At 69.9% G+C, this 115,343-nt stretch carries 93 protein-coding genes (2 of these 93 only partly in view); 54 read left to right on the top strand and 39 right to left on the bottom strand.

Annotated elements, in window-relative coordinates; translation table 11 throughout:
- From PPSIR1_RS04990 to PPSIR1_RS04970, 5 genes are all read right to left on the bottom strand, one after another.
- Positions 1–127: the start of an Lhr family ATP-dependent helicase gene (locus PPSIR1_RS04990; RefSeq protein ID WP_006969902.1), read on the bottom strand. The gene continues 4,586 nt to the left of window position 1, outside the view; the window shows 127 of its 4,713 coding nt (coding positions 1–127); the start codon lies at positions 125–127; its stop codon lies off the left edge, out of view.
- 10 nt (positions 128–137) lie between these two features.
- Positions 138–2,339, bottom strand: coding sequence for a hypothetical protein (locus tag PPSIR1_RS49115; RefSeq protein ID WP_006969901.1), 2,202 nt, complete (start codon positions 2,337–2,339; stop codon positions 138–140).
- Positions 2,340–2,388: 49 nt separating this feature from the next.
- On the bottom strand, positions 2,389–3,315 hold the full coding sequence (locus PPSIR1_RS04980; protein ID WP_006969900.1) for a hypothetical protein: 927 nt from the start codon (positions 3,313–3,315) through the stop codon (positions 2,389–2,391).
- Between the two features lie 130 nt (positions 3,316–3,445).
- Positions 3,446–4,579, bottom strand: a complete 1,134-nt coding sequence (locus tag PPSIR1_RS04975) for a DUF6923 family protein (RefSeq protein WP_232296434.1) — start codon at positions 4,577–4,579, stop codon at positions 3,446–3,448.
- 246 nt (positions 4,580–4,825) lie between these two features.
- On the bottom strand, positions 4,826–6,571 hold the full coding sequence (locus PPSIR1_RS04970; RefSeq protein ID WP_157595205.1) for an IgGFc-binding protein: 1,746 nt from the start codon (positions 6,569–6,571) through the stop codon (positions 4,826–4,828).
- 73 nt (positions 6,572–6,644) lie between these two features.
- Here PPSIR1_RS04970 and PPSIR1_RS04965 point away from each other — a divergent pair, with 73 nt between their 5' ends.
- A complete protein-coding gene (locus PPSIR1_RS04965) occupies positions 6,645–8,333 on the top strand; it encodes a hypothetical protein (RefSeq protein ID WP_006969897.1) in 1,689 nt (562 codons plus the stop codon).
- 95 nt (positions 8,334–8,428) lie between these two features.
- On the top strand, positions 8,429–10,180 hold the full coding sequence (locus PPSIR1_RS04960; RefSeq protein ID WP_006969896.1) for a DUF2330 domain-containing protein: 1,752 nt from the start codon (positions 8,429–8,431) through the stop codon (positions 10,178–10,180).
- Between the two features lie 78 nt (positions 10,181–10,258).
- Here the strand turns inward: PPSIR1_RS04960 and PPSIR1_RS04955 are convergent, their stop codons facing one another.
- Positions 10,259–11,071 carry a mechanosensitive ion channel family protein gene (locus PPSIR1_RS04955; RefSeq protein ID WP_006969895.1) on the bottom strand — a complete coding sequence of 271 codons (813 nt, stop codon included), beginning with the start codon at positions 11,069–11,071 and terminating at the stop codon, positions 10,259–10,261.
- A gap of 164 nt (positions 11,072–11,235) precedes the next feature.
- Between PPSIR1_RS04955 and PPSIR1_RS04950 the strand changes: the two genes are divergently transcribed.
- The 4 genes from PPSIR1_RS04950 (at position 11,236) to PPSIR1_RS04935 (ending at position 17,315) form a co-directional block, all read left to right on the top strand.
- Complete coding sequence (locus PPSIR1_RS04950; RefSeq protein ID WP_006969894.1) at positions 11,236–12,678, top strand: flavin-containing monooxygenase; 1,443 nt, start codon at positions 11,236–11,238, stop codon at positions 12,676–12,678.
- Between the two features lie 46 nt (positions 12,679–12,724).
- Positions 12,725–15,229, top strand: coding sequence for a penicillin acylase family protein (locus tag PPSIR1_RS04945; RefSeq protein ID WP_045115378.1), 2,505 nt, complete (start codon positions 12,725–12,727; stop codon positions 15,227–15,229).
- A 96-nt stretch (positions 15,230–15,325) separates the two neighbouring features.
- Entirely contained in the window at positions 15,326–16,606 is a 1,281-nt protein-coding gene (locus PPSIR1_RS04940) for a LysM peptidoglycan-binding domain-containing protein (protein WP_157595204.1), read from the top strand.
- Between the two features lie 31 nt (positions 16,607–16,637).
- The gene (locus PPSIR1_RS04935) at positions 16,638–17,315 is read left to right on the top strand and encodes an MYXO-CTERM sorting domain-containing protein (RefSeq protein WP_006969891.1); all 678 of its coding nucleotides are present in this window, start codon (positions 16,638–16,640) and stop codon (positions 17,313–17,315) included.
- A 9-nt stretch (positions 17,316–17,324) separates the two neighbouring features.
- Here PPSIR1_RS04935 and PPSIR1_RS04930 read toward each other — a convergent pair whose 3' ends face one another.
- Positions 17,325–18,506 (bottom strand): sulfotransferase family protein, encoded by a 1,182-nt coding sequence (locus PPSIR1_RS04930; protein ID WP_006969890.1) that lies wholly within the window; start codon positions 18,504–18,506, stop codon positions 17,325–17,327.
- 73 nt (positions 18,507–18,579) lie between these two features.
- Between PPSIR1_RS04930 and PPSIR1_RS04925 the strand changes: the two genes are divergently transcribed.
- The 14 genes from PPSIR1_RS04925 to gspN all read left to right on the top strand — a co-directional run bounded on the left by PPSIR1_RS04925 (position 18,580) and on the right by gspN (position 35,993).
- Positions 18,580–19,188 carry a hypothetical protein gene (locus PPSIR1_RS04925; RefSeq protein WP_006969889.1) on the top strand — a complete coding sequence of 203 codons (609 nt, stop codon included), beginning with the start codon at positions 18,580–18,582 and terminating at the stop codon, positions 19,186–19,188.
- A gap of 182 nt (positions 19,189–19,370) precedes the next feature.
- Entirely contained in the window at positions 19,371–20,798 is a 1,428-nt protein-coding gene (locus PPSIR1_RS04920; RefSeq protein WP_006969888.1) for a sigma-54-dependent transcriptional regulator, read from the top strand.
- Positions 20,799–20,820: 22 nt separating this feature from the next.
- Entirely contained in the window at positions 20,821–21,864 is a 1,044-nt protein-coding gene (gene gspC / locus PPSIR1_RS04915) for a type II secretion system protein GspC (RefSeq protein ID WP_006969887.1), read from the top strand.
- On the top strand, positions 21,861–24,194 hold the full coding sequence (gene gspD / locus PPSIR1_RS04910) for a type II secretion system secretin GspD (RefSeq protein WP_006969886.1): 2,334 nt from the start codon (positions 21,861–21,863) through the stop codon (positions 24,192–24,194). Before gspC ends, gspD begins: the two co-directional genes overlap by 4 nt.
- A 13-nt stretch (positions 24,195–24,207) precedes the next feature.
- Positions 24,208–26,157 (top strand): type II secretion system ATPase GspE, encoded by a 1,950-nt coding sequence (gene gspE, locus PPSIR1_RS04905; protein WP_006969885.1) that lies wholly within the window; start codon positions 24,208–24,210, stop codon positions 26,155–26,157.
- A gap of 7 nt (positions 26,158–26,164) precedes the next feature.
- Positions 26,165–27,433: a type II secretion system inner membrane protein GspF gene (gspF, locus tag PPSIR1_RS04900; protein WP_006969884.1), complete on the top strand. Its 1,269-nt coding sequence runs from the start codon at positions 26,165–26,167 to the stop codon at positions 27,431–27,433.
- Positions 27,434–27,609: 176 nt separating this feature from the next.
- Positions 27,610–28,035, top strand: a complete 426-nt coding sequence (locus PPSIR1_RS04895) for a type II secretion system protein GspG (RefSeq protein WP_006969883.1) — start codon at positions 27,610–27,612, stop codon at positions 28,033–28,035.
- 40 nt (positions 28,036–28,075) lie between these two features.
- Positions 28,076–28,951: a pilus assembly FimT family protein gene (locus PPSIR1_RS04890; RefSeq protein WP_006969882.1), complete on the top strand. Its 876-nt coding sequence runs from the start codon at positions 28,076–28,078 to the stop codon at positions 28,949–28,951.
- A complete protein-coding gene (locus PPSIR1_RS04885) occupies positions 28,951–29,841 on the top strand; it encodes a prepilin-type N-terminal cleavage/methylation domain-containing protein (protein ID WP_086001016.1) in 891 nt (296 codons plus the stop codon). Before PPSIR1_RS04890 ends, PPSIR1_RS04885 begins: the two co-directional genes overlap by 1 nt.
- A complete protein-coding gene (locus PPSIR1_RS04880; RefSeq protein WP_086001015.1) occupies positions 29,838–30,536 on the top strand; it encodes a type II secretion system protein GspJ in 699 nt (232 codons plus the stop codon). Before PPSIR1_RS04885 ends, PPSIR1_RS04880 begins: the two co-directional genes overlap by 4 nt.
- Before the next feature lie 2 nt (positions 30,537–30,538).
- Positions 30,539–31,966, top strand: a complete 1,428-nt coding sequence (locus PPSIR1_RS04875) for a type II secretion system minor pseudopilin (protein ID WP_045115377.1) — start codon at positions 30,539–30,541, stop codon at positions 31,964–31,966.
- A gap of 12 nt (positions 31,967–31,978) precedes the next feature.
- Positions 31,979–33,883: a pilus assembly protein PilM gene (pilM, locus tag PPSIR1_RS04870; RefSeq protein WP_006969878.1), complete on the top strand. Its 1,905-nt coding sequence runs from the start codon at positions 31,979–31,981 to the stop codon at positions 33,881–33,883.
- Complete coding sequence (locus tag PPSIR1_RS04865; RefSeq protein WP_006969877.1) at positions 33,870–34,475, top strand: hypothetical protein; 606 nt, start codon at positions 33,870–33,872, stop codon at positions 34,473–34,475. The genes pilM and PPSIR1_RS04865 overlap by 14 nt, the downstream gene beginning before the upstream one ends.
- 3 nt (positions 34,476–34,478) lie before the next feature.
- A complete protein-coding gene (gene gspN, locus PPSIR1_RS04860; RefSeq protein WP_006969876.1) occupies positions 34,479–35,993 on the top strand; it encodes a type II secretion system protein GspN in 1,515 nt (504 codons plus the stop codon).
- 78 nt (positions 35,994–36,071) lie between these two features.
- Here the strand turns inward: gspN and PPSIR1_RS04855 are convergent, their stop codons facing one another.
- Complete coding sequence (locus tag PPSIR1_RS04855; protein WP_045115376.1) at positions 36,072–37,769, bottom strand: amidohydrolase; 1,698 nt, start codon at positions 37,767–37,769, stop codon at positions 36,072–36,074.
- A gap of 32 nt (positions 37,770–37,801) precedes the next feature.
- Between PPSIR1_RS04855 and PPSIR1_RS04850 the strand changes: the two genes are divergently transcribed.
- Both PPSIR1_RS04850 and PPSIR1_RS04845 read left to right on the top strand, forming a co-directional pair.
- On the top strand, positions 37,802–38,533 hold the full coding sequence (locus tag PPSIR1_RS04850) for a 16S rRNA (uracil(1498)-N(3))-methyltransferase (RefSeq protein WP_006969874.1): 732 nt from the start codon (positions 37,802–37,804) through the stop codon (positions 38,531–38,533).
- Positions 38,534–38,566: 33 nt separating this feature from the next.
- Positions 38,567–39,304, top strand: a complete 738-nt coding sequence (locus PPSIR1_RS04845) for a type 1 glutamine amidotransferase (protein WP_006969873.1) — start codon at positions 38,567–38,569, stop codon at positions 39,302–39,304.
- Here PPSIR1_RS04845 and PPSIR1_RS04840 read toward each other — a convergent pair.
- Positions 39,288–40,199, bottom strand: a complete 912-nt coding sequence (locus PPSIR1_RS04840; RefSeq protein WP_086001011.1) for a DUF481 domain-containing protein — start codon at positions 40,197–40,199, stop codon at positions 39,288–39,290. The genes PPSIR1_RS04845 and PPSIR1_RS04840 overlap by 17 nt on opposite strands.
- Before the next feature lie 110 nt (positions 40,200–40,309).
- Here PPSIR1_RS04840 and PPSIR1_RS04835 point away from each other — a divergent pair, with 110 nt between their 5' ends.
- From PPSIR1_RS04835 to PPSIR1_RS49990, 4 genes are all read left to right on the top strand, one after another.
- A complete protein-coding gene (locus PPSIR1_RS04835) occupies positions 40,310–41,995 on the top strand; it encodes an IgGFc-binding protein (RefSeq protein ID WP_157595203.1) in 1,686 nt (561 codons plus the stop codon).
- 104 nt (positions 41,996–42,099) lie between these two features.
- Positions 42,100–43,413 (top strand): DEAD/DEAH box helicase, encoded by a 1,314-nt coding sequence (locus PPSIR1_RS04830; RefSeq protein ID WP_006969870.1) that lies wholly within the window; start codon positions 42,100–42,102, stop codon positions 43,411–43,413.
- Positions 43,414–43,446: 33 nt separating this feature from the next.
- Complete coding sequence (locus tag PPSIR1_RS04825) at positions 43,447–44,322, top strand: hypothetical protein (RefSeq protein WP_157595202.1); 876 nt, start codon at positions 43,447–43,449, stop codon at positions 44,320–44,322.
- A gap of 303 nt (positions 44,323–44,625) precedes the next feature.
- Positions 44,626–45,213, top strand: coding sequence for a hypothetical protein (locus tag PPSIR1_RS49990; RefSeq protein WP_045115375.1), 588 nt, complete (start codon positions 44,626–44,628; stop codon positions 45,211–45,213).
- 144 nt (positions 45,214–45,357) lie between these two features.
- Here PPSIR1_RS49990 and PPSIR1_RS04815 read toward each other — a convergent pair whose 3' ends face one another.
- The 3 genes from PPSIR1_RS04815 to PPSIR1_RS04805 are packed head-to-tail and all read right to left on the bottom strand — an operon-like array spanning position 45,358 to position 47,793.
- Positions 45,358–46,278: an ATP-grasp domain-containing protein gene (locus tag PPSIR1_RS04815; RefSeq protein WP_006969867.1), complete on the bottom strand. Its 921-nt coding sequence runs from the start codon at positions 46,276–46,278 to the stop codon at positions 45,358–45,360.
- On the bottom strand, positions 46,275–46,721 hold the full coding sequence (locus PPSIR1_RS04810) for a YchJ family protein (RefSeq protein ID WP_157595201.1): 447 nt from the start codon (positions 46,719–46,721) through the stop codon (positions 46,275–46,277). Before PPSIR1_RS04810 ends, PPSIR1_RS04815 begins: the two co-directional genes overlap by 4 nt.
- Complete coding sequence (locus tag PPSIR1_RS04805; RefSeq protein ID WP_157595200.1) at positions 46,711–47,793, bottom strand: hypothetical protein; 1,083 nt, start codon at positions 47,791–47,793, stop codon at positions 46,711–46,713. Before PPSIR1_RS04805 ends, PPSIR1_RS04810 begins: the two co-directional genes overlap by 11 nt.
- A 438-nt stretch (positions 47,794–48,231) precedes the next feature.
- On the opposite strand from PPSIR1_RS04805, the gene PPSIR1_RS04800 reads away from it, so the two are divergent.
- Positions 48,232–48,489: a hypothetical protein gene (locus PPSIR1_RS04800; protein ID WP_006969864.1), complete on the top strand. Its 258-nt coding sequence runs from the start codon at positions 48,232–48,234 to the stop codon at positions 48,487–48,489.
- A gap of 76 nt (positions 48,490–48,565) precedes the next feature.
- Here PPSIR1_RS04800 and PPSIR1_RS04795 read toward each other — a convergent pair whose 3' ends face one another.
- The 3 genes from PPSIR1_RS04795 to PPSIR1_RS04785 all read right to left on the bottom strand — a co-directional run bounded on the left by PPSIR1_RS04795 (position 48,566) and on the right by PPSIR1_RS04785 (position 52,838).
- On the bottom strand, positions 48,566–49,024 hold the full coding sequence (locus PPSIR1_RS04795) for a hypothetical protein (RefSeq protein ID WP_006969863.1): 459 nt from the start codon (positions 49,022–49,024) through the stop codon (positions 48,566–48,568).
- A 359-nt stretch (positions 49,025–49,383) separates the two neighbouring features.
- A complete protein-coding gene (locus tag PPSIR1_RS04790; protein WP_157595199.1) occupies positions 49,384–51,462 on the bottom strand; it encodes a hypothetical protein in 2,079 nt (692 codons plus the stop codon).
- 158 nt (positions 51,463–51,620) lie between these two features.
- On the bottom strand, positions 51,621–52,838 hold the full coding sequence (locus PPSIR1_RS04785) for an MFS transporter (protein WP_006969861.1): 1,218 nt from the start codon (positions 52,836–52,838) through the stop codon (positions 51,621–51,623).
- Positions 52,839–52,979: 141 nt separating this feature from the next.
- On the opposite strand from PPSIR1_RS04785, the gene PPSIR1_RS04780 reads away from it, so the two are divergent.
- The 5 genes from PPSIR1_RS04780 (at position 52,980) to PPSIR1_RS04760 (ending at position 58,683) form a co-directional block, all read left to right on the top strand.
- Positions 52,980–54,578: a hypothetical protein gene (locus PPSIR1_RS04780; protein WP_157595198.1), complete on the top strand. Its 1,599-nt coding sequence runs from the start codon at positions 52,980–52,982 to the stop codon at positions 54,576–54,578.
- Entirely contained in the window at positions 54,575–55,645 is a 1,071-nt protein-coding gene (locus PPSIR1_RS04775) for a hypothetical protein (protein WP_006969860.1), read from the top strand. The genes PPSIR1_RS04780 and PPSIR1_RS04775 overlap by 4 nt, the downstream gene beginning before the upstream one ends.
- 15 nt (positions 55,646–55,660) lie before the next feature.
- Positions 55,661–56,482, top strand: a complete 822-nt coding sequence (locus tag PPSIR1_RS04770; RefSeq protein ID WP_006969859.1) for a hypothetical protein — start codon at positions 55,661–55,663, stop codon at positions 56,480–56,482.
- A 291-nt stretch (positions 56,483–56,773) separates the two neighbouring features.
- Positions 56,774–57,514, top strand: a complete 741-nt coding sequence (locus PPSIR1_RS04765; protein WP_006969858.1) for a hypothetical protein — start codon at positions 56,774–56,776, stop codon at positions 57,512–57,514.
- A gap of 383 nt (positions 57,515–57,897) precedes the next feature.
- Positions 57,898–58,683 carry a hypothetical protein gene (locus tag PPSIR1_RS04760; protein WP_006969857.1) on the top strand — a complete coding sequence of 262 codons (786 nt, stop codon included), beginning with the start codon at positions 57,898–57,900 and terminating at the stop codon, positions 58,681–58,683.
- 253 nt (positions 58,684–58,936) lie between these two features.
- Here the strand turns inward: PPSIR1_RS04760 and PPSIR1_RS04755 are convergent, their stop codons facing one another.
- Together PPSIR1_RS04755 and PPSIR1_RS04750 are read right to left on the bottom strand one after the other, a co-directional pair.
- Positions 58,937–61,066: a tetratricopeptide repeat protein gene (locus PPSIR1_RS04755; RefSeq protein WP_006969856.1), complete on the bottom strand. Its 2,130-nt coding sequence runs from the start codon at positions 61,064–61,066 to the stop codon at positions 58,937–58,939.
- Positions 61,067–61,196: 130 nt separating this feature from the next.
- Positions 61,197–63,191, bottom strand: coding sequence for a radical SAM protein (locus tag PPSIR1_RS04750; protein WP_006969855.1), 1,995 nt, complete (start codon positions 63,189–63,191; stop codon positions 61,197–61,199).
- 312 nt (positions 63,192–63,503) lie between these two features.
- On the opposite strand from PPSIR1_RS04750, the gene PPSIR1_RS04745 reads away from it, so the two are divergent.
- From PPSIR1_RS04745 to PPSIR1_RS04725, 5 genes are read left to right on the top strand one after another with little or no spacing between them, the layout of a single operon-like run.
- Positions 63,504–66,008, top strand: coding sequence for a radical SAM protein (locus PPSIR1_RS04745; protein WP_157595197.1), 2,505 nt, complete (start codon positions 63,504–63,506; stop codon positions 66,006–66,008).
- A gap of 54 nt (positions 66,009–66,062) precedes the next feature.
- The gene (locus tag PPSIR1_RS04740) at positions 66,063–66,737 is read left to right on the top strand and encodes an RNA polymerase sigma factor (RefSeq protein ID WP_006969853.1); all 675 of its coding nucleotides are present in this window, start codon (positions 66,063–66,065) and stop codon (positions 66,735–66,737) included.
- Entirely contained in the window at positions 66,734–67,771 is a 1,038-nt protein-coding gene (locus PPSIR1_RS49110; RefSeq protein WP_006969852.1) for a hypothetical protein, read from the top strand. The genes PPSIR1_RS04740 and PPSIR1_RS49110 overlap by 4 nt, the downstream gene beginning before the upstream one ends.
- A gap of 35 nt (positions 67,772–67,806) precedes the next feature.
- Positions 67,807–68,481, top strand: coding sequence for a hypothetical protein (locus PPSIR1_RS04730; protein ID WP_006969851.1), 675 nt, complete (start codon positions 67,807–67,809; stop codon positions 68,479–68,481).
- Between the two features lie 55 nt (positions 68,482–68,536).
- Positions 68,537–69,712, top strand: coding sequence for a hypothetical protein (locus PPSIR1_RS04725; RefSeq protein ID WP_006969850.1), 1,176 nt, complete (start codon positions 68,537–68,539; stop codon positions 69,710–69,712).
- A 7-nt stretch (positions 69,713–69,719) separates the two neighbouring features.
- On the opposite strand, the gene PPSIR1_RS04720 is transcribed toward PPSIR1_RS04725, so the two are convergent.
- The gene (locus PPSIR1_RS04720; RefSeq protein ID WP_006969849.1) at positions 69,720–70,655 is read right to left on the bottom strand and encodes a radical SAM protein; all 936 of its coding nucleotides are present in this window, start codon (positions 70,653–70,655) and stop codon (positions 69,720–69,722) included.
- A 498-nt stretch (positions 70,656–71,153) separates the two neighbouring features.
- Between PPSIR1_RS04720 and PPSIR1_RS04715 the strand changes: the two genes are divergently transcribed.
- Positions 71,154–72,473 carry a hypothetical protein gene (locus PPSIR1_RS04715; protein ID WP_006969848.1) on the top strand — a complete coding sequence of 440 codons (1,320 nt, stop codon included), beginning with the start codon at positions 71,154–71,156 and terminating at the stop codon, positions 72,471–72,473.
- An 84-nt stretch (positions 72,474–72,557) separates the two neighbouring features.
- Here PPSIR1_RS04715 and PPSIR1_RS04710 read toward each other — a convergent pair whose 3' ends face one another.
- The 3 genes from PPSIR1_RS04710 to PPSIR1_RS04700 all read right to left on the bottom strand — a co-directional run bounded on the left by PPSIR1_RS04710 (position 72,558) and on the right by PPSIR1_RS04700 (position 75,463).
- Positions 72,558–73,766 carry an HEXXH motif domain-containing protein gene (locus tag PPSIR1_RS04710; RefSeq protein ID WP_006969847.1) on the bottom strand — a complete coding sequence of 403 codons (1,209 nt, stop codon included), beginning with the start codon at positions 73,764–73,766 and terminating at the stop codon, positions 72,558–72,560.
- Positions 73,763–74,803 (bottom strand): radical SAM protein, encoded by a 1,041-nt coding sequence (locus tag PPSIR1_RS04705; protein WP_006969846.1) that lies wholly within the window; start codon positions 74,801–74,803, stop codon positions 73,763–73,765. Before PPSIR1_RS04705 ends, PPSIR1_RS04710 begins: the two co-directional genes overlap by 4 nt.
- Before the next feature lie 102 nt (positions 74,804–74,905).
- Positions 74,906–75,463, bottom strand: coding sequence for a hypothetical protein (locus PPSIR1_RS04700; RefSeq protein WP_157595195.1), 558 nt, complete (start codon positions 75,461–75,463; stop codon positions 74,906–74,908).
- 465 nt (positions 75,464–75,928) lie between these two features.
- Between PPSIR1_RS04700 and PPSIR1_RS04695 the strand changes: the two genes are divergently transcribed.
- The 7 genes from PPSIR1_RS04695 (at position 75,929) to PPSIR1_RS04665 (ending at position 82,800) form a co-directional block, all read left to right on the top strand.
- Positions 75,929–77,851: a radical SAM protein gene (locus PPSIR1_RS04695; RefSeq protein ID WP_198154458.1), complete on the top strand. Its 1,923-nt coding sequence runs from the start codon at positions 75,929–75,931 to the stop codon at positions 77,849–77,851.
- 116 nt (positions 77,852–77,967) lie between these two features.
- Entirely contained in the window at positions 77,968–78,480 is a 513-nt protein-coding gene (gene hxsD, locus PPSIR1_RS04690) for a His-Xaa-Ser system protein HxsD (protein WP_006969843.1), read from the top strand.
- Complete coding sequence (locus tag PPSIR1_RS04685; protein WP_006969842.1) at positions 78,477–78,722, top strand: HxsD-like protein; 246 nt, start codon at positions 78,477–78,479, stop codon at positions 78,720–78,722. The genes hxsD and PPSIR1_RS04685 overlap by 4 nt, the downstream gene beginning before the upstream one ends.
- Complete coding sequence (gene hxsB, locus PPSIR1_RS04680) at positions 78,719–80,227, top strand: His-Xaa-Ser system radical SAM maturase HxsB (RefSeq protein ID WP_006969841.1); 1,509 nt, start codon at positions 78,719–78,721, stop codon at positions 80,225–80,227. The genes PPSIR1_RS04685 and hxsB overlap by 4 nt, the downstream gene beginning before the upstream one ends.
- Before the next feature lie 236 nt (positions 80,228–80,463).
- The gene (hxsA4, locus tag PPSIR1_RS04675; protein WP_006969840.1) at positions 80,464–80,775 is read left to right on the top strand and encodes a His-Xaa-Ser repeat protein HxsA4; all 312 of its coding nucleotides are present in this window, start codon (positions 80,464–80,466) and stop codon (positions 80,773–80,775) included.
- A gap of 114 nt (positions 80,776–80,889) precedes the next feature.
- Positions 80,890–81,480 carry a hypothetical protein gene (locus PPSIR1_RS04670; protein WP_006969839.1) on the top strand — a complete coding sequence of 197 codons (591 nt, stop codon included), beginning with the start codon at positions 80,890–80,892 and terminating at the stop codon, positions 81,478–81,480.
- 9 nt (positions 81,481–81,489) lie between these two features.
- Positions 81,490–82,800 carry an MFS transporter gene (locus PPSIR1_RS04665; RefSeq protein WP_006969838.1) on the top strand — a complete coding sequence of 437 codons (1,311 nt, stop codon included), beginning with the start codon at positions 81,490–81,492 and terminating at the stop codon, positions 82,798–82,800.
- On the opposite strand, the gene PPSIR1_RS04660 is transcribed toward PPSIR1_RS04665, so the two are convergent.
- On the bottom strand, positions 82,782–84,146 hold the full coding sequence (locus PPSIR1_RS04660) for an ABC1 kinase family protein (protein ID WP_006969837.1): 1,365 nt from the start codon (positions 84,144–84,146) through the stop codon (positions 82,782–82,784). The genes PPSIR1_RS04665 and PPSIR1_RS04660 overlap by 19 nt on opposite strands.
- 174 nt (positions 84,147–84,320) lie before the next feature.
- Between PPSIR1_RS04660 and PPSIR1_RS04655 the strand changes: the two genes are divergently transcribed.
- From PPSIR1_RS04655 to PPSIR1_RS04645, 3 genes are all read left to right on the top strand, one after another.
- A complete protein-coding gene (locus PPSIR1_RS04655; protein ID WP_006969836.1) occupies positions 84,321–84,581 on the top strand; it encodes a hypothetical protein in 261 nt (86 codons plus the stop codon).
- A gap of 54 nt (positions 84,582–84,635) precedes the next feature.
- The gene (locus PPSIR1_RS04650; RefSeq protein WP_157595194.1) at positions 84,636–85,676 is read left to right on the top strand and encodes a hypothetical protein; all 1,041 of its coding nucleotides are present in this window, start codon (positions 84,636–84,638) and stop codon (positions 85,674–85,676) included.
- A gap of 287 nt (positions 85,677–85,963) precedes the next feature.
- Positions 85,964–86,584 carry a hypothetical protein gene (locus PPSIR1_RS04645; protein WP_006969834.1) on the top strand — a complete coding sequence of 207 codons (621 nt, stop codon included), beginning with the start codon at positions 85,964–85,966 and terminating at the stop codon, positions 86,582–86,584.
- On the opposite strand, the gene PPSIR1_RS47375 is transcribed toward PPSIR1_RS04645, so the two are convergent.
- Both PPSIR1_RS47375 and PPSIR1_RS41835 read right to left on the bottom strand, forming a co-directional pair.
- Entirely contained in the window at positions 86,581–86,757 is a 177-nt protein-coding gene (locus PPSIR1_RS47375) for a hypothetical protein (RefSeq protein WP_006969833.1), read from the bottom strand. The two genes, PPSIR1_RS04645 and PPSIR1_RS47375, sit on opposite strands and share 4 nt — an antisense overlap.
- Positions 86,758–86,879: 122 nt before the next feature.
- Positions 86,880–88,088: a radical SAM protein gene (locus tag PPSIR1_RS41835; RefSeq protein WP_006969832.1), complete on the bottom strand. Its 1,209-nt coding sequence runs from the start codon at positions 88,086–88,088 to the stop codon at positions 86,880–86,882.
- A 278-nt stretch (positions 88,089–88,366) separates the two neighbouring features.
- Between PPSIR1_RS41835 and PPSIR1_RS47370 the strand changes: the two genes are divergently transcribed.
- The 6 genes from PPSIR1_RS47370 (at position 88,367) to PPSIR1_RS04610 (ending at position 98,453) form a co-directional block, all read left to right on the top strand.
- On the top strand, positions 88,367–89,776 hold the full coding sequence (locus PPSIR1_RS47370; protein ID WP_006969831.1) for a TolC family protein: 1,410 nt from the start codon (positions 88,367–88,369) through the stop codon (positions 89,774–89,776).
- Complete coding sequence (locus PPSIR1_RS04630; RefSeq protein WP_006969830.1) at positions 89,763–91,643, top strand: efflux RND transporter periplasmic adaptor subunit; 1,881 nt, start codon at positions 89,763–89,765, stop codon at positions 91,641–91,643. The genes PPSIR1_RS47370 and PPSIR1_RS04630 overlap by 14 nt, the downstream gene beginning before the upstream one ends.
- Before the next feature lie 70 nt (positions 91,644–91,713).
- Positions 91,714–95,547 (top strand): efflux RND transporter permease subunit, encoded by a 3,834-nt coding sequence (locus tag PPSIR1_RS49985; RefSeq protein ID WP_006969829.1) that lies wholly within the window; start codon positions 91,714–91,716, stop codon positions 95,545–95,547.
- A 36-nt stretch (positions 95,548–95,583) separates the two neighbouring features.
- Positions 95,584–96,096: a cupredoxin domain-containing protein gene (locus PPSIR1_RS41830; RefSeq protein ID WP_006969828.1), complete on the top strand. Its 513-nt coding sequence runs from the start codon at positions 95,584–95,586 to the stop codon at positions 96,094–96,096.
- Positions 96,097–96,539: 443 nt separating this feature from the next.
- The gene (locus PPSIR1_RS04615; protein WP_006969827.1) at positions 96,540–97,151 is read left to right on the top strand and encodes a hypothetical protein; all 612 of its coding nucleotides are present in this window, start codon (positions 96,540–96,542) and stop codon (positions 97,149–97,151) included.
- A 195-nt stretch (positions 97,152–97,346) separates the two neighbouring features.
- The gene (locus tag PPSIR1_RS04610) at positions 97,347–98,453 is read left to right on the top strand and encodes a fatty acid desaturase family protein (protein WP_006969826.1); all 1,107 of its coding nucleotides are present in this window, start codon (positions 97,347–97,349) and stop codon (positions 98,451–98,453) included.
- A gap of 7 nt (positions 98,454–98,460) precedes the next feature.
- On the opposite strand, the gene PPSIR1_RS04605 is transcribed toward PPSIR1_RS04610, so the two are convergent.
- The 15 genes from PPSIR1_RS04605 to PPSIR1_RS04535 form a co-directional block, all read right to left on the bottom strand.
- Entirely contained in the window at positions 98,461–99,585 is a 1,125-nt protein-coding gene (locus PPSIR1_RS04605) for a purine-nucleoside phosphorylase (protein WP_198154457.1), read from the bottom strand.
- 98 nt (positions 99,586–99,683) lie between these two features.
- Positions 99,684–101,813, bottom strand: coding sequence for an FG-GAP repeat domain-containing protein (locus tag PPSIR1_RS04600; protein ID WP_006969824.1), 2,130 nt, complete (start codon positions 101,811–101,813; stop codon positions 99,684–99,686).
- Between the two features lie 106 nt (positions 101,814–101,919).
- Complete coding sequence (locus tag PPSIR1_RS04595) at positions 101,920–103,713, bottom strand: glycoside hydrolase family protein (RefSeq protein ID WP_006969823.1); 1,794 nt, start codon at positions 103,711–103,713, stop codon at positions 101,920–101,922.
- 58 nt (positions 103,714–103,771) lie between these two features.
- Positions 103,772–105,214 carry a Na+/H+ antiporter NhaC gene (gene nhaC / locus PPSIR1_RS04590; protein WP_006969822.1) on the bottom strand — a complete coding sequence of 481 codons (1,443 nt, stop codon included), beginning with the start codon at positions 105,212–105,214 and terminating at the stop codon, positions 103,772–103,774.
- A gap of 9 nt (positions 105,215–105,223) precedes the next feature.
- Positions 105,224–105,814: a class I SAM-dependent DNA methyltransferase gene (locus tag PPSIR1_RS04585; RefSeq protein WP_045115393.1), complete on the bottom strand. Its 591-nt coding sequence runs from the start codon at positions 105,812–105,814 to the stop codon at positions 105,224–105,226.
- A 43-nt stretch (positions 105,815–105,857) separates the two neighbouring features.
- Positions 105,858–106,946: a mechanosensitive ion channel family protein gene (locus PPSIR1_RS41825; protein ID WP_006969820.1), complete on the bottom strand. Its 1,089-nt coding sequence runs from the start codon at positions 106,944–106,946 to the stop codon at positions 105,858–105,860.
- 3 nt (positions 106,947–106,949) lie between these two features.
- Entirely contained in the window at positions 106,950–107,756 is an 807-nt protein-coding gene (locus tag PPSIR1_RS04575; protein WP_045115391.1) for a class I SAM-dependent methyltransferase, read from the bottom strand.
- Positions 107,757–107,776: 20 nt separating this feature from the next.
- A complete protein-coding gene (locus PPSIR1_RS04570) occupies positions 107,777–109,123 on the bottom strand; it encodes a hypothetical protein (protein ID WP_006969818.1) in 1,347 nt (448 codons plus the stop codon).
- A 30-nt stretch (positions 109,124–109,153) separates the two neighbouring features.
- Positions 109,154–109,834, bottom strand: coding sequence for a YggS family pyridoxal phosphate-dependent enzyme (locus tag PPSIR1_RS04565; RefSeq protein WP_006969817.1), 681 nt, complete (start codon positions 109,832–109,834; stop codon positions 109,154–109,156).
- Positions 109,831–110,844: a C-terminal binding protein gene (locus PPSIR1_RS04560; protein ID WP_006969816.1), complete on the bottom strand. Its 1,014-nt coding sequence runs from the start codon at positions 110,842–110,844 to the stop codon at positions 109,831–109,833. Before PPSIR1_RS04560 ends, PPSIR1_RS04565 begins: the two co-directional genes overlap by 4 nt.
- 21 nt (positions 110,845–110,865) lie before the next feature.
- A complete protein-coding gene (locus PPSIR1_RS04555; RefSeq protein ID WP_006969815.1) occupies positions 110,866–111,846 on the bottom strand; it encodes an acetylxylan esterase in 981 nt (326 codons plus the stop codon).
- Complete coding sequence (locus tag PPSIR1_RS04550; RefSeq protein WP_006969814.1) at positions 111,830–113,188, bottom strand: aspartate aminotransferase family protein; 1,359 nt, start codon at positions 113,186–113,188, stop codon at positions 111,830–111,832. The genes PPSIR1_RS04555 and PPSIR1_RS04550 overlap by 17 nt, the downstream gene beginning before the upstream one ends.
- 4 nt (positions 113,189–113,192) lie before the next feature.
- On the bottom strand, positions 113,193–114,092 hold the full coding sequence (locus PPSIR1_RS04545; protein WP_006969813.1) for a phytanoyl-CoA dioxygenase family protein: 900 nt from the start codon (positions 114,090–114,092) through the stop codon (positions 113,193–113,195).
- Positions 114,093–114,096: 4 nt separating this feature from the next.
- Positions 114,097–114,885: an SDR family oxidoreductase gene (locus tag PPSIR1_RS04540; protein ID WP_045115368.1), complete on the bottom strand. Its 789-nt coding sequence runs from the start codon at positions 114,883–114,885 to the stop codon at positions 114,097–114,099.
- A gap of 8 nt (positions 114,886–114,893) precedes the next feature.
- A protein-coding gene (locus PPSIR1_RS04535; RefSeq protein ID WP_045115367.1) for an iron-containing redox enzyme family protein crosses the window boundary here: on the bottom strand, positions 114,894–115,343 show its 3' portion. Its footprint extends 249 nt past the window's final position; only the last 450 of its 699 coding nucleotides appear in the window; the start codon falls outside the window, past its right edge — the gene reads right to left on this strand; its stop codon occupies positions 114,894–114,896.

The raw sequence follows: 115,343 nt of genomic DNA, 5'->3' as shown, positions 1-115,343 counted from the left end.
GCGTCGACTCGCCGTCGAGCACCGGTCGCCAACCCAGCTGCTGCGCGCGGGTCGGTCCGCCGGGGAAGGCGGCCTCGAACCATTGCCGGACGGCGGGGTTGAACTGGTTGAACCGGGCGAGAACCAAGGCTTCGAGTCTACTCGGGGCAGAACTCGAAGCGCCAGCGACGGAGCCCGTCGTGGATGATCAGTCCATCGGGCCCGGCGGCGATCCGGTTGCTGCGTGGGTTGTCCCAGCCGTGCAGCTGCGCCGGGGTGTCGACGAGGGCCCAGTCGCTGCCGTCCCAGAACGCGAGCTGCTCGCTGGCGTCGAGGCGGGAGGTCAGCGCCCACGCGGCGGCGTCGGTGTGTCGGATCAGGCGTTGCCAATCACCCACGCCCGCGAACTCGGGCCAGTCCTCGTCGACGCGGCGCCACTGGCTGCCGTCCCAGCCGTAGAGCTGGTTGCCCTCGGGCTCGGAGGTGTAGCCCGTCAGCCACAGCTGCTCCGGGTCCGTGGCCATGAGGTGGTCGATCCACTCGAAGCCGTGGTCGATCGGCAGCCACTCGCCGTCGGTGTCGCTGTAGACGATGTCGAGGGTGATCGGGTTGGACGAGCTGAGCACCGCGAACACGCGGCCGCCAGCGTGGGCGAGGCGCCCGGCGCTGTCGGCCTCGGGGCTCGCCGGGGTACGATCGAACCACTGCCCGCCGCTGAGCTGGTGGACCATCGCGCTCTGATCGCTCAGGTCGCGGCCGACGATCCACAGCTGGGTCTCGCCGTCGCGCTCGACGAGATCGGCGCCCGTGTAGACGGCGGTGTTGTCTACCGGGTCGGGGTGGGCCAGGACCTCGCCGCCGCTGATCTGCCACACCGCCTGGCCCAGGGAGGGGACGCCGCTGACCCAGCCAAAGCCCTCGTCGACGGCGCCCAGGAGCCCCGAAAAGCCCTGGTTGAAGCCTTCGTAGGTGGGCGCCCAGCTGACCCCGTCGAAGCGCCAGTTGAGGTGGGGGAAGCGGTCGCTGCCGACGACGCTGTCCATCGAGTCGATGACGAAGGCCGTGGGCCCGAACGCGTCTTCGCGGGTATAGAGGGGCGTCAGCGAGGCGTCGCTGGTGTCGATGTGGGCGACGAGGTGGCCGTCGTCGAACAGGCTGTCGACGCCGACGCCGACGAGGCCGTCGTCGAGCACGCCGACGTCGCGGAGCTTGGCCTGTTCGAGCCACAGCGACCAGCTGACCCCGTCGAAGCGCCACAGCTCGCCGCCGTCGCCGAGCGCGTAGACCTCGGCCGCGTCCACGGCCGCGACGCGGATGATCGTGTCCGAGGTCGGCAGCCCGTAGTCTTGCCAGCTGCCCTGGACGCGCCGGGCGAGGGCGCCGTCGAGGCCTCCGGCCCACAGGTCGTCGGCGTCCACGCCCCCGAGGCTGCGCAGGCTGTCGAGGTTGGGGATGGACTCCTCGACCCACTCGCCGCCCTCGATGCGGTAGGCCACGCCGCCCGCGTCTCCCGACAGGCCCTCGCCCACGGCCACCACCGCGTCGCCGTCGGTCCACAGCGCGCGGGCTTGGAAGGGGGCGTCGGTGTCGGTCCAGGTGTCGCCGTCGAAGAAGACCAGCTCCGAGGGGGTCTGCTCGCAGCTGCACATCGGATCGATCTGGCAGCCGATCCCCCCGCAGATGGGCGTGGCCGCGGCCCAGACGGCGTCGGGGGACGCGCCCGTGAGCAGGGCGAGGTCGAGGCCCTCGGAGCCGACGACCGGGGTGAACGCGTGGGCCTCGCTCAGGCCGCTCCCGTCGAAGGTATAGACGCCCCAGTGGGTCTCGCCGTCGCGGGCGAGGAGCCAGAGGGCGTTGGGCGGCCCCCACACGCGGGTGATGGGGCCGACCTGCGTGGGCAGGGCGATGTCGTCGGTGTCGATCCAGCCGCCGGCCTCGCGCACGACCAGGTCGACGTCGCCGCCCGCGACGATGTCCACGCCGTCGGTCCACACCGAGTCGAGGCCGCGGGCGCGGACCTTGGTGGGGATCCACTCGCTGCATTCGGGATCGAACAGCGGGTTGCCCTCGAAGCCGGTGTCCGTCGTGTCGGTGTCCGTCGTGTCGGTCTCGGTTTCGGTCTCGGTGGTCTCCGAAGAGTCGGTTTCGGCGGTCTCCGACGTTTCGGTCTCGGTGGACGACTCGGATTCCGTCGAGGTGGTGCCCGGATCCGTGTCGGTGCTCGTGTCGTCGCCGATCTCGTCGTCTGTCTCGGAGCCCGCGTCCGAGCCCTCGGAGGGCACGTCACCCTGGGGACACGCGCTCAGGACCAGGACGCAGGGGAGCAGCAGGGGCGACAGACGTCGACTGGAGCGAGACATGCGACCCGATGGTCGCACCGCGCTCGCTCGAGGCCAACGGGTCCAACCTTCAGCCTCCGAGCAAGAGGCGCTCGAGGGCGTTCACCTCGTCGAGGCTTTGTGCTTCCTTGGCGCGACTTCGAGCCTCGAGCAGTCGCCCGAGATGGGTGCTGGCTCGGATCGCCGCGCGGAGCTCGGGACTGGGCAGGAAGCCGCGCAGTTGCAGGATGGTCTCCACGAGCTCGCGGAGGATCTCGATCTGTCCGAGGTGGCGCCCTTCTTCGCGGCCGTCGTGAAAGGCGATGCTTCGTCGTTCGATGTCGCTGATTTGAAATCGCTGCATGGGACTCAACGCTTCCCGAAGCATGGCACGGCTGCGCGAGTCGAGGGCGCACAGCATGTAGGAGGCGTAGCGCCAGCGTCGCTCGTCGGGGAGCTCGAGGATCACCGGCAAGGCCGCGAGCGTCGGCTCGAGCTTGCCGTGCACGCCGTGGATCAACGCCGACAGCGTCGCCCACCCAGGCTCTCGCGCAGCCTGGCTCGGATCGACGATGACCGGCATGTTGTGTCGGTCCAGGACCAGCAATGCTTCCCGCGGGGGGAGCTCGCGGGCGTCGAGCCGCCTCGCCCAGCGCGAGACCTCGTCGCTCAGCGCGATCATCATCACGGCCGTACTCCGACACAGGTACTCGCTGACCAGCGCCCAGTAGACCCACAGGTGCCGATGTTTGACCCGATCCGGCCGTCGCTGGGCCTCGATGATCAGACCGACGCCGCCGTGCGGATCGTCGGGGTCATCCGCCGAGAGCAGCGCGTCCGGCCGGAGCTCTCCGCTGTCGCCCAGGCAGGGCTGGAAGCGCTCCAAGGCCGCGTGCCGGTCTCGAGCCTGCGTCAGCGCCGGGATCTCGAGGCCAAAGAGCTCCCGCAGGCAGGCAAAGGCGCGCTCGGGCTCGTCGAGGAGCGGCCGCGCGGCGCCCTGGTGGAGGGTGGTCGGCATGACCCCCATTCGAGCAAGGGCCGTGCCGGAAAATCTCCGGTGATTCCGCGCTAGGGAAGCTCGAGAGTGGCCCGGAGACTGGCCGAGCGTCCCGCTATCGGGCCGGACTCAGGCCGGACTTAGGCCAGGATCAAGGTAGATCATCGATGCACTCGACCGCCGTCCACTGGGCCGCGAGGTTCGTGCACGGGTGCGCCATGTTGCCGATCTCCATGGTCGTCCCGTCGCTCGGATCGACCTCGTAGAGGTGCCCGTCGGTGCAGGTGTAGAGCATGCCGTTCTCGGGATGCCACTCGATCCCCACGGTCCCGATGGGCACGTCGAGGGCCGCGACGAAGGTCGCGATGCCGCTGATGATGTCGACGCTGTAGAGGCTGTCGTCGTTGCCGTTGATCATGTACAGGCCGACGATGTCGTTGGACCAGGTCGAGCCGTGGGTGCCCACGTTGACGCCCAGGCCGTTGCCGACCTCGGTGGCCGCGGCGGTCTGGGTGTCGATGTCGAGGAGCACGTCCTGGACGTTGGTCATGCCGTACAGGCGCAGGATCTCGAGGCCGTTGGCGGTGATGCCGTTGATGCCCGTGTAGCCCATGGACCCGATGAAGGTCGTCGAGCAGTCGCAGGGATCGATGATGTCGAGGAACTGACCCTGGCGCGAGCCGTAGAGCTGGCCGTCGATGCCGAAGGTGATCGAGGGGTAGCTGACGTTCTCGCCGAAGTCGCAGACCTGCGTCTCCTCGCCGGTCTCGACGTCGATCTTGACGAGGGTCTCGAGGTCGTTGCGCACGTGCACGAGGTAGACGCCGTCCTCGACCATGCCGGTGTCGCCGGTGTCCATCACGCCGGTGTCGCCGGTGTCCATCACGCCGGTGTCGCCGGTGTCCATCACGCCGGTATCGCCGGTGTCCATCATGCCGGTCCCGGTATCCATCATGCCCGTGTCGCCGGTGTCCATCATGCCGGTCTCGGTGTCCATCGTGCCGGTCTCGGTGGTGTCCGTCGTGTCGGTGGTGTCGGTCGAGTCGGTGGTGTCCATCGACTCCGAGCTCGAGCCCTCGTTGGTCCCGGACTCTTCGCCGTTCGACTCGGAGGTGCCGACCTCGTCGTCCGTCGACTCGGTGTCTGCGCTCTCTGCTGTCCCGTCGGCGCCGTCGCCTGTCGAGCCGCCGCCGTCGTCGGAGCAGGCCAGGGGGGCCGCGCACAACAGCAGCGTCGCGCAGGAGAGGGACAGGAGGGACGAGGGTCGCAAGGTCGAGGCGTACATGTTCACATCCAGCGCAATCAGTGTAGCGCGGGAAGCTCGAGCGGGGGCAGTGTCGAAGTCGACGGTGTTGATGCGCGGAAACGAGGTGCTGCTTCGCGCGAAAAAAACCACGCGCCGCAATCTCGCGCCGAGGCTCGTGGACTCCTCGATCGAAGGGGCATCCGGAGCGGACCACCAACCCCGAGGCGTGGGGCGAGGTCGCGCTCGCCTCCGCGCTCTCTCGCGCGCTCTAGCGATCGTTCGCGCTCAGGGGATGTTGATGAGCTCGCTCTTCATCCCGCCGGGGTAGCCGTAGCCTGCGGAGGGATCGGCGTAGCCGTTGAAGTCGCTGTACCCGTACTGGATGATCCCGAAGTTGCCCTCGCTGCGGATCTCGTGGGCGCCCTCCTCGATGAGGACGTTGGCCACCTGCCAGTCCCCGACGGTCGCCCAGCCCTCTACGGGGGTCCCGTCGAGGTCGACGGCCTGGCCGTCGTTGGTGCGGATCACCTGGACGTAGTGCTCGTCGTAGTTGTAGCCGGTCACGAACACGTAGCGGTCGAGGAACTGCTCGGTGGGCGCCATCTGGACCATGGCCGGGGAGCCGCGGTCGTCGGCCTCGTGGTGGCCGGCGACGTACTGCACCGGCATGAAGGGGCCGTCGCCGGAGAACACGAGGTTGGTGCCGTTGTCGACGACGAGCTCGGCCCAGTCGCCGCGCTCGGCGAAGGTCATCGGGAAGCCGGGCTGGGGCGGGTCGACGTCGACGGTCACGTCGGGATCGCCGGCGTAGATCCGCCAGTAGTGCAGCTCTTGCCCGCGCAGGGGCGAGTGCGGGCCGACGTAGAGCTGGCCCCAGTACTCGAGGGGGATGACCTGCTCTTGCACGAAGTCCGAGCCGCGGTTGCAGGCCGAGTCGACCTTGGCCGGCGGCGAGCAGCCCTCGATGGGCTCGCCCGAGCAAAAGGGGATGCGCAGGCCTCGGATCGCCGAGACCACCCAGATCGGCTTGTCGGCGGTGATGACCGTGCCCGACAGATCCTGCTCGCAGCGCGGGAGCATGTTCTTGACCGAGCTGTCGATGCGCATGTTGTCGAAGCGGTTGAGGGTGTACTCGCCCATGGCCCCGGCCTCCACGTAGGGCAGGGGCAGCATGTCGCCCGCGGTCTCGACGCTCGGCCACCAGCGCACGGTGGTCTGGTGCTCGAGGGCGATGACCACGAAGTAGCTGGGCGTGACGTAGGCCGAGTGGCCGTAGACCACGTACTCGCCGGTCATCATGTGCTCGGGCAGGAGCAGGGACGAGCCGTTGGTCGAGGAGCCCTCGAAGGGCGAGTGCAGGTAGGCGACCACGGGCAGGTCGGAGGTCACGTGGTGCACGGCCCCGGACCGGTGCATGGAGGTGTTCTCGTAGTACTCGGTCAGCTCGCCGGGCAGCAGGAAGACGTGGGACTCGCCGGGCTGGAGGGTGATCGGGCCCTCGACGAGCGCCTCGATGTTGCTGCCCTCGGGGGCGAAGTAGAGCTCGACGGTCGCGGGCTGGTCGACCTGGGGGTTGCCGACGACGATCGCGTCGGGGGGCGGCGGGTCGAGCTGGGTGTCGGCCTGGTACATGCTCGTCGCGTAGAAGGAGCAGCCCTCCGAGCTCGGGGTGTCCTTGAGCTTCTCGCACGGCCCCACGCAGGCCGCGACGCAGCCCTGGGTGTTTTCGAAGCAGGACTCGCACTGCTGGTAGCCCTCGCAGGGCACGGGCTCCCACTCGAGCCCGGTGGCCGCGCAGACCTCGAGGGTGTCCGGGCCGTCGCAGCGCGTGTCTCCGGGCTCGCAGATGATCGTCGGGCTGTCGTCGCTGCTCGCCTCGGCGCTGGACTGCGAGTCGCTGACCTCCCCGTCTTGTTCGCTGACTTCGTCCGCTCCGTCGGCCTCGTCGCCCGCGGGCGGGGCGGGGCACGCGAGGCTCAGGGCAGCCAGCAGCGGCACAGGGAGAACTCGGGAGCGGCGCAGGGTCGACATGGCGGGGGGAGAACCAGCGATATCACGGCGGCCGCTTGCATCGACGGCGCAGTTTTGGGCAGGGTGGGGGCGCGTGAGCGACGATCACGGCGAAGCTGGGGCCAATCCCTCCCCGGAGGCGATCCCAGCGCGAGGCGAAGGCGGAGCGCGAGGGCTGCTCGCGCAGCTTCGCGAGCTGTGGGCGCCCCTGCGCGACCACCCGCGGCTGGGCCTGCTCGCCCTCGCCTTGCTGTGCACCTTCGCGTACTTCGTCGGCCCGCCCGCCTGGAACCAAAACTCGCGCCTGGCCCTGACCCGCGCCCTCGTCGAGAAGGGGCAGGTGCACATCGATCCCTGGGAGGTCACGACCGGGGACAAGAGCTTCCGCGACGGGCACTTCTACAGCGACAAGGCCCCCGGTGTGTCGCTGCTGTCGGCGCTGCCCTACGCCCTGTTCGTCGCCGAGCGCCGGCTGACCGGGGGGGAGCTCCCCGAGGTGCGGGTCATCCCCCTGGATCCGGGGGCGAGCGCGGCCGGGACCGTCCCGGCCCCCGAAGATCGCCTGCCCGGCGACGCGCTGGCCTACAACCCGGCCCAGCAGACCGCGCTGTGGCTGTGCCGGATGGTCGCGATCTCCCTGCCCACGCTGATCGTCGCGGGCCTGTTCTACCTGTTGATGCTCGCCGAGTTCGGGCGCCTGCGCTGGGCGACCTGGGCGACGCTGATCTGGCTCCTGGCCACGCCCGCGCTCGGCTATAGCTGCGGCCTCTACGGCCACCAGCTCGCCGCCTGCTGCCTGTTTGGGGCCTTCGCGCTGACCGTGCTGAGCGCTCCAGAACACCGCGCGCCCGAGGCGGGCTGGGGGATGCCCGTGCTCGTCGGGACCTGCCTGGGCTGGGCGGTGCTCGCCGAGTACACGGCGGCCGTCCCCGTGCTCGTGCTCGTCGCCTGGAGCCTGTGGCGTCGAGGCCTGCGCTTTGCCCTGGGCGTGTGCGCGGGCGGGGTGCCGTGGGCGGTGCTGCTCGCCGGCTACCACACCTGGGCGTTCGGCAGCCCGCTGAAGACCGGCTACGACTTCGTCTACCTCGAAGAGTTCGCCGAGGGCATGAAGGTCGCCTACGGCCTCGGCTGGCCCAACCCCGCCGTCGCCGTGCAGCTGCTGTTCGGCAGCTACCGCGGGCTCTTTTACCTCTCGCCGGTGCTCTTGCTCGCGGCCTGGGGCCTGGGCGTGTGCCTGTGGCACGCCCGGGCGCCGAGCGAGCCCAACGCGGACGCCTCCTCGGGCGAGGCCGGCGTGCTGCTGCGCGGGGACTGGTTGGTCTGCGTGCTCGTCGGTCTGTGGTACCTGGGCCTCAACAGCGGCTACTACATGTGGGACGGCGGGGCGGCCCTCGGCCCCCGGCACATGGTCCCGATGCTGCCCTTCTTGGCGCTGGGTCTGGGTCCGCCCCTGGCTCGGCTGCCCCGGGCCACGCTGGTTCTCGCGGGCATCGCCTGTATACAAATGATTTTGATCACGGCTGCGGGCCCGGAGGCGCCTGGCCACGGCAACCCGGTCTGGGCCTACGCCGTGCCGGAGATCCGCGTCGCCCAGCTGCCGCCGGGCAGCGCCACGACCCTCGGACGGCTCATGGGGTTGCCTGGACCGCTCAGTTTGCTGCCCTTGATCGCTCTATGGGCGCTGATTTGGCCCTTTGATCAGGATGAGCGCGAGGGCGGCGACGCTGGCGCTGGGACTCCGGCGACAGATTTTCGTGCTTCGGGCGCCGATCTCGATGCATGATCGATCCGGTTGGTACGTGGCACGGATGGAACGAACCCCCCGAGCCTGTCCGGCCGCTTCGGACTGAACCCCCCACATTGAAAGTGATTGCGTCCATGAACTTCCGTCTTTCGTGCTCCCTCGCTGGCGCGGCGCTGGCCTTTGCCATCCCCGCCCTGCTCCCCAGCTCCGCCCAGGCCTGCGGCGGCACCATGTGCGACACCGGGCCGACGGCGATGCCCGTCGATCAGACCGGCGAGAACATCCTGTTCCACCTGACGGATACGAGCGTCGAGGCGCACATCCAGATCCAGTACGACCCGGACACCGAGGCCGAGAAGTTCGCGTGGGTCATCCCGGTCACCGCGATCCCCGAGTTCGAGGTCGGCTCGGACCTGCTGTTCCGGGCCATGCTCGCCGGCTCCGTCCCGCGCTACGCCAACCAGGTCACCCAGGACTTCTGCGGCGACGGTGGCGACGAGTTCGGCGGCGACGAGGGCGGCGCGACCGGTGCGGGCGACGACGGCGGCGGCGAGGGCGAGGGCCCCGGCAACGGCGGGCCCGACGTGGTGCTCGAGCAGAGCGTCGGCGCCTACGAGATCGCCGTGCTCGACGGCGGCACCGTCGAGGGCGTGATGCAGTGGCTGGGCGACAACGGCTACCAGCAAGACCCGGCCGCCGAGCCCCTGCTCGCCCAGTACCTCGAGGACGAGTTCCTGTTCGTCGCCCTCAAGCTCAACACCTCGGCCGGCGTCGACGAGATTCACCCCATCGTGATCCGCTACGAGGGCTACGAGCCCTGCGTGCCGATCCGGCTCACGGCCATCGCCGCCGCCGAGAACATGGACATCCGGACCTTCTTCCTGGGCGACGCCCGGGTCGTGCCGGTCAACTACCGCCACGTCCTGGTCAACCCGCTCAAGATCGACTGGTTCAACCTCGCGGACAACTACAAAGAGGTGATCACCATGGCCGTCGACGCCCCCGGGGCCGACGGCAACGCCTTCGTGACCGAGTACGCGGGCCCGAGCAACGTCGTCAACACCGGCGGCGTGTACAGCCCCGACTGGGACCCCGCGGCCTACCTGGCCCTGACCGACACCCCCGTCGGCGTCATCGACATCCTCGAGCAGCAGAACCTGATCTTCTGCGACACCGAGTGGGACAACGTCTGCACCGCCTTCCACCCCCTGCTCCAGCCCATCCTCGACCAGTTCGTGCCCGTGCCCGAGGGCATCGACCCGGTGGCCTTCTACGACTGCATGGAGTGCTACGCCGAGGACGTCGATCTGGCGGCCTGGGACGCCGCGGGCTTCTCGGAGATGTTTGACGAGCGCATCGTCAAGCCCGGCTTCAACGCCGCCACGCTCGTCGACGAGAACCCCTACCTGACCCGGATGTACACCACCATCTCGCCGGCGGAGATGGTCGCGGACCCGATCTTCCGGGCCAACGCGACCCTGCCCGAGGTCCAGAACCTGCGCACCTCGACGCAGACCCTGCACTGCGACGGCAGCACGACCATGACCCTGCCCGACGGCCGCGAGATCCTGTTCCCGGCGGGCGCGGCCCTCGAGTGGCCGGACTTCCAGACCGAGATGCCCTGGGTCGAGGACGTCGACCAGGAGAGCATGGCGGAGAACGCCCCGCTGATCAGCATCGCCGACAACACCGAGCAGATCGACGAGCTGCTGGCGTCGTGGAACAGCGAGCAGGAAGAGGAGAACGCCGCCGCCAACGAGGGCGGGGACGCGGGCACGAACGCTGGCTGCGCTTGCTCCGTCGACGAGGGCAAGGGCGCTGGCGGCATCGGCCTCGGCCTGGCCCTGCTCGGCCTCGCCGGCTTCGTTCGTCGTCGCCGTCGCTGAGCGCGAAGACCCACGAACGAGCGAGCCGCCCCCGCTACGATAGCTGGGGCGGCTCGCTTTTTGCGCTCCGAGGTCCGCTCAGGCGGCCTTGGTCTTGACCTGGAAGTGCTGCTCGGGGACGGCGTAGCCCGCGTCGCCGAACTCGGTCTTGATCGCCGCGTTGGTGTCGAAGAAGACCTGCCAGTAGTGGTCGTTGTGGGTGTAGGGGCGCACGGACAGGACCGGACCAGACAGGTTGAACTCGAGGATGTCGATCTCGGGGGCGGGGTCCTCGGTGACGTTGGGGATGGCCGCGACGGCCTTCTTCAGCCGGGCGATGGCGTCGTTGTGGTCGACGGTGTGGTCGAGCTGGGCGACGAGCTCGACGCGGCGGTGGGGGTTGGCCGAGAAGTTCTGGATGGTCTCCGAGAAGATCTTGTTGTTGCCGACGATGTGCTGGACGTTGTCGAGGCTGTCGATGGTGCTGACGAACAGGCCGATCTCCTTGACCGTGCCCATGACGCCGCCGGCGGTCACGAAGTCACCGACCTTGAAGGGGCGCAGGACGACCAGGAAGACGCCCGCGGCGAAGTTGGCGAGCAGCCCCGACCAGGCCATGCCGATGGCCACGCCAGCGGCGGCGATGAGCGCGGCGAAGGTCGTGGTCTCGACGCCGAACCACCCGAGGATGCCGACGATCAGCGCGACCTTGAGCAGCACCTCGAGGGTCGAATTGGCGTAGGCGCGGAGGGTCTGGTCGATCTTGCGGGCCTCGAGGGTGCGCCCGACGGCCTTGTTGACGAGGCCGATGATCCAGCCGCCGATGATCCAAAACAGCAGGCCGCCGAGGAGCTTGATGCCGATGGGGGCGACGTGGGTGTTGAGGAATTCGAAGATTTGTTCTTTGTCCATGGTCCGACTCCTAATGCGCGGTGGAGTCATGCAATCGGCCATGGCTGGGGCAGTCGTCAACGAAAAAGGAGTTGCGGCGGTCATCGGGCCAACGGGTGGTCGAAGGGCCGCGTCAGGGGGTGCCCTTGCAGGCACGAAAGCGCGCCAGTACAGTGTTCTGTGCCATGCAAGACGTCGATGTGGTGATCGTTGGTGCGGGCATCTCCGGCATCGGAGCTGCCTACCACCTCAAGACCAGCTGCCCCGATCACAGCTTCGTCGTGTTCGAAGGTCGCGACCGCCTCGGCGGGACCTGGGACCTGTTTCGCTATCCGGGCATTCGCTCGGACTCGGACATGTACACCCTGGGCTTCGCGTTCAAGCCGTGGAAGGGCAAGACGATCTCCGACGGCGCGACGATCCTCGCCTACCTCGAGGAGACGGTGGAGGAGTTTGGCCTGGGGCCCTACCTGCGCTTCCAGCATCGGGTGCTCGCGGCCAACTGGTCGAGCGAGGCGCGGCGCTGGCTGGTCGACGTGCGCACGGACGCCGGCGAGGTCGAGCGCGTCCGCTGCAAGTTCCTGTTCATGTGCTCGGGCTACTACGACTACGCGCGCGGCTACACCCCGGACTTCGCCGACATGGATCGCTACGGCGGGACCCTGGTCCACCCGCAGCACTGGCCCGAGGACCTCGACTACACCGGCAAGCGGGTGGTCGTCATCGGCAGCGGCGCGACGGCCATGACCCTGGTCCCGGCGATGGCGGGCAAGGCGGCCAAGGTCACCATGCTGCAGCGCTCGCCGACCTACGTCCTCGACCTGCCCGGCCAAGATCCACTCGCCGCGACGGCCCAACGCTGCCTGCCCGAGCGCGCCGCCCACGTCCTCTCGCGCTGGTCCTCGGTCACCCGGACCATGGCCTTCTTCCACTTCTCCAAGGCCGCGCCCAAGGCCTCCAAGCGCCTGCTGATGGCCGGGGTCCGCCGCGCCCTCGGGCCCGACTACGACGTCGACACCCACTTCAACCCGCGCTACGGCCCCTGGGACCAGCGCCTGTGCGTGGTCCCCGACGGCGACCTGTTCGACGCGATCAACAGCGGCCAGGCCGAGGTCGTCACCGACCACGTCGAGCGCTTCACCGAGACCGGGCTGAAGCTGCGCTCGGGTGCCGAGCTCGACGCGGACATCGTCGTCACCGCCACGGGGCTGCGCATGTTGATCGGCGGCAACATCGACTTTCGCCGGGACGGCGAGCCGATCGTGCTCAAGGATCACATGGCCTACAAGGCGATGATGGTCTCCGACATCCCGAACATGGCGATCTGCTTTGGCTATACCAACGCCTCGTGGACGCTCAAGGCCGACCTGACCGCCGAGTACGTGTGCCGCTTGCTCCAGCACATGCGAGGCGGCGGCTACGAGGTGTGCGTGCCCCGAATCCGCGGGAACTTTGGCAGCGAGCAGCCCTTCATCGACCTGAGCTCGGGCTACATCGCGCGCGCGGTCGACCAGATGCCCAAGCAGGGCTCGAAGGCGCCCTGGCGCCTGCGTGAGAACTACGCCCTCGATCTCGTCGCGCTCCGCTATTCGCGGGTCGACGACGGGGTCATGGAATTCTCGCGCTAGAAAAAATGTCGCTGACGCGGCGCAGACCGGCGCTTAGCATGGGCGAATGCGCCGCAGCCCTTCGCCTCTCTCGCTGTTGATCTGGTCGTCCCTGCTCGCCCTCGGCTGCGGAGGCGGCGGTGGGGGCGAGGACGACGAGGTCGGCGAGTCCGGGAGCACGGAGGCCGAGGGCGGCGACTCGGACACCGGCTCGGAGGCGGACTACCAGGCGACGATCCGCCGGACCAGCCACGGCGTCGCGCACATCTACGCCGAGGACTGGGGCAGCCTGGGCTTTGGCCAGGGCTACGCCTTCACCGAGGACAAGGGCTGCATCCTCGCCGACCAGATCGTCAAGGTCCGGAGCCAGCGCTCGCGCTACTTCGGGCAGGGGGACAACAGCGCCAACCTCTACAGCGATCTGGCCTTCCTGCACCTCGACGTGCGCGGCTTCGCCGAGGCGAACTTCAGCCGGCTCCAGCCGTGGGTGCAGGAGGTCACGCGCGGCTACGCGGCCGGCTACAACGCCGCCGTGGCCGCGGGCACCATCGGGGGGGAGTGCGACGGGGCGGACTGGGTCCCGGCGCAGATCGACGAGTACGACCTGTTCTCTTACCACTACAACCTGGCCCTGCTCGCGAGCAGCTGGCAGTTCATCGCGGCGATCGGCTCGGCGACGCCCCCCGGCGGGGCCCCGCCCTCGCCCCCGCCCGAGCACGCGCCGCCCTTTACGACCATCAACGGCCACCGCGGCGTGCTCGGCAGCAACGGCTGGGGCGTGGGCTCGGAGCTCAGCGCCGGCGGCAAGGGCATGCTCTTCGCCAACCCCCACTTCCCCTGGCACGGCGAGTTCCAGCTGTGGGAGAGCCACCTCGTCGGGCCCGAGGGCTTCGAGGTCTACGGCGTCGGGCTGCTCGGGGTGCCCGGCGTGCTGATCGGCTTCAACGAGGGCATGGCCTGGACCCACACTGTGTCCGACGGCCACCGCCTGACCCTCTACGAGATGGACTGCCCGCCCGGGGAGCCGACCAAGTACTACTACGACGGCGAGCTCCTCGACATGGAGTCGCAGACCTACGAGGTCGAGGTGCTCCAGGGCGACGGGACCCTGGCCCCGGTCAGCCGCACGCTGTGGCGGACCATCCACGGGCCGATGATCAACGTCGAACCCTTTTATTGGACCGAGGCCCTGGCGCTGTCCTACCGCGACGCGAACATCGAGAACTTCAGGCTCATCGAGCAGTTCATGGGCATGAACGGCGCCAAGACCCTCGAGGACTTCCAGCAGGTCCACGCCGAGGTCAACGGCGTCCCCTGGGTCAACACCGTCGCAACTTCGGCGGATGGCCGGGCCTGGTACATGGACTCCGCGGCGACCCCCAACCTGAGCCCCGAGGCGATCGCGGCCTGGTACGAGCGCCGGGACATGGGCGGCTTCACCAAGGCCTTCGCCGACGAGGACGTGTGGCTGCTCGAGGGCAATACCAGCCGCGACACCTGGGTCGACGATCCGAGCGCGGCGCGGGCCGGCCTGGTCCCCGCCGCCGACCAGCCCCAGCTCGAGCGGACGGACTTCGTGTTCAACGCCAACGACAGCCACTGGTTGAGCAACCCCAAGAGCCCCCTCGAGGGCTACTCGCCCCTGCACGGCTTCGAGGCCACGCCTCGGCAGCTGCGCACGCGCCTCAACGCGCAGATGCTCCTCGACATCGACGCGGGCGGAGGCTTCGCCGGGGCCGACGGCAAGCTCGACCTCGACGAGCTCGAGACCGCGGCCCTGGCCAACCAGGGCATGGCCGAGATCCTGCTGCGCGAGGCGCTGGTCATGCGCTGCACCGGCGTGGGGCCGTGGGAGGTCGACGGGGAGAGCGTCGAGCTGGGTGAGGCCTGCGCGGTGATCGAGGCCTGGGACGGCCTGCTCGACCTCGACAGCGTCGGCGCCGTGGTCTGGCGCGAGTGGATCAGCGACTACGGCTACCTCAACACCTACACCCTGTCCGACAACGGGGCGCTCTACGCCGAGCTCTTCGACCCCGCCGACCCCGTGGGGACGCCCTCGGGCCTGGCCCCCGCCTCGGGCCCCGACGATGACCGGGCCCTCGACGCCCTCGCCCGCGCCGTGCTGCGCTTGCAAGAGGCCGGCGTCGCCCTCGACGCGCCCCTTGGCTCGGTGCAGTTCGCCCGGCGCTTCGGCCAGGACATCCCCATGCACGGCGGCATCCGCAACGAGGGCATGACCAACATGATCGTCAACGAGGAGCTGCGCAGCGACCTGGGCGAGATCCCCCAGCAAAGCGCGCTGATCCACGAGGAGTCGGGCCTGACCGACGAGGGATACTTGGTCAACTATGGCAGCAGCTTCATGATGGTGCTCGAGTACACCGACGAGGGCCCCGAGGCCCGGGCGATCCTGAGCTACTCGCAGTCGGCCGAGGCGGGCTCGGGCTGGACCACGGACCAGACCGAGATGTTCTCGAACAAGCAGTGGCGCCCGGCCCTGTGGCACGAAGCGGACATCCTCGCCGATCCGAACCTCAGCGAGTACAGCGTCGAGGGCAACGCGCAACAGTAGGCTTGGGAGCCCGCCAGGCCCTGCGCTGGCGCGCACTTGAAGGGCTCACCGCCCCAGCGGTAGCGTGGGGTGGCGATGTGGTGGACGGTCGCAGCGATGGCGAGCCTGCTCGGGGCGTCGCCGCCGAGCCCAGCCGAGGCCGAGCCGGCAGCGGCGACGAAGGCTGCGACCGCCGCCGCGCTGCCAGCCGAGAGCGTGCAGGGCAGCTGGGTCGAGGCCAAGGGCATCGCCGCCCTCGAGGTCCCCGCCTGGCAGCGGCTGTGGGAGGGCGACCAGACCGAGCACCTCGACCACCCGCGCTGGGTCCGGCACGAGGCCGGGGCGCGCGAGACCCTGTCCGACGTGGCCGCGCGCTACGGGGCCGACGCCGACTTGCTGCGCAAGTGGAACGAGAAGAGCCTGACCAACAAGCGGCGCTACCTCAAGGTCGGCACGGCGCTGCGGGTCAAGGCCGTCCGCGTGCCGCCGCCGCGCCGCGAGCTGAGCATCGTCGCTCGCCTCGGCGACACCTGGGAGAGCCTCGCCGTCGGCTATCGCGTCGACGTCCGCGACCTCAAGGCCTACAACGACGCCCACGACGAGGACAGCAACGTGCCCCTCGCGCTCGGGCGGGCGATCACGGTGTGGTTCGACCCGGGCGTGCCGTGGACCGTGGGCCGCGAGCGCGGGCCGGAGGTCGACCCGGCCTGGATGGCGGCGGTCAGCCCCGGGGCGCTGAGCCACGGCCACCCCAACAAGGGCAAGATCGTCGGCGAGCCCTGCCTGCTCCCCGATCACCCCGCGCTCTACACCCGCCGCTTCGAGCGGATCGCCCACGGCAGCAGCTACGCCGTCGGGGTCATCGTCACCGCCTTCGCCAATTTCCGCCGGGACACGGGCTACCAGGGCGAGGTCATCGTCGGCTCCGTCTCGCGCCCCCACGGCCGCCGCTTTCCCCCGCACCGCTCGCACCAGACCGGGCGCGACGTCGACATTCGCCTGCCGCTGCTGCCGTGGTTCACGCCCCACGTCGAGCCGGCCGAGGAGGAGGTCGACTGGCGCGCGCTGTGGGGCTTGATCGACGCCTTCCTGGCCACGGGTCAAGTCGAGATGATCTTCCTCGACCACTACATGCAGCGCCCGCTCTACTACGCGGCCCTGTCCATGGGCGCCACGCCCGAGGAGCTCGACGAGATCATCACCTGGCCGCGGCGCGACGGCGGCAAGGGCAAGAAGATCATCCGCCACTCCAAGGGCCACGAGGGCCACATCCACGTGCGGATCCGCTGCGGACCCGAGGAGCCCGACTGCCGCACGCGCAAGGGCTGGCGGCTGCGCCTGGAAGAGAAGAAGAAGCGCGAGGCCGCCGAGGCCGCGGCCAAGAAGTCGGGGCGGTGAACCGCTCCGCGGGCTCGGAGACTGTCCGGGCATGACGCTCTCTCGTCGCGCTGGTCTGCTCGCCCTGACCCTGACCGCCGGCGTGGGCGCGGGCCTCGCTCCTGCCTCGGCCGAGGCGCTGAGCTGCGCGGGCGAGCACGGCGAGGAGCTCGAGCTCGAGCTCCAGACCATCGAGCGCGACGGCGAGGCCGTGGCCCTCGAGCTCGCCGACGAGGTCCCGGGCACCTGGGCGTTCCGGCTGATCCCCGGGAGCGGGGGCAGCCTCACCCTCAACGACGAAGGCTACGGGCGCTGGACCTACTTCGACCTCGACACGGCCATCGACCCCACCCCCGAGGTCGCGAACTACATCGAGGCCTCCGAGGCCCGCCGGACCTCGGGGCGCGTGTGCGGGGGCATCCCCTTCGTCGCGGCCAAGCCTGGGGTCTACGCCCTCGATGAGCTCGACAGCGTCGGCGAGCTCGAGGGCGGCCTGGAGATGCCCGAGGGCACGGTCTTGACCCTCGACGCGGCGCGAGAGGTGGTCACCGTGGAGTTCGAGACCGAGGCGGGGGCCCACGTGCTGAGCTACGAGGTCGTCGACTTCTACTTCCCCGAAGACCGCGACAGCGGCTGCTCGGTGACCAGCTCGCCCTCGGGCCCGGCCGGCCTGGCCTGGAGCCTGGGCCTGCTCGCGTTGGTCGGCTGGCGTCGGCGCGCCCGGGCGTAGAGATCCGGCCTAGATCAGCAGCCCAAAGCGCGAGCGGTAGTCGGCGAAGTACTCGTCGAGGATGTCCTCGCTAAAGCCGAAGTCCTCCGGCGTGTAGCGGTGCCGCCCCGCCTTGTGCTGGCGGTTCTCCGTCAACCACGCGCCCGCGCGCTCGAGGGCGTCGGCGTCCGTAGCGAAGTCGAGCTTGGCCCCGAGCCGGCGCAGCACCTCGCCCGGGCTGGCGATGAGCTCGCGGTAGGGCAGGTCGATGAAGCGCTCGGCGGGCAAGCTGGCGCGGCTGCGCTCGAGGGCCCGCAGGCCGTTGTCGAGCAGGCCGAGGGTGTAGGCGCCGATCTCCGTTCGGGTCCGCGGGGCGTCGGTGTGCACGGACTGGCGAGTGGCGCACAAGCTGGCGAGGGAGGGCGCGACCTCGGCGGGGTCGCGGTGCAGGTGGATCACCGTCGCGTCGGGGTAGGTCGCAAACAGGGCCTCGAGCTGCCACAGGTGGAAGGGGTCCTTGAGCACGAGGCGCGCGGAGCCTCGACCGTTGAGCTGCGCGAGGGCCCGGAGCCAGCGGGCGTGGTCGGCGTAGGCCGGGCGCATGTCGAGGCCCCGCAGGTGGCGGACGTAGCTGGGCACGAAGTAGCGAAAGGCGTTGACCAGGGTCGTGAAGCTCGGCCCGAGCAGCCAGTTGCACTCGTCGGGCCAGTCGGCGTCCATGAGCCGGATGGTGCGCAGCTCGGGGGCGGCGGTGTAGAGCGCGTCCAGGAAGGCGCGGGTGTCCTCGCGGGCGGCCGCGGCGGCCTCGCTCGAGCCGCTCGCCTTCGCCAGCGGCGCGCGCAGCTGCCACAGCGGGGGGGCCCAGATTCCCGGGACCCGTGCCAGCAAGTTATGCAGCAAGCTCGTGCCCGTGCGCGGGAAGCCCGTGATCACCAGGGGGCGCTCGATGGCCGCCGCGTCGGGCCCTGCGTGGGCGGCCTCGTAGGTTGCGAGGGCGCTGCGCTGGCACAGCTGGTCGACGAGGCGATCGTGGGCGCGCTGCCGTCCAGCGGGGCTGAGCCGGGCTTCCTCGCGCAGAGCCTTGAGCAGCACGGCGAAGCTCTGCTCGAAGCCGGGGGCGAGAGCGTGGGAGTCGAGGGCCGGGTCACCCAGGCGCTCGCGGGCGCGCTGGAGGAGGGACTCGGGGTCGAGCGGGGACGTCGTCGAGCCCATGTCCGATCAGTAGCACGGGATCCGCGCCAGGGGGTGTTTCGACTTCGCGCGCGAACGCGGCTACAACCCGGCCGTGCCTGCCGAGCCGCACCCCGATTCTGCGGAGACGTCCACGGACGAGGGCGTCGAGTCGCCCGCCATCGAGCCCGAGCTGCCGAGCCCCAAGGGCGCCGTCGAGTGGACCGAGGGAGAGGAGCCCGGCGAGGCCGAGGCGCGCCGACGCATCGGCGTGCGCGTGCTGTTGGTCCTGGGTGTGGTCCTCGCCGTGCTCATGTACGTGTTCGGCTCGGCGACCGTGCGCTCTTACGAGCAGTTCGAGACCTACCGCTCGGCGACCCTCGACGACCCCCAGAGCCCGCCCGCGTGGGAGGCCGAGACCCTCGACATCGACGGCTGCGTGGACGCGGTGCTCGACTGGATGGAGGCCTGCCCGGGCATGTCGAGCTGGTGCGAGGGCTCGCTGCCCGACGTGACGAACATGTGCCTGGCGACGGCCGATCGCGGCGACTACTGCGAGGAGGTCGGCGCGGCCGTGGGCTCGACGCGCTTTGGCTACCACGAGTGCGCCGAGCGCTACGACGCCATCGACGGACGCTACGCCCGGCGGGCGGCGAAGAAGCACTGCTCGCTGATCTATCGGGTCATCGCCGGCCACTGCCGCGACGCGAATCAGGGGCTCTGAGTCCGTGAACGCGGAGGCTGCGCCGTGCGTGAGATCCGCGGCCTGGATCCAGCCGTCTGCCAAATTGTCATTGCGCACTCGACACTGTGACAGCGGGGCGGGCGAGGCTGTCCCAGGCACAATTCAAGTCCCTAAAATCATTCAGCTTTGATCGTGGTCCAGGCCTTGCTTCAATCGCCGGCATGGTGTCCCGCGAGAGCCAGACCGTCCTCGTCGTCGACGACGAGGCCAACATCCTCGAAGCCCTGCGCAAGGTCCTGACCAAGGAGGGCTTTCGGGTGCTCACGGCGGGCACGGGTCGGCAGGCCCTCGAGGTCCTGCGCAAGCAGCCGGTGCGCGTGATGATCACCGACCTGCGCATGCCGGGCATGACCGGCGACGATCTGCTCAAGGCCGCCAAGGCGATCACCCCCGAGGTCGAGGTCATCGTGATGACCGCCTACGGCACGGTCGAGAACGCGGTCGAGGCCATGAAGCTCGGCGCCTACGACTTCGTCAGCAAGCCGCTCAAGCGCGCGACGGTGGTCGCCGCGGTCCGCAAGGCCCTCGACAAGCAGGCCCTGGTCGTCGAGAACAAGCAGCTCAAGGCCCAGATCGCCCAGCTCGCGGCGAGCAACCAGCGGACCATCATCGGCAACAGCCAGGTGATGCGCGCGACCTTGGAGATGGCTCGGCAGGCGGCGAACTCCTCGGCCACGGTGCTCTTGCTCGGCGAGAGCGGCACGGGCAAGGAGCTCATGGCGCGCTACATCCACGAGCAGAGCCCCCGCATCGAGCGGCCCTTCGTGGCCACCAACTGCGCGGCGCTGCCCGAGTCCATCCTCGAGTCCGAGCTCTTCGGCCACGAAAAGGGCGCGTTCACCGGGGCCGTCCGCGCGCGCGCAGGTCGCTTCCAGGAGGCCGACGGCGGCTCCCTGTTCCTCGACGAAATCGGCGAGATCCCGCTCCCGGTCCAGGTCAAGCTGCTCCGCGCCCTCCAGGAGGGGGAGGTCGAGCCCGTCGGCGGGCGGACCACGAAGGTCGATTTCCGCCTGGTCTGCGCGACCAACCGCGACCTCACGCAGGAGGTCAAGGCTGGGCGCTTCCGTGAGGATTTGTTTTATCGCATCAACGTGGTCCCCATCCGCATCCCGCCCCTGCGGGACCGCCTCGAGGACGTCCCCTTGCTCGCCGATCACTTCCTGCGCATGTACGTCAGCCGCCACGGCAAGTCCGTCGAGGGCATCAGCGACGCGGCCCTCGAGGTCATGGGTCGCTACGGCTGGCCGGGCAACGTGCGCGAGCTCGAGAACGCCATCGAGCGCGCGGTGGTCCTGGCTCGCGGAGCGGTCATCGACGTCGACGACCTGCCGCCAGAGCTGCGCGATCCCCAGGCCGGCCACGGGCGCCAGCTGACCTTCAGCGTGGGCACCCCCCTCGAGGAGGTCGAGCGGCGCATGCTGATGGAGACCCTCAAGTTCACCCGCGGCGACAAGCGCCTGGCCGCCGACTTGCTGGGCATCGCCACGCGCACCATCTACCGCAAGCTCGAGTCCGGGCAGATCCAGGACGAGAGCTACACGCCCCACCGCGAGAAGGGCGACAAGGACACCAAAGGGGTGATCCACTGAGCCACGCTCGAGGACGAAGGCCATGGAAGCTACGCTCAAAAAATATTTTTGGCTGATCAAGCTGGCCGGCGTCGCCGCGGTGGTGTTCTTCGCCGCCAGCGCGGGCGTGAACATGTTTGGCAGCAAGTTCCTCCTGAAGCCCGCCGGTGAGGCCATCGCCGAAGGCGCCGGCGAGGGCGAGGAGGGCGAGGAGGACGGCGAGGATCCCCAGGACGCGGCGCGCAAGCGTCAGCAGGCCATGCTCGACCGCCTCCACGGCGGCGGGACCACGGTCAAGTCCATGAAGGAGGGCGTGGCCAAGCGGATCACCGACGGCCGGATGTTCTGCCCGACCTGCGAGCCCGAGGTGTCCGAGGAGGAGGCCGCGGCCGATCCCATGTCGATGTCTGGGCCGGTGCGCCCCGGCGAGATCAAGAGCCGCCTGCCCCTGCAGCTGCTGGCGACCATGGAGTCCGACGACCCGACCTACTCCATGGCGACCATCCTGCACACGGACACCAACATCCTCGCGCCCTACAGCCCCCAGGACCAGATCCGCGCGGGCGTGGTCGTGCAGCGAGTCGAGCGCGGCCGGGTCGTGTTCCTCAACGGCCGGCAGATGGAGTACATCGAGCTCGGCGCCGGCGCGCCCCCGCCTCCGCCGCCCGCGGCCAAGCCCACCCTCGCGCCCGAGACCAAGGGCAAGGACAAGAAGAACAGCCGGGAGATCGAGGGCGCGGCCGATGCCATCAGCTGCGACGGTGACTTCACCAGCTGCACCGTGGACAAGCGCTTCGTCGAGAAGCTCCTGTCCAACCCGGCGCAGCTGGCCCGGCAGGCCCGCATCGTCCCGGCGGTCCGCGACGGCGAGACCAAGGGCTACAAGTTCTACGGCATCCGCCCCGGCAGCTTGCCGAAGCTCCTGGGCATGAAGAACGGCGACTTGCTGACGACCGTCAACGGCAACCAGCTCAAGTCCATCGACTCGGCCATGAACCTCTACACCAAGCTCCGCAACGCCTCGCACCTCTCGGTCACCATCGAGCGCAAGGGCGAGACCGTGCAAAAGGAAATCGACATCAAATGAGCGCCAAGGACCTCGTCAACGCCGTCACCGAGCGGGCCCGTGGGGCCGGCTCCGGCCTGGCCATCGCGGGCTCGATCTTCGCCCTGTTCACGACCTCGATTCCGGCCTACGCGGCGCCCCCGGCCCGCGGCTCTGCGCCCGCTCCGACGGCCCGCCCCGGCGGCGACCTGAGCGGGGACGAGGGCGGCAACTCGTGCAAGAAGTGGCCGGCGGGCAAGAAGTTCACGATCACCATCCCGCGCGAGGCCGAGCTCGAGCAGCTGGTCCAGTGGATGATGACCATCTCGTGCCAGAAGTTCATCTGGAACGGGAAGATCCGCAGCGGCAAGGTCACCATCCTCTCGCCCGAGAAGGTCACCCTGCGCGAGGCCTACGCGGCCTTCTACGCGGCCATCGAGAGCATGGGCCTGACCGTCGAGCCGACCGGCGACTACTTCAAGATCGTCGAGAGCGCCGACGCCAAGTCCCTCAACCTGCCCGTCTACGAGGACGGGCGCCCGGTGCCCAACAACGACCGCTACGTGACCCAGCTGGTCCGGATCAAGAGCGGCAGCACCGCGGACATCACCGCCGTCGCCGGCAAGCTCAAGAGCAAGCAGGGCAGCGTCGAGGTCGTCGGCAACCTGCTGATCATCACCGACCGCGGCTCGGTGGTCCGGCGCCTGCTCAAGATCATCAAGGAGCTCGACGAGGGCGGCGGCACCGGCGAGAAGATCTTCTTTTATCAGCTGCAGTACGCCGACGCCGAGGAGGTCGCCCAGATCGTCCGCGACGTGTTCGGTGAGAGCTCCGGGAGCAGCAAGACCAGCAAGACCAAGAAGAAGAGCAGCACCCCCGAGGCCAACTTCTCCCGGGTGATCGTCGACCCCCGCACGGGCACGCTGATCATCACCACCTCGGAGAGCGACTACGCGACCATCCTCAAGCTCATCCAGCAGCTCGACGTGCGCCTGCCCGGCGGCGGCGGTCGCATCCATGTCAAGCAGCTGCGCAACGCCGACCCCAAGGAGCTCGCCCAGGTGCTCCAGAGCCTGACCCAAGGCGGGGGTGGCGGCAGCGCGGCCAAGAAGGGCGGCAACAAGGCCGCGACCGCGGGCGGAGCCTCGGCCGAGCTGTTCTCGGGCGACGTCAAGATCACCGCCGACGAGGCCACTCGCTCCCTGGTGATCATCGCCTCGGCCGCGGACTACAAGTCCCTCGAGCCGATCATCGATGAGCTCGATCGCGACCGCAAGCAGGTCTACCTCGAGATCTACCTGCTCGAGGCCTCCGTCGGGCGCTCGCTGACGACCGGCGCCGGTGCTCACTTCGCCGGGCAGTTCGGCCAGGGCGAGCAGCAGTCCGTGGGGCTGATCTCGTCCTCGCCCTCGCCGGACGTCAGCTCCATCCTGCTCTCGCCGGCGGCGCTCTCGGGCCTGGCCGGCGGCCTGATCGGCCCGCAGCTCATCGGCACGGGCGCCCAGCTCGGCCTCGAGCGGGACATCCCTGCCTTCGGCGTGGTCATCCAGGCGCTGCAGAGCAACGACGACGTCAACATCGTCGCCGAGCCGCACATCTACACCGCCGACAACAAGGAGGCGCAGATCGAGGTCGGCCGCAAGGTCCCGACCCCGGGCGCGCTGCAGTTCGGCGGGGCCGGTGGCGGCACCTCGCTCACGCCCCTGCAGTCCATCAACCGCGAGGACGTGACCCTCGACATCAAGGTCACGCCCCACGTCAAGGACGAGACCAGCTTGACCCTCGACATCGAGCTCGAGGACCGCGACGTCGTCGACCAGGACCCGGTGCTCGGCGTGACCACGACCAAGCGGCGGATCAAGCTCGAGAACGTGCTGGCCCGCGACGACCTGCCGGTGGTGCTCGGCGGCCTGATGCGCGAGCGCGAGCTCGAGAACACCCAGCAGGTCCCCGGCCTCGGCTCCATCCCCATCCTCGGCTGGCTGTTCAAGCGCCGCGTGAAGCAAAAAGAGAAGATCAACCTGCTGATCGTGCTCATCCCCCACGTGGTCGAGACCGCCGACGACATCCGCCGCATCCACGAGCGGCGCACCCGCGAGCGCATGGAGTTCCTCGAGCGCGAGACCTCCTTCAAGCGCCGCGACCTCGACACCAACGTCAACTACCGCAGCAAGGCGGGCCTGCTCGCCAACATCGACCGCGAGGCCCGGCGCCTCGAGCAGCAGGAGATGCTGCTGCGCCAGGCCGAGGCCGAGCTCGCGTCCGAGCAGATCACGGGCGAGCTGGGCATGAGCCCGCGGCCCGCCGAGGAGGACGGCGGGACGACCTCGCCGGCGCCCAAGACCAAGGCGCGGGCCACCAAGAAGAAGTGAGGCAGGGCTGAGCATGTCTACGCGTCGACCGCCCCCTCCGCCGCCTGGGCAGAACCCGCCCCGGCGTCCGCCCCCGCCTCCGCCGCCGAGCGCGGCCCCGGCCCAGGGGCAGCCGCTGCACGCTAGCGCGCCGACTCCGGCCCCGGCCCAGCCCGTCGCCGAGGCGGCCCCGGCCGGGCCCGCCCTCGGCCTCGAGCGTCGCCCGCTGGGCGAGCTGCTCATCGACGAAGGCATCATCACCCACGAGCAGCTGGCCGAGGCCCTGTCGATCCAGCACCTCGAGAGCGAGCGCGTGGGCGAGTCCCTGGTCCGCCTCGAGCACTGCACCGAGCTCGAGGTCATGCGCGGGCTCGGGCGCCAGTTCGGCCTGCCGGTCCTCGACAAGCTCGCCGACGCCGAGATCCAAGACGAGCTGTGCGAGCAGCTGCCGATCGGCTACGCCCGCGGCAACCTGGTGCTCCCGTGGCGCCTCGACGCCGACGACGACCGCCTCGACGTGCTCGCCGCGGACCCGCTCAAGCTCGACGAGCTCGACGACCTGGCCACGGTCTACGACGCCGACCTCGAGGTCACGCTGATCCCCCCCAGCGTCATCCTCGAGCTGATCAACAAGACCTACTCGAAGCGGACCAAGGACGTCGACCTCGAGCAAAAAGAGGACGAGTACGGCGAGGAGGACGAGGACATCCTGCACGCCTCGGCCGAGGACGCGCCGATCATCCGCTTCGTCAACTCGCTGATCTTCAACGCCTCCAAGTCCAAGGCCTCGGACATCCACATCGAGCCCGGCGACAAGGAGGTCGTGGTCCGCTACCGCGTCGACGGCGTGCTCAAGGAGGTCCGCCGGGCGCCCAAGGGCCACCTGTCGAGCATCGTCGCCCGCGTCAAGATCATGGCCGGGCTGAACATCGCCGAGAAGCGCCTGCCCCAGGACGGCCGGATCCGCCGCAAGATCGCCGGCAAGGAGGTCGACATGCGCGTGGCCACGGCCCCGGTCAGCCACGGCGAGCGCATCACCATCCGGCTGCTCGACAAGTCGGCGGTCATGCTCGACCTCGACACCATCGGCATCGCCCCAGACCACCTGCGCATCGTCAAGGAGACGATCCACCGGCCCCACGGCATCTTCCTGGTCACCGGCCCCACGGGCTCGGGCAAGACGACCACGCTCTACTCGGCCCTGTCCGAGATCAACACCCCGGACCTCAACATCCTCACGGTCGAGGACCCCGTCGAGTTCCAGCTCCAGGGCATCAGCCAGGTCCAGGTCAACGCCAAGATCGACCTGACCTTCGCCAAGGGCCTGCGCTCCTTCCTGCGCCACGACCCCGACGTGATCATGGTCGGCGAGATCCGCGACCTCGAGACCGCCGAGATCGCGATCCAGGCCTCGCTGACCGGTCACCTGGTGCTCTCGACCATCCACACCAACGACGCGGCCACGGGCATCACCCGCCTGGTCGACATGGGCGTGCAGCCCTTCCTGGTCGCCAGCTCCCTGGTCGCGCTCCAGGCCCAGCGCCTGATCCGGCGGGTCTGCCCGCACTGCGCCCGCGCGGTCGCGCCGGACCCCAAGGAGCTCGACGAGATGGGCATCATCCCCGAGGCCTTCTTCGCCGGCGAGCAGTGCCTCAAGGTCCCGGTCCGCGAGGAGGACGGGACGATCATCCCGATCACCGCGCCCAAGGGCTACTCGCTCCCGCCCCAAGGGACGCTGTGGGCCGCCGAGGGCTGCGACAAGTGCAACGGCACGGGCTACCGCGGGCGCACCGGCGTCTACGAGCTGCTCGCCGTCACCGAAGAGATTCGCCGCCTGGCGATCCGCAACGCCAGCGGCGCGGAGATCAAGCGCGCCGCCATCGAGCAGGGCCTGCGCACCTTGCGAGACGACGGCGCCCACAAGGTGCTGTCGGGGATCTCGACCATCGACGAGGTCATGCGCGTGACCGCCGAGGAGGCCTGAAGAAGCCATGCCCGCCTACGCCTATACGGGACTCAACGCCAGCGGAAAGACCGTCAAGGGCATCGAGACTGCGGAGAGCGTCGGCGCCCTCAAGGGCTCGCTCAAGCGCAAGGGCGTGTACCTGACGGCGGTGACCGAGACCGCCTCGGGCTCGGCCGTCAGCTCCAACGCCACCAGCAACGTCCGGGGCGGGGGCGGCGTGGGCAGCCGCGAGGTCGATCTGGGCCAGCTCTTCGACCGCATCCGGCCCAAGGACGTCTCCGGCGTCACCCGGCTCATGAGCACCCTGCTGTGCGCGGGCGTGACCTTGCCCGAGGCCCTGGTCGCGCTGACCGACCAGGTCGAGAGCCCGCGCTTCAAGAACGTGCTCTCGGACATCGGCAGCAAGGTCAACGAGGGCTCCTCGCTGGCCGACGCCATGGCCTCGCACCCCAAGGTGTTCACCAAGCTCTACATCAACATGGTCCGCGCCGGTGAGGCCTCGGGCTCGCTGGAGACCGTGCTGATCCGCATCGCGGACTTCATGGACCAGCAAGAGGAGCTGCGCTCCAAGGTGACCACGGCGATGTTCTACCCCGTGGCCATGGCCTTGGTCGGCGTCGGCGTGGTGACCCTGTTGATGGTCAAGGTCGTCCCGAGCATCTCGGAGATCTTCGCGGGCCAGGGGGCCGAGCTGCCCTTCACCACCCGCACGCTGATCGGCTTCTCGGACTTCCTGGTCGGCTACTGGTGGCTCGTGTTCGGCGCCACCTTCGGCATCATCTACGCCTTCAAGGCCTACCGCGACTCGCCCAAGGGCCGCCGGACCACCGACGCGATCATCCTGCGCACCCCGATCATCGGGACCTTGGCGCGCAAGATCGCCATCGCCCGCTTCGCCCGGACGCTCTCGACCATGCTGGCGTCGGGGGTCCAGCTCCTCCAGGCCCTCGACATCGTGCGCAGCCTGCTGGGCAACGTGATCCTCGAGAAGGTGCTCAGCGAGGCCCGCGACGAGATCCGCGAGGGCGCCGGCATCGCCCCGTCGCTCAAGCGCAGCGGGCAGTTCCCGCCCCTGGTCACCCACATGATCGCCGTCGGCGAGCGCTCCGGCCAGCTCGAGCAGATGCTCACCGACCTGGCCGACGCCTACGACCGCGAGGCCTCGTCTGCCATCACCCGCGCGACCTCGGTGCTCGAGCCCCTGATGATCGTGCTCATGGGCGGCACCGTCGGCTTCATCGTGTTCGCGATCATGACACCGATCTTGCAGATGAACGAGATGGGCGCTCAGTGAGCCCCAAACCAACCCTCCGCTCCGTTTTCTCGCCCCTTCGAGCGCCCCCTCCAGACATTCCGACAATTTGGCCGCCGCAGCCGCGCCACTTCGTCAATCCAGCCAACCCAACTTTTGAGCCGGGCGTTGCACCTCGCCCGCCCCGAGACACCCTTTCATCAGTCAAGGACACCCACATGAGCACCGAGCAGATGCAAAAGAAGCTGACCCGTGGCGCCGCCGCTCGCGGCACCCGCGGCATGACCCTCATCGAGATCCTGGTCGTGCTCGCGATCATCGGCCTGATCATGGGCGGCGTGGCCGTCGTCGCGTCCAACGCCCTGGGCGACGCCAAGGTCAAGACCGCGCAAAAGGACATCTCCAACCTCGAGACGAGCGTCGAGATGTACCAGATCCAAAAGAACAAGTGCCCCAAGAGCGTGCAGGACCTCAAGGCCGCCGGGATCATCAAGAAGGTGACCAAGGACCCCTGGGGCGGCGAGTACACCATCAAGTGCCCCGGTGAGCACGGCTCCGTCGACATCTTCTCGGCGGGCGAGGATCAGCAAGAGGGCAACGAGGACGACGTCGTGTCGTGGGAGACGGAGCAGGCCGAGGAGTAGGCCGCGCCGCCTCTGAATCCAGACTGAATCGAGCCGCGTCATGTCCGTGCCCCGCCTCCGCCGTCATCCCCTTCTCGCCAGCGCGCGCGCGTCGGCGGATCGGCGCGGGCGCTCGCGCGGGCTGACGCTCATCGAGATCCTCGTCGTCTTGTTCATCATCGTGCTCATCATGTGGAGCGCGACGGTGAGCATGGGCGCGGCGGCGCAGGCCGAGGTCGTCCGCGGGACCAACCAGCTCGCCTCGACGATCCGCTTTTGCTACGACCGCGCCCGGTTCACGGGGGCCTACTACCGGCTGCACATCGACTTCGAAAAGCGCAGCTTCCAGATCCAGCGGGCTGACGACGCGATGTACCTGCCGTCCACGGACCTCGACGGCGCGCTGTTCAAGCGCGACGAGCGGGACCTCGAGGACCAGGACGAGCGCGACAAGCAGGCCGCCGAGGCCTACTACAGCTCGATCGCCTCGGCCTACCTCGACCAGCAAGGCGGCGGCGATCCCCTCGACCCCTACGCGGTCTCCAAGAAGGAGGTCCCGCGGGCGCGCAAGCCCCTGTTCGACTCCTTCGAGTCCGACGGCACCCTGGGCGAGCTGGCCGAGCCCCTGATCTTCCCCGAGGGCGTGGAGATCATCAGCGTCCAGACCGACTCGGACCCCGAGCCGATCACCGAGGGCGAGGCCGACCTCTACTTCTTCCCCCGCGGCCAGACCCAGCACGCCCACATTCAGCTCAAGGGTCGGCCCAAGCTGCGCCAGCGCCTCGTCGGCGAAGAGGACGTCGTCTACACGATCATCGTCCAGCCGCTGACCGGCAAGGTCACCGTGGAGTCCGAGCTCATCGCCCTCGAGCTGCCCGATCTGGTCGGCGACGAGGAGGACGACCAGGGCAACAAGAAGGAGCGGAGGAGCTTCTGATGGCCGACGCGACGCAGACGTCTCGAAGCCCTCGGTCCCCGCGGACCAAGCCCCGCCACCCGCGGCACCTCGGCGTGCCCGTGCGCCGCTCGGGGGTGTTCCTGGGCCCCGGCGCCGGTGGGCCGTCCAAGGCCGGTAAGAAGAAATCCAAGCAGGGCAAGGAGCGCTCGAACAAGGGCAAGGCCAAGGCCGCAGATCAGACCGGCTTCACCCTGCTCGAGGTGCTCATCGCCGTGGCCATCCTCGCCGTGGTCATGACCTCGATGCTCGCCTCGCAGCTCAACAGCATGCAGGCCACGCGCTACGCCCGGGACATCACCGCGGCGGCGCTGCTCGCCGAGAACGTCATCGTCAACCTCGAGTTCGAGCACCGCCAAGAGGGCTGGGTCAGCTCGGACCAGGAGTTCGAGGGCGACTTCTCCGACCAGGGCTACCCGGACATGGACTGGGTGTGCACGGTGCACTTCATCGAGCTGCCCGAGTACAACCAGCTGCTCGAGGCCAAGGAGGGCGCCGACGAGGTGTCCGGCTCTTCCGACGACAACGTCGTCGACGCGGGCGACCAGGCCTTCGGCGCCCTCGGCATGGTCTGGCCCATCGTCAAGGCGGCGATCGAGAACTCCATCCGCAAGGTCGACTGCACCGTCAAGTGGAAGCAGGGCAAGCTCGAGCACGAGTTCGTGCTCCAGACCTTCTGGACCGACCCCGCGGCGCTCTTGCAGCTGCCTGGGGCGGGCGGCGAGTTCACCGAAGAGGACGACAACTCGGGCTCCGAGGACCCGACCGATCCCTCGTCCCGGGGCGGCGGCAGCGGGAGCTCGGGCAGCGGCCCGCGGGTCAACCAGCGCTTGCAGGGGAGCCCCGGCACCCAGAACCTGGGGGGCGGATGATGGCTGCTCGTCAGACCGACCGACGCGGCATGACCCTGATCGAGGTCCTCGTGGCCATGGCGATCGTGACCATGATGATGGTCTCGGTTTGGAGCAGCTTCAGCTCCACCGTGCGCGCCATGGAGGAGACCGAGAAGATCCAGGATCGCTACGCGATGATCCGCAACACCATGGACCGGATGAGCTCCGAGGTGTCCATGGCCTACCTGTCCTTCAACCGGCCCCAGGAGGAGACCCGGCACTTCACCCTGTTCGAGGGCCGCGGCAGCGCCGACGGGGACAGCCTGACCTTCTCGAGCTTCGCCCACCTGCGCATCCGTCGCGACTCCAACGAGAGCGACCAGACGGTGATCCAGTACTTCCTGGGCCCCGACGAGGACGACTCCTCGCGCACCCACCTCTACCGCCGCGAGACCACTCGCCTGACCGGCGACCTGCCCGAGGACCTGCGCCGCTACGCCCCGGCCTACGTGCTGTGCGAGGACGTCGAGAGCCTCGAGTTCCGCTACTGGGATCCCGCCGATCAGGACTGGCGCGACGAGTGGCGGACCACCTCCAACGACGAACAGCCCGACCGCATGCCCCCGCGCATCGAGATCAAGCTCGGCGTCCGCAACGAGCAGACCGAGGAGACGGAGTACTTCGTCACCCAGGCCGTGATCATCATGCAAGAGAAGATCGATCTGGAGAAGTGAGCATGGCCAAGATCGACACGCAGCACGACGAGGGCGAGGCGCAGGAGCTGGACGCGACCGAGCTGGACGCGTCGCTCGAGGAGGTGCTCGAGGACGACGAGGACGACGAGGACGACGCGGACGAGCCGCGCCTGGGTCGGGGCCGCGAGAACCAGCAGGGCATCGCCATCCTCATGGTCCTGATCGCCCTGGCGATCCTGTTCCCGTTCACGGCGACCTTCAACTACAAGGCCCGGGTCGACTGGCAGAGCGCCGTCAACCACGGCGCCGAGGTCCAGGCGCGGGCCATCCAGCGCGGCGCGATGCAGCTGTCGGTGCTGATGTTCGAGCTGCAGCGCATGGTGTTCAACCAAAAGCAGTTCCGCGACATGGTCGGCGCCATGGACATCACCATGCTCGCGCCCTACCTGATGTCGGTGTTCGGGACCGAGGACGGGGCCGAGGGCCTGGGCGCGCTGGTCGGCCTCGACACGAGCTCGCTCAACGAGCTCGCCCTCGAGGGCGGCGGCAGCTTCGAGGTCCGGCTCGAGGCCGAGAGCGGCAAGATCAACGTCAACTGCCTCGCCATGGAAAAGGACGGCGACAGCGACAAGAACCGGCCCCAGGCGCGGACCTACGAGACCCTCGAGGCCCTGCAGATGCCCAAGCTCTACGACCCTCTGTTCGACGAGGAGAAGAGCGACGGCAACCGCTACCTGCGCTACGACGTGCTCCGGGCGATGGTCGACTACATCGATCCGGACCGCGGCAAGTTCAGCACCTACCGCCTGGCCAACTCGTCCCAGGACGAGCGCTACCGCTACACCGAGCTCTACGACCCCTACCAGGCCCGCAACGCCCGGCTGGACTCGGTCCAGGAGCTGCACCTGGTCGCCGGCATCGACGACGACTGGATGGCCGCCTTCGCCCACGAGCTGACGGTCTACGGCGGCTGCAAGGTCAACCTCAACTTCGCCAGCCCCGAGCAGGTCGCGCTGGTCCTGCGCCACGCCGTGTCCGGCAAGGATCGCTGGAAGACCGAGGGCGAGAACTTCCTGACCATGACCATGCCGCTGGCCAACTTCGTGGTCGAGAGCCGGGAGTTCAACCTGTTCACCAAGCTCGACGACGTCAAGAAGCTCGTCGATAACCCCGACAATTTCGTCAACCCGCTGACCTTGTTCGGCGAGGACGGCGACTCGGACAACCTCGCCAACGTGCCCAAGGTGCCCGACGGCATGGATGTCCGGGTCAACGGCGGCGAGCGAGACGGGGCGACCTGGGGCGGCCTCAAGGACGTCGCCACCGTCACCCCCGAGCGCATCTATCGCCTCGAAATCATCACCACCGTCGGCAGCGTCAACAAGCGCGTCACGGCGGTCTACGACATCCAGTACGCGCGCAGCCAGAGCCAGGGCAAGGGCGCGTGGCTGTACTACCGGGAAGACTGAGACCGAGAGCCCATGGCCCAGAAGTTCGTCGGAGTCGACCTCGGCAATCGCCGGGTCAAGATCGCGGTCATCACCTCGGGGTTCCGCGGAGCCCAGGTGATGCACGTGTGGGAAAAGAGCGTGTCGGGCACGCCGGGGGAGGGTGGAGATCCCACGGACCCGGCGATCGACACGGCGCTGAAAATGATCGAAGAGCGCGGCCTCGCGGGCCTGCCCACGGGCGTGTGCCTGCCGGGCGGCTCGGGCAGCTACCGCGTGCTGACCTTCCCCTTCGAGGACCCGCGGCAGATCGCCCAGGCGGTGACCTTCGAGGCGGACGGCCAGTTCCCGCTGCCCATCGAAGAGCTCGCCGTCGATCACCTGACCATCAAGCGCGGCGACGGGCAGGGTCGGGCCCTGGTCGTCGCGGCCAAGCGGACCACCATCCAGCACGTCACGGCGCGCTTCGAGCTCGCCAAGCTCAACCTCAAGCTCGTGACCACCAGCGCGCTGGCGCTGGCCCAGGCCCTCTCGACCCTGCCGGCGCCGGAGCTGCCCCCGGGCTCGACGGACCCGGGCGAGCCGGTGCGGCTGATCGTCGACATCGGCTACAAGAGCACGGACGTCGTCGCCCTGGCCAAGACCGGCCCCGTGGGCGCCCGGACCCTGCGCCGCGGCACTCGGCAGCTGGTCCGCGAGCTCAAGAAGGCCTGGCGCGTCGACGCGCAGACGGCCGAGCGGACCCTCGCCGAGCAGGGCAACGTCGACGACCCCGCGGTGCGCCGCGCCCTCCAGCCCCTGCTGCGGGAGCTCGAGCACACCCGCCAGTGGCTGCGCGCCGAGCTGGGCTGCCAGATCGTGGAGATTCAGCTCGCCGGCGGGGCCTCGCGCCTGCGCGGGCTCGGGCCGTGGGTCGGCCGCGAGCTCGGCCTGCAGGTCGGGCCGGTCGCGCCCGCCGAAGGCGGGGCGCTGCGCGGGGTCCAGGGCCGCGAGTGGGGGGGGGCCCTCGTCGCCCTCGGGGCGGCCGTGGCCACGGGCCGGCGCCCGCTGATTCAGCTCCACGACGCCTTTGACGGCGGGGCCGGGGACGGGCAGTGGCTGCAAAAGCAGGTCCCGACCCTCGCCGCGCTGGGCGTGGCCATCTTGGCCTTCGCCTTCGCCGACAGCCTGGTCAAGGTGCGGGCGGCCGAGCGCGAGCGGGACGCCTACGCCGCGGAGCTCGAGGCCGAGACCGCCGACGTGTTCGGCACGGCCTACGGCAGCTCCGACCTGGTCCGGGCCAAGCTCGCCTCCGTCGACGGCGGGGACATGCGCAGCCAGATCCCCGAGCGCGGCGCCCTCGAGGTGCTCGAGCTGCTGACCAAGCACACCGCGCCCGAGGGCGGGCGTCAGGCCCCCGAGGCCCTGCCGCTGCCGCCGGGCTACACCACGGGCGTGGGCCCCGACGGCCTCCCGGCGATCATGGGCCCCGACGGCCAGCCCGTGCCCATGGGCCCCGACGGCCAGCCGCTGATCCCCGGCGTCGACCCGACCGGGGCCGCGCCGCCTGCCGGGGAGCCCCCCGCGGGCGAGGAGGGCGAAGGCTTCGCCCTCGCGCCGGTCACCGACATCAACGCGGGCGTGCTCCCCGACGACGACCTGGTCGTCACGAGCATCGAGATCCGCGAGCTCAAGGTCGAGATGAACGTGTCCGCGACGCGCTCGACCACCCAAGACCGCCTCGCGGTCAAGCTCGAGCGCATCGCCTGCATCGACGAGATCACCAAGGGCGTGGTCCGGGACCGCAACGACCGCAACACCTTCGAGATGACCCTCGACCACAACTGCTACACGGGCAACACGGCCATGGAGGGCGCCGTCGAGGAGCAGAGCGACGAAGCCGAGGGGGCCGTCGGCGAGGCCGCCGCTGAAGAGGAGGACGACAATGGCGAAGGTTGATGCCAAGCACGCCGGGCCCAGCTTCTGGGACAAGCTCCAGCCCCGCGAGCGCGTGCTCGTGTCGGCGCTCATCGGGGTCGCCTTCATCATGGGCGCGTTCCTGATCTTCTTCTTCCGCGCCAAGCAGCTCGCGGCCATCGACGAGGAGATCACGGACCTGCAGGACGGCCTGGACCTGACCCGGACCTTCGGCAGCGCCTACAAGGAGAAGCTCGCCTCGAAGAACCAAAAGGACGAGAAGATCTCGGACAAGCCGCTGTCCTTCTCGACCCTCGTCGAGCAGGCCGCGTCCGTGGCCGAGGTCAAGGCCAGCAACCAGGAAGAGAAGCAGCCCGTCGAGCTCGTGCCCGGCCTGCAGATGCGGACCTACGAGTTCGACCTGCGCAGCGTGAGCCTGGCCCAGCTGACCAATTTCCTGACCGCCATCGAGGGTCAGGAGGAGCAGGTCGTGCTGACCCACGGCCTGACGATCCGCTCGCCGAGCGTCAGCGAGGACCGCCTCAACGTCGACGTCGTGCTCGCGACCTACGAGCGCGTCGCGATCGAGGGCGAGGGCGAGGACGAGAGCGGCGGCGACGAGGAGGACAAGTGAGCCATGGCTGACCCTTCGCAGATCCCCGACCTCGACCAGGTGCCCGTGCCCGCGGGCAGCAGCATGACCAGCTCGGGCGTCGGCCCCAGCGCGAGCATGTCCGGGACCCCGCCCAGCCTCGAGCCCAGCGGCGGAGGCTTCGACGTCGGCGGCTTGCTGCGCAAGCTCGGCCGCGGCGCGGCGTGGTTTTTTGGTCTGCTGTTCGTGTTCGTGATGGCGGCGTGGATCAGCCTGCCGACGGACTCGCTGTCCTGGCGCATCTCCCACGAGGCGCGCAAGCAGGGCGTGCTGATCCACATCGACGAGATCAAGCTGCGGCCGTGGGGCGCGGCCAAGCTCGAGGGCGTGACCTGGAGCTTCAAGCCCTCGCGCCCGGACTCGACCCCGGTGCCCTTCGTGGTCGAGGAGCTCGACGTCCGCTTCCACATCCTCAAGTACCTGGTGTTCGGGACCGTCGACGTCGACTTCGAGGGCGCCCTCGACGAGGGCGAGCTCTCGGGCGGCTACTACCAGAGCGAGGACGAGTCCCGGGCCAACGTGCACATCGCCGACCTGCCGCTCTACGCCGTGCCCAAGCTGCAGGGGGCCGTCAACGCCCCGGTGCGCGGCCTGTTCGCCCTCGACGTCGACCTGACCGCGCCGAAGAACGAGTGGGCCAAGGCCAGCGGCAAGCTCGAGATCCACTGCGCCTCGTGCACCGTGGGCGACGGCGAGACCAAGCTCTACGTGCCCGGGTCGAAGAAGCTGTCCAAGGGCCTGACCATCCCCGAGATTGATCTGGGCACCCTCGACGGCGTGCTGACCGTGACCGACGGCAAGGCGGTCGCCGAGGAGTTCGGCAACGAGAGCGACGACATCCTGATCAAGATCTCGGGCGACATCACCTTCAAGGACCCCCTCGACAAGTCGCGCCTCAACCTGATCATCAAGTTCTTCGTCACGCCGGAGCTGCGCGAGAACAACCCGCCCATCGACTTCATGGTCAAGGGCACGGACGAGAAGGTGAAGATGGACCCGCCGGACGACGGCTGGCTGGGCGTCGTCCTCGACGGTAACTTCAAGTACCGGCGCTTCCGCGGCATCAAGCAAAAGACCAAAGAGCAGATGCAGCGCGAGAAGCGTGAGAAGGCCAGCCAGCGCCGACGCGAGCGGGACGCTCGGCGGGCCGAGCAACGGGCCGAGCGCGAGGCCAAGATGGCGGAGGCCAAGGCCAACCAGGGCACCGCAGGCGAGCCTGGCGAGCCCGACGGCGGCCCCGCGAACCCGCCGGGGAGCTCGGGCTCGGAGGAGCCGAGCACCGAGACCCGTCGCATCCCGCCCGAGGCTGGCGTCGTCGCCGAGGTCGCCGAGGCCGAGGAGGCCGGCGAAGAGGGCAACGGTGAGGAGGAAGGGGAAGAGGAAGAGGAAGAAGGCGAGGAGGAGGAGGAAGAGGGCGACGGCGCCGAGGAGGAAGAGGGCGAGGAGGACGAAGGCGGCGAAGAGGAAGAGGGCGGCGACGAGATCGGCGGGATCCGCTAGGCTCGCCGACCCCCAATGGAAAGTCCGCGGCGCTAGCTAGAGAGCGCCGCGGCTTTTTCGTTGCGCGCGCCGGCTCGTCTAGAGGCCGATGAGCTCGCCGCTGACGGCCGTCCCGAGGACCTCGAGCTCCGGGAGCTCGCGGGGGTCGTCGAGGGTGAAGGGGTCCTTCGCCAGCACGGTCAGGTCGGCGGCGTAGCCCGGCCCGAGGCGCCCGAGGTGGTCCTCGCGGTGGGCCGCGTGGGCGGCCCCGGCGGTGAAGCCGTGGATGGCCTGGTCGAGGTCGACGCGCTGGTCCGGGAGCCAGCCGCCCGCGGGCTGGCCGTCGAGGTCCTGGCGGGTGATCGCGGCGTAGAGCCCGAGCAGGGGCGAGGGGCGCTCGACGGGGAAGTCGCTGCCGAAGGCCAGGGGCACGCCGGCGGCGAGCATGCGCTGCCAGGCGTAGGCGCCCGCGAGGCGCTCGGGGCCCACGCGCGCCGGGGCCCAGGGCATGTCGCTGGTCGCGTGGGTCGGCTGCATGCTGGCGATCAGGCCGTGCTCGGCGAGGCGCGGGATGTCCTCGGGGGCGATGACCTGGGCGTGCTCGATGCGCAGGCGTCGATCCTGGTCGGCGGTCTTGGTCGCCGCCATCGCGGCCGCGTAGGCCTCGATGATGGTCCGGATGCCGCGGTCGCCGATGGCGTGGGAGGCGACCTGGAAGCCGCGCTCGAGGGCCTGGGTGCTGATGTCGACGTAGTACTGCGGCTCGTGCATGAGCGCGCCGAGGTGGCCGGCGCGGTCGCTGTAGGGCGCGAGCATGGCGGCCCCGCGGGAGCCGAGGGCCCCGTCGACGTAGACCTTGATGCCGGCGAGGGCGTAGCGCGTGGTGGGGTCGACCTGGCCCGGCTGCTCGCCGTCGAGGCCGGCGCGCCACCAGGCCTCGCTCGCGTAGCCGTGGACTCGAAGGGGCAGCTCGCCGGCCTGGGCGAGGCGGGTGAAGATCCGGTGCGCCTCGCCGCCCAGGCCCATCTCGTGCACGCCGGTCAGCCCGAGGCTGGCGGCCTCCTGGGTGGCCGTCCGGATCCACCGCTCGAGGTCCTCGGCGCTCGGCTCGGGCACGGGGATGCTGTCCATGGCCGCGTCGACGAGCACGCCCGCGGGCGCGCCGCCCTCGTCGCGGAGGAACTCGCCGCCTTCGGGATCGGGGGTGTCGGCGCTCAGCCCCGCGAGCTCCATGGCCGCGGTGTTGGCCCAGCCGGCGTGGCCGTCGACGCGGCGCAGCCACACGGGGCGATCGGCGAAGCTCTCGTCGAGCTCGGCCGCGGTCGGCATGGCGCCGCCCCACAGGTTCTGGTCCCAGCCGCGGCCGAGGACCCAGCCCTCGCCGGGGGGCGCCCCGGCGCGGAGCCGAGCCCGGACCTCGTCGAGGGTCGCGGCGCCGCGCAGATCGACGATCTCCCGAGTCTGACCAAGGCCGAGGAGGTGGGCGTGGGCGTCGGTCAGCCCGGGCATGACGAAGGCCTCGCCGAGCTCGAGGACGCGGGTGTCGGGGCCGCGCAGGCCGTCGAGCTCCGCGCGGGAGCCCAGCGCGAGCACCCGGCCTCCCGCGATGGCGAGGGCCTCGGCGACGCCGCGGACGGGCCCGCTGCCGCCGGAGTAGACGCGGGCGTGGATCAGCAGCTCGGCTCGCGCGGCGCTGCTCGGGGCCTCCGCGCTCGACGGGGCGCTGCGCTCACAGCCCAGGGGGAGGGCCGCCAAGCCGGCGGCCGCGCTCAAAAAACACCGACGACGCATGGCCATGAACGACGCCCATGGTACCCCCAGGAGGAGCGATGAACCTGATCCTGCTCCAGCCCGAAGACTTCGTCTCCGAGGCGCGCGTGCGCCTTCTGGATCGGCGTCTGGTCCACGTCCGCAAGCACATCAAGGCGGCCGTGGGTGATGCGCTGGGTGTGGGCCTGCTCGGGGGGAAGATGGGGCGCGCTCGGGTGGTGCGCATCGATCGGGAGGCGCTCGAGCTCGAGCTCGAAGCAGCGCTCTCGGAGCCGCCGCCGCCGCCCTCGGCGGTGACCCTGGCGGTCGCCCTGCCCCGGCCGGCGACCCTCGAGAAGGTCCTGCAGCAGGGGACGGTCCTGGGTATCAAGCGCTTTTTGTTGTTCCACTCCCGGCGGGTCGAGAAGAGCTACTGGGACGCCTCCGCCCTCGAGCCGGCGGCGCTGCGGCGCCAGCTGCTTCTTGGCCTCGAGCAGACCCGCGACACGATCTTGCCCGAGCTCGAGTTCCACCGTCGCTTCCGCCCCTTCGCCGAGGACCGCCTGGCGAGCCTGCGCGCCGCGGCCCCGGTGCTGGTCGCCGATCCCCACGGCCCGCGGCCCTGCCCGCGCGCCCAGGTCGGCCCGCTGACCCTCGTGCTCGGCCCCGAGGGCGGCTTCGTCGAGTTCGAGCGCGAGCGCTTCGCGGCCCTCGGCGATGCGCTCGTGCACCTCGGGCCGCGGATCATGCGGGTCGAGACGGCGGCGGTCGCTCTGCTCGCGCGCCTGGATCCTGGACCGCGCTCGGGTTGAAACGCCGGGCCGTCGATCTCGTATGCTCAGCGCGTGCGCGAGATCCTGCTGGTCCAGATCCGGCCCCCGGGCGCGAGCGTAGCCGAGCACGAGCGAGACTGCGTCGCCCGGCGGCTCGGCCCGCGGGCGGCTCGGCTGCGCACCCGCAACGCCCTCGCCGAGCCGGCCCGGGCCGATTGGCTCGAGGGCGTCGACGGGGTGATCATCGGCGGCTCGGGCAACTTCTCCGTCCACGATCCGCGCAGCCGCGAGTGGGTCCACGCCATGCGCGGCCTCCTCGACGGGGCCCTCGACCGCGGCCTCCCGGGCTTTGGAATTTGCTTTGGGCACCAGCTCATGGCCGTGCACCTCGGCGTCGCCGTCGAGACCGATCGCTCGCGCATGGAGGCCGGGACCCTCGCGTTCGACCTCGGCGCGGCCGCCCACGAAGACCCCGTGTTCGGTCCGCTCGCCGGGGGACGCGGGGCGCTCCACGGCCACACCGGGCACACCGACCACGTCATGGCCCTGCCCAGGGGCGCGACCTTGCTGGCGTCCACGGAGGCCGTGCCGATCCAGGCGATGCGCATCGACGCCGCCGATTGGTGGACGACGCAGTTCCACCCGGATCTGGCCGCCGTCGAGGCCCACCAGCGCTTCTCGGCCTTCGCCGACGCCATCGAGGCCAGCGGCGAGACCCGGCCACGCTCGCCGGACTACCGGGGCGAGGGCGACGCCGCGACGGGGCTGATCGGCGCGTGGTTCGACGCGGTGTTCAGCCGCCCAGGCTGACGCGCACGTAGCTCGACACGGCCCAGTCGAAGGGCACCACGCCCATGGGCGGCTGGTTGTCCCACTCCAGCGAGGCGTCGAGGCCCATGGCGAAGTTGCGCAGGATCTGGCCCTCGAGCTGCATCGACTGCAGGGTGCGCAAGTCGCTGGGGTCGTCGAAGCGCGGCTGCACGAAGGTCGCGCTGCGCAGGCGCAGGGCGTCGTCGCCGACGAGGCTCGCCGTGACCACGAGGACCGCGGACAGGCGGTGGTTGATCGGCGCCTCGGGGTGGGGGTCGTCGGGGACGGTGATGGTGTTGCGCTCGAACTCGACGATGTAGCTGGCCGAGGTGAAGGCGCGCAGGCGCAGGCGGTTGCTCAGGGTCACGCTGCCGCCGGCGCCGAGCAGGGAGCGGCGACGCAGGGAGCGGCGCTCGTCGTACTCGATCTGGCCGAAGGCGGTGGTGCCGACGCGGCGGTGCCACATCCGACGCCAGCGGCCGAAGGCGAAGGCGCTGTTGCGGACCCGAAAGCCTTCGTTGGTCATCAGGGCGCTGCTTCCCTCGAGCTGGAACTGTTGGCGGGGCCAGGGCAGCTGCGGGCCGAGGACGCGGGCGGGATGATCGGGGCCCGCGCTCGGCGACGGAGCGTGGAAGTCCTGCCAGTGCAGGTTGCCCGCGAGCGCGAGCTGGCTGCGGTTGACGTTGCCGCCGGACAGGTTGACGGACGCGCTGGCGTTGACGCTCAGGCCCTCTCGGGGCGGGGCGCCGCCCTTGTTGGTGTCGACCGGCCCGGCCGCGGCCTGGCTCGGCGCGGCGAGGGCTCCGAGCAACAATGCCGCCGGCCCGAGGGCGCTGGAGCTCAGGGCTGGGGCCAGCCTGAGCCGGGTCGGGCGTGGGGGGAGGGGGGGACGCATGGGCGAGGGGCGCAGGGTGTCTCGTGAAGTCTGATGTCCGCAGCGGGCCGTGTCGAGCCTGCCACGGGGGAGGCGCGAGCGACCGGGGGCGGCGAGGGTATAGTCGGATCATGGTCGGGACAGGTGGGGACGGACGCTCGGTGCCGCGGCTGCGCGAGGGCGCGGTCGTGGGGCTCGCGCTGCTGCTCTGGGCAGGACTCTCGGTCGGCTGCCGGGGCGACGACACGACCAGCGTCTACACCGAGTCGGCGGCGGACGAGGTCGAGGACTCCGCGGCGGAGACCCCGAGCGAGGCCGGAGCCGAGGCGGCTTCGGAGGCGAGCGAGGAGGGGCCGGGGGAGGACGAGGTGAGCGAGGAGTCCGAGGAGTCGAGCGAGCCCAAGTTCGACCTCGCCGACGTCGACCTGCCCCCCGAGCCGCCGCCGATGATCCCCACGACCTGCGCCGAGGCGGCCGCCGGCGAGACCTCCGTGGGCTGCGAGTTCTTCACCGTCGACCTCGACAGCAACCTCGACATCACCCCCTTCGCCGCCGTGGTCTCCAACGTCCAGGACGGCGGCGAGGCCCTCGTCCACCTCGATCGCCGGGTCGACGGGGCCTGGGAGCCCGTGGTCGAGCCCGCGCTCGTGGCTCCGCTGAGCGTGCACGAATTCCAGGTCGAGGACTTCCACCTCGAGGGCCCGGGCATCAACCCCGGCGGGGCCTACCGGATCACCTCGGACCTGCCGATCATCGCCTACCAGTTCAACCCCATCGACGGGGCCTCGTCCTACCTGTCCGACGCCTCCTTGCTCTACCCGGTGCCGAGCTGGGACCACCGCAACCAGGTGGTCAACTACGCGGACTTGTCCGACCACGCCAACCCCTTCCTGACCATCGCCGCCGGGGTCGATCAGACCGTGGTCACGGTGACCCCCTCGGTCAGCACCCTCGGCGGGCCCGGCCTCGAGGCCACGGCCGCCGGGGAGCCGGTGTTGGTCGAGCTCCAGGCCGGCGACACCCTGACCTTCAACCCCGAGGATCCGCACGCGAACCTGAGCGGGACCCTGGTCGAGAGCGACCCCGAGCGCCCCGTGGCGGTGTTCTCGGGCCACGGCTGCGCCAACATCCCCAAGGATCCGTGCTGCTGCGACCACCTCGAGGAGCAGCTCGCGGGGGTGCGCCTGTGGGGCAAGAAATTCATCGCCCCGCACATGCCGATCCGCGACGGCTACGTGCCCGAGGCGACGCTGTGGCAGATCTACGCGTCCGAGGACGGCACCGTGGTCGAGCTCGACTACTCGCCCATGGTCACGGGCCTGCCCGCCGGGCCCCTCGAGCTCGACGCTGGCGAGGTCGCGGACTTCTACGTCAACGCGCCCTTTGGCGTGGAGGCCGACTTCCGCGTCGAGGCCAGCGCCCCCATCGCCCTGGTCAGCTACATGCTCAGCGCCCAGGTGCTCAGCCAGCCCTTCCAAAACCAGGGCGACCCGGCGATGGTCCACATCCCGCCCATCGAGCAGTACCTGCCGCGCTACGTCGCCCTGGTCCCGGGCACCTGGGACGCCGACGTGCTCGTGCTGATGCGCAAGGCCGGCTCGACCATCACCCTCGACGACTTTCCCGTCGCCGAGGAGACCTTCACGCCCCTGGGCGACGCCACCTGGGAGGTGGGCCGCTACCAGATCTGGGACGGGGTCCACACCATCGAGAGCGGCGGCGAGCCCTTCGGCGTGCTCGTGGTCGGCTGGGACAACTACGACAGCTACGCCTACGTCGGCGGCGCGGGGACGGTGAAGATCAACCCCCAGGGCTGAAGGGGAGCGGTCCTGAGGGTCTCCCCGGTGCCGCTGGGACCAAAGTCACGCGTCTTTGAGGTGGGGAGCTTGCGTCGGAGGATCATCCGTGCGAGTCGGCGCTGGTGAGTTTTGAGACCCTCGGCCTCGCCAAGCCCCTGCTCCGCGCCGTCCGCGAGGCGGGCTACGAGACGCCGACACCCATCCAGACCCAGGCCATTCCTTCGGCCATCGCCGGCCGAGACATTCTCGGCTGCGCGCAAACGGGCACAGGCAAGACGGCTGCCTTCTCTCTTCCCATCCTCCAACGCCTCGACGCGGACCCGCCGGATGAGCCGCGCATCCGCGCGCTGATCGTCTCGCCGACCCGCGAGCTCGCGGCGCAGATCGGGGCCAACATCGGCTCCTACGCCAAGCACCTCGAGCTGTGGCACACCGTCATCTTTGGCGGCGTGAAGGACAAGCCTCAGATCGCTGAGCTGCGCCGGGGCGTGGACGTGCTCGTGGCCACCCCGGGCCGCCTCCTCGACCTCATGGGTCGGGGGCACATCGATCTCAAGCGGGTCGAGGTCTTTGTCCTCGACGAGGCAGATCAGATGCTCGACATGGGCTTCTTGCCCGACATCCGGCGGATCGTGAAGGCGTTGCCGAGCAAGCGGCAGACGCTGTTCTTCTCGGCGACCATGCCCAGCGCGATCAAGGAGCTCGCGGCGACCTTGCTCGATGATCCCGTGGAGGTCGCCGTGGCTCGGGTGTCCGAGCCGGCGGACGTCGACCAGCGGCTCTACTTCGTGGACAAGGGCAACAAGCGCAAGCTGCTGGTCGACCTGCTGCGCGCGGACCCGAGCGTCAGCCGCTCACTGGTCTTCTCTCGGACCAAGCACGGCGCCAACCGCATCGCCAAGCACCTCAGCGCGGCTGGGGTCAGCTCGGCGGCGATCCACGGCAACAAGTCTCAAAACGCGCGCACCCGGGCGCTCGAGGCTTTCAAGGGTGGGGAGCTGCGCGTGCTCGTGGCGACGGACATCGCCGCCCGCGGCCTCGACATCTCGAAGGTCTCCCACGTCATCAACTTCGACCTGCCGAACGTGCCGGAGACCTACATCCACCGCATCGGGCGGACGGCTCGGGCGGGCAACTCGGGCATCGCGCTGTCCTTTTGCGATGTCGAGGAGCGGGCCTATCTCGTCGATATCGAGCGTTTGCTGCGGGCGCACATCGAGCGGATCGAGGATCACGGGTATCCGCCCTCGCAGGCTCTGCCGGAGCTGACGGACCTGGCCGCGCGGCGGAGTGGGTCGAAGCCCGGAGGGGGCGCGAAGAAGAAGAGCGGCGCGAACAAGAGCTCCGGCCGACGGGGGGGTCGCGGAGGCGGCGGGCGTCGGGGGGGCAAGCGCGGAGGAGGCGGTGGTCCCCGCGGGCAGGCCTCGCGGAGCTAGAGAGCGTCGAGGGGTGATACAAGGGAGGGGCTCATGGTTGCCTCTCCGTCGCCCGAGTGGATGCGCCAGGCCTTCACGGGCCTGGCGCTCTCGTCGTTGCTGAGCCTGGTCCTGGGTTGTACCGAGAGTAACGCTCGGGGCAGCAATACTTTCGGTGAGGACGAGGCTGGGGAGGGCAGCGAGGGCAGTTCTGGTGGGGAGTCTGGCTCGAGCGAGGTCGACAGTGAATCGGCAGCGGACGAGGAGCGCTGTCCGTTGGGCTCCGAGGGTTGTCCTTGCACGATGGGGGGCGCTTGCGACGAGGGCCTCGAGTGTGCCGAGGGCGTGTGCACGATGCCTGGGGACACCGACACCGAGACTGAGACGACCGAGAGTAGTGAGAGCGAGACTGAGACTGAGACGGAGACTGAGACGACCGAGAGTAGTGAGAGCGAGTCGGGCGGGGTGTGCACGGAGAGCGTCGTGTTCGAGCTCGACGCCATCGATGCCGACGACTTCGTGGGCTTCGAGATCGTCGAGAGCTCGATCGGAGAGGGCATGGTGCTCGCCTGGGACGAAGCTACCGAGGACGCCTACGCCCTCTACAACTTCGACATCCCCTGCACGGACCAGTGGCACGTGTGGATCCGGGGCCTCGACGTCGAGACCTTCGACTCCTTCTTCGTGGCGGTCGACGGTGAGCCCGAGCCGCCGCCGGTGTTCGAGCTGGACTGCACCGGCATGCCCGCGCAGTCGGCCTACGTGTGGCGGGAGCTCAACTACCGCGACGCAGAGGCGCCGCCTTGCGAGACCATCGATCCCTGGGTCCAGAGCTGGGACGCGGGCTTTCACAGCCTGCTGCTGTTACACCGCGAGAGCCTGGCGCTGTCCAAGCTCTACGTCACCAACACCGACGTCCCGCCCGAGTAGCGTTGGCGGAGGGCTTTTTGTGTCTCTTTCGCAGTTGCGCGCTCACGAGGGTGCTGAGGGGCACCCCAGTCGCGCACACATCCAGAACGTTCCAGCTGGAAATGCGACTGGATATTCCCCTGCTTTGAAACGTTCGAGGGCGGCTCGATAGCTGCCGAGCCAGCGCCGGAACTCGGTTAGCGCATGGACGCGGAGTTCGGTGCAGCGCGAGGCGAAGCGGGGGCGTAGTTTTTGACGCGGTTCGGGGGTCGTCGGGCTTTCTGTCCAATCGCGCAGCAAGACCTGGCGCATTCCGGTGGGGCGATGCTGAGTTTGTTTGGCGGCTTGGCGGGCCTCGGCGAAGACGTGATCGCGGTGGGCCTGGGTGCGCTGTCGGCCGATGGAGGAGGGTTCGACGAGTCCGAGAGTGATGGTTTGAGGCATGCTTGGGCTGAAGAAGCCCTCTGGACGTTGGAGCTGTCGCTCGTGGCCGAAGTGGAGGGGGGCGCTCGTGGGGGCGGTCCAGGCGGTTGGGTGGCTGACGAGGCCAGCGTGGATTGGGTTGAGTTCGGTGTAGGCGATCTTGGCGAGGATGGCGTCGTCCTCGAGGAGCTCAACGGCGTTGTAGGACTCTCGGTCCCAAAATTGGCCCCAGTGGCTGCGGTGCTGATTCACGGCGCGAGCGAGGAGGGAGTTGAGGTATTGCTGGAAGGAGGGGAGGTTGCCGAGTTGATCGGTTACTACGAGGTGGTAGTGGTTCGACATCATGACGTAGGCGTGGAGTTGAATGTCGAAGCGCTGGCAGGCGACGGCGAGGAGGTACTCGAAGATTTGGGAAACGATGGGGTCTGGACGGAGGTAGAAACGGCGTTCGAGGCACCTGCGTGTGAGAAGGTAGGTTCGGCCGGGTAGGACGCGACGTGGGGCGGTCATGACTCGGTATCGGACCGCGGTCGGTGGTGTTGCGGGAGTATTGGGGAAAACTACTCTCGGTCGGGTTCGGGGCGAAAACTACTCTCGGTCGGGGTCGGGAGGGAGGGGGACCACCGGAGCTGCTCAGACGCGGGCCAGCAGGGCCTCGGCCAGGCGCGGGCCGGCCCCCGCGTCATGGCGAAAGAACAGCGAAGGCTCGATCAGCTCGAGCTCGTTCACCACCAACCCCCCTCCCGCATCACGCAGCAGGTCGACGCGGGCGTACAACAAAGGCGCATCCAGCCCAGGAAAGCGAGCTCGCACCGCCTCACGGCAACGCCGGACCAGCTCGAGCGCCTCGGCATCGGGAGTCCACGCCTCGTCGCTGGCCCCGTGATCGTCCTGCACCCGGTAGTCCCCCGCGACGGGAATCTTGCGCACGGCATGGCTGACCCGCCCGTCGAATTCGAGCACGGAGTACTCCCCCTCGGTCTCGACGCTGCCCAGGTAAGGCTGGAGAACCATGTCGCGCCCCTGGGCGAGGAGCACATCGAGATGGCGCTGGGCAGCCTCGAGCTCACCAGCGTCGCCAGTGTCAAAGCGCAGCGTGCCGTCAGAGTTGGCGGCCACCAGTGGCTTGAGAAAGGCTCGACCCCCCGCCATCACTTCGCGAGCCAACAGCGCGGCCAAGTCCACATCCTCACCTGCACGCAGCCACACGCTCGGAGCGATGGGCACCCCGGCCGCCTCGAGCTCGCGCAAATAACCCTTGTGCAAGTTCCAGGCGATCACCGGCGCAGGGTTGAACAGTCGCGTCCGCGCCTCGACCCGCCGCGTCCACGCCAAGAAGGCCTCGGGCCGCCGCTGGTAGTCCCAGGTCGTGCGAATGAGCGCGGCGTCAAAGCGGCCCCAGTCAACCCCAGAGTCGTCCCACGTAGGCTGCTCAAAAACCACACCGCGCTCACCCAAAGCGACGCGCAGCGGCTCGTCGTCAACCTCCCACTCGGGGACGGTGGCGCAGGTGACGAGGGCGAGGCGTGGGGCGGCCATGGAGAGGTGGGTCAATCGGGGAGCATCTCGCCCGAGTGGTAGACCCAGCGCGAGTCGTCGCCAGCACGCTCGAAGCGGCTGCGCTCGGCGAAGGATAGGTCCTCGCCGTCGCGCAGCAAGCGGGCCCGAAACTCGACCTCGCCCCAGCCCTCGGCCTCGTGGACCGCGCTGCTGCGAACCTCCAGACCGACGAAGCGCGTCGCCTGAGAAAAAGCCGCGACCTCCCGGGCCCAGGCAGCGCGATCGGGCCGGGCCTCGGCGTTGTCGGGGTGGGTGGTGTCGAGGATGTAGTCGACGAGCCCGAGGGCGTAGGCGCAGTAGCGCGAGCGCATCAAAGCCTCGGGGTCTCGGGCCGCTGCGCCCGCGTGCAGGGTCCGACAGCAGCGCTTGTACTTGCGCTTGCTTCCGCAGCGGCACGGGGCGTTGAGCAGGGCCTTGCTCGCAGCTTTATTTGCCACGCCACCAGACCTGGCCGTCGTCGAGCCAAAACAGGTTGAAGCGGTTGTCCGTGGCCAGGCGATCGCCGGTGCCCTCGACGGTGGTCACGAGCGCGGCCTCGCTGCCGAAGTGGGCCTTGGCCAGGCGCCGCAGCGGTCCGCCGCGCACGGAGGTCAGGTAGACGTGCTCCTCGTCGGCGAACACGTCCATGAAGCCCGGCATCCCGCGCTTGCGCGCGAGCACCTCGGTCTCGATGTCCGCGTCGTCCCCCTCGCCATCGGCAGGCGGGATGGGCCGGCGGTAGAGGCTGTGCAAGGGCGCGCCCTCGTCCTCGCTCCAGGTGACCCACACGAAGTGGCCGCCGTCGACGGTCAGGCTGGCGAAGGTCTCGTCGCTGCGCATCAGCTCCTCGCCCGAGCGCTTGCCGTCCCAGCGGAACACGCCCCAGGTGCCGTCGCGGCGCTTGCGGGTGATCCAGTACAGCTCGCTGGCGTCCTCGTTGGCGAGCACGCTGCGGATCACCCCGCGTCGCCGGGCCACGAGCTTGGGCTTGTCCGCGTCGGAGGCGAGCACGTAGAAGCCGCCCTCGTCGATCTCGTCGTCCGGGCGGGTGAAGTAGATGGCGTCGGGACCGACGACCCAGTGGTTGCCGACGAATTCGGTGAGCCGCAGGACCTCGTCCATGCCGGAGTCCCGGGGCGCGTCGGCGGCGATGGAGCGCAACCCCGGGCCGTCCGGGGAGTCGTAGCGCTCGTGCCAGTAGAGCACGCCGTTGACGAGCTCGAGCTTGGTCATGGGCGCGAAGGGGCCCTCGGCGATGACCTCGGGCAGGCCGAGCAGGGGCACGCGGACGATCAGCCCGGTCGACGGGCCCCCCTCGTCCTCGCTCATGCGCATGCCGCTGAGGTAGAGGGTCTTGCCGTCAGCGACCAGGGCCCGGACGACGAAGTCGGGACGATAGAGCGCGATGGGGCTGCCGGGAGCGACGGGCTCGTCGCCTCGCATGGCGACCTCGGGCGTCCTGGTCTTTCCTTCGAAGCAGGCCGTGGCGAGGATCAGCGCGAAGCCAACGAGCAACGTTCTGCGGCGCACCGTTTGTATTTAGCACGGACCGCGCTGGGCCGTCCGCGCGCCCCTACGTGCCGCGAGCAGGGGCGTGGTTGCCTATGCTCGCCGTCCATTCCGTCGTCCATGGGTCGACGTGTTTCGAAGTGTCGTCCCGGGAGCGGCGCGACCGGGGAGCTCTCGACATGCGCGAGTGCCTCGTGTTCGGGGTGCGGGAGACGCAGGCCTCGCGAGCGCGCGGCCCTTGGTCGAAGCTCGTCCGCCCTCGGATGTTGGAGCGGTCGAGGTCCACGGGGTCGACTGCGGGAATGCCCCCGTGGCGAGGGTCGCTCGGCGACGCGCAGGGGAGCGTCGCCGTGTTTCCAGTCGGCATGGCCCGAGCCCATCGAGGGGGGCGAACTTGCCCGTGGACGGGTCGCTCAGGCCCTGGATACCCTCGCCGTGGTTTCATCTGGGAGTGAATGCATGCAAGAGATCCAAAGCTACAAGGTCACCTGGCGACCCACCGAGAACGTGGGAATGATCCACCTGTGCCTGGCCGACGCGGGCGCGGCCTCGGTGCCCATCGACTCGGCGATGGAGATGATGATGCTCGTCGATCTGCTGCGCAACGAGTCGCCGGTCTACTACGACGCGCGCCACGAGGTGGTGCTCACGGGCTTCGAGCCCGTCGGCGAGGGCAGCAACGACGCCGACGCGCAGAAGGTCGCCGCGGCGAGCTGAGCCCGAGGCCCAGTCCGAAACGAAGAGACCGCGACTCGGAGGAGTCGCGGTCTCTTTGGTCATGAGCCGGGGGCACTCAGAGGGTCTCGCGGAAGGCCGCGACGCCCTCGATGCACAGCCGCGGATCGATCTGCTCGTCGCAATCGAACACCTGGTCGAGGCTCCAGTGCAGCGCCTCCTCGAGGGCGTCGAAGCAGCGCGCGGCCACGCCGCCCTCGTCGAGCAGGCGGGCCAGCAGCGCGCTCTCACGGACGATCGCGGGGCGAGCGACCAGCGCGACCGCGACGCTCTTGCGCCGGATGAGCCCGAGGTTGGCGTGCAGCCAGTCCTCGCAGCCCCGCCGCTGACCCGCGCTCAGCCCCTCGAAGCGGCGGCAGTCGAACACGTGCAGGAAGCGAAGCGGCGCTCCGAGCTCGTCGAGCTCGAGCTCGCGGGCGGCCTTCAAAAAGTGGCCGAGGGTGGCGTCGTCGACGGAGCCGACCGGTCGGAGGAGCCGGATGGGCGGGAGCTCGTCGTTGATGGTCCAGATGTGCATGGTGTCCAGCTCCCAAGGGGTAGCACTTCGACTTTATTTGACGAGCAAGTGTACTCAAATGGGCACAGAACACCGTCGGAAGCGATCTTTGGGACAGGTGTGAGCGGCCTGCGCACGCATCGCAGGCGTTCGTGCTCTCGGCGCTCAAACCGGTGCTGAGCAGCCTCTGTATGTCAGCAGACGCAATTTTGGGATCTTCTTGTGTGCTCGCTCTCGCGCGCGGCATTGCCCACAGTGTGGGTGTATGAAGGGTAACGATTGCCAATAGCGTATGCGCACGAACGCCCAGCGCATTTAAACGCATCGGCGTTCGCCACGAGCGCACTCGGGCGAACGCCTGGCGAACGCTCACGTCCTCGTCAGCAGCCGCTGAGCTCGGGGAAGGAGCAGACCCCGTCCGTGCAGGTGTTCGTCACCACGCCGGTCTGGAAGAAGGTGTCGAGCTGCAGGCGGGCCTCCTCGAGCTTGCGCAGCTCGCCGTGGGGGTCGTTGCAGGCTTCCTGGGGGAGGTTGTCGATGGGGTCCGGGGGTAGGCCGAAGTCGTACTCGACGTAGGTGCTGCCGGTGTTCTCCATCATCACGGGGTCGAGGCCGTAGAGGTCGCGGATGCCCGTGTCGAGGTGCGCCGCGCCGACGGCCCGGGACATGAGGTGCGCGCCGAGGTTGGTGACCTGGTGATCGCCCACGGCGGCGCGGATGAGCACGTCGTGGGCCGGCGTGTTGGGGAAGGGGTCGTTGGTGACCCGGTGGCTGTAGCCCGTGGGCTCGGCGTGGTCCCACAACATCTGCATCAGCGCGAGGATGATCTGCAGGTCGCGGCCGTCGGTGTAGCCCTGCTTGAGGATGTCGAAGTACTGGGTGAAGTCGACGCTCCGGTTGAGCAGCAGGTTGTAGGGCTGGCCCGGGACCCCGAGGCAGCCGCGCTCGATGTCCTGGCTGATCGCCATGAAGGTGCCGCCGAAGATGCCGCCCTGGCTGATGCCGAGGTAGTAGGCCGCGCTCGGGTCGATGTACTGGCCGTAGTCCGGGTCCTCGGCCATGGAGGTCTTCATCATCCGCGTGAGCGCGACGAAGTTGACCAGGCCCTGCTGGAGGCGGTCGGTGACCGCCTGGAACTGCTCGGCCGAGCCCGTGGCGAGCACGGGGGCGATGGACGCGATGTCCTCGGTGGCCATGCCGGCCCAGTCCGTGCCGAACAGGATGTAGTTGTATTCGTTGATGAACGAGCGCAGGTGGCCGCTCTGGAGCTCGGTGTGCCCGCCGAGCAGGCCGTGGCCGTACTGCAGCACGGGCGCGGGGGTGTCCACGGCGCTGTGCGGGATGAGGATGGTGAACCCGTACTCGGCCGTGCCCTGGTACTCGGGCATGCCGTCGTCACCGCGCACGATCAGCCCGCCGGGGCCGGGGTCGTCGAGGTAGAGGGGCACCTCGATCACGCCCTGGATGCGGAACGCGATGTTGTCGGGCTCCCAGTCGCTGTCGACGTTGGTGATGGTGTAGCTCGGCCCCTCGCCCTCGGGGTACTGGCCCAGGGCGTCGTCGCGCATGTGCAGCAGGTCGCCGGTGTTGTGCTGCTCCGAGGCGGTGGTGAAGTCCCAGGCGATCTGCAGGTCGTCCCGGGGCACGCCGGCGTCGCCGAGGCGCTGGAAGATGTCGGCGTAGAGGGGGCGCCGGGCCTCGACGCTCTCGTCGTCGGAGTCGAGCACGTCGCGCAGGGCGAGGAAGGCCTCGGTCGGCGGGATGACCTCGCCGTCGTCGTTCTCCACGTTTCGGATCGCGACGATGTAGCGGGTGGCGTCGTCGAGGCGGACGACGGGGCGGAGCATCAGGGCGCCGTCCTCGGGGTCGGCGTCGAAGGACACGTCGACCTCGGCGAAGTGCGGCACCCACTCGCCGGTCTCGGCGTTGATCATCACCGTCGGCGAGTCCTCGGTCATCGACAGCTCGATGTTGTCCCAGCGCGCCAGGCCGGTGTTGGCCGCGTTGGGCATGTAGGTCATCGGCGCCTGCCCGGGGGAGAAGCCGTCGGCGCGGTTGAACACGTCCGGGACGATCTCCGCGCCCTTGTTGGGCAGCGAGCTGCCGACCAGGGCGACGCGGCGGCCCGTGGGCGAGTCGGCGTCGTCGCTGGTGAACACGTTGCTGGGGAAGGGGAAGGCGCAGTAGTCGGGGACGAGGGGGTCGCAGTCGAGGGTCGGCCACTCCGCGGCCGGATCGGGCTCGCCGGTGGTCGTGCTGGAGTCGGTGTCCGTGGTCTCGGCGTCGGTGCTGGTCTCGGTGTCCGAGTCGGTGCTGGTCTCGGTGTCCTGGCTCGTCTCGCCGACTTCGTCGTCGTTGCCAGAGTCGTCGGCGCAGCCCGTGGACGTGGCCGCGACCAGGGCCAGCGACGCGAGGGGGAACAAGAAGGTGGAGTAGGCGAGACGTGGGAGGCGTTGCATGACAAAGACCACTGGAACGAAGCGGAGTCGAAGCGGAGTCGAAGCTGAGTCGACGAGAATACACGAGCCAACCTTCAGGGCGGGCGCCCAGGAGGGGGGTCCAAATCCACGCCACGGCACGGTCATTTGATCCGAGCCACACGCTCTCGGAGAGAGCGTCAGCGGGACAGGGAGGCGCCAGCGCCGATCGGCATCCGCGACACCCACAGGGCGCACGGGACGAGGATCAGGGCGAGGATCAACATCCCAAAGGAGAAGCTCGTCCAGGCGATCAGCAGGCCTCCGAGGATGGGGCCGACGACCTTGCCCGCGTTGCGCAGGGAGCCGATCAGGCCCATGCCGGCCCCGAGGTGCCGCTCGCCGATCTGCAGCGCGACCAGGGCGCTGGCGGCGGGCGTGATCATGGCCTGGCCCACGCCGATGAGCAGGACGCTCGCCGCGACCAGCAGGGGCCCGTGCGTGAAGGGGAGCAGCGCCAGGGCCCCGGCGATCACGGTCAGCCCGAGGGCGATGCAGCCCCGGTGACTCCAGCGGTCGGCGAGCATCCCCGTGAGCGGGCGGGCGACCAGGTGGGCGCCCTCTTGGAGGGAGAGCATGGCCCCGGCCCAGGCCAGGTCGAGGCCGAGCTCGAGGGCGTGGAGGGGCAGGAAGGTCTTGAGGGCGTAGAGGCCGACGTACATCGTCGCCTCGAAGGTCCCGACGATGGCGAGGGCCGGGGCCCGACGGGCGACCTCGCTCAGCTTGCGCAGGCGCTGGCCAAAGCTCGCGCGCTCCCGGGGCTCGGCCGGTCGAGGGGGTGGAGACAACAGGAGCGCCGGGATGAATGCAATTGCGCTCACTAGACCGACCATTCGGTAGATCTCGGGGGCGTCCATGCGTGTGAGCAATAGACCCCCAGCCAGGGGCCCGACCACATAGCCGATGGTTCGCGCGACGCCGAACCAACCCAGCCGCGTGCCGAGCCCGTCCGCGCGCAGGCTGACGATCCACGCGACGCTGACCGGGCCCAAGATCGCGGTGGCCAACCCGTGGGCTAGGCGAAGCCCGACGAGCTGGTGTGGGGTGGCGATCCACCCGTAGGCGAAGGGGGCCAGGGTGAACAGCGCGACGGCGCTCAGCAGCAAGCCACGACGCCCCCAGTGGTCTGAAACGACCCCTATGATGGGTTTGAGCACGAGCCCGGTGATCACCGAGACCGAGACGATCAGGCCCAAGAGCGCATCGCCGGCGCCGAGGCTCGCCGCGAACACGGGCAGCACGGGGCTCTTCCCGACCTGATAGGCGGAGCGGAGCAGCGCGTCGGTACAGAACAGAGCCGCGAAGCTGCGCACCGCGTGCGTCTGGGGGCGCGGGCCGGGCTCGGCTCCCTCGATCATCCCACCATCATCGGTGAGTCGTTGCGAAGCGGCCACATCCTCGGGGTGGGCAATGCTCGTGCGACAGGTCATATATGTGCACAGGCTCGATGGTGTATCGAATGGTCGACCATGGCGATTGGGACTTTCAGCCTCCGGCAGATGTTTAGTCGTCTCGGCCGCGGGAATCTAGCGCGCGACCACTCGATCGAGGCGTCGACGTCCATCTACATGGACGGCGGCGAGATCGTGAGCGTGCGCGAGACCATCCAGCGACACGCCGGGCAAGACGGCTCGAAGAGCAACACGAGCTCGGTGCGGCGTTGGGTCGAGACCCACTGCGATCCGATGAGCTACGCGACGGTGTGGCGCGAGCGAGACTTTCGGGACCGCGTGGTGGCCGAGACCTGGCCCGACTGGAACGCGGTCACCACCGAGAAGAGCCACTTCATCTCGGGCCTGCAGCACTACAGCCGCGTCACCTACACGGACTTCCCGAGCAACCACGAGACCCGGGACTGGAACTGGGACATGCTGCCTTCGCCGCACTGCATGTACCTGCTCACCGACCACCAGACCGGCCTGAACGTGGGGCAGTCCAAGAAGGTCAAGATCCACAACGAGTGGGAGAGCGGCTCGATGCCGCTGCAGTGGCGCCCCTTTTGGGGCGAATTCGTGACCTGCTGGGGCCGGCACATCTGGGACCAGGGGCACCCGCCCTACAGCTGCGAGATCCACCCGGGCCACACCATCGTCCGCGAGCGGACCACCGCGGGCCCGGTGGGCAACCACAACGCCCGGGTCCCGGTGACCCAGGCCTCGATCGGCATGGGCCTGTCGGGGGGCTTCACCGGGGAGGAGGACGCGCGCTGGAACGACGAGTTCGGCGGGATCCCCAACGGGGTCTGGGGCGACACCACGGACTGCTGGCCGACCAACCTGAAGAAGCACCCGCTGGCGCATCGGGTGTTCCCGCCGGTCCCCCGACCCAGCGAGACCGCCGTGCTGCGCTGGCGGATCGTGTTCGCGGAGATCATCACGGTCAACGGCGGCGGGCAGCTCGACGACTTCCTCGAGCGTTGCCAACACGACGACCCGGCCGAGGGTGGGGGAGACCTCGCGTTCAGGCTATGGAGCCGCAGCCACAACTACCCCCGCGGCTTCACGCCCACCGTCGCGGCGCACGCTCAGCGCCCGACCTTCGCCCCGGTCTACGACAACCAGGGGCGGGTCGCGGCCTTCGACGTGAACGTCGACTTGTCCGGGGTCGGCGGCATCCCGGTCGGCTACTACGCGATGGTCGAGGTCGGGTGGAGCGAGCGGGGCAACCACACGCTCCGCGAGTGGGAGCTGACCTTCGAGTCCGTGCGCGCCGACGAGACCGACGAGTGGTACGACGATTGGCACATGTACTTCGGCGTCAACGGTCAGTGGGCGGCGTGGTGGACGGACGACCACATCGAAGAGGACGACTCCTATACCCACAACCGCGCGTTCCGGTTCTGGACCGTCGACGACATGCCGATCGTCATCCGCGACTGCGGGGTCGAGTGGGACGGGACGGATCCCTTCAACGAGAAGCTCGACCGCGTCGAGATCACCGCCGACGGGCCGCACTACTTCGACGCGGTCTCGGGCTCGGCCGGGGTCACGGTCTTGTCGAGGAACAACAGCACGAACACGCTCCGCTTCAAGGCCAGGGGGACGGTCAGCGGGGACACCAAGCACACCTGGACCATGAAGCTCCGGAGGTTGTCATGAGCGTTCTGGAGGATGAAGTCGTCGAGCTGGCCTGGACCAACGACGCCCGCAGCGTGGGCCGTCGTGCACGGCGCAACCGCATCAGCGGCGACGACCCCCTCGGCTTCGCGATGGCGGGCGTCGAGCTCAGCGAGGGCATCAACCTGCAAGTCGGCGGCTACCGGCCGCTGTCCCACGTGGAGACCTTCGCGGTCGGGTCGGCCTTCCGGGCGACGCGCTCCAACATCGCCGTGGCCCTGTACGCGGCGCACCCGGAGCTCGCCAAGCCCCTCGAGCAGGCCGCGTGGGCCAAGAACAAGCTCGAGCGAGGCCGGCTCAAGCGGCTCGGCGCCGAGGCCCTGGGCCGGGTGCTGATCTACAACGCGCTGCTCGACGTCGAGTGGGTCGACGCGACGATCAAGGCCGGGAAGTTCGAGTTCGACACCCACGGCGAGGCCCGGACCGCGCTCGCGGTGTCCTGGCTGTGGCAGCGGACCCACGACCACCACGCGTGGCCGACCCCGACCTTGCCGCAGCTGCACGCCGCCGCGAACCAGCTGATCGCGGCGCAGGCCCGGGCCCACTCGGACCAGGCCCCGATCATGCTGGCCAAGGCCCGCGCCGATCTGGCCTGGACCGAGCTCGGGGCGCGGGGCCGCTCGGAGGCGCTGTCCAAGCTCGATCAGCTCGGGCGTCACGCCGGCAAGAGCCCCCGAGACCGCCACCAGCGGCTGCTGGCCAACGGCGGCCGCCTCGGCGCGGGGCTGCGCCTGCGCGATCGCAACCTGACCCGCGACGCGCTGTCGGACTCCAGCCGCGAGCTCGGGGCCAAGGCCCGGGGCTCCCGCCTGCTCGAGTCGCGCGCGGCGTGGAGCGAGGCCATCGGCGGATCGCGGCTGATGGGCATCCGCCGGGCGCAGATGCTCGAGCGCGGCGGCGAGGCGAGCCGCTTCGACGCCGCGATGATCTACGACCACCTCGGACGAGGCGCGGACAAAGCCCGCGCCGCTGCGACCCTGGGCGAGGCGCACTCGCCCAAGGTCAGCAAGCTCCACCTCGCAAAGAAGATCGGTGCCCTTCCAGGCTGAAAACAGGACCCAACCATGCCAAGTGACATCAAACTCGAGAACGACTGGCTGATCGGCGAGGGCAAGTGGTTTCGCTGCCGAACCCACGACCTCATGCTCGATCACCAATCGCGCCGCAAGAACAACAACGGCACGCGCCGCGCCATGGTCCACAACCACGCCGACGGCCTGACCATCAACTACGGCGGGGACTACCCCGACGGCGTCACGATCTCCGGGGGCGTCAAGTTCGACCGGCACATCACGATGACCTCCAACGTCGTCGGCTTCAAGGCCTGGGACTTGATGCTCGACGGCGGGAGCTCGCGGCGCAAGGGCAGCAACTCGCCCTACCGCCGGGCGCTGGTCCACGGCCACGAGGACGAGCTGGTCCTCAACTGGAACAAGGACTACACCGGCGGCGTCCGGGTCCGCAGCGACCTGCGCGTCGACGGCGAGCTCCACGGTCGAGACGGCGTCTACGTCGACAACGGGCTGTGGGTGAAGCTCGAGGAGGACCCCAAGGCCGAGGCCGGCACCTCGAACCCCAAGTCAAACCCCAAGTCGAACCCCAAGGCCGCGATCCTCTCCAAGCAGGACCGGCTCAAGGGCTACCGCGTCTCGCCCTACGCCGTCGCCGGCTTCCGCAACTTCGCGGGGGTCGACCCCAAGGTGGTCAAGGTCGTGGAGAGCCGCGCTGAGGCCCTGCGTGATCTCCTCGACGAGGTCAACATCGAGGCGGAGACTCAGGGGGACCGCGCTGGGCGGGTGAACCTCATCGAGCTCGTGGCGACGCTGGCCGAGAAGGTCCAGACGCTCGAGCAGGAGCTCGAGACCCTCAAGAAGAACCAGCCCTGAGTGCTGGTTTGCCCCCACGGACGTCTTGGAGCCGGGGGCGCTCCGTCGCTACCCGCTCCTCCGCTTGGGTCGTGGGGGCAATGGAGTTCGTGCCTTGGAGAGGGCGTGTGGTCGCCCCCGCGAGCGGGGCGTGGATTCGTTCACGGTCTCTGCTCTGAGTCGTGGACGTGGGGCAGGGAGGGTGTGGCGTCGTCCACGACGGCTAAAGCAGACAGAGGGTTGGCCAAACTCGTTTTGGCCGACCCTCTGAGTCGTGGGCGTGGGGCAGGGCGACGGTCTTATGATGGCGGCATGCTCCGGAGCTCGGCGGCCCTCAGCGCGTTCTTTTGTCTCGGCCTGTTCGGGTGCTCGGCGAGCTCGAGCTCGACGCAGGGCGCGGTGAGGTCACCACAGCAGGCGGACGAGCCTGGCCCAGGCGACGCTGCCCCAACGGCGTGGGCCGAGCCCAGCCTCGACGGCCTCGAAGCGCGGCTGTCAGCGGCCGGGGCGGTGGAGCTCGAGTTCGCCATCGAGTCCAGCGGCGCGGTCGAGTCGACCCTCGAGGGGCGCCTGCGCTGGGAGCTCGGCGGCGCCGTCGAGCTCGACGCGGTCGGCTCCTTCGCCGGCGCGGAGCAGCAGCTGGCCTGGCGAGGGAGCGCGGACGCCTTCGAGGTCCTCGTGGCCGGCGCGTTGACGGCGAGCGGACCACGGCCGGCCGGCCTCGAGCAGGCCATCGTCCTCGGCCTCACGCGCCAGGGCTTGCTCCACAACCTGGCCATGGCGACGGCCGGGGCCATGCCGAGCTACCTCGAAGGGCAGGCGAGCACCGCTTTGGGCTCTGCAGACCCCAAGGTGGGCGCGGTCGAGACCCTCGGCGAGGATGAGGCTCGACCGCTGCACTTCGGTGTGCGCGTGGACGGCCAGGACGTGGGCGAGGCCACGCTGTGGTTTGCGCGCGACGGCTTGCCGGTGGAGCGGAGGCAGACCGTGCACTTCCCCGAAGGGGACATGCGGGTCGTCGAGCGCTACACGAAGTGGCAACTCTCGGAATGATGATATTTGCAATGTTGGCTTTTAAATCGCCCCCAGAGGTGTCTGCCTGGTCACGGGCGAGGGCGAGCCTAAAATCCGAAGAAACAGGCGTTTGATGCGCATCGGTTCTCGGGGGCTCCAGCTGGTGTGAAGATCGGCTGAATGCGGCTCAGGATCGAATCTGGCGTTTTCACGCGGAAACGCTCCTATCGTGCGCAATCTCGCAATTTGGATATGAACGGAAATTTTCTGAAAATACTGGAATCGGAATTTGAGTTGCGTCGTTGCTCGATCGCGCGCAGCTTTTCAACAAAGGGAACGTTTACGCACCTTTGAGCACATCTCATTTGGAGAGGAACAAAACCTTCCAGTTTCACACCTGCGATCGGACACAGGGAGCCAGTATGACCACCACGATCCACCTCGACGAGCACTACACGCCACGCATCGATGGCAGCCGTCAGACCCTGCGGCGCTTTTGTGGGGAGCTCATCCGCGTGAGCGCCGAAGACCCTCGCGTCCTGCTCGCGGCCCTCGTGGAGCTCTACGTGCTGCACGCGGGTGTGTTGCGCGCGCGGCCGCAGTGGCTGGAGGATAGCGCGCGTCGCTGCACCAAGGCGGGCCACCGCGCGCTCGCGGCCGACCTCGAGCGCTCGGCGGTGATCGAGCACGCGCACCGCAAGCTGTTGATCGACGATCTGTGCCACCTCGGCGGTCACTGGCAGCGCTACTTCGGCGAGGACCTCGATCTCTACGCGCTGATCCAGCGCGAGCTCGACGTCCACGAGGCGCGCCTGGTCGATCTGCGCAAGTGGATGGTGATCGCGGTGCCGACCACCGTGGCGGCCTTTGACTACGAGTTCTCGTCCTTCATCGCCGCCGTCGCGCCGCAGCTCCTCGACGCTTGCGAGGCGACCCTGGGCGCGCGCATCCACGACAGCACGAGCTTCCTGCAGGCGCGTCTGGGGGACACGGCCGTGCGTCTGGAGGGCCGCGAGGCCAACCTCGACGCGGCGCTCGCCGAGCACCCCGAGCACGGCGAGGCCTGGGCTCGGGTCAACGCGCGGGTCATGAAGACCTACGTGGATACCATCGCGCGCCGCTGCGAGCTGGCGGTGCGCGCCATCGAGGGGGAGCTGCCTCGGCCCCTCCCCTCCACGGATCCGCATCCGCTACCCCCAATCGCATAGCGCCGAGGCGCCACGAGAAAGGGACTGTGAACGCATTTGCAGTCCCTTTCCATTCTGGTCGTCGTGGACGACCCCACGCCTCCCTGCCCCACGTCCACGACCCAGGGATTGCAAACGAACCCACGCCCCCGCTTGCGGGGGCGACCACACGCCCCCTCGAGGGCACGAACCCCACTGCCCCACGACCCAAGCGGAGGAGCGGACAGCGACGAGGCGCCCCCGGTCCCAGACGGCTGCGGGGGCAAAGCGGAGTTCAGCGCGGGCCCGAGTAGGACGCGAGGGCCTTGAGCAGCAGCTGCTTGGCCCGGGACACGTAGCTGGCGTCGTGGCTGTGGGGGTGGGAGCCGCCGTGGGGCCACAGCTGGATGAAGCGCATCTTGTTCTCCTTCGTCCAGTAGGTCAGCAGCCCCGAGGAGCGGTTGCCGCCCATCATCTTCAGGGCGTGCTCGAGGACCTCGGCCTTGGTGTCGTCGCTGGGCTCGAAGTCGGGGTCGCCGATGATGCGCACGCCGAGCTCGCGGGCCGCGTCGCTGAGCAGGCCCGCGGCCTGCTCGTCGCGCAGGCGCAGCCACAGCTCTTGCAGCTGTGCCGACATGCCCTTGGCGTGGTAGCACAGCGCGAGGTTGACCGTGGCGCTGGCCCGGGAGGGGTGCCACTTCACGGACAGCGCGAGCTCCTCGATGGCGTCGTCGAGGCGCCCGAGCTTGCGCTTGGCCTCGCCGCGGTAGACGTAGACCGCCGGGCCCTCGGTGTTGTGCATGACCTTGATGCCGCGGGCGTTGATGTCGAGGGCGCCCTCGTAGTCGCCCTCGAGCAGGTAGAGGGTCGACAGGCCGATGTAGGCCCAGCGCGTGCCCTCGACGGTGTCGATGGCGGCCTCGAGGTCGGCCCGCGCCTCGGCGAAGTTGTTGACCCACAGGTGCAGCTCGCCGCGGTGGCAGATCGGCAGGGACGAGCCGGGGTACTTGGGCAGGATGTCCTCGTAGACCTTCAGGCAGTCCTCGCCCGGGGCGACGCGCAGCAGCTGCAGGGCCCAGCGCGACTCGTGGCGGCAGCCGGTGCGCGAGTGCATGCGGGTCAGCTCGCCGTCGACGACGTGGGTGCCGTAGATGCTCCGGTTGCCGCGCAGGGCGGTCATGGCCGCCTCGACGGCGTCGATGAGCAGGCCGTGCTGGCGGTGCTCGAGGGCCTTGTCGGCGATCTCCGGGGCGAGCTCGCGGAGCACGTCGTTGATCTCTTCGGTGCGGTGCGGCCACAGCAGCTCCGACTTGGGCGTCTCCTCGGAGTAGGCGACGATCAGGAAGCGGATCAGCCAGGCGACGAACAGGAAGCCGCCGGAGTTCATCGTGCCCGCGTGGAGCTGGGCGTGGGCCTCGGTGTAGCGCTCGGTGCGGAGGTAGGCCTCCGTCAGCCACACGTGGGTCTGGTACTCCTTGGGGTCGAGCTCGACGACGCGCAGGAGCTGCTCGATGGCGTCCTCGTAGCGCTCCTCGCGGACGGCCAGGGCGCCGAGCATGCGCAGCGCCGGCGGGTAGTCGGGGCGCAGCTCGAGGGCCTTGCGGGCGTGGGCTTCGGCGGCCTCGTTCTCGTCCTTCCAGCTGTGCAGCTCGGACAGCTGCACGTGGAGCTCGGGGCTGTCGGGCTCGAGCTCGAGGACGCGCTCGATGTTCTCGAAGGCCAGGTCGAAGGCGCTGGCGTTGATGGCCACGTAGACCGCCTCGCGCCGGTACAGGGCCTCGTCGCGCCTGTCGTCGCGCTCGCACAGGCTCAGCGCGCGCTCGAGGGCGGCGACGGCCTCCTCGCGCTGGTCGAGGCGCGCGTGCAAGCTGGCGACCTCCATCCACATCGAGGGCACCTCGGGGGCGAGCTCGACGGCCCGCTTGCCGTGGACCAGGGCCTGCTGCCAGTAGCGCCCGCGGGCGTAGAAGCGGCACGCCTGGGCCTGCCACGGCGCGTACTCGGGCTCGTCGGCGATGGCCCCGAGGAGCTGCTCGCGGACGTCGTGCTCCCAGCCCAGGCTGCCCGCGATGGCGAGGGCCTGGTGCCGGGCCCGGCGGCTCGCCTTGGGCGAGAGCGCGGCGGTGTGGGTCAGGCGCTCGAGGGCGCGGTGGTAGTCGCGGGTGGTGAACAGCAGCATGCCCGCGACGAGCTGGATGATGGGGTTCTCGGCGCCGTGCTCGAGGGCGGCCTCGATGTCGGCGCGGGCCGAGTCGAGCATGCCCTTTTCGGCGTAGAAGCACGCGCGGAGCATGCGGGGGAAGGCCGCGGGCGCGGAGAGGATGCGCTGGGTCAGCGCCGAGTCGAAGCGACCGGCCTCGAGCTCGCCGAGGAGCTGCTCGGTGACTCGGAGGTTGCGGCGGCGCATCATCTGGTTGGTGTTCACGGAGGGGAGGGGTCCTTTCTGACGCCGACGACCACGGGCCGACGCGGAGATGATCGCCGACACAGGGGGCACAAACAAGCGAACACGCCCGCGGGCGTGCTCGACTGGGTCACTCTCGCCGCGTGGCGGCTCACTGAGCCGCGGCGGCCTCGACGGGGTCCATGAGCGCGAAGCCGTGGGCGCGGATGTAGCTGATGTGCATCCCGCGGCACGACTCGGTGTACACGCAGGTCTTGCAGCGCAGCGATTTCCGCCAGTAGCGGTCCAGGATGTAGCGCTTGATGTAGCGGAAGATCTCGAGCTTGCCCTCTTGGCCCGCCGCGCTCAGCGTCATCATGCTCGTGTCGAGGATGCCCCGTCGCGCCCGCGCGGGGCGGCCGAGGACGCAGCTGGGCACGTCGTCGACGGGGACGGCGTGGCCAAAGCGCGAGAAGAAAGCCGGCAGGTCGAGGTCTTGCTCGGCCGATTCCGTCAAGCGCTCGTGGGTGGGCTGGCGCAGGGCCAGGCGCGGGCTGACGGACTCGCGCTCGGCGAGCTCGAGCAGCCACGGCTCGACGGCCTTGCTGAGCATCACGCAGACCTCGAAGTCGGCCTCGAGCGCCAGCATGGCCTGGGCGTCCTCGGCGGTGCGCACGACGACGCGGGTCAGCTCGCGGTCGAACAGGGTCGCCTTGCCGTCCGCGAGGGTCAGGGCGTCGGCGAGGCCGGCGTAGTCCTCGAGCTCGAGCTCGAGCTCGGTGGCCTGGCCGAACAGCTCGAAGCGGCCGGCCCTGGCCTTGTCGAGGTTGGGCGCGACGAGCCACAGCGGCATGGCGCCCACGCCCGCTTGCTTCAGCGCCCGGGTGATCTGCTCGTCGAGGGCGGGGTACTCGGGTTTGTCGTAGATCATGCCCCCAGAGGCGTTCATGCCGAGGGTCTGGAGCACGGGCAGGCGGAGCTTCTTGTGCTCGACCTTGTCGAGGTTCGGGTCCATCTGAGCGAGGGCGCCGGCGTTGGCGGCCTGCATCTTCTCGGTGAGGGCAAACGCAGCGGCCTCGGCGGTGACCTGGCTGCCGGTGGCCTCGGCGGCCTGGAGCATCTCGACCATCTGCCGGCGCATCTTGCTGCGCTCGGCCGAGGCCGGGTCGCCGCCAAACACGGGGCCCTGCTTGGCCTCCCACTCGGTGTCGTAGCGGATGACCTCGAAGGCGGACTCCTTGACCAGCGCCCGGACCTCGTCGAGCTCGTCGCAGATCGGCTCCATGTAGCAGTGGCTGCAGCGATGCGGGGCCCGGCAGTCCAGCGGCACGCCCTCGTCGAGGAGCAGCTCGTACTCCTCCTTGCGGCCGCGGACCTCGTCGTTGAGCTTGTAGGGATCCTGGATGAGGTTCTCGAAGCCCTCGAGGTGGGGGACGGGGAAGCGGTTGAGCCAGATGTGCATGTCCGGCCGCTTGCTGTACTCGAAGGCCTTGAGCAAGTAGGGACGCATCTCTTCGAGGTCGTAGAAGAGGGTCTCCTTGCCCTCGGTGTAGGCCCGACCGAAGGGGATGACGTGGAGCAGGTCGTACTCCCGGACGCCCATGTTGGTGAATTTCTCGATGAGGTCGGGGAGGGTCTTGACGTTGCCCCGGTTGACGCACACGTCGATGTTGATGATGACGCGGCCGTCGTCGAGGGCGTTTTGCAGGCCCTTGATCTCCTGCTCGAAGGCGCCCTTGGTGCCGACGAGGGCGTCGTGGATGCGGGCGTTGACGCCGTGGATCGAGAAGGTGATCTCGCCGAGGCCTTCGTCGATGCAGCGGGTGAGGAAGTCTTTGTAGGCGAACAGGCGGCCGTTGGTGACGGTCTGGATGCGCTTGTAGCCTGCGAGGCGGCCGAGGCGGACGAACTGGGCGTAGTCGGGGTGGATCGTGGGCTCACCGCCGGACAGGATCAGGCGCTCGGCGCCCTTGCGGCGGCCGTCTAGGATCTGGGCTTTGACTTCCTCGCGGGAGCGGTAGGTGCCGTTGTGGGTGTGGGAGTCGAGGCAGAAGATGCAATTGTCGTTGCAGTCGAAGGTGAGGCGGACCCAGTTGCGCTTTTGGTGGGCCGCGTCTTCTTTTGTGACGTTCTTTTGGGCCTGGGAGGTCGCGGTTCCGCCGTCCATCGGCGACATCATACTCGTCTGGGTGGGCGCGGGGGTCGGCGTTGGGGGTGTGGGCTTTCTGAATTGGACTCAGGGGGTTTGGGGTCTCGGAGGTACAGGCGCTGGCCGGGGAGACCCCCCACATCCGCTCAGACAGGTCCTCGCCGGTGGGCGCTGAAGTGCTCAGCGAGCGTGTTGTGCCGGCTGCGGAACTCGCGGCTGTGGGGGGTCTCCCCGTCCGGTCGCGCCAGCCTTCGCAAGGGCGTTCTCCGTCTCGGGCAGCGAGAGGGCGGGATCGTGTTGGGCTTGAACCTCACGTAGAGCGGGGCGGCTGTGAGGGTGCTTCAGATACACGCCGGGAGACTGGGGTTCCGCTCTCAGCGCACCCTGGGGGCTCGGGGCGAGGTGATACCCTGCGAGGCAATGGGCGACCCGCGCGTCTTGGTCCTTCATCCGCCCATGTCTGTGGCGCGGGACTTCATCGACTATCCGTATTTTGCCGATCTCGGCGCCGTACAGCTGGCTGCCGTGTTGGCGGAGCGCTTTGGGGAAGGTCGGGTGGAGCTGGTGGATGCGCTCGCGACTCCTGGGGCGGGGCTGCGCTGGCGCGAGGATGGTCGGGCTGCGCTGGGCTGCACGGTCGAGGGGATGCTCGAGCAGGTTCGGGGGCTCGCGGCGGATCAGGACTTTGCGGCGATCGTCGTGGCCTACACGGTCTTTCATCGGCCGCCGCATCGGGACGATCTCCTGGGGGCGTTGCTCGATGGGTTGCGTGAGCGCTTTCCCGTCGAGAGCACGGCGCTGGTGTTGGCGGACTGCTACCAGTCGGGGCAGCACTACGTCGAGGTGGACGGGGCTGAAGTTCTCGCCAACTACCCCGGCGTGGATGCGCTGGTTCGCTACGAGGCGGAGGTCACGGTTCCGCGTCTGCTCGAGGCGCACTTCGAGGGCAGCCGTCCGTCCGGAGTGCACCGCGGGGAGTCGCCAGTGCTCGACGAGCTGCCCTTTCCGGCGTGGTCGCGGGTCGATCTCGACGCACACGATGCCCTGTGCGCGAGCGTGGTCGCGGATCTGGGGCGGCCGGTGTGGACCTTTCCGATCGACGGGCGCACGTTGCCGATGGTCTCGAGCCGGGGGTGCCCGTTCACCTGCATCCACTGCTCGAGCAACCCGGAGACGCCACGGGGCGAGCCGAAGAAGCAGCGGCGATACTCGGAAGCGAAGCTTCGCGCGTACTTGCAGGCGTTGAAGGCCCTCGGGGCGACGCGGCTGGAGTGCCTCGACGAGCTCATCAACGTCAACGAGCGCCACTTTGACGCGTTTTTGGACGAGGTCGTGACGCTCGATCTGAGCTTCGACTGCCCCAACGGGATGCGGGCGGACTACTTGTTGCCGCGGCACCTCGAGGCGATGAAGGGGCGGGTCAACATGCTCAGCGTCAGCGCGGAGTCGGGGGTGCAGCGGGTGGTCACGGAGGTGGTCCGCAAGCAGCTCGATCTGACGGCGATCCGCGAGGCGGCGCAGCGGGCCCACGCGGCCGAGGTGCCGCTGATGATCCACTACATGATCGGGCTGCCGGGGGAGACGGCGGAGGAGGTCAACGGGACCCTCGCTTTCGCCCTCGATCTCTGGGACGAGTACCAGGCTTGGCCGGCGGTGCAGTACGCGACGCCGCTGCCGGGGACGGAGCTGGCCGACATCGCCGAAGAACGCACGGGTAAAAAATTGCCGGTGCTCGAGGACTGGGGGCCTTACTTCCAGACGGCTCCGAGCGCGACCTCGTCGGTTCCGCGCGAGACCCTCGAGGCGTTCATGTGGACCTTCCAGCAGCGTCTGGCGGCCTCTCAGGGGCCGAAGAAGCTGATCATGAACGTCACCTACGTGTGCAACAACCACTGCACCTTTTGTGCGGTCGGGACGCGCACGCAGCTGGACGGGCACCCGGTTCGCCAGCGCGAAAAGTTGCTGGAGTACCGCAAGCAGGGCGTGACGATGGTGGACTTCGACGGGGGCGAGCCGACGCTCAACCCGGAGCTGATCCCCCTGATTAAGTCGGCGCGCGCGATGGGCTACCGCCGGGTCAACGTGACGACCAACGGCCGGCGCTGCGTGTACGAGAACTACGCGGCGAAGCTGGTCAACTCGGGGCTGACGACGCTGCTGTTCTCGGTCCACGGCCACGACGCGCGGACCCACGCCCAACAAGTCGGGGTAGCCGAGGCGTTCCAGCAGACCACCGACGGGATCCGCAACTGCCTCAAGTACGCGCCCAAGGGCGTGGAGTTGGGCATGAACATCACGGTCACCAAGGGCAACCACGACAAGGTGGACAAGCTCGCGCAGCTTTGCTGGGACCTGGGGCTGCGGTGGATGAACATCCAGTTCCTGACGCCCTTTGGGCGGGCGACGAGCTGGGTGGCTCCGGACACGCAAAAGGCGGCGGACCACGCCGTGGAGGTGATGGACGCGTGGGAGGGGAAGATCCGCTTCCAGGTCATCAACCTGCCCTTTTGTTTCATGCCCAAGCACCGCCACCTGGTCCAGGGCGACCTGGCCAAGCTCGAGCGGCACATGGTGTTCGTGAACAACGAGACGGTGAACCTCGCGGAGTACCTGGCGGAGCGGCGGGTGCGAAAGCCGGTGTGCGAGACCTGCCCGCACGCTTGTTTTTGCGGGGGCTTTTACGAGCTGGACCAGGTGCCGGAGCCGCCGTGGCTGATCGCGCCGGAGGACCTGGTGCGGCCGCTGAACGATCCGCGGCGCCACGAGTCGGTGCCGGCGGGGTTCACGGATCGGGTCAAGAAGCGGCTGCGCGACGAAGGCGTGGACGTGGTCTAGGGGCCAAAAATGAGCGTGTAACGATCGGCGGGGACCGGGAAAACACGCTCGAGGATGATTGCCCCGACCGAGCGACGACTGCGCGTGGTGCCCCAGGAGGGCGCCGAGGCGGGCTCAAAAGCGCGCGGGGGGGCTCGGCTGGTCGAACGCGCGCGAGCGCGCGACACTCGGGCCTGGGCGCGCCTGTACCAGGGCTGCTTTCCGGGGCTGATGCGCCACGTGACCTTCATGGTCGTCGACGTCAACGTGGCCGAGGATCTGTGCCAGGAGACCTTCGCGGTCGCCTTCGCCAACATCGATCGCTTTGATCCCCAGGCGCTGCCCGATCTGGCCGTGGACCAGGCCTTCGCGGCCTGGGTCCGGGGCATCGCGCAGAACCTGGTGCGCAAGCACTGGCGCAAGCGCGAGCGCCAGGGGCGGGCGTTCGCGCGGCTGGAGGTCGTGGTCGATCGCAGCGCGCCGGCGCGGACGCAGGTCGAGACCCTCGAGCGAGAGCGCCAGGCCGACGCCCTCGCGGCGGCGCTGGAGCAGCTCCCGCCCAACCTGCGCGAGGCCTTCATCCTCAGTGACCTGCGCGGGCTCGGGGCGAGCGAGGCCGCGGCGGCGCTGGGGATCTCGGCGGGCAACTTCCGGGTTCGGGCCAGTCGGGCGCGCAGCCGGCTGCGCGAGCTCTTGACCCGGGCAGGCGCGATGGAGCCGACGGACGCGGGGAAAGGAGGGGAGCGATGAGCGACGAGGAGCTCCCCGGCACGGACTCGCTGCGCGACACCCTGGAAGATCGCGCGAGCGCGGTGCCGCCAGACTTCGCCGACGTGCTCGCGCGGATGCGGGCGCGGGATCCGGGCTCGGAGTCGCTGTTCGAGATCTGGGAAGAGGACGACGAGGCCTTCGTCGAGCCCGCGACGGAGGTGGCCTCGGCCGCGGACGAGGCGGTGTTGAGCGACGCGACGGAGGCCCTGCGCGCGCGCATCGAGAGCTCCCTCGAGCGCTTTGATCTTCAGCCGCTGCCGGTGCCGCGCCTCGACGGCGACGCGGCAGCGGACGGGCCGCAGCCTGGGCCGTCCAAGGTCTCGCGCCTCGACGGACGGCGGCGACGGAGGGGTCTCGCCTGGGCCGCTGGCATTGTCCTGTGCCTGTCGAGCGCGGTGGCGCTGGCTCTGTGGGTGGCCCCGCGGCTGGCGAGCGAGGACGCGGCGATGCAGCGCAGCAGCCAGGCCCTCGACGGCGTGGTCGAGCGGGGGATGGAGCGCTCCCGGGCGGTGCAGCGCGAGGCCGAGCGCGAGCGCGAGGTGGTCGAGGCGCCGAGCCCTGCGCCGACGCCGGCCCCCGAGCCAGAACTCGAGCCAGAACCCGCGCCGCCGACGGACATCGAAGACGCAAGCGAGACGGGCGACAGCGAAGCGCCGACCAAGGCCAAGCCCAAGCGCAGCCTGGCCGAGCGCCTCGACGCTCTCGACGCGAAGGCCCAGGCGAAGTGGCGCGAGGGCGACCTGGCGGGGGCGCAGGCGACCTACCGCAAGCTGGTGTCGATCGGCGGGCGGCACCCCAAGGTCGAGCTCGCGTTCGCCGAACTGTTTGCCCTCGGGCGCCAGCGCGGCGAAGATCTGAGCAAGCTATGGACCCTCTACCTGCGCCGCTTTCCCAACGGTCGCTACGCCCGCGACGCGAAGGCCGGCCTGTGTCGCAAGGCGAGCGGGGCGGAGCGGGAGCGCTGCTGGGCGGAGTACGCGGACCGCTTCCCGGGCGCCAAGGGGGGACCCTGAGGGGGAGGCGCAAGTCGAGGGGGGCGGCGCGGCTGGTGCCCTCGCTGCTCGCTCTGGTCGCGAGCGGCTGTTTGGTCGAGTACTCCCTGCCCGAGGCGGTCGACGGGGGGGACGAGGCCGACGAGTTGGGTGAGCCCTGCGATCAGCCCTTCGACGTGTGCGCGGACGAGTGCGTCGACCTGCGCGTGGACGAGCAAAATTGTGGGGCGTGCGGGTTGGAGTGCGAGCTGGGCGAGACCTGCGAGGCGAGCGTGTGCGAGCCGATCTGCCCCGACGACTGCGACCCGGTGACCGAGCAGTGCTTCGAGGGGGGCTGCGAGTGCCGGGAGGGGCTCGACGCGTGCGAGGGGGAGTGCGTCCAGCTGGAGACCGATCGGGCCCACTGCGGCGCGTGCGGGGAGGCGTGCGAGGAGGGCGAGGCGTGCATCGGCGGCGAGTGCCTGGCGGAGGCCTGCGAGGCGCCCTTCGAGGAGTGCGGGGAGGCGTGCACCCTGATCGAGCTCGACCCCTTCCACTGCGGCGAGTGCGACTGGACCTGCCTGTCCGACGAGCTGTGCGTGGACGGGCTGTGCCGGCCCTTCGAGCTGCTCGAGAGCTGCAACACCTGCCCCTGCGAGGCAGACTGCGACGCGGAGCTGGGCTACCTGTGCTGCACCTCCGAGCTCCTCGACGACGACGTGTGCGTGCTGGCGAACGCGTGCCCGCGCTGAGCGGCTGGGAGCGGGCGATGACCATGGGCGGGCGAGGGCGAGACAGGGGAGGCCGATGCAGGCGCTGCTGATCGCGCTGCTGTGGGCGGGGCTGGGGCCTGCCGAGGCCGCCGAGGGGCGAGCCCCCGCCGGGGCCGAGGCCAACGAGCGCCGGCCCTTCCAGTCCGCGCTCTTGGCCACCGAGGGGCTCGACGCCGAGGCCCTCGACGCGGCCTTGCGCCTGCGCCTGCCGGAGCTCGAGCTGCACCGCAGCTGGGACCTCGAGCGCGAGGGCGACGCGGTCGCCAAGCCCTACGTGTTCATCCACCTCGCGCCGGCGGGCGAGGGGGCCGGGCTGTCCCTCGAGCTGATCACCGACGAGGGCCAGGCCTACGTCCGCGCCCTCGACGACGAGGGGCCGCGCGAGCGCATCGCGGCGAGCTTCGTGGTCTCGATCCTCTCGGCCATCGAGCTGCGCGAGGTCCAGGCCGACCGCGTCGAGGTCCAGGCGCCGCAGCGGGCCGAGGCCGAGACCATCAGCGAGGCCGTCGACGCGGCCAAGGGGGCGGAGCCGGAGCCGGAGCCCGAGCCGGAGCCCGAGGCAGAGGAGCCGGAGCGGGAAGAGCGGGAGCCCGAGGAGCCGAAGTCGGAGCCCAAGGACCCCGAGCCCGCGCCGTCAGGCTGGGAGATCGGTCCGTGGATCAGCGCGGGCGTGCTGCTCTCGATCCCCCCGCCGGACTACTCGCAGCCCCTCGCGGGCTGGGGCGGCGAGCCGGGGGTGCTCGCCCGGGGCCCCCGCGGTCTGCTCGTGGGCACCTCGGTGCGGATCCACAGCCGGGTCATCAACCCCAACGCGATCACGCGGACACGGGTCGCGGCGCACCTGGGCTGGGCCTGGCGCTCGCGGGCCTTCGAGCTGCCCGTGGCCGGCTCGCTGGGCGCGGAGGCCTGGGGCGCCCGGGTCGACGGGCAGCGCGTGACGGCGGCGGACCTCGGCGCCCAGTCGACCCTCCTCGGCCTTAGAGTGTGGGCGGCCCCGGGCTGGTTCCGCGGCTTTGACGAGGGGCCCCTCGCTGGCGTGCGCGTGGGCGGGCGCGCGGAGTTTGGCGTGGCCCTCGCTCCGGGCGTGGGCGTGGTCGGCCTGGCGGACGCCGAGGGCGATCCCTTCGTGCGCGTGGGCGGGCCCGAGTTTGGCGTTGGCCTCGACGTGTGCCTCTACCTGCGCCCCCGCGCGAACCAGCGGAAGCCCTAGCGAGTTGCTAGGCCCGCGCGAGCACGGGCAGGCGGAGCTTGCCGGTGGCGCTGGGCTCTCGCCCGCGAACCCGAGCCACCTCGGCGTCGCCGAAGGCCTCGAGGTAGTCGTTGCGCAGCCCCGGGCAGAAGCTCTCGAACTCGCAGCCCTCGCACGCGGGCACCTGTCCCTGGCCGGCGAGGCGGCTCTGGGAGAGCTCGAAGGTCGCCTCGGGGGTCACGACCATGACGCGCTGGGAGCCGGGGTCCCAGGCGTGGCGCCAGTCTTCGCCGAGCAGGCAGCGGGGTACGTGGAGGGACTTGACCTCGACGCCCCGCTCGCGGCCCCGGGCCATGGCCGCGCGCATGCTGGGCACGGCCGTGGTCATGGGCGGCAGGCTCTCGACGTTGTCGGTGTTGCCGTCGGTCAGCGACACGAACCACAGGTGGACCTCGGGCACGCCACGATCGGCGACCCAGTCGATGGCCGCCGGCAGCCGCGGGTAGGTGTCGGTCTTGACGATCATGTCGACGACGACGTGCACCCCCGAGGCCACGGCCTGGCGCAGGCCGGCCTCCATCATGGCGAAGGAGTCGGCGCGGCGGACCAGGGCGTCGTAGGCCGGCTCGAGGTGGGTGTGGATCGAGATGTGGAAGCGGCTGGTCCCGGCGGCGACGAGGCGCGCGACGTTGGCCTCGGTGAACAGCAAGGCGTTGCTCTGGATCTTCACGTCGCCGTAGCCGAGCTTGCGAGAGGCGCGGACGAGCCCGAGGAGATCGCGTCGAATGGTCGGCTCGCCGCCCGTGAACGCGACGCGGTCGTAGTCGAGCCTCCGACCCTCGCGCATCGCTGCGACGACCGCCTCGGGGGACAGGGCGCGGGCGCGCATGGCCGGCGTGATCGTGCAGTAATCACAGGCTAGGTTGCAGTCGTAGCCGAGGATGACGTCGAGGAGGCCAGGCATGGAGGTGTGGGAGCGCAGTCGAACCTCGCTCCGAGGTTGGGAGGGTACTGGGGGCCAGGCGGGGGATCTCGATGCGCGCGCTCGAGTCGAATCGAGCTCAACCGCGAATCCCGAAGGAATCCACGGCCCGGATGGGGCTTGGAGGGTGGGGAGAGGTGGGTTTGAGAGTCTTGGGCGCGGCGCTGTCCGAGCGAGTCGTCTCAGGTGCGGAACTGCATCGCTCGCGGCTTGGAAACTGAAGCCGAAGTGGGGCGCAGAGCGGTCGCAGAGCCCTGGAGCGAGGCCGAGTGGGAGCGAAGGCGCCAGTATGCGCAGTGTGGAGGATGCGCGGGATGGCGTTGCGCGAAGGTCGCACACGTGTTCATGGAGAGTCGCATTCGATCGACGATCGAACTCCTACGCAGGCCGAGTTTCTGGTATGACTAGCGCAGTCTTTCGGTTGACTGGAAGTCGGTCCTCATGGTTTCTCGCAAACTCCCTACCAGCCTCATCCTTTCCTTGGCCCTGACCGCCGTCGCGTGTGGCGATAGCGGAGGGACTGAAGATACCTCCACCACCTTCAACCCCGACACGACCGCTGGCGACGACTCCATGATGGAGACGACCACGGACGACGAGGTGGGCGAGACGATGGACACCACCGCGGACGACACGACCACGGCGGACGACACGACCACCGACTCGAGCGAGCAGGACGGTACCGAGACCCAGGGGACGACGGACACCACGACGACCACCACCGAGACCGGTGAGCCGGAGTGCCTCGACCTCGACCAGGACGGCTACGGCGAAAACTGCGAGATGGGGCCGGACTGCGACGACAACGACTACAACAACTGGACGCCCGACGGCTGCGCCAACTGCATGGACGCCGACGGGGACGGTCAGTGGGTCGGCTGTGACCTCTTCGACGAGAACAAGCCCGGCGAAGACTGCGACGACAACGACTTCAACGTCTACACCGAGGCCGGCTGCGCCAACTGTGTCGACGAGGACATGGACGACGCCTGGGTCGGCTGCGACCAGTACGGCGACGCCAAGCCCGGCCCCGACTGCGACGACGACAACCCGGTCGTCGGCCTCGGCGACGAGCAGGAGATCTGCAACGGCCTCGCGGAGAACTGCGCGGGCGAGATCGACAACGCGCCGCCGGACGAGATGTGCCCGCCCGAGGGTGTCGACGCGCCCAACGTCGACCCGATGAACGGCTGGCTGTGCGACCCGCCCGCCCCCGGCGAGGACGGCTGCGTCATCGCGCAGTGCACCGAGCAGTTCTTCGACCTCAACGGCGTCGTCGGCGACGGCTGCGAGTGCGAAGGCACCTCGCGGACCGAGTCCCTCGCCGCTTGCTCCGACGCCCCGCAGGGTGACCTCGGCGACGTCGCCGAGGGCGAGCAGCTCAACGGCCTCCCGGTCGGCACCATCCCCGAGCTCGACAACGGCGTCGGGGCGCTGCGCGAGGACTGGTACTGGGTCGAGTTCCCCGAGAACGACGCCATCGGCACCCGCCCCAACACGGGCAGCATCCAGGTCGACTTCGCCCAGAACGACGGCAACGACTACCGCTTCGAGGTCTACCACTCGTGCCAGGCGGTGGCCTTCCAAAACGGCCTCGCCACGGCCTTCGGCGCCGGTGCGCCTCCCACCACCGAGTGGTGGTTCTTCGACAACCACACCGCACCGATCGACATGCCGGTCCCGGCCTTCTACAGCGACGACGTGTCCTGGCCCAACAAGGTCTACATCCGCGTCTTCCGCGTGCAGAACGAGAACACCTGCAACAACTACCAGCTGTCCGTCTCGCGTCAGTCCAACTGAGCGCAGACCTGCCGGTCGAGAAGAGGGCTCCCGCTTGGGAGCCCTTCTTCGTTGGTTCGCTCGCGGTCCCCGGCGACTGCCGAGCTACTGCCAGGCGTGCGTGTCCCAGCGCCGAATCTCGTCGAGCACCGACGCGCCGATCGGCGTGGGCTCGGCGTTCTCGAGCAAGACCGTCGCGCCCTCATGGTTGCCGTCGATGACCTGGCCGTAGCGCCGCTGGAAGTCGGGGTGGTCGCAGATCGACTCGCCGGCCTCGCGCATGCGCTGGTACAGGCGCGCGACGGGCTGGAAGGCGTGGACCGCCAACAGCACGCCCTGCAGCGGGCGCGGATCGGGGCGCACGGGCGAGGCGTAGAGCGGCGAGAAGGCGTTGTGCAGCAGCGGGTCGAGCTCGAGCAGGGCGTGCAGCTTGTTGTGCTGGAACTCGTGGATGGTCGCCTCGACCATCGTCATCGAGTTGGGGTGCAAGGTCATGTAGATCGTGCCGATGATCTCCTGATAGGAGGCCGAGAGGTGCTTTCGCGGGTCGTAGCCCACGGGCACGATCTGGTGGATGTAGAGGTCGATCTCGGCGCGGAGCTCCGGGAGGTAGCGCCCGATGAGCGCCAGGGCCTCGGCGAGGGTGTCGGCCCACTCGCGAGCCGAGCGCTCGCCGAGGTCGATGGCGTTGCCCTGCTTGTCGGGGTGGGCCTCGGCCATGGCGATGGGGTTGTTGTCGACGAGGGCGAGGACGATGTCGCCGGCGATCGGCTCGTAGATCGTCGGGGCCGCTTCGTCGGGCGGGTCATCGAGGCGGACGGTGTGCGCCTCGCCGCTCGGGCCCAGCCCGACCACGAAGCGCGCGCGGCCATTTTCGAAGTCGACGCGGCGCGTGCCGGCGGGGACCTCGAGCACGCGCCGGCCGGGCAGGCTGACGATGCGCCGGGGCGGACGCTCGAGGGAGACGCGCTCGGGCAGGGCGTGGCGCGTGGCCAGGTCGGTCAGCAAGGTCGCGACCAGCTCGCTGACGCCGGCGCTGAAGCTCAGCTGGGGGACGCCGCGACGCAGGCAGCGAAGCAGGCCGCCGACGGTGGGGCTGCGCAGGGCGCTGGCCAGAGGCCCCGGGGCTTCGCGGAGCAGCCGCTGGAGCGTGGGCTTGAAGCTGCGCAGCACCGGGTCGCGGCCGCTGGCGACCAGGCGGATCAGGTCCTGGATCGAGCGGCGCATCGCCTGGGACAGGATGGTCCGCGCGGTGGTCGAGTTCGCCTCGGGGATCGTGATGTCGCGAGGCGGGGCGATGGCGAGGGCCTTCATGACTTGCTCTGCAGCACGGGGAGCCGCCGCTTGTCAGACTCGCCGTCTTCGGACTTGGCCTCCGCCTCGGTCGCCGGCGGCGTGGAGCTGAGGATCACGGGCGCGTCGACGAGCTCGCCGACCCCGACGAACAGGGTCATGAGCTGCTGGCGGCCGGCGTCGAAGGGCGCGGCCTTGGGGGCCTTGCGCGGGCGCAGCTCGCTGTCGCCGAAGACCTCGAGGTAGTTGGGGTCGACGCCCGCGCAGCTGGGCTTGGCGGCACACTCGGCGCAGCGCGTGTCCGAGTAGTTGCGCGGGGTCTCGGGCAGGGCCTGGCGGGCGAAGGGCCCGAGGGCGCACAGCGGGGCGCCGCGGATCCACGCCGACAGATCGCAGCGGCGGCTGAGCTCGAGGGCGTGCAGGGCGTAGGGCAGGGCCATGCCAAAGCGCGGGATGACCCGAGCGAAGCCCGTGCACGCGCGGCCGTAGGGGCGGACCACCTCGAGCAGCCAGCCCGCGACGCCGCGGGCCTTGAGGAAGTTGGGCAGCTTGGCCAGGCCGCGGAAGTTGGAGCGCGTGATCACGGTGGTGACGACGGCGGTCAGGCCCGCGCGGGTCGACCAGTCGAGGACGCGGAGGTTGGCCTCGAAGCTGCCGGCTCGCCCGGTGTGGTAGTCGTGCGCCGCCGCGGTGTCGGCGTGGATCGACAGGTGCAGATCGCTGAGCCCCGCCTGGACCAGCGCGTCGAAGCGGGCGCGGTCGCGGGTCAGGGCGCGGGCGTTGGTCTGCAGGCCGACGGCGGTGAAGCCGAGCTCCCGAGCCAGGGCGACCGCGTCGACGAGGCCGTCGACGGCGGCCGGCTCACCGCCGATGAAGCTCAGGCCTTCGGCTCCGCCCGCGCGCAGCTCGGCGAGGGCCTCGCGCGAGGGGAGGTCGCCAGAGCCAGAGTCAGACCCGGAGCCGGGGGGGTCAGAGTCGGAGTCGGGCGCCGCCTGAGCACAAAAGACGCAGGCGTTGTCGCAGTTCGTGGTCAGTCGCCAGGTCGCGCGGGCGTTCACGGTCACTCGAATTCAAAAACCCCGGCTGGAAGCGGGGTCGGAGTTGGATCCCTGGTAGGGAGGGAGCCGGCGGGGGGGGGGCGAAGCCCCAGAGTTTGGGCTTCAGCCGAGGACGCTGAACTCGCCACGGGGGTGACGGTTCGCGCGCTGGCGGAAGGTCAGCAGCTCGGGGATGGGCGTGCCGCTGCGCTCGGTGAAGCGGAGCTGGTGCGCGAGGACCATGGCGCCGCGAGCTTGCATCTCGTCGGTGGCCTTCGAGCCGTCGCCGCTGTTGGCGACGAACAGGCTGAAGTGCTCGGTCTCGGCGATGCCAGCCATGGCCGGGTCACGGCGAAGGACGTCGACCTGGAAGGCCTCGCCGGAGGGGGTGCGCATGACGACGGCCATGCTTCCGTAGCGCGGGGCGTGGACGGACTCGACGGACCACTTGCCGACGTTGAGCCCGGCGGGGACCAGAGCCTGGGCCACGGCGAGATCACGCTGCTCGGCCGCGAGGGCCTCGGCTTGCTCGTTGGCGGCCTGAGCCGTGACGGTGTCCGAGCTCGGGAGCTCGGTGGTCGTCTCGGCGGCGTGGGCCGTACCGATTCCGAACAGGCCAACACCAGCGACGGCGGTGGCGATGCCAGCAAAAGTGCAGAGGGCCTGGCGACGGCCAATCAAGTTACGCGAAGGGGTCGACTGCTCGTAGGACATGGGACTCCAGCGGAATCGACGCTAGCCCGCATACCGCCCTCGCGTCAAGCGAAGTTCCCGTGCTGGGGCCTCTTCGTGAGGCTTTTTTGGCGCGCCCGACGGGGCTTGTGGCGTGCGCTTCGAGCTCAGGATCGCGGACCCCGCGGCGCAGCACCGCTCCGTTTCCACCGCCAGTCTTTCAGAGGCCTCCACTCAGGCACGAATCGGGTCTCTGGTCCACGAATGGGACGGGCGAGGGCGACCCTCGAAGAGTGCGGGGATCACACCGCCCCTGGCCGCGGACGCTGAATGGAGATCGCCCAGCGTCGAGGTGGGGCTGTCCCAACCTGGATGCAAGTCGAGGGCGGGGCGGGGCCCTCGTCACGCCAACCCTGGCGCTTCGAGGGGGGCGACCCCGGGCGCGTCGATGACCAGCTGATAGACTGCGCGGACGTGACGGAGACCCGAGCGAGTGTGCAGTCGCCGGTGCCTCTGCGAGGCTCGACCGGGACCAAGGCGCTGATCAAGGTGGGCTACGCGTGCAACGAGCACTGCTCGTTCTGCCACACCCTCGAGGTCCGCCACATCCAGGGCTCGACGGCCGAGGTCGACCGCAAGATCCGGCGCGCCAAGGAGCTCGGCCACGACATGGTCGTGCTGTCCGGCGGCGAGCCGACGATCCGCCCGGAGCTCGTGCACTGGGCCACGATGGTCGCCGACCTCGACATGGACTTCGGCCTGGTGACCAACGGCCAGATGCTGGCCTACCCCGAGGTGGTCGAGAAGCTGATCGCGAGGCGGCTGCGCTACGTGTACCTGTCGCTGCACGGCGGGACCCGGAAGATCCACAACCTGATGGTCCGCAGCGACGCCTTCGATGCGGCCTTCGAGGCGGTCCAGAACCTCTCGGGCAAGGGCATCGACTTCTCCGTCAACTGCGTCATCACCAAGCACAACCTCAACCACCTCAGGGGCCTGGTCGACGCGCTGCTGCCCTACACCGACCTGACCGTGAAGTTCTCCATGGTCGAGCCCAAGGGCGGCGGGGACAAGCTCTTCAACCACCTGATGCCGCGGGTCGAGGACGTCGCCGCGCGGGTCATGGAGGCCATCGACTACGGCGAGGGGAAGGTCCGCGAGGCCGGCACGCCGGGGCCCCACTTCACCCACGGGGCCATCCCGCTGTGCCTGATGCCGGGCTACGAGGATCGCTTCGACGACCTCAAGACGCACACCTACCGGACGATGATCGAGGTCGGCGAGCCCGACTACTTCCCCGTCGACGACCTCAACAAGCTGCAGGATCCGCGCTGTCGCGGGTGCAGCTTGAGCGGGCCCTGCCCCGGGCTCTACCGCGGGTACCACGAGGTATTCGGAGCCACGGAGCTGCACCCCAAGAAGGACCGGCCGCGCTCGAACTCCTTCAACTACCGCCTCGAGCAGCTCTACCCCGCGCCCGAGACCATCGCCGATCACCAGGCCTGCCCGCTGCGCACCTCCTTGGGGGTGACGCCCTGGGACCGCGGCCGCGAGCTCTTCGTGCGCAACGGCCCGCGCCTGGCCCGATTCCGCGCGGACTCCCGGGACTTCTCGGACGACGAGATCGCCGAGCTCAAGCACACCCTCGGGCAGGTCTACATGGACGTGTCCAAAAAGGACGCGCCCGACGACTTCGCCCGGGATCTCGTGCAGCTCGTGCGCAGCCCGGCGTGCGCCGAATGCCCCGACCGCGAGCAGTGCACCGGGCTGTTCGAGCCGCTGCTGGAGGACGTGTTCAGCCGCGACGACGCCGTGCTGCGCCGGCTCGTGGGTGGGCTGCGCGGGGAGGTCCTGGATCTCGGCTGCGGCGAGGGGCCCTACGCCGACCTGCTCGGCCCCCTCGCCGAGTCGGGCGCGATCGCCTACCTCGGCGTGGACCCCGACGCGGACGCGATCGCCCGCCTGCGCCAGCGCTGGCCGTGGGCCGAGCTGGCCTGCACCGGCGGCGAAGCGCTCGACCTGCCGGCGCAGCGGCGCTTTGACCATGTGCTGATCCTGCGGTCGTGGAATCACTTGCGCGATCCCGCCGCGGTGCTCGGCGCCCTCTTGCCCCGGATCCGCCCCGGCGGGACCCTGACCATCGTCGACAACGTCGCCTTTGGCCTGGGCCGGACGCGCCGCCAGACCCACCAGGCCGAGGGCTCGGACTCGGCCCTCGAGCACTACCGCAACGACACCCTCGCCGACGCCGAGCGGGTGCTCGCCGCCTTTGTCGAGGGCTTCGGCCTCGAGACCGTCGAGGCCCATCGCGTGGGCCCGCAGACGAGCAACCAGTGGCTCGTCCACCTGCGCGTGAGCGCTGATGACGCTGCGACGGACGTTCGCTCTGACCTTTAGGCTCGGGCGCGGGAGGTTCAACGCGCGCGGCGGCGAGACTCGGCCGCGAGAGCGCGTGAACGGGCCCCGCGATCTGATACGCTCCCGGCGACCGAAACCTCTATCGGTAGTCTTCGATGAGCGCTGATCAGCAAACCTCCATCCCCGACCTCCCCGAGGCCCTCGCGTCCGCCAACCTTGGCGAGCGCTCCGTGAGCCTGAACATCGACGCCGAGCTCTACCCGCTCCAGGCCGTCTACGGCGCGGCCTACATCTTCATCGACCGCTGCTACGTGTTCGTCGATCGCCCCGAGGCCGGCAAGTTCCGCGTGACGCTGGCCGCCAAGGAAGGCGTCGAAGAGGTCGAGGCCCTGCGCTCGCTCGTCGGCGAATTCGCCAACGAGCTGATCTCGTGTGCGTGGCGCCACCAGGTCACCCAGGACAACCGCGTCGCCGTCGAGACCGTCACGGTCCAGGCCATCGCCGGCGCCATGGGTGAGCCCTCCCTCGACGATCTGGCCGACTTCGACTTCACCGACGAGGCCCTCGACGATCCCCTGGGCATCGCCCAGTCGTGGGAGGAGAAGCACGGCCGCAAGGAGCCCAAAGCCGAGGCGGACGCCGAGGCGGAGGGGGGAGCGTCCGCGTGAGCGCCGACGCGACCAAGGAGCTGCGCTTTCCTCGCGAGGTCTACGCCGGCACCGCCGTCGACGAGGCGGTCAAGGTGTGGGGCAAGTTCGCGGACTTCGAGCTCAGCGAGACCGAGGACCACTGGGTGGTCAAGGTGACCCCCAAGCACGAGGGCGCCGCCCGCCAGATCATCGGCGAGTTCGGCAACTACGTCCTCGGCCTGACCGTCGATCGCGGCGGCGTCGACGGAGGAGAAGCATGAAGCCCATCAGCCTGGTTCAGATCAAGCCCAAGGCCGGCACCCAGGCCTTCTTCCGCTGGCGACAGATCGGCGACGACGCCATCTTGGTCACCAACCTCGAGGGCAACTGGCTCATCCTCACCGAGGACGAATTCACCGCCTACGCCCGCGGCGAGGTCGCCCCCGACAGCGACCTGCACGGCCGCCTCGACGAGAAGAACTTCCTGCGCGCCAGCTACGACGTGCAGGCGGCCTCGGAGCGGGTCAAGGCCCGGCGCTACTTCGTGCACGGCGGCCCGCTGCTGCACGTGATGGTGGTGACGCTGCGCTGCAACGAGACCTGCGTCTACTGCCACGCCTCGCGGGCCAACATGGACGCGGTGCACACCGACATGACCCCGGAGATCGCCCGCAAGGCCGTCGACGTGGCGCTGTCGAGCACCAACGGCTTCGTGACCATCGAGTTCCAGGGCGGCGAGCCGCTGGTCAACTTCCCCGTGGTCAAGGAGATCATCGAGTACGCGACCGAGCGCAACAAGGAGATCAAAAAGCGCCTCGAGTTCACGATGGTCTCGAACTTCGCCCTGCTCACCGAGGAGAAGCTGCAGTACCTGCTCGACAACAAGGTCCAGCTGTGCACCAGCATCGACGGGCCCGAGGAGGTGCACAACGCCCAGCGCAAGCTGCCGCAGACGCACAACGCCTATCAGGCGGCCGCGCGGTGGATCAAGCGGGTCAACGAGGCCTACATCGAGCGCGGCCTCGACCCCTCGCTCTACCACGTGGAGGCCCTGCTCACGACGACGAAGAAGACCCTCGACTACCACGAGGAGGTCGTCGACACCTACGTCAAGCTGGGCTGCAACACCATCTTCTTGCGCCCCATCGACCCCTTCGGCTTCGCCGAGCGGGCCCGCCTGCGCCTCGAGTATCCGCGCAGCAAGTACCTCGAGTTCTATCGCAAGTCCGTCGACTACATGATCGAGCTCAACAAGCAGGGCGTGCAGATCCTCGAGCGCTACGCGGCCATCTTCCTGACCAAGATCCTGCGCGGCGAGGACCCCAACTTCCTCGACAACCGCAACCCCGCGGGCGCCGGCATCGGGCAGATCGCCTACAGCTACGACGGCAACATCTACAGCTGCGACGAGGGCCGCATGCTCGCCGCGACCGGCGACGAGACCTTCAAGATCGGCACGGTCGACTCGGCCTACCGCCAGGTCGTCGGCCACGAGACGGTCCGGGCCATGGCGATCGCGACCAACCTCGATCAGCAGCCGGACTGTGTGAACTGCGCGTACAACCCATACTGCGGGACCAACGCGGCCTACAACTACAAGGCTCAGGGCTCGATCTTCGGGCGGATGCGCGACAACAACGTGTGCGCGGTCCACAAGGGCATCCAGGACTACCTGTTCGAGAAGCTGGCCGAAAACGACCCCGAGACCATGCAAATCTTCGAGCGGTGGACGACCATCCGCCCACGAGAGCACTTTGTTCAGGACCCGACTCAATCTGAGGATTGAGTCGCGGATGTTGCGCCAGTCGGCTCCAGGTCGGCCTGGCGCGTAGGTCGGGAAGGGTGCGGAAAGGGCACCCCACCGGCCGGTGAGTGGGGATCTCACCGCGCGCCGCCGTCCCGTCCGTACCCTGGATTTTTCTCAGATTTCTCTCGATCACTTCTGATCGGAACACGACAAGACCCGGATGCTCGTGATACCGTTCGAGCGAGGTCCTTCCTCCCTGAAGAGGTAATTTACCGATGGCAAACGATTCGAAGACCCCCGAGCTCGAGCTCCCCGTGTTCGGCAAGAAGGCCAGCCCCCTGCTCAACGCCGAGCAGCGCGAAATCTCTGACAACGCGGTGGCTTTCGCTGACACTTCCCGTTCCGTCGCCATGTTCGAGGCGCCCGGCGACCCCGGCCACGGCTCGCACGGCTCGCACGGTAGCCACGGCTCGCACGGCTCGCACGGCAGCCACGGCTCGCACGGCAGCCACGGCTCGCACGGCAGCCACGGCTCGCACGGCAGCCACGGTTCGCACGGCAGCCACGGCTCGCACGGCTCCTGGTGAGCCAAGACCCGCGCTAGCGGGGACGCCATCGAATCCATTCGGAACAATGGGCGGACGTAGGGACCTACGTCCGCCTTTGGCGTGCCTCGAACACGCACGCTCGTCTTCGCGCCCATGACCTCCTCCTCCCCCGTGATGCCCCAGCCGGACGCGTCCCCCGACGCTGCCATCGCCGCGGTGCTGGTGAGCAGCGCGGGCTACGAGATCGTGGCGACGCCGGGCTGGGCGTGGGTCTACGACCGGCGCACGCGGGGCCCGGCGATCGCCGCGGCGGTGTCTGGCGGGATCACCTTCATCGTCGGGATGAACGCGCTGATCTTCGTGATCCTCGCGCTCACCGGCCAGCCCATCGCGCCCTGGCCCGTGCTCGCCGTCGAGCTCGGCCTCGCGGCCCTCGCCGGAGGGATCTGTCGGGCCGCCCTGAAGCTGCGTCGGGATCGGGCCGAGGCGCCGCGGGAGCAGCTCTCGCCGCTCGTCCAGATCGATCGCGACCACGGCATGGTCCTCGACGGCCGCGGCCAGGCCCTCGCCCCGGCCGCCCAGGTCCAGGCCTATCGAGCCATGCGCATCGACTCGTCCGCGCCCAGCTTGATGATCCGCTTCCCCGACAACCGGCGCATGGAGGTCGCGCGCGGGTCCTTGTTTGGCGGCGGCCTCGAGCCGGCCAAGGGAGCGCTGCGCGAGCTCGGCTTTTCGGTGCAGTAGGCTCGAGGCGTGGCCAGCGAAGACAAGGCGAGCGCGGCCGAGCTCAGCCCCCTGCGTCGCTACGCGGCGATGGTCACCCTGATCGTCGCGGGCGAGGCCGTGTTCTTGCTGCCCTTCATGATCCCCCGGGTGTTCCGCCCGACCCTGCTCGAGGTCCTCGACCTGACGAACCTCGAGTTCGGCCTGGCGCACGCGGTCTACGGGGTCGTGGCGATGGTCGCCTACTTCTTCGGCGGCCCCCTGGGCGACCGCTTCCCGGCCCGCAAGATGATGGCCGCGGCGCTGCTGGGGACGGCGGCGGGCGGCCTGCTGTTTGCGCGCGCCCCCTCGCTGCTGACCCTCGAGCTGATCTACGCGAGCTGGGGGCTGACGACGATCCTGTTGTTCTGGTCGCCGCTGATCAAGGCGACGCGCGAGTGGGGCGGGCAGGCGGACTCGGGGCTGGCCTTTGGCTTGCTCGACGGCGGGCGCGGGCTGGTCGCGGCGGTGCTGGCCTCGGGCGGGGTCGCGCTCTTTGGCGCGCTCGCGGGCGGGGCCGGGGGCGAGGCGCTGGAGACCCTCGACGCCGACACGCGGGCGCGGGCGCTGGGCGCGGTGATCCTGATCGTCGCCGGGTTCACGGCCGCGGTCGCGCTGCCGGTGTGGTGGTTGATCCCCGAGGGTCCTCGGGATGGCTCGGGCGAGGCCGAGCCCGGCCTGAGCTTCGCGGGCGTCCGCGCGGCCGCCCGGAGCCCCGCGGTGTGGCTGCTCGCGCTCATCGTGCTGTGCGCCTACGTCGGCTACAAGAGCATCGACGACGTGGCCCTCTACGCCCGCGACGCCCACGGCTACACCGAGCTCGAGGCCGCGAAGCTGGGCGCGCTGACCTTTTGGGTCCGCCCCGTCGCGGCCCTGGCCGCAGGCGTGCTCGCCGATCGAATGCGCGGCTCGACCATCGTCACGGCCTGCTTTGCGATCATGCTCGTGGGCAACCTGGCCCTGGCCAGCGGCGCGCTCCCGCCGGGCGCGGGGCTCGTGCTGATCCTGACCTTCGCGTGGACCTGCCTGGGGGTGTTCGGCCTGCGCGGGGTCTACTTCGCCCTGTTCGACGAGGCCGCCTTCCCCATGAGCTACACGGGCAGCGCCGTCGGCCTGGTCTCGGTCCTGGGCTACACGCCGGACGTGTTCATGGGCCCGCTCATGGGCGCATTGACCGAGGCCGCGCCCGAGGGCAACCCGGGCCTGGGGCACCAGTGGCTCTACGGGGTCATCGCCGCGTTCGGGCTGCTCGGGCTGCTCGCGTCCTGGGCCTTTGGGCGAGCTCAGGCCTCCACGGCGTAGCGGTTCAGCGTGGCGGCCCACTGCCCGCGGGCTTCGAGGCTGGCGAGCACCGAGTTGAGCCCAAACAAAATGCGCGAGAGCAGCACCAGGCCCTCGCGCTTGGGCTCGCGCCAGCCGATGCGCAGCAGGTTCATGGCGATGGTCTTCTTGGCCTCGAAGGTCAGCGCGCTCAGCCGCGAGGTGTAGTCGCGGGTGTAGCGGTAGGGCTGGGCCTCGACGGCGGGCTCGAAGCAAAACAGCACGTAGTCCTCGATGATCTCGCGCAGGGTCGGGGCGGTGTCCTCGGGGAACTGCATGGCCTCCCGGAGCACGCGCCACAGGGCCTCGCCGCGCTCGCCCGCGAGGATCGAGCGGGCCACGGAGCGCAGCGCGGCCCGGGCCTCGGGGTCGAAGTGCTGCACGCAGCCAAAGTCGAGGAAGACCACGCGCACGCCGGCTGGCAGCTCGGGGTCGAGCGTGAACAGGAAGTTGCCCGGGTGGGGGTCGGCGTTGAACAGGCCCTCGCGCAGGAGCGAGCGCATCACGAAGTCGAACAGCACCTCGCCCGCGGCGTCGCGCTGGGCCGGGCTCGCCTGGGCGAGGAAGGCCTCGAAGGACAGGGCGTCGACGAACTCGGTGACCAGGACCCGCTCGGTGCACAGGGCGTCGACCACCCCCGGGATGTGCACGCGGGCCTCGCCCTGCCAGCGCGCCGCGAACTCGCGCATGTTCTCGGCCTCGCGCTGGTAGTCGCACTCCTCGCCGATGCGCGCGAGGAAGTCGGCGATCATCACCTCGCTCTCGACCCCGGGGATCATCCCGTGGAGGGTCTTGGCGATGCCGCCGGCGTTGGCCAGGTCGGCGCGCAGGGCCTCGGCGATGCCGGGGTACTGGACCTTGACGGCGACGACCCGGCGCGCGCCCTCGGGGTCCTCGAGCTCGGCGCGGTAGACCTGCCCGATCGACGCGGCCGCGATGGGCTCGCGCTCGAAGCGGGCGAAGACCTCGTCCACGGGCCGGCCGAGCTCGGCCTCGAGCACCTCGGCCATGGGCCCCCAGGCCATGGGCTTGGCGCGGACCTGCAAGCGGGCGAGGAGCTCGGCGTAGGCGGCCTGGTGCTCCGGCGGCACGACCCCGTCCATGAACGAGAGGATCTGCCCGACCTTCATGGGCAAGCCCTTCATCTCGGCCATGGTCTCGAACAGCTGCTCGGCGGCGCGCCGGTGCATGGACTCGAGGGCGCGGGCCTTGCCGGAGGTGATCCGAGTGCCGAGGTGGCCGAGGGCGTTGCCGCCCAGACGGGCCGCGAGGCCGCCGAGGCGGGCCAGGCGACGGCCGCGAGAGGTGGGGAGGGTGGAGGAGGCCATGGCGTCGCGGGCGTCTGCCTCAAAAGCTGCCACGAGCCCCGGCCGAGTCGACGGGAATTGAGGCCTGCGCAGCAATTGCGTGGGCTCCCAGATTTCGAACTCGGTGGAGTCGTGGACGTGGGCGGTGAAGAATTCGGAGGAATCTGTTGGGCCTGGGCGGTGTAGGCTTGGACCATGGACGGACCCTTCGGCGTGACGAACCCCAGTGACTTCGAGTCGACCATGGAGACCTTCATGTTCTTCGCCATGTCCATGGGCTTCGTCCAGGCGCTGTTCCAGCTGATCATCGGCCTGACCCTGCTCTACGTCGCGCGCTACCGCGACACCGAGGCCATCCAAAAGCGTCGGGTGCTGATCTACCTGATGGGCGGCTTTTGCATCCTGGGCGCGATCTGGTCTGCGGCCCAGCTGGCCGTCATGGAACCGCCCTTTTGATCGGCGCGGGCGCCGAGGCGTCTCGGGGCCAGGCGATGTGGCAGGATCCTCGGCATGCGCCGCGGGATCCTGCTTTCGTTGATGCCCTGTCTGTGCCTGGCCGTGCTCGCCCCGGGCTGTGACAAGGGGGGCGAGAGCGCGACGCCCGGGGACGGCACGGACGGCGCCGGAGGGCAGGGCGCCGACGCGGACACGGTCACGCCCCTGGCCCTCGAGGTCGACGCGGACGCCTTCGTCTACCTCGCGGCCAAGGACGGGCCCTTCCCCTCGATCGTCGACGGCACCCGGGCGGTGCTCGTGGTCGACTCGGAGCTCGCCGACGAGGCCCTCGCCAGCTACGCCGAGGGCCTGGTCGAGGCCGACTCGCTGACCCTGCTCGAGGGCGCGGGCCCCAGCGAGCTGGGCCTGCCGGCGCTGACCAAGAACACCAAGGTGTGGATGTTTGGCCCCGAGGGCCCGTGCGCGGCCAAGGTGCTCCAGGGCTACGCGCTGGCCTACGAGGAGATCAACCTGACCCTCGAGGCCGGCTACATGCTCGAGGCCTGCGCCGAGCTCCACGCCCCCATGGTCTACATCGGCGCCGAGCCCCCGCAGGCGCGCTGGGTGGGGGCCGAGGCGAGCGTGGACACGGGCCTGGGCGAGCCCGAGGTCGCCGAGGGCTGGGAGCACCCCTGGCGCCCGGCGCTGGCCGAGGCGGGCTTGTTCGACTGGGAGCCGAGCACCGACGAGCCCGACCCGCCGAGCCTGTTCGTGCGCATGCGCGAGGCCGGGCCCGTGGTCGAGATGGGCTACGCGCTGCACTTCCCCGGGGCGGCCTGCGAGGAGTACGAGCAGGTCCACCTCGACGTCGGGCTCAGCCCCGGGCCCGGTCGCTTTCAGACCATCGAGAGCGACCAGACGGAGGTCGAGCTCGTCGGCGCCCTGCTCGTGGGCGACGCCCCGCTGGTCGTCGTGGGAGATTCGCGCTTTCAGCTCCAGCTGGGCGTGTTCGCGGGCGGGAAGCTCGAGTGGTCCGAGCGCCTGACCGGCGACTACCACGACGAGGACACGGCCTACTGGGGCTGGAGCGTGCTCGAGACCTACTGCGGCCCCTGAGCGCTGCTTTGCCCCCGCAGCCGCTTGGGACCGGGGGCGCTTCGTCGCTGTCCGCTCCTCCGCTCTGGTCGTGGGGCAATGGGGTTCGTGCCTTTGATAGGGGATGTGGTCGCCCCTGCGCGAGCGGGGGGCGTGGCGTCGTCCACGACGGCTAAAGTAGACAGAGGGTTGGCCAAACTCGTTTTGGCCGACCCTCTGAGTCGTGGACGTGGGGCAGGGAGGGCGTGGCGTCCCTGAGTCCGACCCACCTTCTCTCGCGCCTGCGCGCAAACTGCTAGCGTCGACCCATGACCAAACGAGAATTCGCCCTCGAGGAGGGCTCGGAGCGCCGCGTTCAGCTCGAGTGGAGAGGCATGTGGAAGGACTTCACCGTCTCTCTCGACGGGCGCGAGCTCGGCCGGATGAACGGCCGGCTGGAGCTGGAGAACGGCGACATCTACCCCCTCGAGGACGGGACCGTGCTCGAGGTCAAGCTGACCACTGGCCTCACCACCGAGCTGATGGTCACCCGTGACGGGGTGCCACTGCCCGGGACCGACGCCGATCCGCGCGAGCAGGTCAACGCGGCCTCAGGGGTCGTGCTGTTCATCGCCGGCCTCAACCTGGTCTTGGGCTTCGTCGCCGAGCTCGGCCAGGTCGGCCTGCTGCTCGAAATCGGGGCCGGCTGGACGTCCGTCGTGCTGGGTGTGGTGTTCCTGGGCCTGGGCCTGTGGGCGCGCAAGGGTTCGAAGCTGGCGCTGATCCTGGCGATCGTCCTGTTCACTCTCGACGGCGCCCTCGGTCTCTACTTCACCATGGAGGCCGGCGGGACGCCGAGCACGGGCGGCGTCGTCATGCGCGTGTTCTTGCTGATCGCCATGGGCAAGGGCGTGATGGCGATGGACGAGGCCAAGGCCAAGCGAGCCTAGGCCATCGCAATGCAAGCCACGATGTCTGCGCGCGTCCAGGGCTTTTGCAGCACGGCCAGGACGCCGAGCTCTGCCGTGTACCCGCTCGCTCGAAACAGCTCGGCGGCGAGGTCCGCGATCACTGGCTCGTCATCGACGATGAGGACCAGCGGGAGGGAGAGGGTGGTGCGCACGGCTGCGAGAAGCTAGCCCACGGCCCGTGGGCCGTCACCACTTCTCGGGTGGGGGCACGCGCGCGGCAGTGGGCCCGTCCAGACCTGGAAGAGGGGAAACGGGTGCCGCGTCCAGGAGCCCGCTAGCGGGCCTCTTCGCCCTCGAGCACGCGCGCGACGATGTCGGTCTTCTCGAGGCTGACCCCGGACTTGGCCGCCTTCTTGGACTCCGCCTTGCGCTTGGCCTCGAACAGGCGCTTGCTCTTGTCGGTGACCAGGCCGACGGACGGCCCGCTCTCGGTCTGCATCAGCTCCGGGGGCATCTCGGCGTTGCGGTGCTCCTCCTTGCTCGGCGCGGGCGGGCCGTCGAAGCGGGCCTTCCACTGCTCGAGGGTGATCGAGGCGAAGCTGGGGTCGTTGGGGTCCTCGATGATCTTGCGGACCAGGGCGTCGCGGTCGACGAACACGGGGTGGAGCTCGGCGGGGTCGTAGGCGCCGCCGCGGTCGAACACGCCGCCGCAGATCGAGCGCAGCGAGCACTGCTCGCAGACCTCGGCGTACATGTGCCCCCAGTTGGTCTGGCGCACGGTCTGCTTGTCGTCGAGGAAGTGGACGATGCGCTCCTCGCCCTTGACGATCTTGCGGGTCTCGGTGCTCGCCCAGCCAAAGTCGGTCATGTAGCACAGCGGGACCTTCTCGACGCGGAAGGTCCGGCCCGTGCGCTCGAGCATGCGCAGCGCCCGTTGCAAGGACAGCTCGAAGTCGGCCAGGCGCGGCGTGAACTGGTCCTGGTTGACCTCGGCCCGGCCCATGCTGGGGTCGAGGTTGTTCCACACGAAGTGGCGGATGTAGGGGTGGTGCTCGAGGAAGTAGCGGATGTTGAGGTCGAGGTGATCGGCGTTGAGCTTGTTGATGACGCAGTTGATGTTGACGTCGATGCCGAACTCGTTGGCGTTGTCGAGGGCCTGGAGCGCGACGGGCAGGGTGCCCGGGGTCCCGCGCAGCTCGTCCTCGACCTCCTCGATGAGCGAGTAGATCGAGACGTGGACCAGCTTGAGCCCGGCCTCGGCCATCTCCTTGGCGAAGGCCTTCTTCGCCAGGCGCGTGCCGTTGGTGATCATCCGGACGTGCAGGCCCTGGTCCGTGGCGTAGCGGCAGATCTCGGGGAGCTCGGGGTGCAGGCTCGGCTCGCCGCCGGTCAGGATCACCCCGAAGTAGCCGCGCTCGACGAAGTCGTCGACGAGCACCTTCATGGACTCGAAGGTGTGGGTGTAGGGCGTCGTGGGGTTGGAGCAGAACCCGCAAAAGTGGTTGCAGTGCCTGACGACCTGGATGTAGCCGATGTTCGCCACTGCGCGGAAGCATAGCCCGGCTGTCCCTCGCCTAGACACCCCGCAGTCACCCCGCGTCGCGGGGGACGCTGCGGGCGCGAGCAAAGCCTTCGTTTTGGACCTGGGCCGATCTCCTTGGTATGCAGCTACGGATGCCCGGGTACGCGCGCTGGTGTCCTCCAAGGGCCGGGGCAGTCCGGACCCGTCGGCGGGGTCGGGCGTCGCTGAACCGTACCCAGAGGGCACAATTCGTCAGGTTTAGCCAGTTTGTGGCTCCAGCGGCGTTGCTGTGCGCGTGCGTGAGCGCGGGGGAGCGGGAGCTCCGCGCCGAGCTCGACCACGCCAGCGCGACCTTGTCGGAGGTGAGCGGGGCGGCGGAGCCCGGCGCGTCTGGGAGCGCCGAGGCGGCGACGGTGGACGAGGCGGCGCGCTTCGACGGCGATCCGCAGGCCTACGTCGACTACGCCCTCAGCCACGACCCCGGCCTGCGCGCGGCCTGGGAGCGGTGGCGTGCGGCGACCCACCGCGTCGCCCGGGAGCGCCGGCTGCCGATGCCGACGCTGACCTACTCCGTATTCGTCTCGCAGGTCGAGACCCGCGTGGGCCCGCAGCGCATGCGCCTGGGTCTGCGCCAGCGCTTCCCCTGGCCCGGGGCCCTGCTCGCGGGAGCCGACGCGGCCGCGGCCGAGGCCCGCGTGCTCCAGCGCGACTTCGAAGCCCGCGCCCTCGAGGTCCGGGCCGAGGTCCTGGTGCGCTATTGGTCGCTGTGGCTGGTCCGGGCCGTGCGCGGCATCGAGGGCGAGGAGCTCGAGATCTACGCGGGCCTGGCCGAGCTCGCCCGCGGGCGCCTCGAGGTCGGGGGCGTCGACCTGGCCGAGGTCCAACAGATCGACCTGCAGCGGGCGCGGGCCGCCGACGAGCTCGCGGCCCTCGACGAGCTCGAGCGCAAGGCGAGCGCGCGGCTGCGGGCGGCCCTCGGCGTGCCCCTCGAGGTCGAGCTCGCCGAGCTGCCGACCTTCGACGCCCTGCCCGGGGTGGAGCTGCCGAGCGCGACCGAGACCGAGCTGCGCGCCGATCTCGACGCGCACCCGCTGCTCGGTCGCTGGCAGACCCAGGCGCAGGCCAGCGAGCTGCGCGGTCGCCAGGCCCGTCGCGCGCGGGCGCCAGGTTTTTCCGTGGGCGTCGACTGGATCGAGGTCGGCCCGGCGCGCGCGGGCACCCACGCGGAGGGGGCCAGCGACTCGGGCAAGGACGCCGCGAGCGTGTCCGTGGGCCTCGAGCTCCCGCTGTGGCAGCGCAACTACGCCGAGGACGAAAAGGCCGCCCAGGCCGACGCGGCGGCGGCCCGGTCCGAGCGAGAGGCCGCGCGCTTGCGGGCCGCGGCCGAGCTGAGCACGACCCTGGCGACGCTCCGCGACAGCGCCCGCCGGGTCGAGCTCCACGAGGCCACGCTCATCCCCCAGGCCCGGGGCGCTCTCGAGGCGAGCTTGGGCGGCTACGCCGTCGGCGAGGTCGAGCTTAGCGCGGTGTTCTTCGCCCAGCGCCAGCTGCTCGAGCTGCGCCAGGCCGCCCTGCGCCTGCACGCCGACCACGCCGCGGCCTGGGCGAGCCTCGAGCGCGTGGTCGGTCACGGCGTCGAGGGGCGGGCCGTGCCTGTAGCTGACAACCACAGCGAGCGTAGTGGGGAGGAGTCCGATGACGGAGCCTGAAGCGTCGACGAAGCTGGCCCCCTGGCTGCTGATCCCCGTGGTCGCGGCGGTGGCCTTTGGTCTGGGGCGCTGCGTCGCAGGCGACGGCGGAGGCGAGGTCGCCCAGACCGCAGACCTGAGCGAGGGAGCCGAGGCGGCCGCGGAGGCGTGGACCTGCTCCATGCACCCGCAGATCCGCCAGCCCGAGTTCGGCCCCTGCCCGATCTGCGCCATGGACCTGATCCCGCTCAGCGCCATGGACAGCAACACCAGCCCGACCCAGGTCGAGCTGTCCCCGCGCGCGGCCATGCTCGCGCGCATCGAGACCGTCGAGGTCGAGCGCCTGAGCTCGCCGGAGCTCGACCTGCGCCTGCTCGGCCGCGTCGAGGTCGACGAGGGCCGGGTGCGCAACGTCAGCGCGTGGATCGGCGGCCGCGTCGACGGCCTCAAGGTCCGCGAGACGGGCACGGTGGTGCGCCGCGGGCAGAGCATCGCGACCCTCTACAGCCCCGAGGTCTACGCCGCCCACCAGGACCTGCTCACGGCCCAGCGCCAGCTCGACCGGCTCAGCGGGGCGAGCGAGCTGGCCCAGTCCTCGGCCAAGAGCGCCCTCGAGTCCGCGCGCGAGCGCCTGCGCCTGCTCGGCGTGCCCGATGCCGAGCTCGACGCCATGGCCGAGGCCGAAAAGCCGCGCAAGTCCGTGGCGATCCGCGCCCAGGAGGGCGGCACGGTCATGGAGCGCCTGGTCACTCAAGGGCAGTACGTCGAGACCGGGGCCATCCTCTACCGCGTCGCCGACCTCTCGAAGCTGTGGGTGCAGCTCGACGCCTACGAGGCCGACCTGCCCATGCTGCTCGAGGGCCAGAGCGTGGAGCTCGAGGTCGAGGCCCTGCCAGGGCGCAGCTTCCAGGGCGAGATCGCCTTCATCGACCCCCTCGTCGATCCGCGCCGACGCGTGGCCAAGGTCCGCGTCGAGGTCGACAACGCCAGCGGCGAGCTGCGCCCGGGCATGTTCGTCGAGGCCCTGGTCCGGGGCGAGCTGGGCCGGGAGGGGGAGGGCGGCGCGCCCTCGACGATCCAGCGCCCGCTGGTCGTGCCCGCGAGCGCGCCCCTGTTCACCGGCCGGCGCTCGCTGGTCTACGTCGAGGTCGAGAGCGTCAGCGGGGCGCCCACCTACGAGGCCCGGGTGGTCGAGCTGGGCCCGCGCATGGGCGACGGTTATCCCGTGGTCGCGGGTCTGAGCGCGGGCGAGCGGGTCGTGACCCACGGCGCCTTCGTGCTCGACGCGGACCTGCAGATCCGCGGCGGCGACAGCATGATGGTCCAGCCCGACGCGCGGGAGCAGGCGGCCCTCGATCGCCGCGTGGTCCTCGACGCGGCCCTGCGCCCGGCCCTCGGCGAGGTCCTGCGCGCCTACCTCGAGCTCCAGGTGACCCTCGCCGACGACGACTGGAAGGCGGCCCAGGCCGCCGGCGCGCGCCTGGCCAAGGCGAGCGAGGCGATGACGGCGAAGGCCGGAGCCGAGGGCAGCGCCGAGGGAACCGACGAGGGCGTCCGCGAGGCCTGGTCGGCCCTGGGCCCCAGCCTGGGTCGGCGCGCGACCGAGGCCGCCGAGTCGGCCGCCATCGAGAGCGCGCGCGGGGCCTTCCTGCAGCTGTCCGGCGACGTCAAGGTGCTGCTCGCCGTGTTCGGCAACCCCCTCGACGAGCCCGTGCGCCTGGCCTACTGCCCCATGGCCAACGCCAACGAGGGCGCCGAGTGGGTCCAGGCCGGCGAGGTCGTCGACAACAGCTACTTCGGGGCCAGCATGCTCAGCTGCGGGGAGATCCGCTCGGTGGTCGAGCCGGGGCAATACCTGCTGAGCGCCGACGGGCCGAGCCAGGGGTGAGGTCGCGGTGACGGAGCCGACGCAGCCAACACAGCGCGAACACGAGGGCCCGGAGGGCGTCTGGGCCCGGGTGCTCGGGGCTTGCCTGGGCAACCGCCCGGTGGTCTTCGTCTTGACGCTGCTCGTCGTGCTCGCGGGGCTGTGGGCCTCGCCCTTCGACTGGGGCTCGCGCGAGGGTGAGGGCGAGCCCGCCGAGGCCCGCGGCCGCCTGGTCGAGCGCGTCGCCCAGTGGATCCCCCGCGACCCGATCCCCGTCGACGCCATCCCCGACGTCGGCGAGAACCAGCAGATCGTGTTCTCCGAGTGGCCCGGCCGCTCCCCCCGGGACATCGAAGATCAGATCACCTACCCGCTGACCACGGCCCTGCTCGGCATCCCGGGCGTCGAGACCGTGCGCTCGTCGAGCGCCTTTGGCTTCTCGACCATCTACGTGATCTTCGAGGACGACGTCGACTTCTACTGGTCGCGCAGCCGCGTGCTCGAAAAGCTGGCCTCGCTCCCCCCCGAGACCGTGCCCGAGGGCGTGAGCCCGACCCTGGGCCCGGACGCCACGGGCCTGGGCCAGGTGTTTTGGTACACCCTCGAGGGCCGGGACCCCGAGACCGGCGAGCTCGTCGGCGGCTGGGACCTGCACGAGCTGCGCTCGGCCCAGGACTGGTCGATCCGCTACGCCCTCCAGTCCGTGCCCGGCGTGTCCGAGGTCGCGGCGGTCGGCGGCTACGTCCAGGAGATCCAGGTCGACGTCGACCCCGAGGCCCTGCGCGCCCAGGGCGTGACCCTAGACCAGGTCGCGCGGGCCGTGGGCGGCTCCAACCTCGACGTCGGCGCGCGCACCCTGGAGATCAACCGCGTCGAGTACCTGATCCGCAGCGTCGGCTTCATCGACGACATGCGCGACGTCGAGGAGGCCGTGGTCACCGCGCGCAACCATGTGCCGATCCGCGTCCGCGACGTCGCCCGGGTCGGCCTGGGCCCGGCCCAGCGCCGCGGGGCCCTCGACGACGCGGGCGCCCAGGTCGTCGGCGGCGTGGTCGTGGCCCGCTTTGGCGCCAACCCCCTCGAGACCATCGAGGCCGTCAAGGCGCGCATCGACGAGATCCAGCCGGGGCTGCCGCGCAAGCAGCTCGACGACGGGCGGACCAGCCAGGTCACCATCGTCCCCTTCTACGACCGCACCCAGCTGATCCACGAGACCCTCGACACCCTGTCGACGGCGCTGTGGCAGGAGATCCTGGTCACGCTGATCGTGGTCCTGGTGCTGCTCCGAGACCTGCGCAGCAGCATGTTGATCGCCGGGCTCTTGCCCCTGGGGGTGCTCGCGACCTTCGTGATCATGAAGGCCGCGGGGGTCGACGCCAACGTCATGGCCCTCGGCGGGATCGCGATTGCGATCGGCACGATGGTCGACATCGGCATCGTGTTCACGGAGAACATCAGCGAGCGCCTGCGCGAGCTGGGCCCGAACCCCGACCCCGACCCCGGCGCCCGGGAGGCCGCGGTCCGCAAGGCGGCGGCAGAGGTCGCCCCCGCGGTGGTCACCTCGGTGCTCACGACGGTGGTCAGCTTCCTGCCGGTGTTCGCCCTGCAGGCCGGCGAGGCCCGACTGTTCACGCCCCTGGCGCTGACCAAGACCTTCGCCATGCTCGGCGCCCTGGGCCTGGCGGTGTTCGTGCTGCCCTCGGTGGCCTTCGTGGTCCTGCGTCGTCAGCCCGAGCCGGGGCTCCGACCCCTCCACGTCCAGCACCTGCGCGACTGGCTGCTCGTCGCCCTGGGCCTGGTCCTCGCCTGGCAGCTCAGCCCCCTCGCCGGGCTCTTGGTGGTCGCCATGGGCGTCTACCGCCTGGTCCGCCCCGCGCTGTCGAGCGCCCTCGTGACAGCCCTCGACGCCCTCGAGCTCGCGATCGCGGCGCTCGCCGTGGGCCTGGCCCTGACCCTCGACTGGTTGCCCCTGGGTCCCGAGGGGGGCACCCTGGGCAACGCGCTGTTCGTCGGGGTGGTGCTCGGCCTGGTGCTCGGCTCCCTGCGCCTGTTCGCCTGGCTCTACCCCGCCTTGCTGCGCGTGTTTTTGGCCCACAAGGGCCTGTTCCTGATCGCGCCGACCCTGGTCGTGGGCGCCGGGCTGACGGTGTGGCTGGGGGTCGGACGGATCGCCGAGGAGGTCGCCGAGGTCGACGTGGACACCCTCGAGGCGGACGCGACCCTCGCCAAGCTCGACGCCCTCGCGCCGGGCCTGGGCCGGGAGTACATGCCGCCCTTCGACGAGGGCGCGTTCCTCTACATGCCCACGACCATGCCCCACGCGTCCATGGGCCAGGCCCTCGAGATGCTGCAGGTCATGGACGCGGCCATCGCCGAGGTGCCCGAGGTCGATCGCGTGGTCGGCAAGCTCGGGCGGGTCGACAGCGCGCTGGATCCCGCGCCGGTGTCGATGATCGAGACGGTGGTGACCTACGTGCCCGAGTACGGCGTGGACGCCGAGGGCCGCCGGGTCCGGCAGTGGCGCGAGCACATCCACAGCCCGCGGGACATCTGGGACGAGATCGTCGCGGCCGCCGAGCTCCCCGGGGTCACCAGCGCGCCCGTGCTCATGCCCATCCAGGCCCGCATGGTCATGCTGCAAAGCGGCATGCGGGCGCCCATGGGCGTCAAGATCGCGGGCCCCGACCTCGAGTCCATCGAGCGCTTCGGCCTGGCCGTCGAGCAGCTCCTGCGCGAGGTCCCCGAGGTCCGGGCCGAGACCGTGTTCGCCGAGCGGATGATCGGCAAGCCCTACTTGGAGATCGAGCTCGATCGCCGCGAGATCGCCCACCAGGGCCTGACCATCGCCGAGGTCCAACACCAGCTGCAGGTCGCCCTGGGCGGCATGGCGCTGACGCGGACCGTCGAGGGGCGCGAGCGCTACGCGGTCCGCGTGCGCTACATGCGAGAGGAGCGAGACTCGCTGCCGGCGATCGAGCGCCTGCCCATCGCCGTGGGCGGCCGCGAGCCCGTGCTGCTGGCCCAGCTCGCCGACATTCGCTACGTCCGCGGCCCGCAGGTCATCAAGTCTGAGGACACCTTCACCACGGGCTACGTGCTCTTCGATCGCGCGCCCGAGGTCGCCGAGGTCGAGGCCGTCGAGGCCGCGGCGGCGCGCCTCGAGCAGGCCCTGGCCAGCGGCGAGCTGCTCTTGCCCGAGGGCGTCAGCTACCGCTTCGCGGGGAGCTACGAGAGCCAGCTGCGCAGCGAGGCCCGGCTGGCCGTGCTGATCCCCGTGGCCCTGGCGCTGGTGTTCGTGCTCTTGCAGCTGCGCTTTCGCCGGGTGGTGGTCAGCGCGATGATCTACTCCGGCGTGCTCGTGGCCGTGGCCGGCGGCTTCTTGCTGCTGTGGGCCTGGGGTCAGCCGGGCTTCTTGAACGGCGAGCTGTTCGGCGCGGACCTGCGCGCGCTGTTCTCCGTCCACTCGGTCAACCTCTCGGTCGCGGTCTGGGTCGGGGTCATCGCGCTCATCGGCGTGGCCACCGACGACGGCGTGGTGATGGCGACCTACCTCGAGCAGCGCTTCGCCGCCGCGCCGCCGACCACCGTCGCGCAGGTCCGCGAGCGCACCTTCGAGGCCGGGGTGCGCCGCGTTCGACCCTGCCTGATGACCACGGCGACCACGCTGCTCGCGCTGCTGCCGGTGCTGAGCTCGACGGGCAAGGGCAGCGACGTCATGGCGCCCATGGCCCTGCCCATCGTCGGCGGCATGACCATCGAGCTGCTGACCCTGTTCGTGGTCCCGGTGCTGTGGTGCCTGGTCGAGGAGGGGCGGCTGCGTCGTGCCCAGGCCCCCGCGAGCGAGCCGAGCGAGGCTGACCCCGACGCCCAGGTGGAGACCACCGGGGCTGGCGAAGGGGCGGACGACGAGACGACTGGGGGGTAGACGGGCGTTCGGGATCTGGCGCAGGATGGGCGCCTGATGACCCGCCTCCGCAGCTCCGTGTTCACCGCCTCGTTCGCCATCTTCGCGCTCGTCCTCGCTCCGGCTTGCGACAAGAAGGAAGAGCCCGTCGAGGCGACGGCCGAAGGCAAGGACGAGCCCTCGGACAAGCAGGCCGAGGCCGACCGAGAGGGCGAGAAGGCTGGCGAGGCCGAGAAGCCCGACGCGCACGCGGGCCACGGCGCGGCCGGTGAGGCCAAGGCCGAGGTCGCCAGCGTCGAGGCGGGCGGCAAGGCGGAGATCAAAGTCGACGCGGGCGGCTACCACCCCGCCGAGATCCAGGCGCCGCCCAAGTCCAAGGTGACCCTGGCCTTCACCCGGACCACCGAGGCCGGCTGCGGGCAGGAGCTGGTGATCGCGTCGATGGACGTGAAGAAGGACCTGCCGCTCAACGAGACCGTGGAGATCGAGGTCGAGGTGCCCGAGTCGGGCGAGCTGGGCTTCGCGTGCGGGATGAACATGTACAAGGGCAAGGTCGTGCCCAAGGCCTGAGTTGCTGCTTTGCCCCCACGGGTGGCGCTGAGCTGAGCTCGCGTTGGCGCGCATGATCGCGCGTTGGGAGCTGGGGCTCGCCGAACATCGATGACTGCGACGAAGGCCTGAGAGGCTCGCGCTGTCGGCGCGTGGGGCCTGTGTGAGGGGGAGGTCGTGGGCGGCGTCGATTTACCTGGAAACTCCGCCTGCGCAGAGGCGAATCGCCCCGCCCCGGGCGGGCTCGGAGCCGCGGGTTGGCCAGCTCACCGCCTTGCGCGTCGGAGAATGAAAATGTTGATTCTTCGACGGCTAAAACACGACACTCTGTGCTTTTCTTGATCGGATTCGCGAGGCGAATCGCCCCGTCGACATTCCCCGAAATCCCCACGCCCGCGGCCCGGCCCAAGCCGCGGCCCGATCGCAGTGGACGGCCCCGAGCGCGGTCCTAGGCTCGAAGGAGCATGGACGGTTCGTCGCATCAACGCACGCGCACGCGGGTCAAGGGCGCCGCCTTGCGGGAGTTCTTCGCGTTCTATGTCGGGCGTCACGGCGCGAAGGAGCTGGTCGCGGCGACGGAGAATTGGCCGCACGCGTGGCTCCACAGCCTGGACGTCGAGGACGACGCGCTGGGCCTGCTGGCCTCGCGCTGGTACGACTCCGAGCCCATCAACGCCCTGCTCGACGTGATCGCGGCGCGGCACCGCGGGGTCGGTCGCCAGGCCCTGATCCGCGACGGGGCCGAGGCGGTGATGGGCGCGACCCTCGGGGGCGTCTACCGGGCGCTGTTTCGGTGGATGGCCAGCCCCGAGCGCTACGCTCGCTTCGCCAACGAGCTGTGGCGCAGCTACTACGACAACGGGATGCTCGAGGTCGAGACCCTGGCCAGCCACCGGGCGCGCGCGAAGATCTGGGACTGGGAGGGGCACCACCCCCTCGCCTGCGAGCTGTACACGGCTGGCGGGGTCGCGATTTACGAGGGCATGGGCTGCGAGGGGGTCTACGTCCAGCGCGAGCAGTGCGTCAGCGACGGGCACGAGTACTGCTCGTTCGTGACCAGCTGGCGCCAGACCTAGCAGCCGGCTGGTGCGAGGACCGCGTGCCCGAAGCCCGTTCCGGTTGGCGCATTCGCGCGCAGGATCCGCGCGGACTCACGTGAACCCTTTCCGCAGTCGCTCCGGCGACCGAGGATCGGCTTGCTGCACGTCTCGGTTATGTCGTAGGCCCAAACTCGTGTTGCGGGCGTGATCGCGCCGTGGGCAACTACTGCGGTGAGAGATCAACATGTTCGCTTCGGTCGGTCCGACCTGCAATCGGAGCTACGCCGGCGCGTCGACGACTACTTTGAGCAGTCCGGACAGACCCGCGACGGCGGCGTCCGGATCATCGTCAAGACCGCGTTGATCTTCGCCTGGTTCTTCGCCGGCTACATCACCTTCCTCGTGCTCCGCCCGGGAGCCTTGGGGACGATGGCGCTGGCAATCTCGACTGGGCTGGCCTGCTCGGGCCTCGGCTTCGCCGTTCAACACGATGGGGGCCACCGCGCCTACTCGCGCAAGCCGTGGCTCAATCGCGCGTCTGCGGCGGTCCTCGACTTCCTCGGGGGCTCGTCCTACGTCTGGCGGCACAAGCACGGCTTCGTCCACCACACCTACCCCAACGTGACGGGGGTCGACGAGGACATTCACACCGAGCCCTTCGCGCGGATGCACGGCAACTCGCCGTACCGCGCCGCCTACCGCTTCCAGCACATCTACATCTGGGCCCTCTACGCCTTGTTGCCCTTCGTTTGGGTGCTCTACGACGACGTGCGGCGGCTGTGGACGGGCAAGGTCGGGTCCACCAAGCTCGCGCGCCCCAAGGGCAGGGAGGTTGCCATCTTCTTGGCGGGGAAGGTCGTGTACTGCTCGTGGGCCTTCCTCATCCCAGCGATGACCGTGGGCTGGGCTTCGACCCTGCTGTTCTACGTCACGACCCAGCTGTGCCTGGGGCTGACGCTCGCGATCGTGTTCCAGATGGCCCACTGCGTGGAAGAGGCCGAGTTCGTTCATCCCGCCCCTGGTGGGCCGCGCCTGGACCACGCACGCCTGCAGCTGGCCACGACCGTGGACTTCGCGCAGCACAATCGCCTGTTGAGCTGGTACGTCGGCGGCCTCAACTTCCAGGTCGTCCACCACCTCTTCCCGGCCGTCTCGCACATCCACTATCCCGCCCTGTCGAAGATCGTCGCGGAGACCTGCGCGGAGTTCGACGTCGAGTACCGCGTCATCCCCACGCTGCCGCAGGCCCTGCGCTCGCACTACCGCTTCCTGCGACGCCTCGGCCAGCCCGACGCGACCTCGTACCAGAGCGAAAACGCCTACTGCACCAACAACTAGCAGCTTGCTAGAGGCAGCCCACGCACACGTCGAGCTGGCCGCGCTTTTGCTCGGGCATGGGGTCGGCCTCGAAGTCCTCGGGCCCTTCGGTGTAGGGCACGAAGCTGCACTGCTCGCTCGTTGCGACGATGCGGATGCCGGTGCCCTCGATGGTGTTGACGCCGGGGAAGTTGATCTCGGCCCGCTCCTCGTTGTCGGTCGCCGCGTAGTCGGGGTCGATGGCGCAGTCGTCGAAGGCCGCGCACTCGATCGCCGCGTCGCAGATGAAGTCGCTCTGCGCCGAGAAGTCGCCGCGGTTTTCGAGCTGCACGGTGTACCAGTTGTCGGCGGTCGCGACGTCCACGGTCACGTTGGAGGACTGCCCCGCGCGGTTCTCCACGGCGATGTTCGTGGGCGTGTCGCAGCCGCACGCGAAGGGCTCCTCCTCGTTGGGGTCGGGCGCGACGCCGAAGTGCTCCTCGCAGGCCTGGGAGTCGGAGCAGCCCGCGTAGTGGGGGATGTCGGGGTCGAGGCGGATGTCGACGTTGCCCGAGTCGAGCAGCACGTCGACGTTGCCCCTGGCGCCGAGGATGCGGACGTCGCTGCGGTCCGGGTAGGTGGTGGGGCCGTCGGCGAGGTTGTCCTCGGTCTCGACGGACAGGTCGCCCGGCCAGCCGACGGGGATCTGGACCCGGAAGTTGGCGCCCGCGCGCACGGGCTGGGACTGGCCGTCGTAGTAGACGGACACGTGGCAGCCGCTGGTCTCGGGCGCCCAGCAGGCGATCGCGGCCATGTCCGCCGTGGGGATCGAGGGGCTGCTCTGGTCGTAGGCCCAGCCCTCGATGCGCGCGAAGTTCTCGTCCCGTTGGTCGGTGGAGGCGTAGGAGCCAAAGCGCTGCATCTCCACGGTGATCTGGTCCGTGCCCTCGACGTACTCGATGGTCACGTCGCCGCGGTTGGCGAAGTTGTCTCCGCTCAGCGCCGAGCCGATCTCGAGGAAGTCGAGCGCGCTGGCGGGGCCCTGGGCGACGACCTCCCAGGCGTCGACCATCGGGGCGGGCTCGGGGTCTGCCTCGGGGTCACCGCAGGCGGCGAGGGGCAGGCTCAGCAGGGATAGGCACAGGGGCAGGCGAGGACGAGGTAGACGCGACACGTTGGCCAACGCGGGCCCGTCGACAGCCTTACGCGAGAACAGACGCGCGGGCCTCATTCTTGGGATCAGGCCCGGCGTCTCCTCGGCGGGGGGATGGTTCAGTTGCAGGACCAGGCGATGACCCGCTCGCGGGCGTCGCTGATCATGGTGTGGACCTGGTTGACGTTAGCGATGTCCGTCGAGTAGCCGTCGTCGCGCCACACCTGGCCGTTGCTGGCGCACCCGCCCTCGGGGTCCTTGTGCATGGCGTTGCTCTTTTGGTCGCACTCGTAGGTGTGGCCGAGGCCGAGGACGTGGCCGAGCTCGTGGGGCTCGAGGCCCCGGGCGCCGCTGCGCGGCCGACCGCCGTGGCCGTCGTAGCGGAGCATGCGGTCGTAGTCCCAGCCCGTGAAGAAGTCCTCGTCGTTGAAGCCGAAGGACAGGGACAGCCCGCACTCGTCGTCGTTGATGCCGCCCGGGGTCAGGAAGTCCCAGCTGCAGCGATCGGTGACGATCACGTTGAGGGCGTGAGGCTTGCGCAGGCGCTCGTCCTCGCAGCTGCGGATGGCGCAGGCGTAGCCGTACATCCAGCCGTTGTCCTGGTCCTCGAACTGCCCGTCGCAGGCGTTGGGGAAGCACTCCTCCTCGCTCGCGGGCTTGAGGTCGTAGCAGTTCGCGGCGTAGTCCAGGGTCGGGGTCTCGCCGTAGTTCATCAGCTCGCTGCAGGTGGTGAAGCCGATCTCGTCGTGGAGGATGTGGCTGTCGTACTCGTAGCCGATGCAGTCGCTGCCCCAGCAGGTGTAGGGATAGCTCCAGCCCAGGTCGGGGATGTAGTACTGGGTCAGCTCGTTCATCAGGTCGACCTCGACCTCGAAGTACTCCGTGGGGTCGCTGTTGATGGCGCTGCCGTCGAGGGGGTTGGTGTGGGTCGAGTTGCCGGCGGGCATGTGCGTCGAGCGGCCGGGCACGCGGGCGTCGTTGGGGTCGGGGAGCACGGTGAAGTGCACGGGCAGGTCGGGGAGCAGGCCGTCGCCCATGCTGCTGTCGTCGGAGCAGATGCTGTGGAAGTCGCCCGCGTCGTTGGCGTAGCGGAGCCCGCGGTAGCCGGTGGTGTCGTCGTGGCAGAGCACGTCGTCCTTGCCGTCGCCGTCGAAGTCGCCGGTGTGGAAGCGCTCGCCGCCGTTGGTGCACCAGTTCTCCGAGTGGGTGTCGCCGTTGGATCCAAAGAAGGTGCCCGCGCTGTTGGCGTGGTCGACGTGCACGTAGCCGTTGGCTCCGTTGGCGCACAGCAGGTCGTCCTTGGCGTCGCCGTTGACGCTGGCGACGTGGACCTCGTCGCCGTAGGCGGTGCACCAGGCCTGGGTCGCGCCGCCGTGGTCCTGGGAGTTGAACTCGGTGCCGTAGAAGGTGCCCGCGCTGTTGGCAAAGTCGATGCGTCGGCGGCCCGCGTTGGTGTAGCCGCGGTTGACGAAGCACAGCAGGTCGTCCTTGGCGTCGCCGTTGAAATCCCCGACGTGCAGGCTCTCGCCGGCGTTGGTGCACCAGGTCTGGGCCGCGCTGGCGTAGTCCTGGGAGTTGAACTCGGTGCCGAAGAAGGAGCCGGAGCTGTTGGCGAAGTCGATGCGCTTGCGGCCGGCGTTGGCGTAGCCGCGGTTGACGAAGCACAGCAGGTCGTCCTTGGCGTCGCCGTTGAAGTCACCGACGTGGACCTCTTCGCCGGCGTTGGTGCACCAGGTCTGGGCGGCGGTGGGGAAGTCGAGGGTGTCGAAGTCCGCGCCCTCGAGGCGGCCGTAGGCGTCGGCGAAGTCGATCTGCTTGCGCCCAGCGTTGGTGTAGCCGCGCTTGACTCGGCACATCAGGTCGTCGCGCCCGTCGCCGTTGAAGTCGCCGACGAACAGCTCCTCGCCCGCGGCCTCGCACCAGTCGTTGCTCGCGCTGCTGTTCGCCAGGCTGTCCCAGTCCGTGCCCCAAAAGCCGCTGTAGGCGTCGTCGGCGTAGTCGATGCGTCGGCGGCCGTTGTCCGAGTTGTGGCACAGCAGATCGTCGAGGCCGTCGCCGTTGAAGTCTCCGACGTAGGCGGTCCGACCCAGGCCCCAGCACCAGTCATCGGTGACGCCGGGGGTACCGTCGATGCCCCAGCCGGGCAGCTTGGCGTGGGCCTGGGCGGGGGCGAGTCCGGTCGCGGCGCCCGCGAGTAGGGCGCAGGCCGGGAGCAGGAAGAGGGCTCGAGGTGAGCGTGGGATGGGCATCGTGCCAGGGGCAGTGCGCGACGCCGGATGACTGATCCCCAAATTGGACCGAATCTTCTCGATGCGCACTCTCGCGCAGCTGGCCCCCTATTGAGTCGTCCCTGAGCTAGCGGCCCAGGCGGAGCTCGAGCTGCGCGGCGTGCAGCGACGCGGGCTCGAGGGGCAGGGCCTCGTTCACCCCCTCGACCCAGTCCTCGGGCGCCGCGCCGAGGCCCTCGAACAGGGTCGCCACGGCGGGGTCCGTCTGGACCACCAGACCCGTCGCGCCGATGACGTAGCCCCAGCCCCACTGGTAGCTCTTGATGCGCCCGCCCTGGCCGCTGCCGAGGTTGTTCCACAGCACGTTCTGCGTGGCCGAGTGGCCCGCGCCCGAGCTGTAGCTGCCGCGGTTGACCGCGTACCAGCCGTCCTCGAGGGTCGACTCTTCGATGAGGTTGGCGAGGGCCAGGGAGTGGTGGAATTCGCTGGCGGCGGGCAGGCCGAGGATCTCCGAGGCGGCGACGTGGGCGACGGAGCCCTCGCTGTGGATCCGCTGCCACACGCAGCCGGTGGTCCCAAAGTCCCAGTTTTGGATGAAGTTGTGGCGCCCGTCGAGGCCGGCGCAGTCCCGGGTCATGACCTCGCTGCTGCGCGAAATCTCGAACAGGTAGCCGTTGCCGCCGCCGCCTCGGTGCTGGGGCGCGGCCATGGTCGAGTCCGCGACGGTCACCCGCTTGCTGTCGCGGACGAGGACGCCCCCGGAGATCAGGTGGCGCTGGCGATCGTCGTTGGAGTTGGGCGACTCGAAGCTGTGCACGTCGCGGACCCAGGCGTCGGCGACCCCGATGAGCCCGACGGCGTGGGTGCGGTCGAGGGTCCAGGCCTGGTCGTAGTCGTCGCTGACCGTGGAGATGGCCAGGGACTCGAGGCCGACCTCGCGCAGGTAGCCGGTCTCGCGGCGCACGCTGGCGCCGTCGCGGAGCTTGGCGGGGTAGCGCAGGGGGACGTCGAGGACGATGGTGCACAGTGGGACCTCGCTGGGGATGTCGCAGCCCAGGTCGACGATCTGCCGGCGGAAGAAGGGGCGCCACTGGCCGTTGAAGGCCATCCAGGTGCCCTCCATGCCGTGCTCGGCGATGAACGCGTCGGTGATGACCCAGCCCACGCTGACGCTGTCTCCGACGGCGAGGCCGTCGAGCTCGGCCGGGCTCTCGACGTGGATGAAGGCGCTGCGGGCCTCGCCGTCGAGGGCCAAGGGGCGGTCCTCGCCCGCGCTCGGGCTGCCCTGGAAGCTCAGGTGGTCCTGGCCGGTCATGCCCTCGTCGCGGGTGAACCACAGCTGGGTCTGGTCGGGGCCGGCCCCGCGCAGGACCACGCCGTCGTCGGTCACGAACAGGCGATCGTCGCAGCGAAAGGAGCCCGGGGGCAGCTCGACCACGCCGCCGCCGGCCTGGGCGACGGCGTCGATGGTCGCCTGGATCGCCGGGCACGAGTCGGCCATCCCGCTCGGGTCGGCGCCGTCCTCGAGCACCGAGCGGACCACGCCCGGGATGTCCGCGGGCAGGGGCAGCTCGCCGTTGTGGTAGCCGGCGTAGGAGAAGTCGTGGAGGAAGCGGCCCTCGTCGTCGGTGAACGCGGGCGTCCAGTCTTCGGGGAACAGCGCGCTGCGCCAGCTCGTGGGCTCGCCGGTGTCGGACTCGGACTCGGACTCGGACTCGGACTCGGACTCGGACTCGGACTCGGACTCGGATTCGGTGGTGCCCTCGGACTCGTCCGTGCCGGTGCTCGACTCGTCGGTCTCGGTGTCCGTCGCCTCGTCGTCCGCGCTCGCCCCCACCTCGTCCGCGTTCGCCCCGTCGTCTCCGCAGCCGGCGATCAGGAGCAGCGAGCAGCAGGTCGAGGCGAACAAAGACACGCGCATGACTGGATGATGCCGCAGCTCGGGCGGGCGCAGCGAGCCTTTGCGCTGCTCGGTCGCCTCAGTCTACCGAAGGCACGGAGCGCCCCTCCGGCAGTTGGGGCAGGGGCGCGACGGCGATGCCCGTGACCGCGTAGGCCACGGACAGGGCGAGCCCGAGGTAGCAAAATACGGCCCACGGCCCGTAGTCGAACACCGAGACCCCGAGGCTCTCGCTGACGTAGGCGCAGGACACCGCCCAGGGGATCAGCGGCATCACCACGGTGCCCGAGTCCTCGAGGATGCGCGAGAGGTTCTTGGGGTCGAGGCCGCGGGCGGGGTAGGCCTCGCGGAACAGCTCGCCGGGGAGGAGGATGGCGAGGTAGGCGTCCCCGGTCACCAGCGCGACCGCCAGGGTGGACGCGGAGGTCGAGAGCATCAGCCCTCGCTGGCTGTCTTTGACGGCCTCGAGCAGCCGGGTCGAGAGCACGCGCAGGCAGCCGATCTCACCGACGACGCCGGCGAAGGCGTAGGCGCACAGGACCAAGAGGATGGGCCCGGTCATGCTCATCATGCCGCCGCGGGCGAGCAGCGAGTCGAGGGCGGGGTGGCCGGTCTCGACCTGCGGGCCCCCGACGACGGCCTCGAGGGCGGGGCCGAGGCGCGCGAGGTCGGGGTCGAGGGCGAAGGCGAGGACGAGGGCGAGGGCGCCGCCGAGCAGCATCGTGGGCACGGGCGGGCGGCGGCGGACGGCCGCGAGGAACACGACCAGGGGCGGGAGGCCGAGGAGCCAGTGGAGCTCGCAGCTGCGCTCGAGGGCCCCGACCATGGCGTCGACGCTGGCGAGGTCCGCCTGAGTCTGGACCTGCGCGTGCGTGAGGCCGGCGACGAGGTAGACGACCAGGGCGAGGAGCGTCGCGGGGACGCTCGTGTAGAGCAGCTGGCGGATGTGGGCGTAGAGATCGGTGCCGGCCGCGAGCGGGGCGAGGTTGGTGGTGTCCGAGAGCGGGGACAGCTTGTCGCCGAAGTAGGCCCCGCTGACGATCGCCCCGGCGGTCGCGGGCAGCGGCGCCCCTAGGCCCTCGGCGACGCCGATCAGCGCGACGCCAGCGGTCCCGATCGCGCCCCAGGAGGTCCCGGTCACCGTCGAGACGATCGCCGTGAACACGAAGGCCGTGACCACGACGAAGCGCGGGTCGATGACGCGCAGGCCGAGGTGGATGAGCAGGGGGACGGTCCCGGCGACCATCCACGCGCCGATCATGAAGCCGACAGCGACGAGGATCAGCATCGCGGGCAGGGCCTCGCTGATCTTGGCCACGATGGCCCGCTCGAGCCGGGCCCAGTCGGCGCCCATGCGGCGCGCGACGAGGCCGGCGATCAGCGTCGAGAGCAGCAGCAGGGCCTCGACGCGCAGGCCCAGGTAGCCGTAGCCGACGCCGAGCAAGACGACGGCCGACAGCGGCGGGAGCAGAGCCTCGGCGAGGGTCGGCTCGCGCAGCGCGGGCTCGTCGTGGGCGTCCACGGCCTGGGCTCAGCGGCCGGGGACCTCGAAGGCCCAGGCCCAAAAGCGCAGGTCCGCGCGGCCCCGCGCGAAGCCGATGAAGGGCCCACGTTGGTCGACCAGGCGCCAGCGCGTGGAGTCGGCGACGCGCAGGCCGAAGGCGTTGTTGGGTTGGACCTCGTCGGTGCGCATGGTGAACACGATGTGGCCGCCGGGGCGGGTGACCCGGATCAGCTCGTCGAAGGCGTGGGCCGGGGCGTGGGTCGGCCCGAACAGGCCCACGGCGACGACCGCGTCGAAGCGGTCCGTGGCCAGGTCCAGGGGCTCGCCGAGGGTGGCCTGCCGGAGGCTGGCGTAGACCCCCTTGGCCTCGGCCTGGGCGAGCATGGCCGGCGACATGTCGAGGCCGTGGACGGCCCGGTAGCCCTCGCCGTGGAGGAACTCGCCGACGATGCCCGTGCCCGCGCCCGCGTCGAGGATGGTCGCGTCCGTGGCGGGGCAGCGCGCCGCGAGCAGCTCGACGGCGACCTCGGGCACGCGGTAGCCGGCGCCCTCGCGCAGGTCCGCGTCGTAGCGGGCGGCCCAGTCCGCGTAGTGGCGGTCGAGGGCTTGCTCGTCCATGCCCGTCCATTCCAGCGAGGGGGTGTCTTGCTCGGCCATGGGTCTAGAACCGGCTCCCCGCGGTCGAGCGCTGCTCGTGCAGGAAGATGCCCTGGATCGGGGTCGCAAGAGGGATACCGGCGGCCTCGAGCCCGCGCAGCACGGACATGTGGAAGTCGTGTTTGACCCCGAGCTGCTTGGCGTAGAAGTTGAAGTACTTCTCGCTCTCTTCGGGCTTCCACACCAAGGTCCCGTACCAGACCTCGATCTCGACGAAGCCCTCGCCGATGTTGCACACGCCGACCCAGGCCTTGCTGAACAGGTTCTCGTTGTCGGCGATGATCGCGTAGATCATCTCGGTGGTCGTTTGGATCTGCTCGGTGGTGGCGTCGTGGCGCAGCTTGAGCTGCATGTTCTCCCAGTACTCGGTCCGCGTGTCGATGTTGATCACGTGGGAGTCGGTGAACACCTTGTTGGGCATGGTCACCTTGTAGCCCTTCCAGGTGTCGATGACCGTCGAGCGGATCCCGATGCTGTTGACCCAGCCGGTGATCCCGTTGACCTCGATCTTGTCGCCGACGCGGAAGGGGCTCTGGGTCAGGACCACGACGCCGCCGAAGATGTTGGCGACGGTGTCCTGGGCGGCGAGGGCGAAGGCGAGGCCGCCGATGCCGAGGCCGGCGAGCACGGAGGTCACGTCGTAGCCGGTGCTGTTGAGCCCGCTGATTCCGCCGAGCAGCCACAGCAGCACGTGGGCGATGGTCTGCCCGACCTGGATGAGGGTCGAGTTGTCCTTGCGCTGGCCCCAGGGGACGAGGATCGCCTCGTGGAAGCTGTCGTAGATCAGGTTGGCGGCCCAGGTGGCGAGCAGGAAGATCGCCAGGGTGAAGCCGTTTTGGAGCTGGGCGAGGGTCGCCTCCTCGATCTCGAAGGCGTTCAGGCCAAAGCGCAGCCCGACGATGATGCCGATGACGAAGGCGAGGGAGCGCGTGCGCTTGGCGATCTCTTGAACCACCGGGCGGCTGCTGCGGCTCTCGATCAGCTTGAGCACGGCCGCGGCGAACAGGCCCAGGACCGCGCCCACGCCAGCGGCGGCGGCGAACTGGGCGATGGGGGAGGAAAATTGCGCGGAGATTTGCTCGAAGATTTCCATGGCTCAGGCCTCTGGGCGCCGGCGCATGACGACGACGGCGACCTCGCTGCGGTGGGTGTAGGGGCCGAACTCGAAGTCGCCGTAGGTGTCGGTGATCTCGAGGCCGTGCATGCGGGCGAGGAGCTCGAGCTCGCCCAGGAAGAAGAAGCGGCTGCGCCACACGACCACCTGCTCGCGCTCGAGGCTGCCGTCGGCGGCGTAGATGCGGTAGTGGCGGTCCTGGGTCATGAGCTGGGTCGACGCGTCGAAGCGGTTGGTCGTCCACATCTCGGTCATCTTGTTGGTCTTGGGGTCGCGACCCTGGCGGATCTTCATGACCCGCTCGTCGTTCATCAGCCACGACTCGTCGACGGCCTCCTCCCAGGTCGGGACGTCGAGGACCAGGGTGCCGCCGGGCTCGAGGTGGCGCAGCAGGGCGCCAAAGCAGGCGATCTGGTCGTCGAGGGTCAGCAGGTAGACGAAGCTGCCGAAGGGGATGAACACGAAGGGGAAGCGCTCGCCGAGGTCGAAGTCCCGCATGTCGCCCTGGGTCAGGGTGATGCGCTCGCGGACGGCCTCGGGCTCGCCCTGGAGCTTGGTCCGGAACAGGTCGAGCATGCCGGCGGAGTAGTCGAGGCCGTGGACGGCCGTGCCCTGCTCGGCGATGGGGATGGCCAGGCGCCCCGTGCCCACGGCGCACTCGAGCACCCGGGCGTGGGGGCGGGTCAGCGCCCGGTACATCTCGACGTCCTTGTCGGTGTGCTCGTAGAGCCAGTCGTAGAGCGCGGGCTGGTCGGGGACTTCGGGGAAGGTCGCGTCGGTGGTGGACATGGTCGGTCTCAGGCTCGGGCTCAGGTTCGGGCCCTGGGGGCGCACAGGTGGGTGAGGTAGGCGTAGCGCTCGCCGAGGAAGCGCTCGGCCATGCCGTGGAGCGCGTCGACGGTGAGCGTCGAGGGGTAGCGGGCGAACACCTCGGACTCGCGGAACAGCGGGAACAGCTTGACCATGGCCAGGATGTAGAAGAGGTCGTGGTCGAGCTTGTAGCTGCGCCGACGCTCGGCGTCCCACTCGTGGACGATGGCGTCGCGGTGCTTGTTGAGCAGGAAGAAGTGGGGCGCGAAGGCGGACCAAAAGCCGCCCGTCAGCTCGCGCAGCCCGGCCTCGGGGAGCTCGGGGAAGTAGCCGCCGAGCAGGGCGCACAGCGGGTCGTGCTCGAGCAGGCGGTCGAAGCTGTAGGCGCCGAGCACCGAGGGCGTGGCGAACTTGGCCATCGCGCGGTAGGTGACCGAGGCCAGGTCGCGCAGGGCCTGGAGGGTGCGCAGCGGCGGCGGGAGGCTGTCGAGCTCGAGGGTCGAGTCGAGGTCGGTGAGCACGGGCAGGCCGCGGTCGAAGTCGAACTCGTAGTTGGACAGCTCGGGGGAGTAGCGGAACAGCCCCGCGAGGCTAAAGCGCCGGGTCAGCACGCCGATCTTGCGCATCAGCGGGGTCAAGGTGGCCAGGCGGGTGCGCTCGTCGGCGGGGTCGCCCTCGATCTCGAGGCGGGTCCGGACGCGGTCGTAGTAGGCGTCGGCGGCCGGGTTGGTGCCGTAGTGCACGGCGTCGCCGAACTGGATCGTCGACAGCCGGAAGATCGTCGACTCCGGCATCAGGCTGAGCGCGGCGCCCATGACCTTGCCCTCGAAGCGCAGCGGCTCGCCGTACTCGAGCACGGCCATGGGCACGATGCAGGGGACGTCGTGGCGCAGCAGGGTCTCGGCGTTGCGGTACTCGAGCAGCGCGCGGCTGTGGAGGATGCCGCCCACGGGCGCCAGGGCGCTGTAGGCGAACATGAACTCGCCCTCGCGGTCGATGCCGAAGTGGGGGTAGGTGACGAAGCTGGTCAGCGGCAGGGTCGTGGGCGGGACGGGCTCGTCGCTGTAGTCGTCGAGCAGCTTGTCGCGGAAGCGGCTGCCCGGGGCCGGCGGGTTGTAGGCGCCGACGCCCTTCATCTTCACCGCGCGCAGGCGGATGTCCGGGCGGCCCGTGGGCGAGATCGGCTCGTCGAGGGTGAAAAGGGCCATGCGCCCGCGCTTTTTGAAGGTCGGGGTGGTGACCCAGCGCGCCTGGTCGACGATGGTCTGGAACAGCGCCTCGGGGAGCTCGAGGGCGCGGAAGCGGTGGGTGATGGTGGACTGGAGGGGCAGCTCGAGGGTGGTCATGGCGGCTCCGGGGAGGTCTGAGAAAGGGGCTCAGCTGCGCTTGCCGAAGATGGCGCTGCCGACCCGGACAAAGGTCGCGCCGTAGCGCACGGCGACGTGGAAGTCGTGGCTCATGCCCATGGACAGCTCGCGCAGCTGCAGGCCGTGGGCCCGGCCGGCCTCGGCCAGCTCGGCCATGCGGGCGAAGTAGGGCGCGGCGTCCTCGGGGTCCTCGCAGCGCGGCGGCATGCACATCAGCCCGCACAGGTCGAGGCCCTCGACGGCGTCGAGCTCCTCGGCGCGGGCCAGGACCTCGGTCGGCAGGACCCCGCCCTTGGACGCCTCCTCGCCGATGTTCACGGACAAGAAGATGCTCAGGGGGCCCGTCGCGTGCTTGGCCAGGGCCTCGGCGTGGCTGCGCTTTTCGACGGCGTGCACGTAGCGCGCGCGCGGGGCGATGTGCTTGATCTTGTTGCTCTGCAGCCGACCGATGAAGTGCCAGCTGAGGTCGGTGACGCCGAGGCCCTCGAAGCGCTCGGCCTTGTCGCGCAGCTCCTGGGCGTAGTTCTCTCCGAAGTGGCGCTGCCCGAGCTCGTAGGCCGGGTCGAGGGCTTCGGCGGGGAAGGTCTTGGACACGGCGACGAGGTGGACCTGGCTGGGGTCCCGCTCGGCGGCGAGGCAGGCGGCGTGGAGGCGCTCGCGGATGGCGAGGAGGCGTTGGGCGGTGTTCATGGTGAGACGGGGACGGGGACGGGGAGGGCGAAGGGGGCGTCGACGCGGTCGCGGACGGGCCGACCCTGGAGCAGCAGGGCGGCCTTGCGCGCGGCCTTGCGCCGGTTCTCGGCGAAGCTCTGGGCCGAGGCCCACGCGGCGTGGGGCGTGAGCAGGACCTTGGGCGAGGCGAGCAGGCCGGGGTGGAGCTCGGGGGCGGGCTCTTCGGCGAGCACGTCGAGGCCGGCGCCGCCGAGCTGGCCGCTGGCGAGGGCGTCGACGACGGCCTGGGTGTCGACCAGGCTCCCGCGCGCGGTGTTGATCAGCAGGGCGCCCCGGGGCAGCTTGGCGAGGGCCTCGGCGCCGATGAGGCCGCGGTTGGCCGGGTTGGCCGAGGCGTGGATCGACAGGACCTGGGCGCCCTCGAGGAGCTCGTCGAGGCTCTCGCAGCGGCGCACGCCGAGGACCTTCTCGACGCCGCTGGGGACGTGCGGATCGAAGAACGCGGGCTCGAGCCCGAAGGCCTGGGCCCGGCGGGTGAAGGCCGCCCCGATCCGCCCAAAGCCGACGACGCCCAGGCTCTGCCCGCGCAGGCGCGTCGGCATCCCGCCGAGCTGCCAGTCCCACTGACCCTCGCGGACGCTGCGGTCGAGCACGGCGAGCTTGCGCGCCAGGCCCAGGAGCAGGGCCGTCGCGTGGTCGGCCACCTCCTCGGTGCCGTAGTCGGGCACGTTGCACACGGGGATGCCCCGAGCGCGGGCGGCCTCGAGGTCGACGTGCTCGTAGCCCACGGACGCGCACACGATGCCCCGGCAGCGCTCGAGCGTAGCGAGGGCGTCGGCGTCGAGCTCGAAGCGGCTCCACACGATGATCGCGTCGGCGTCGGCGAGGGCCGGCAGGACCGCGGCGCTGGCCCGGGCCCGGAGCAGGCGCAGCTCGACCTCGGAGCCCAAGACCGCAGCCTCGACGTCGGCGACGGCGAAGTGCTTGCCGGGCTCGAAGTCCAAGATGGCGACGACGGGGCGGGGCACGGCGGAGCTCCTCTCCTTCGCTCAGGCGTCCGCGCACAGCGTGCGCACGAAGCCGAGCACGCGGTCCTCGTTGCCGGGCGGGATCTCGTGGCCAAAGTCCGGGTAGATCAGCGTCGACTTGGGCGCGGTGATCTTGTTGTAGGCGGCGAACTGGGTCGACGGCGGGCAGACCGTGTCCATCAAGCCCACGCTCAGCATCACCTTGGCGCGGATGCGCGAGCACAGGTGCTGGACGTCGATGTAGCCGAGCTTGGTGAACACCTCGTCCTCGCGCTCGTGCAGGGGGTCGAAGCGGCGGAAGTACTCCTGCAGCTGGGCGTAGCCGTCGCGGGCCAGATCGATGGTCCAGACCCGCTTGTAGTCCGACAAAAAAGGCGCGACCGGGGCGGCGAGGCGGACCCGGGGCGTGAGCGCGGCGCAGGCCAGGGCCAGCCCGCCGCCCTGGCTCATGCCGGTCACGGCGACGCGGTCCTGGTCGACCTCGTCGAGCTTCATGACGATGCCGGCGAGCTGGGCGGTGTCCAGGAACACCTGGCGGTAGAACAGGCGCTCGGGGTCGTCGGACAGGCCGCGCACGATGTGCCCGCGCAGGGTGTTGCCGCGGATCGGCGAGAGGTCCTCGGACAGCCCGCCCTGGCCGCGCACGTCGAGGGCGGCGACGGTGAAGCCCAGGGCGACGTAGTGCAGGTGCTCGCTCCAGTCGCCGCTGCTCTTGGCGTAGGGGTGAAAGCGCAGCAGGGCCGGGCCTGGGCCCTTCGCGCTTGGGTTGATCGGGCGCAGGAGCTTGGCGTGCACCCTTGAGCCCCCGACGCCGGTGAAGCGCAGGTGCTCGCAGCGGGCGAAGGGCACCTGAAAGGCGGCGGCCTCGAGGCTGACCTGGGCGTCGACGCTGCGCATTTCGGCCAGGCCGCGCTCCCAGTAGGCGTCGAAGTCGGCGGGGCGCGGGTTGGTCCCGGCGTAGTCGGGCAGCGCGTCGAGGGGGAGGTCAAAGGTCGCGGGCATGGGCGGGTCTCGCAGTCGGGGACAGGGCGCCCTCGCGCTCGAGGGCGTCGAGGGCGGCTTCGAAGGCGGCGGCGACGGTGTCGAGCTCGGCCGGGCCGTGGGCGGTGGACACGAAGCTGCTCGGGGACATGTCGACCCCCTCGAGCAGCAGGGCCAGGCGCAGCCGTCTCCAGGTCGGGCCGTGGACGCGGCGCAGCAAGGTCGCGGGCTCGAGGGCGGCGGCGTCGAGCCGACCGGCGGCGCCGGGCTGGCCGTGGCCCATGAGCAGCTTGAGGCAAGAGCCCTCGCCGTAGACCAGCCAGTCGAGGCCGCGGGCGTCGAACAGCGCGTTGAGCCGGGCGCGCAGGCGCCTGCCGGTGTCGGCCAGGCCGGCGTGGGGTCGGTCGGCGGCGATGCGGCGCAGGCAGGCCAGGCCCGCGGCGGCGGACAGCGGGTTGCCCGAGAAGGTGCCGAGGTGGGGGATGGAGCCGTCGAGCTGGTCCATCAGCGCGCGGGTGCCCGCGACGGCGCCGCCCGGGAGGCCGCCGCAGGTGATCTTGGCGAGGGTCGTGAGGTCGGGCTCGACCTCGAGCAGGGCCTGGGCGCCCCCAGGGCCCACGCGAAAGCCGGTGACGATCTCGTCGAAGATCAGCGCCGCGCCGCGGCGCCGCGTCAGGCTTCGGAGCCCGCGGACGAAGGCGGCCGAGAGGGGGACGACCCCCGAGCACGGCCCCGTGGGCTCGAGCACGACCGCGGCGATGTCGGGCTCGCGCTCGAAGGCCTGGGCGACGGCGTCGAGGTCGTGGGCGCACACGAGGACCTGGGCGCGCTCGAGGGCCAGGGCCGGATCGAAGGCGAGCCCGGGGGCGGGGAGCTCGAGGGCCGCGGGGCCCAGCTCGCCCAGCCAGCCGTGGTAGTGCCCGACGAAGCGCAGCACCTTGCTCCGGCCGGTGTGCGCCCGGGCCAGGCGGACGGCGAGGTGCACGGCCTCGGTGCCCGAGGCGGTGAAGCGCACCCGCTCGGCGCTGGGGAAGGCCGCGAGGATGCGCTCGGCCCACTCGGTGGTCGCGAGCTGGCAGGCCCCAAAGTGCGTGCCCCGAGCGACCTGGCCGGCCACGGCCTCGACGAGCTCGGGGGCGGCGTGGCCAAACAGCAGGGCTCCGTGGCCGCACCACAGATCCACGAAGGGGCGCCCCGCGGCGTCCCACTTGCGCGGGCCCTCGGCCCGGACCATGGTCAGCGGGAAGGGCGCGAGGCGCCGGCTGTCGCTGCTCACCCCGCCGGGCAAGCTGGCTCGGGCGCGCTCGGCGAGGGCCTCGTGGTCGGCGAAGCGCGCCCGGTATCGCTGGACGATCGCGCTCATGCTCTCACCCGTGCGCGTCGACGTCCTGGTCGCGCTGGCGGTAGAAGATGCCCGCCGCGGGGTCGTCCTCGGTCTCCCGGGCGTGGAAGGTGTCGGCCTCGTAGACCGCGCTGTAGTCCCGCGCGCGCAGGTAGTCGTCGGCGACGAGCGCGAGCGGCCGGTAGCGGTGGTGGGCCTGGCCAGGGCGCGGGATGGGCTGGTTGGAGACGGCGTTGTAGCTGAGGTGGACGACGCTGCGCGGGGTCGCGGACAGGTTGGGCCCCGACGCGTGCAGGGTCATGCAGTGGAAAAAGAGCGCGTCGCCGGGCTCGAGCTCGCCGTGGATCTGACCGCGCCGACGCAGGATCTCGGCCACGCGCGCGGGCTCGGGCCCGTGGGTGTCGCTGGTCTCGCCCAGGCGGACCCGGTGGATGCGGGCGAGCTTGTGCGAGCCGGGCACGAAGGCCACGCAGCCGTTGGCCCGGTCGTTGCGATGGATCGCCACGGTGCAGGTCAGCATCTGCGGCCCGAGGCAGCCGTCCTCGTACCAGGTCGCGTAGTCCTGGTGGATGCCCACGCCCCCGTCGCCGGGGAGCTTGCGCAGCAGCTTGGAGTGCCAGTGGTAGACGGGCTCCCCGAGCAGGGCCTCGGCGGCCCGGACCACCCGAGGCGTGCGCGGGAGCTTGCCGAACAGGCTCTCGTCGAGCCGGGTCCAGATCGCCACCTTGTAGGTGCGCGCCCCGTCGCGGACCTCGGTCTGCAGCTCGCTCAGGTCGCGGGCCGGGTCACAGGTCGCGCGCAAGACCTCGAGCTCGTCCGGCGAGAACAGGCCGCGCACGATCACCACGCCGTCGCGCTCGAAGGCGGCGAGCTGCTCGGCGCTCAGCGGGTGCGCGGGCTTGGGCGGGGGCGTCGGCGTGTCCATCGTGTCAAAACAGGCTCGGGGTCTTGCCGCCGTCGACGGTGAGCAGCTGCCCGGTGATGTGAGCCCCAGGGCGCCCGCACAAGCTGGCGACGAAGTCTCCGAGCTGCTCGGGCTCGCCGATGCGGCGCAGGGCGGTGTCCTTGGCGTAGTCGGCCTCGGCCTCGGCGAGGGTGACCCCGCGGCGCTCGGCCGCGCTGGCCAGCAGCGACTCGCCCAGGGGCGTGCGGTAGAGCCCGGGGCAGACGGTGTTGATCAACACGCCGTGGGGCCCGTACTCGTTGGCCAGGGACTTGCTGAGCGAGGCGAGGGCCGTCCGGAACACGCCGGACAGCAGGTAGGTCGAGCTGGGGATGCGCACCGCCGAGGTCGAGATGTTGACCACCCGGCCCCAGCCCTGCGCGCGCATGATCGGCAGCGAGAGCTCGAGCAGGCGCAGCGTCGGCAGGAACAGCTCCTCGAAGCCCGCGCGCCAGTCGGCCTCGTCGAGGGCCTCGAAGTTCCCCATTTTGGGGTGGGCGGTGTTCGTGATCAGGATCTCCAGGCGGTCGTGGGCTTCGCGAACCGCGTCCACGAGTTGCTGCAGATCTTCCGCCCGGCCCAAGTCCGCAGGCACGGCGAGGACCTCGGCGCCGAGGCTGCGCAGGGCTTCGGCGGTGTCGTTCAAGGGCCCCGGCGTCCGGGCGCAGATGACCAGCTTGGCCCCTTCGCGCGCCAAGCTGGTGGCGATGGCCCGGCCGAAACCACGGCTCGCGCCGCAGACCAGCGCAACCCGGTCTCGAATACCAATGTCCATGGGGTGCGTTATTCCGTGGAAACAGCGAGGGGCCGGCCGGTGGCCTCGGCCGCGATGGTCGACCAAAACTCGTCCCAAAAGCGCATCGTGGCCATGAAGCTCTTCGTGAACTGCCGCTGGTCGTGGAGCGCGGTCACGTGGTCCACGAAGATGCTGACGGCCCGGCGAATGTGGCCCTCCTCGAGCTGGTGATGCAGGCGCGCCCAGGGGGTGTCTGATACTGCAGTGCCGATCTCTGAGTCGTAGCTCAGGTAGTCGATGACATTGTCGACGTTTTGGTAGGCGATCAGCTCCATGCCGAGCAGGAGCCCGCAAACCTCGGCGTCGGACTGGCAGGCGTGGAGCCGGCCCATGAGTCCGTCGATTGCCGCGTTGATGCCTTTGTGACCGCTGTAGCGGAGAATGTCGACATCTGTGACATCGGCCACCCGCAGCATCTGGCGCAGCAGGTCGGTGTG

The organism is Plesiocystis pacifica SIR-1, from assembly GCF_000170895.1.
Taxonomy (GTDB): domain Bacteria; phylum Myxococcota_A; class Polyangia; order Nannocystales; family Nannocystaceae; genus Plesiocystis; species Plesiocystis pacifica.
The sequence above is the reverse complement of the archived record's forward strand: the minus strand, read 5'-3'. Positions and strand labels throughout refer to the sequence as shown.

Bases quoted from the DNA above. Each gene is read 5' to 3' on its own strand.
- PPSIR1_RS49115 (WP_006969901.1), bottom strand. From the start codon at position 2,339: ATGTCTCGCTCCAGTCGACGTCTGTCGCCCCTGCTGCTCCCCTGCGTC.
- PPSIR1_RS04980 (WP_006969900.1), bottom strand. From the start codon at position 3,315: ATGCCGACCACCCTCCACCAGGGCGCCGCGCGGCCGCTCCTCGACGAG.
- PPSIR1_RS04975 (WP_232296434.1), bottom strand. From the start codon at position 4,579: ATGTACGCCTCGACCTTGCGACCCTCGTCCCTCCTGTCCCTCTCCTGC.
- PPSIR1_RS04970 (WP_157595205.1), bottom strand. From the start codon at position 6,571: ATGTCGACCCTGCGCCGCTCCCGAGTTCTCCCTGTGCCGCTGCTGGCT.
- PPSIR1_RS04960 (WP_006969896.1), top strand. From the start codon at position 8,429: ATGAACTTCCGTCTTTCGTGCTCCCTCGCTGGCGCGGCGCTGGCCTTT.
- PPSIR1_RS04955 (WP_006969895.1), bottom strand. From the start codon at position 11,071: ATGGACAAAGAACAAATCTTCGAATTCCTCAACACCCACGTCGCCCCC.
- PPSIR1_RS04950 (WP_006969894.1), top strand. From the start codon at position 11,236: ATGCAAGACGTCGATGTGGTGATCGTTGGTGCGGGCATCTCCGGCATC.
- PPSIR1_RS04945 (WP_045115378.1), top strand. From the start codon at position 12,725: ATGCGCCGCAGCCCTTCGCCTCTCTCGCTGTTGATCTGGTCGTCCCTG.
- PPSIR1_RS04940 (WP_157595204.1), top strand. From the start codon at position 15,326: ATGGCGAGCCTGCTCGGGGCGTCGCCGCCGAGCCCAGCCGAGGCCGAG.
- PPSIR1_RS04935 (WP_006969891.1), top strand. From the start codon at position 16,638: ATGACGCTCTCTCGTCGCGCTGGTCTGCTCGCCCTGACCCTGACCGCC.
- PPSIR1_RS04930 (WP_006969890.1), bottom strand. From the start codon at position 18,506: ATGGGCTCGACGACGTCCCCGCTCGACCCCGAGTCCCTCCTCCAGCGC.
- PPSIR1_RS04920 (WP_006969888.1), top strand. From the start codon at position 19,371: ATGGTGTCCCGCGAGAGCCAGACCGTCCTCGTCGTCGACGACGAGGCC.
- gspC (WP_006969887.1), top strand. From the start codon at position 20,821: ATGGAAGCTACGCTCAAAAAATATTTTTGGCTGATCAAGCTGGCCGGC.
- gspD (WP_006969886.1), top strand. From the start codon at position 21,861: ATGAGCGCCAAGGACCTCGTCAACGCCGTCACCGAGCGGGCCCGTGGG.
- gspE (WP_006969885.1), top strand. From the start codon at position 24,208: ATGTCTACGCGTCGACCGCCCCCTCCGCCGCCTGGGCAGAACCCGCCC.
- gspF (WP_006969884.1), top strand. From the start codon at position 26,165: ATGCCCGCCTACGCCTATACGGGACTCAACGCCAGCGGAAAGACCGTC.
- PPSIR1_RS04895 (WP_006969883.1), top strand. From the start codon at position 27,610: ATGAGCACCGAGCAGATGCAAAAGAAGCTGACCCGTGGCGCCGCCGCT.
- PPSIR1_RS04890 (WP_006969882.1), top strand. From the start codon at position 28,076: ATGTCCGTGCCCCGCCTCCGCCGTCATCCCCTTCTCGCCAGCGCGCGC.
- PPSIR1_RS04885 (WP_086001016.1), top strand. From the start codon at position 28,951: ATGGCCGACGCGACGCAGACGTCTCGAAGCCCTCGGTCCCCGCGGACC.
- PPSIR1_RS04880 (WP_086001015.1), top strand. From the start codon at position 29,838: ATGATGGCTGCTCGTCAGACCGACCGACGCGGCATGACCCTGATCGAG.
- PPSIR1_RS04875 (WP_045115377.1), top strand. From the start codon at position 30,539: ATGGCCAAGATCGACACGCAGCACGACGAGGGCGAGGCGCAGGAGCTG.
- pilM (WP_006969878.1), top strand. From the start codon at position 31,979: ATGGCCCAGAAGTTCGTCGGAGTCGACCTCGGCAATCGCCGGGTCAAG.
- PPSIR1_RS04865 (WP_006969877.1), top strand. From the start codon at position 33,870: ATGGCGAAGGTTGATGCCAAGCACGCCGGGCCCAGCTTCTGGGACAAG.
- gspN (WP_006969876.1), top strand. From the start codon at position 34,479: ATGGCTGACCCTTCGCAGATCCCCGACCTCGACCAGGTGCCCGTGCCC.
- PPSIR1_RS04855 (WP_045115376.1), bottom strand. From the start codon at position 37,769: ATGGCCATGCGTCGTCGGTGTTTTTTGAGCGCGGCCGCCGGCTTGGCG.
- PPSIR1_RS04850 (WP_006969874.1), top strand. From the start codon at position 37,802: ATGAACCTGATCCTGCTCCAGCCCGAAGACTTCGTCTCCGAGGCGCGC.
- PPSIR1_RS04840 (WP_086001011.1), bottom strand. From the start codon at position 40,199: ATGCGTCCCCCCCTCCCCCCACGCCCGACCCGGCTCAGGCTGGCCCCA.
- PPSIR1_RS04835 (WP_157595203.1), top strand. From the start codon at position 40,310: ATGGTCGGGACAGGTGGGGACGGACGCTCGGTGCCGCGGCTGCGCGAG.
- PPSIR1_RS04825 (WP_157595202.1), top strand. From the start codon at position 43,447: ATGGTTGCCTCTCCGTCGCCCGAGTGGATGCGCCAGGCCTTCACGGGC.
- PPSIR1_RS49990 (WP_045115375.1), top strand. From the start codon at position 44,626: ATGCTGAGTTTGTTTGGCGGCTTGGCGGGCCTCGGCGAAGACGTGATC.
- PPSIR1_RS04800 (WP_006969864.1), top strand. From the start codon at position 48,232: ATGCAAGAGATCCAAAGCTACAAGGTCACCTGGCGACCCACCGAGAAC.
- PPSIR1_RS04795 (WP_006969863.1), bottom strand. From the start codon at position 49,024: ATGCACATCTGGACCATCAACGACGAGCTCCCGCCCATCCGGCTCCTC.
- PPSIR1_RS04790 (WP_157595199.1), bottom strand. From the start codon at position 51,462: ATGCAACGCCTCCCACGTCTCGCCTACTCCACCTTCTTGTTCCCCCTC.
- PPSIR1_RS04785 (WP_006969861.1), bottom strand. From the start codon at position 52,838: ATGATCGAGGGAGCCGAGCCCGGCCCGCGCCCCCAGACGCACGCGGTG.
- PPSIR1_RS04780 (WP_157595198.1), top strand. From the start codon at position 52,980: ATGTTTAGTCGTCTCGGCCGCGGGAATCTAGCGCGCGACCACTCGATC.
- PPSIR1_RS04775 (WP_006969860.1), top strand. From the start codon at position 54,575: ATGAGCGTTCTGGAGGATGAAGTCGTCGAGCTGGCCTGGACCAACGAC.
- PPSIR1_RS04770 (WP_006969859.1), top strand. From the start codon at position 55,661: ATGCCAAGTGACATCAAACTCGAGAACGACTGGCTGATCGGCGAGGGC.
- PPSIR1_RS04765 (WP_006969858.1), top strand. From the start codon at position 56,774: ATGCTCCGGAGCTCGGCGGCCCTCAGCGCGTTCTTTTGTCTCGGCCTG.
- PPSIR1_RS04760 (WP_006969857.1), top strand. From the start codon at position 57,898: ATGACCACCACGATCCACCTCGACGAGCACTACACGCCACGCATCGAT.
- PPSIR1_RS04750 (WP_006969855.1), bottom strand. From the start codon at position 63,191: ATGGACGGCGGAACCGCGACCTCCCAGGCCCAAAAGAACGTCACAAAA.
- PPSIR1_RS04740 (WP_006969853.1), top strand. From the start codon at position 66,063: ATGATTGCCCCGACCGAGCGACGACTGCGCGTGGTGCCCCAGGAGGGC.
- PPSIR1_RS49110 (WP_006969852.1), top strand. From the start codon at position 66,734: ATGAGCGACGAGGAGCTCCCCGGCACGGACTCGCTGCGCGACACCCTG.
- PPSIR1_RS04725 (WP_006969850.1), top strand. From the start codon at position 68,537: ATGCAGGCGCTGCTGATCGCGCTGCTGTGGGCGGGGCTGGGGCCTGCC.
- PPSIR1_RS04720 (WP_006969849.1), bottom strand. From the start codon at position 70,655: ATGCCTGGCCTCCTCGACGTCATCCTCGGCTACGACTGCAACCTAGCC.
- PPSIR1_RS04710 (WP_006969847.1), bottom strand. From the start codon at position 73,766: ATGAAGGCCCTCGCCATCGCCCCGCCTCGCGACATCACGATCCCCGAG.
- hxsD (WP_006969843.1), top strand. From the start codon at position 77,968: ATGAGCGCTGATCAGCAAACCTCCATCCCCGACCTCCCCGAGGCCCTC.
- hxsB (WP_006969841.1), top strand. From the start codon at position 78,719: ATGAAGCCCATCAGCCTGGTTCAGATCAAGCCCAAGGCCGGCACCCAG.
- hxsA4 (WP_006969840.1), top strand. From the start codon at position 80,464: ATGGCAAACGATTCGAAGACCCCCGAGCTCGAGCTCCCCGTGTTCGGC.
- PPSIR1_RS04670 (WP_006969839.1), top strand. From the start codon at position 80,890: ATGACCTCCTCCTCCCCCGTGATGCCCCAGCCGGACGCGTCCCCCGAC.
- PPSIR1_RS04660 (WP_006969837.1), bottom strand. From the start codon at position 84,146: ATGGCCTCCTCCACCCTCCCCACCTCTCGCGGCCGTCGCCTGGCCCGC.
- PPSIR1_RS04655 (WP_006969836.1), top strand. From the start codon at position 84,321: ATGGACGGACCCTTCGGCGTGACGAACCCCAGTGACTTCGAGTCGACC.
- PPSIR1_RS04650 (WP_157595194.1), top strand. From the start codon at position 84,636: ATGCGCCGCGGGATCCTGCTTTCGTTGATGCCCTGTCTGTGCCTGGCC.
- PPSIR1_RS04645 (WP_006969834.1), top strand. From the start codon at position 85,964: ATGACCAAACGAGAATTCGCCCTCGAGGAGGGCTCGGAGCGCCGCGTT.
- PPSIR1_RS04630 (WP_006969830.1), top strand. From the start codon at position 89,763: ATGACGGAGCCTGAAGCGTCGACGAAGCTGGCCCCCTGGCTGCTGATC.
- PPSIR1_RS41830 (WP_006969828.1), top strand. From the start codon at position 95,584: ATGACCCGCCTCCGCAGCTCCGTGTTCACCGCCTCGTTCGCCATCTTC.
- PPSIR1_RS04615 (WP_006969827.1), top strand. From the start codon at position 96,540: ATGGACGGTTCGTCGCATCAACGCACGCGCACGCGGGTCAAGGGCGCC.
- PPSIR1_RS04600 (WP_006969824.1), bottom strand. From the start codon at position 101,813: ATGCCCATCCCACGCTCACCTCGAGCCCTCTTCCTGCTCCCGGCCTGC.
- PPSIR1_RS04595 (WP_006969823.1), bottom strand. From the start codon at position 103,713: ATGCGCGTGTCTTTGTTCGCCTCGACCTGCTGCTCGCTGCTCCTGATC.
- PPSIR1_RS04585 (WP_045115393.1), bottom strand. From the start codon at position 105,814: ATGGACGAGCAAGCCCTCGACCGCCACTACGCGGACTGGGCCGCCCGC.
- PPSIR1_RS41825 (WP_006969820.1), bottom strand. From the start codon at position 106,946: ATGGAAATCTTCGAGCAAATCTCCGCGCAATTTTCCTCCCCCATCGCC.
- PPSIR1_RS04575 (WP_045115391.1), bottom strand. From the start codon at position 107,756: ATGTCCACCACCGACGCGACCTTCCCCGAAGTCCCCGACCAGCCCGCG.
- PPSIR1_RS04570 (WP_006969818.1), bottom strand. From the start codon at position 109,123: ATGACCACCCTCGAGCTGCCCCTCCAGTCCACCATCACCCACCGCTTC.
- PPSIR1_RS04565 (WP_006969817.1), bottom strand. From the start codon at position 109,834: ATGAACACCGCCCAACGCCTCCTCGCCATCCGCGAGCGCCTCCACGCC.
- PPSIR1_RS04555 (WP_006969815.1), bottom strand. From the start codon at position 111,846: ATGCCCGCGACCTTTGACCTCCCCCTCGACGCGCTGCCCGACTACGCC.
- PPSIR1_RS04550 (WP_006969814.1), bottom strand. From the start codon at position 113,188: ATGAGCGCGATCGTCCAGCGATACCGGGCGCGCTTCGCCGACCACGAG.
- PPSIR1_RS04545 (WP_006969813.1), bottom strand. From the start codon at position 114,092: ATGGACACGCCGACGCCCCCGCCCAAGCCCGCGCACCCGCTGAGCGCC.
- PPSIR1_RS04540 (WP_045115368.1), bottom strand. From the start codon at position 114,885: ATGGACATTGGTATTCGAGACCGGGTTGCGCTGGTCTGCGGCGCGAGC.